This is a genomic window from Nocardia sp. PLKS1-43 (assembly GCF_059510335.1).
On record NZ_JCAJZQ010000004.1, the window covers coordinates 340,367 to 452,456 of the forward strand.

The 112,090-nt window shown below is 68.3% G+C and carries 110 protein-coding genes and 3 pseudogenes (1 of these 113 only partly in view); 54 read left to right on the forward strand and 59 right to left on the reverse strand.

The features are described from left to right. Nucleotides 1-292: the 3' portion of a helix-turn-helix domain-containing protein gene (locus AC5WS7_RS17125; protein ID WP_495955481.1), read on the forward strand. 20 nt of this gene lie to the left of the window's left edge; the window shows 292 of its 312 coding nt (coding positions 21-312); the start codon falls outside the window, past its left edge; its stop codon occupies nt 290-292. A gap of 57 nt (nt 293-349) precedes the next feature. Here AC5WS7_RS17125 and AC5WS7_RS17130 read toward each other — a convergent pair whose 3' ends face one another. Both AC5WS7_RS17130 and AC5WS7_RS17135 read right to left on the reverse strand, forming a co-directional pair. Continuing rightward, nucleotides 350-598, reverse strand: coding sequence for a hypothetical protein (locus AC5WS7_RS17130; protein ID WP_495955482.1), 249 nt, complete (start codon nt 596-598; stop codon nt 350-352). 391 nt (nt 599-989) lie between these two features. After that, nucleotides 990-1,592: pseudogene (locus tag AC5WS7_RS17135) on the reverse strand (SDR family NAD(P)-dependent oxidoreductase); the annotation flags it as partial. 87 nt (nt 1,593-1,679) lie between these two features. On the opposite strand from AC5WS7_RS17135, the gene AC5WS7_RS17140 reads away from it, so the two are divergent. Further along, nucleotides 1,680-2,231 carry a TetR/AcrR family transcriptional regulator gene (locus AC5WS7_RS17140; protein WP_495955483.1) on the forward strand — a complete coding sequence of 184 codons (552 nt, stop codon included), beginning with the start codon at nt 1,680-1,682 and terminating at the stop codon, nt 2,229-2,231. On the opposite strand, the gene AC5WS7_RS17145 is transcribed toward AC5WS7_RS17140, so the two are convergent. Further along, complete coding sequence (locus tag AC5WS7_RS17145) at nt 2,232-2,558, reverse strand: ArsR/SmtB family transcription factor (protein ID WP_495955484.1); 327 nt, start codon at nt 2,556-2,558, stop codon at nt 2,232-2,234. It lies immediately after the preceding gene. An 89-nt stretch (nt 2,559-2,647) separates the two neighbouring features. Here AC5WS7_RS17145 and AC5WS7_RS17150 point away from each other — a divergent pair, with 89 nt between their 5' ends. The 6 genes from AC5WS7_RS17150 to AC5WS7_RS17175 all read left to right on the forward strand — a co-directional run bounded on the left by AC5WS7_RS17150 (nt 2,648) and on the right by AC5WS7_RS17175 (nt 8,763). After that, nucleotides 2,648-3,862 (forward strand): MFS transporter, encoded by a 1,215-nt coding sequence (locus AC5WS7_RS17150; RefSeq protein ID WP_495955485.1) that lies wholly within the window; start codon nt 2,648-2,650, stop codon nt 3,860-3,862. Nucleotides 3,863-3,916: 54 nt separating this feature from the next. Continuing rightward, nucleotides 3,917-5,350 (forward strand): pentapeptide repeat-containing protein, encoded by a 1,434-nt coding sequence (locus AC5WS7_RS17155; RefSeq protein ID WP_495955486.1) that lies wholly within the window; start codon nt 3,917-3,919, stop codon nt 5,348-5,350. Nucleotides 5,351-5,397: 47 nt separating this feature from the next. Beyond that, complete coding sequence (locus AC5WS7_RS17160; RefSeq protein ID WP_495955487.1) at nt 5,398-6,171, forward strand: sulfotransferase family protein; 774 nt, start codon at nt 5,398-5,400, stop codon at nt 6,169-6,171. 62 nt (nt 6,172-6,233) lie between these two features. Continuing rightward, nucleotides 6,234-7,349, forward strand: coding sequence for an alcohol dehydrogenase catalytic domain-containing protein (locus tag AC5WS7_RS17165; RefSeq protein ID WP_495955488.1), 1,116 nt, complete (start codon nt 6,234-6,236; stop codon nt 7,347-7,349). A 91-nt stretch (nt 7,350-7,440) separates the two neighbouring features. After that, a complete protein-coding gene (gene dapB / locus AC5WS7_RS17170; RefSeq protein WP_495955489.1) occupies nt 7,441-8,196 on the forward strand; it encodes a 4-hydroxy-tetrahydrodipicolinate reductase in 756 nt (251 codons plus the stop codon). A 78-nt stretch (nt 8,197-8,274) separates the two neighbouring features. Continuing rightward, complete coding sequence (locus tag AC5WS7_RS17175; protein WP_495955490.1) at nt 8,275-8,763, forward strand: hypothetical protein; 489 nt, start codon at nt 8,275-8,277, stop codon at nt 8,761-8,763. Between the two features lie 60 nt (nt 8,764-8,823). Here the strand turns inward: AC5WS7_RS17175 and AC5WS7_RS17180 are convergent, their stop codons facing one another. After that, nucleotides 8,824-9,300: a MarR family winged helix-turn-helix transcriptional regulator gene (locus tag AC5WS7_RS17180; RefSeq protein WP_495955491.1), complete on the reverse strand. Its 477-nt coding sequence runs from the start codon at nt 9,298-9,300 to the stop codon at nt 8,824-8,826. 139 nt (nt 9,301-9,439) lie between these two features. Here AC5WS7_RS17180 and AC5WS7_RS17185 point away from each other — a divergent pair. Both AC5WS7_RS17185 and AC5WS7_RS17190 read left to right on the forward strand, forming a co-directional pair. Next, nucleotides 9,440-10,843 (forward strand): annotated as a pseudogene (locus AC5WS7_RS17185) (MFS transporter); the annotation flags it as partial. 93 nt (nt 10,844-10,936) lie between these two features. Beyond that, a complete protein-coding gene (locus AC5WS7_RS17190) occupies nt 10,937-11,788 on the forward strand; it encodes an MSCRAMM family protein (RefSeq protein WP_495955936.1) in 852 nt (283 codons plus the stop codon). A gap of 53 nt (nt 11,789-11,841) precedes the next feature. Here AC5WS7_RS17190 and AC5WS7_RS17195 read toward each other — a convergent pair whose 3' ends face one another. Then, nucleotides 11,842-13,473, reverse strand: a complete 1,632-nt coding sequence (locus tag AC5WS7_RS17195; protein ID WP_495955492.1) for an MFS transporter — start codon at nt 13,471-13,473, stop codon at nt 11,842-11,844. Between the two features lie 149 nt (nt 13,474-13,622). After that, nucleotides 13,623-14,453, reverse strand: a complete 831-nt coding sequence (locus AC5WS7_RS17200) for an SDR family oxidoreductase (RefSeq protein WP_495955493.1) — start codon at nt 14,451-14,453, stop codon at nt 13,623-13,625. Between the two features lie 89 nt (nt 14,454-14,542). On the opposite strand from AC5WS7_RS17200, the gene AC5WS7_RS17205 reads away from it, so the two are divergent. The 4 genes from AC5WS7_RS17205 (at nt 14,543) to AC5WS7_RS17220 (ending at nt 18,683) form a co-directional block, all read left to right on the forward strand. Beyond that, nucleotides 14,543-16,120 carry a methylmalonyl-CoA mutase family protein gene (locus AC5WS7_RS17205; RefSeq protein ID WP_495955494.1) on the forward strand — a complete coding sequence of 526 codons (1,578 nt, stop codon included), beginning with the start codon at nt 14,543-14,545 and terminating at the stop codon, nt 16,118-16,120. Further along, a complete protein-coding gene (locus AC5WS7_RS17210) occupies nt 16,120-16,521 on the forward strand; it encodes a cobalamin B12-binding domain-containing protein (protein ID WP_495955495.1) in 402 nt (133 codons plus the stop codon). Before AC5WS7_RS17205 ends, AC5WS7_RS17210 begins: the two co-directional genes overlap by 1 nt. Before the next feature lie 52 nt (nt 16,522-16,573). Further along, on the forward strand, nt 16,574-17,530 hold the full coding sequence (locus AC5WS7_RS17215) for an LLM class F420-dependent oxidoreductase (protein WP_495955496.1): 957 nt from the start codon (nt 16,574-16,576) through the stop codon (nt 17,528-17,530). Between the two features lie 76 nt (nt 17,531-17,606). After that, entirely contained in the window at nt 17,607-18,683 is a 1,077-nt protein-coding gene (locus AC5WS7_RS17220; RefSeq protein ID WP_495955937.1) for a CaiB/BaiF CoA transferase family protein, read from the forward strand. 214 nt (nt 18,684-18,897) lie between these two features. Here AC5WS7_RS17220 and AC5WS7_RS17225 read toward each other — a convergent pair whose 3' ends face one another. Continuing rightward, nucleotides 18,898-19,938, reverse strand: coding sequence for a 2Fe-2S iron-sulfur cluster-binding protein (locus tag AC5WS7_RS17225; protein ID WP_495955497.1), 1,041 nt, complete (start codon nt 19,936-19,938; stop codon nt 18,898-18,900). 104 nt (nt 19,939-20,042) lie between these two features. Between AC5WS7_RS17225 and AC5WS7_RS17230 the strand changes: the two genes are divergently transcribed. The 4 genes from AC5WS7_RS17230 (at nt 20,043) to AC5WS7_RS17245 (ending at nt 24,453) form a co-directional block, all read left to right on the forward strand. Further along, nucleotides 20,043-21,476: a class I adenylate-forming enzyme family protein gene (locus AC5WS7_RS17230; protein WP_495955498.1), complete on the forward strand. Its 1,434-nt coding sequence runs from the start codon at nt 20,043-20,045 to the stop codon at nt 21,474-21,476. Beyond that, entirely contained in the window at nt 21,454-22,356 is a 903-nt protein-coding gene (locus AC5WS7_RS17235; protein WP_495955499.1) for an acyl-CoA dehydrogenase family protein, read from the forward strand. Before AC5WS7_RS17230 ends, AC5WS7_RS17235 begins: the two co-directional genes overlap by 23 nt. Before the next feature lie 239 nt (nt 22,357-22,595). Beyond that, nucleotides 22,596-23,684, forward strand: a complete 1,089-nt coding sequence (locus AC5WS7_RS17240) for an acyl-CoA dehydrogenase family protein (RefSeq protein ID WP_495955500.1) — start codon at nt 22,596-22,598, stop codon at nt 23,682-23,684. Nucleotide 23,685: 1 nt separating this feature from the next. Then, nucleotides 23,686-24,453: an enoyl-CoA hydratase/isomerase family protein gene (locus AC5WS7_RS17245; protein ID WP_495955501.1), complete on the forward strand. Its 768-nt coding sequence runs from the start codon at nt 23,686-23,688 to the stop codon at nt 24,451-24,453. Between the two features lie 72 nt (nt 24,454-24,525). Here the strand turns inward: AC5WS7_RS17245 and AC5WS7_RS17250 are convergent, their stop codons facing one another. Together AC5WS7_RS17250 and AC5WS7_RS17255 are read right to left on the reverse strand one after the other, a co-directional pair. Further along, complete coding sequence (locus AC5WS7_RS17250) at nt 24,526-25,326, reverse strand: siderophore-interacting protein (protein ID WP_495955502.1); 801 nt, start codon at nt 25,324-25,326, stop codon at nt 24,526-24,528. A gap of 28 nt (nt 25,327-25,354) precedes the next feature. After that, nucleotides 25,355-25,930, reverse strand: a complete 576-nt coding sequence (locus AC5WS7_RS17255; RefSeq protein ID WP_495955503.1) for a PadR family transcriptional regulator — start codon at nt 25,928-25,930, stop codon at nt 25,355-25,357. Between the two features lie 159 nt (nt 25,931-26,089). Here AC5WS7_RS17255 and AC5WS7_RS17260 point away from each other — a divergent pair, with 159 nt between their 5' ends. Next, complete coding sequence (locus AC5WS7_RS17260; protein WP_495955504.1) at nt 26,090-26,614, forward strand: SDR family NAD(P)-dependent oxidoreductase; 525 nt, start codon at nt 26,090-26,092, stop codon at nt 26,612-26,614. 183 nt (nt 26,615-26,797) lie between these two features. On the opposite strand, the gene AC5WS7_RS17265 is transcribed toward AC5WS7_RS17260, so the two are convergent. The 3 genes from AC5WS7_RS17265 to AC5WS7_RS17275 form a co-directional block, all read right to left on the reverse strand. Further along, nucleotides 26,798-27,811 carry an NAD(P)H-dependent amine dehydrogenase family protein gene (locus tag AC5WS7_RS17265; RefSeq protein WP_495955505.1) on the reverse strand — a complete coding sequence of 338 codons (1,014 nt, stop codon included), beginning with the start codon at nt 27,809-27,811 and terminating at the stop codon, nt 26,798-26,800. Between the two features lie 69 nt (nt 27,812-27,880). Further along, a complete protein-coding gene (locus AC5WS7_RS17270; RefSeq protein ID WP_495955506.1) occupies nt 27,881-28,714 on the reverse strand; it encodes an acyl-CoA thioesterase in 834 nt (277 codons plus the stop codon). 45 nt (nt 28,715-28,759) lie between these two features. Further along, nucleotides 28,760-29,413, reverse strand: a complete 654-nt coding sequence (locus AC5WS7_RS17275) for a TetR/AcrR family transcriptional regulator (RefSeq protein ID WP_495955507.1) — start codon at nt 29,411-29,413, stop codon at nt 28,760-28,762. Between the two features lie 291 nt (nt 29,414-29,704). On the opposite strand from AC5WS7_RS17275, the gene AC5WS7_RS17280 reads away from it, so the two are divergent. From AC5WS7_RS17280 to AC5WS7_RS17295, 4 genes are all read left to right on the forward strand, one after another. After that, complete coding sequence (locus AC5WS7_RS17280) at nt 29,705-30,703, forward strand: acyl-CoA dehydrogenase family protein (RefSeq protein WP_495955508.1); 999 nt, start codon at nt 29,705-29,707, stop codon at nt 30,701-30,703. Further along, nucleotides 30,687-31,862, forward strand: a complete 1,176-nt coding sequence (locus AC5WS7_RS17285) for an acyl-CoA dehydrogenase family protein (protein WP_495955509.1) — start codon at nt 30,687-30,689, stop codon at nt 31,860-31,862. The genes AC5WS7_RS17280 and AC5WS7_RS17285 overlap by 17 nt, the downstream gene beginning before the upstream one ends. Nucleotides 31,863-31,876: 14 nt before the next feature. After that, nucleotides 31,877-32,659: an enoyl-CoA hydratase gene (locus AC5WS7_RS17290; protein WP_495955510.1), complete on the forward strand. Its 783-nt coding sequence runs from the start codon at nt 31,877-31,879 to the stop codon at nt 32,657-32,659. 179 nt (nt 32,660-32,838) lie between these two features. After that, nucleotides 32,839-33,357: an MTB12 C-terminal domain-containing protein gene (locus tag AC5WS7_RS17295; RefSeq protein ID WP_495955511.1), complete on the forward strand. Its 519-nt coding sequence runs from the start codon at nt 32,839-32,841 to the stop codon at nt 33,355-33,357. Between the two features lie 77 nt (nt 33,358-33,434). Here AC5WS7_RS17295 and AC5WS7_RS17300 read toward each other — a convergent pair whose 3' ends face one another. From AC5WS7_RS17300 to AC5WS7_RS17330, 7 genes are all read right to left on the reverse strand, one after another. Further along, nucleotides 33,435-34,226, reverse strand: coding sequence for an acyl-CoA dehydrogenase family protein (locus tag AC5WS7_RS17300; protein WP_495955512.1), 792 nt, complete (start codon nt 34,224-34,226; stop codon nt 33,435-33,437). 274 nt (nt 34,227-34,500) lie between these two features. Next, a complete protein-coding gene (locus AC5WS7_RS17305) occupies nt 34,501-35,607 on the reverse strand; it encodes an acyl-CoA dehydrogenase family protein (RefSeq protein WP_495955513.1) in 1,107 nt (368 codons plus the stop codon). Nucleotides 35,608-35,776: 169 nt separating this feature from the next. Continuing rightward, entirely contained in the window at nt 35,777-36,208 is a 432-nt protein-coding gene (locus AC5WS7_RS17310) for a nuclear transport factor 2 family protein (RefSeq protein ID WP_495955514.1), read from the reverse strand. After that, a complete protein-coding gene (locus AC5WS7_RS17315) occupies nt 36,195-37,406 on the reverse strand; it encodes a metal-dependent hydrolase family protein (protein WP_495955515.1) in 1,212 nt (403 codons plus the stop codon). The genes AC5WS7_RS17310 and AC5WS7_RS17315 overlap by 14 nt, the downstream gene beginning before the upstream one ends. Nucleotides 37,407-37,409: 3 nt before the next feature. Beyond that, nucleotides 37,410-37,757 carry a hypothetical protein gene (locus tag AC5WS7_RS17320; protein ID WP_495955516.1) on the reverse strand — a complete coding sequence of 116 codons (348 nt, stop codon included), beginning with the start codon at nt 37,755-37,757 and terminating at the stop codon, nt 37,410-37,412. Next, nucleotides 37,738-39,009: an aromatic ring-hydroxylating oxygenase subunit alpha gene (locus AC5WS7_RS17325; protein WP_495955517.1), complete on the reverse strand. Its 1,272-nt coding sequence runs from the start codon at nt 39,007-39,009 to the stop codon at nt 37,738-37,740. Before AC5WS7_RS17325 ends, AC5WS7_RS17320 begins: the two co-directional genes overlap by 20 nt. Nucleotides 39,010-39,014: 5 nt before the next feature. After that, the gene (locus AC5WS7_RS17330) at nt 39,015-39,560 is read right to left on the reverse strand and encodes a carboxymuconolactone decarboxylase family protein (protein WP_495955518.1); all 546 of its coding nucleotides are present in this window, start codon (nt 39,558-39,560) and stop codon (nt 39,015-39,017) included. Nucleotides 39,561-39,852: 292 nt separating this feature from the next. Between AC5WS7_RS17330 and AC5WS7_RS17335 the strand changes: the two genes are divergently transcribed. The 9 genes from AC5WS7_RS17335 (at nt 39,853) to AC5WS7_RS17375 (ending at nt 47,490) form a co-directional block, all read left to right on the forward strand. Beyond that, nucleotides 39,853-41,019: an acyl-CoA dehydrogenase family protein gene (locus AC5WS7_RS17335; protein ID WP_495955938.1), complete on the forward strand. Its 1,167-nt coding sequence runs from the start codon at nt 39,853-39,855 to the stop codon at nt 41,017-41,019. A 137-nt stretch (nt 41,020-41,156) separates the two neighbouring features. Beyond that, on the forward strand, nt 41,157-41,924 hold the full coding sequence (locus AC5WS7_RS17340) for an SDR family NAD(P)-dependent oxidoreductase (RefSeq protein ID WP_495955519.1): 768 nt from the start codon (nt 41,157-41,159) through the stop codon (nt 41,922-41,924). Beyond that, complete coding sequence (locus AC5WS7_RS17345; protein WP_495955520.1) at nt 41,924-43,156, forward strand: CaiB/BaiF CoA transferase family protein; 1,233 nt, start codon at nt 41,924-41,926, stop codon at nt 43,154-43,156. The genes AC5WS7_RS17340 and AC5WS7_RS17345 overlap by 1 nt, the downstream gene beginning before the upstream one ends. A 295-nt stretch (nt 43,157-43,451) precedes the next feature. Further along, nucleotides 43,452-44,291 (forward strand): enoyl-CoA hydratase/isomerase family protein, encoded by an 840-nt coding sequence (locus tag AC5WS7_RS17350; protein ID WP_495955521.1) that lies wholly within the window; start codon nt 43,452-43,454, stop codon nt 44,289-44,291. Continuing rightward, the gene (locus AC5WS7_RS17355) at nt 44,284-45,429 is read left to right on the forward strand and encodes a thiolase family protein (RefSeq protein ID WP_495955522.1); all 1,146 of its coding nucleotides are present in this window, start codon (nt 44,284-44,286) and stop codon (nt 45,427-45,429) included. Before AC5WS7_RS17350 ends, AC5WS7_RS17355 begins: the two co-directional genes overlap by 8 nt. Nucleotides 45,430-45,439: 10 nt before the next feature. Beyond that, nucleotides 45,440-45,562 carry a hypothetical protein gene (locus AC5WS7_RS17360; RefSeq protein ID WP_495955523.1) on the forward strand — a complete coding sequence of 41 codons (123 nt, stop codon included), beginning with the start codon at nt 45,440-45,442 and terminating at the stop codon, nt 45,560-45,562. A 10-nt stretch (nt 45,563-45,572) separates the two neighbouring features. Next, a complete protein-coding gene (locus AC5WS7_RS17365) occupies nt 45,573-46,724 on the forward strand; it encodes an acyl-CoA dehydrogenase family protein (RefSeq protein WP_495955524.1) in 1,152 nt (383 codons plus the stop codon). A gap of 41 nt (nt 46,725-46,765) precedes the next feature. After that, nucleotides 46,766-47,152: a hypothetical protein gene (locus AC5WS7_RS17370; protein WP_495955525.1), complete on the forward strand. Its 387-nt coding sequence runs from the start codon at nt 46,766-46,768 to the stop codon at nt 47,150-47,152. 65 nt (nt 47,153-47,217) lie between these two features. Then, the gene (locus AC5WS7_RS17375) at nt 47,218-47,490 is read left to right on the forward strand and encodes a winged helix-turn-helix transcriptional regulator (RefSeq protein WP_495955526.1); all 273 of its coding nucleotides are present in this window, start codon (nt 47,218-47,220) and stop codon (nt 47,488-47,490) included. 94 nt (nt 47,491-47,584) lie between these two features. Here the strand turns inward: AC5WS7_RS17375 and AC5WS7_RS17380 are convergent, their stop codons facing one another. Further along, on the reverse strand, nt 47,585-48,145 hold the full coding sequence (locus AC5WS7_RS17380) for a TetR/AcrR family transcriptional regulator (protein ID WP_495955527.1): 561 nt from the start codon (nt 48,143-48,145) through the stop codon (nt 47,585-47,587). An 85-nt stretch (nt 48,146-48,230) separates the two neighbouring features. Here AC5WS7_RS17380 and AC5WS7_RS17385 point away from each other — a divergent pair, with 85 nt between their 5' ends. Continuing rightward, nucleotides 48,231-48,641, forward strand: a complete 411-nt coding sequence (locus tag AC5WS7_RS17385) for a nuclear transport factor 2 family protein (RefSeq protein WP_495955528.1) — start codon at nt 48,231-48,233, stop codon at nt 48,639-48,641. Between the two features lie 131 nt (nt 48,642-48,772). After that, nucleotides 48,773-49,834, forward strand: coding sequence for an alpha/beta hydrolase (locus AC5WS7_RS17390; protein WP_495955529.1), 1,062 nt, complete (start codon nt 48,773-48,775; stop codon nt 49,832-49,834). A gap of 177 nt (nt 49,835-50,011) precedes the next feature. Here the strand turns inward: AC5WS7_RS17390 and AC5WS7_RS17395 are convergent, their stop codons facing one another. Beyond that, complete coding sequence (locus AC5WS7_RS17395) at nt 50,012-50,584, reverse strand: hypothetical protein (RefSeq protein WP_495955530.1); 573 nt, start codon at nt 50,582-50,584, stop codon at nt 50,012-50,014. On the opposite strand from AC5WS7_RS17395, the gene AC5WS7_RS17400 reads away from it, so the two are divergent. Together AC5WS7_RS17400 and AC5WS7_RS17405 are read left to right on the forward strand one after the other, a co-directional pair. Further along, a complete protein-coding gene (locus AC5WS7_RS17400; RefSeq protein WP_495955531.1) occupies nt 50,583-51,404 on the forward strand; it encodes a hypothetical protein in 822 nt (273 codons plus the stop codon). The two genes, AC5WS7_RS17395 and AC5WS7_RS17400, sit on opposite strands and share 2 nt — an antisense overlap. Before the next feature lie 345 nt (nt 51,405-51,749). After that, nucleotides 51,750-52,127, forward strand: a complete 378-nt coding sequence (locus AC5WS7_RS17405) for a VOC family protein (RefSeq protein ID WP_495955532.1) — start codon at nt 51,750-51,752, stop codon at nt 52,125-52,127. Nucleotides 52,128-52,154: 27 nt separating this feature from the next. Here AC5WS7_RS17405 and AC5WS7_RS17410 read toward each other — a convergent pair whose 3' ends face one another. From AC5WS7_RS17410 to AC5WS7_RS17430, 5 genes are all read right to left on the reverse strand, one after another. Then, a complete protein-coding gene (locus tag AC5WS7_RS17410) occupies nt 52,155-52,814 on the reverse strand; it encodes a lytic transglycosylase domain-containing protein (protein ID WP_495955533.1) in 660 nt (219 codons plus the stop codon). Between the two features lie 165 nt (nt 52,815-52,979). Then, nucleotides 52,980-53,954 carry an NADPH:quinone oxidoreductase family protein gene (locus AC5WS7_RS17415; RefSeq protein ID WP_495955534.1) on the reverse strand — a complete coding sequence of 325 codons (975 nt, stop codon included), beginning with the start codon at nt 53,952-53,954 and terminating at the stop codon, nt 52,980-52,982. A 1-nt stretch (nt 53,955) separates the two neighbouring features. Then, a complete protein-coding gene (locus AC5WS7_RS17420) occupies nt 53,956-54,741 on the reverse strand; it encodes an enoyl-CoA hydratase-related protein (RefSeq protein ID WP_495955535.1) in 786 nt (261 codons plus the stop codon). Nucleotides 54,742-54,760: 19 nt separating this feature from the next. Further along, nucleotides 54,761-55,789, reverse strand: coding sequence for a phosphotransferase family protein (locus AC5WS7_RS17425; protein ID WP_495955536.1), 1,029 nt, complete (start codon nt 55,787-55,789; stop codon nt 54,761-54,763). 31 nt (nt 55,790-55,820) lie between these two features. Further along, the gene (locus tag AC5WS7_RS17430; protein WP_495955537.1) at nt 55,821-57,122 is read right to left on the reverse strand and encodes an acyl-CoA dehydrogenase family protein; all 1,302 of its coding nucleotides are present in this window, start codon (nt 57,120-57,122) and stop codon (nt 55,821-55,823) included. A gap of 35 nt (nt 57,123-57,157) precedes the next feature. On the opposite strand from AC5WS7_RS17430, the gene AC5WS7_RS17435 reads away from it, so the two are divergent. Both AC5WS7_RS17435 and AC5WS7_RS17440 read left to right on the forward strand, forming a co-directional pair. Beyond that, nucleotides 57,158-57,646: a VOC family protein gene (locus AC5WS7_RS17435; RefSeq protein WP_495955538.1), complete on the forward strand. Its 489-nt coding sequence runs from the start codon at nt 57,158-57,160 to the stop codon at nt 57,644-57,646. Beyond that, nucleotides 57,643-58,485, forward strand: coding sequence for an SDR family oxidoreductase (locus tag AC5WS7_RS17440; RefSeq protein WP_495955539.1), 843 nt, complete (start codon nt 57,643-57,645; stop codon nt 58,483-58,485). The genes AC5WS7_RS17435 and AC5WS7_RS17440 overlap by 4 nt, the downstream gene beginning before the upstream one ends. Before the next feature lie 90 nt (nt 58,486-58,575). Here AC5WS7_RS17440 and AC5WS7_RS17445 read toward each other — a convergent pair whose 3' ends face one another. Together AC5WS7_RS17445 and AC5WS7_RS17450 are read right to left on the reverse strand one after the other, a co-directional pair. Next, entirely contained in the window at nt 58,576-59,751 is a 1,176-nt protein-coding gene (locus tag AC5WS7_RS17445) for an amidohydrolase family protein (protein WP_495955540.1), read from the reverse strand. Between the two features lie 177 nt (nt 59,752-59,928). Next, complete coding sequence (locus tag AC5WS7_RS17450; protein ID WP_495955541.1) at nt 59,929-60,645, reverse strand: 3'(2'),5'-bisphosphate nucleotidase CysQ; 717 nt, start codon at nt 60,643-60,645, stop codon at nt 59,929-59,931. 395 nt (nt 60,646-61,040) lie between these two features. Here AC5WS7_RS17450 and AC5WS7_RS17455 point away from each other — a divergent pair, with 395 nt between their 5' ends. Next, entirely contained in the window at nt 61,041-61,697 is a 657-nt protein-coding gene (locus AC5WS7_RS17455; RefSeq protein WP_495955542.1) for a phosphate signaling complex PhoU family protein, read from the forward strand. A gap of 145 nt (nt 61,698-61,842) precedes the next feature. On the opposite strand, the gene AC5WS7_RS17460 is transcribed toward AC5WS7_RS17455, so the two are convergent. From AC5WS7_RS17460 to AC5WS7_RS17525, 14 genes and pseudogenes are all read right to left on the reverse strand, one after another. Then, nucleotides 61,843-62,754 (reverse strand): acyl-CoA thioesterase, encoded by a 912-nt coding sequence (locus tag AC5WS7_RS17460; RefSeq protein WP_495955543.1) that lies wholly within the window; start codon nt 62,752-62,754, stop codon nt 61,843-61,845. A 62-nt stretch (nt 62,755-62,816) separates the two neighbouring features. Further along, nucleotides 62,817-63,395: a carboxymuconolactone decarboxylase family protein gene (locus AC5WS7_RS17465; RefSeq protein ID WP_495955544.1), complete on the reverse strand. Its 579-nt coding sequence runs from the start codon at nt 63,393-63,395 to the stop codon at nt 62,817-62,819. 29 nt (nt 63,396-63,424) lie between these two features. Next, the gene (locus AC5WS7_RS17470) at nt 63,425-64,180 is read right to left on the reverse strand and encodes an SDR family NAD(P)-dependent oxidoreductase (protein ID WP_495955545.1); all 756 of its coding nucleotides are present in this window, start codon (nt 64,178-64,180) and stop codon (nt 63,425-63,427) included. Continuing rightward, a complete protein-coding gene (locus AC5WS7_RS17475; RefSeq protein ID WP_495955546.1) occupies nt 64,177-65,004 on the reverse strand; it encodes a TauD/TfdA dioxygenase family protein in 828 nt (275 codons plus the stop codon). Before AC5WS7_RS17475 ends, AC5WS7_RS17470 begins: the two co-directional genes overlap by 4 nt. A 34-nt stretch (nt 65,005-65,038) precedes the next feature. Beyond that, nucleotides 65,039-65,374, reverse strand: coding sequence for a nuclear transport factor 2 family protein (locus tag AC5WS7_RS17480; protein ID WP_495955547.1), 336 nt, complete (start codon nt 65,372-65,374; stop codon nt 65,039-65,041). A gap of 142 nt (nt 65,375-65,516) precedes the next feature. Continuing rightward, nucleotides 65,517-65,636 (reverse strand): annotated as a pseudogene (locus tag AC5WS7_RS17485) (SDR family NAD(P)-dependent oxidoreductase); the annotation flags it as partial. Between the two features lie 5 nt (nt 65,637-65,641). Further along, nucleotides 65,642-67,069, reverse strand: a complete 1,428-nt coding sequence (locus AC5WS7_RS17490) for an aldehyde dehydrogenase family protein (protein WP_495955548.1) — start codon at nt 67,067-67,069, stop codon at nt 65,642-65,644. 23 nt (nt 67,070-67,092) lie between these two features. Next, complete coding sequence (locus AC5WS7_RS17495; RefSeq protein WP_495955549.1) at nt 67,093-68,799, reverse strand: thiamine pyrophosphate-binding protein; 1,707 nt, start codon at nt 68,797-68,799, stop codon at nt 67,093-67,095. A gap of 19 nt (nt 68,800-68,818) precedes the next feature. Beyond that, nucleotides 68,819-69,775, reverse strand: a complete 957-nt coding sequence (locus tag AC5WS7_RS17500; RefSeq protein ID WP_495955550.1) for an SDR family NAD(P)-dependent oxidoreductase — start codon at nt 69,773-69,775, stop codon at nt 68,819-68,821. Between the two features lie 4 nt (nt 69,776-69,779). Next, nucleotides 69,780-71,609 (reverse strand): flavin-containing monooxygenase, encoded by a 1,830-nt coding sequence (locus AC5WS7_RS17505; RefSeq protein WP_495955551.1) that lies wholly within the window; start codon nt 71,607-71,609, stop codon nt 69,780-69,782. Nucleotides 71,610-71,626: 17 nt separating this feature from the next. Then, on the reverse strand, nt 71,627-72,979 hold the full coding sequence (locus AC5WS7_RS17510) for an aromatic ring-hydroxylating oxygenase subunit alpha (RefSeq protein ID WP_495955552.1): 1,353 nt from the start codon (nt 72,977-72,979) through the stop codon (nt 71,627-71,629). Next, nucleotides 72,976-73,857: an SDR family NAD(P)-dependent oxidoreductase gene (locus tag AC5WS7_RS17515; RefSeq protein ID WP_495955553.1), complete on the reverse strand. Its 882-nt coding sequence runs from the start codon at nt 73,855-73,857 to the stop codon at nt 72,976-72,978. Before AC5WS7_RS17515 ends, AC5WS7_RS17510 begins: the two co-directional genes overlap by 4 nt. Before the next feature lie 5 nt (nt 73,858-73,862). Continuing rightward, complete coding sequence (locus tag AC5WS7_RS17520) at nt 73,863-75,455, reverse strand: SMP-30/gluconolactonase/LRE family protein (protein WP_495955554.1); 1,593 nt, start codon at nt 75,453-75,455, stop codon at nt 73,863-73,865. A 570-nt stretch (nt 75,456-76,025) separates the two neighbouring features. After that, nucleotides 76,026-76,832 (reverse strand): FadR/GntR family transcriptional regulator, encoded by an 807-nt coding sequence (locus AC5WS7_RS17525; RefSeq protein ID WP_495955555.1) that lies wholly within the window; start codon nt 76,830-76,832, stop codon nt 76,026-76,028. A 135-nt stretch (nt 76,833-76,967) separates the two neighbouring features. On the opposite strand from AC5WS7_RS17525, the gene AC5WS7_RS17530 reads away from it, so the two are divergent. The 6 genes from AC5WS7_RS17530 (at nt 76,968) to AC5WS7_RS17555 (ending at nt 83,535) form a co-directional block, all read left to right on the forward strand. After that, nucleotides 76,968-78,137: an acyl-CoA dehydrogenase family protein gene (locus AC5WS7_RS17530; RefSeq protein WP_495955556.1), complete on the forward strand. Its 1,170-nt coding sequence runs from the start codon at nt 76,968-76,970 to the stop codon at nt 78,135-78,137. A 286-nt stretch (nt 78,138-78,423) separates the two neighbouring features. Then, nucleotides 78,424-79,374 (forward strand): acyl-CoA dehydrogenase family protein, encoded by a 951-nt coding sequence (locus tag AC5WS7_RS17535; protein ID WP_495955557.1) that lies wholly within the window; start codon nt 78,424-78,426, stop codon nt 79,372-79,374. Between the two features lie 30 nt (nt 79,375-79,404). Then, entirely contained in the window at nt 79,405-80,187 is a 783-nt protein-coding gene (locus tag AC5WS7_RS17540; RefSeq protein WP_495955558.1) for an enoyl-CoA hydratase/isomerase family protein, read from the forward strand. Between the two features lie 187 nt (nt 80,188-80,374). Then, on the forward strand, nt 80,375-81,550 hold the full coding sequence (locus AC5WS7_RS17545) for an acyl-CoA dehydrogenase family protein (protein WP_495955559.1): 1,176 nt from the start codon (nt 80,375-80,377) through the stop codon (nt 81,548-81,550). Beyond that, a complete protein-coding gene (locus tag AC5WS7_RS17550) occupies nt 81,547-82,656 on the forward strand; it encodes an acyl-CoA dehydrogenase family protein (RefSeq protein WP_495955560.1) in 1,110 nt (369 codons plus the stop codon). The genes AC5WS7_RS17545 and AC5WS7_RS17550 overlap by 4 nt, the downstream gene beginning before the upstream one ends. Nucleotides 82,657-82,815: 159 nt before the next feature. Next, nucleotides 82,816-83,535, forward strand: a complete 720-nt coding sequence (locus tag AC5WS7_RS17555) for an alpha/beta hydrolase (protein WP_495955561.1) — start codon at nt 82,816-82,818, stop codon at nt 83,533-83,535. A gap of 24 nt (nt 83,536-83,559) precedes the next feature. On the opposite strand, the gene AC5WS7_RS17560 is transcribed toward AC5WS7_RS17555, so the two are convergent. From AC5WS7_RS17560 to AC5WS7_RS17580, 5 genes are all read right to left on the reverse strand, one after another. Then, on the reverse strand, nt 83,560-85,278 hold the full coding sequence (locus tag AC5WS7_RS17560; protein ID WP_495955562.1) for a class I adenylate-forming enzyme family protein: 1,719 nt from the start codon (nt 85,276-85,278) through the stop codon (nt 83,560-83,562). Between the two features lie 19 nt (nt 85,279-85,297). Then, nucleotides 85,298-86,518 (reverse strand): FAS1-like dehydratase domain-containing protein, encoded by a 1,221-nt coding sequence (locus tag AC5WS7_RS17565; protein WP_495955563.1) that lies wholly within the window; start codon nt 86,516-86,518, stop codon nt 85,298-85,300. Between the two features lie 73 nt (nt 86,519-86,591). Continuing rightward, a complete protein-coding gene (gene acuI, locus AC5WS7_RS17570) occupies nt 86,592-87,575 on the reverse strand; it encodes an acrylyl-CoA reductase (NADPH) (protein ID WP_495955564.1) in 984 nt (327 codons plus the stop codon). Nucleotides 87,576-87,605: 30 nt separating this feature from the next. After that, nucleotides 87,606-88,403, reverse strand: a complete 798-nt coding sequence (locus AC5WS7_RS17575) for an SDR family NAD(P)-dependent oxidoreductase (protein WP_495955565.1) — start codon at nt 88,401-88,403, stop codon at nt 87,606-87,608. A gap of 15 nt (nt 88,404-88,418) precedes the next feature. After that, on the reverse strand, nt 88,419-89,954 hold the full coding sequence (locus AC5WS7_RS17580) for a class I adenylate-forming enzyme family protein (RefSeq protein WP_495955566.1): 1,536 nt from the start codon (nt 89,952-89,954) through the stop codon (nt 88,419-88,421). A gap of 200 nt (nt 89,955-90,154) precedes the next feature. Between AC5WS7_RS17580 and AC5WS7_RS17585 the strand changes: the two genes are divergently transcribed. From AC5WS7_RS17585 to AC5WS7_RS17595, 3 genes are all read left to right on the forward strand, one after another. After that, nucleotides 90,155-91,294, forward strand: coding sequence for a CaiB/BaiF CoA transferase family protein (locus AC5WS7_RS17585; RefSeq protein ID WP_495955567.1), 1,140 nt, complete (start codon nt 90,155-90,157; stop codon nt 91,292-91,294). A 216-nt stretch (nt 91,295-91,510) separates the two neighbouring features. After that, nucleotides 91,511-92,851: an acetyl-CoA hydrolase/transferase family protein gene (locus AC5WS7_RS17590; RefSeq protein WP_495955568.1), complete on the forward strand. Its 1,341-nt coding sequence runs from the start codon at nt 91,511-91,513 to the stop codon at nt 92,849-92,851. Next, nucleotides 92,852-93,619, forward strand: coding sequence for an enoyl-CoA hydratase-related protein (locus AC5WS7_RS17595; protein ID WP_495955569.1), 768 nt, complete (start codon nt 92,852-92,854; stop codon nt 93,617-93,619). 568 nt (nt 93,620-94,187) lie between these two features. Here AC5WS7_RS17595 and AC5WS7_RS17600 read toward each other — a convergent pair. Next, complete coding sequence (locus tag AC5WS7_RS17600) at nt 94,188-95,270, reverse strand: CE1 family esterase (RefSeq protein ID WP_495955570.1); 1,083 nt, start codon at nt 95,268-95,270, stop codon at nt 94,188-94,190. 114 nt (nt 95,271-95,384) lie between these two features. On the opposite strand from AC5WS7_RS17600, the gene AC5WS7_RS17605 reads away from it, so the two are divergent. Beyond that, nucleotides 95,385-96,056, forward strand: coding sequence for a TetR/AcrR family transcriptional regulator (locus tag AC5WS7_RS17605; protein WP_495955571.1), 672 nt, complete (start codon nt 95,385-95,387; stop codon nt 96,054-96,056). Nucleotides 96,057-96,084: 28 nt separating this feature from the next. Here AC5WS7_RS17605 and AC5WS7_RS17610 read toward each other — a convergent pair whose 3' ends face one another. From AC5WS7_RS17610 to AC5WS7_RS17625, 4 genes are read right to left on the reverse strand one after another with little or no spacing between them, the layout of a single operon-like run. Continuing rightward, nucleotides 96,085-97,002 (reverse strand): SDR family NAD(P)-dependent oxidoreductase, encoded by a 918-nt coding sequence (locus AC5WS7_RS17610; protein ID WP_495955572.1) that lies wholly within the window; start codon nt 97,000-97,002, stop codon nt 96,085-96,087. Further along, nucleotides 96,999-97,901 carry an LLM class F420-dependent oxidoreductase gene (locus AC5WS7_RS17615; protein ID WP_495955573.1) on the reverse strand — a complete coding sequence of 301 codons (903 nt, stop codon included), beginning with the start codon at nt 97,899-97,901 and terminating at the stop codon, nt 96,999-97,001. The genes AC5WS7_RS17610 and AC5WS7_RS17615 overlap by 4 nt, the downstream gene beginning before the upstream one ends. A gap of 1 nt (nt 97,902) precedes the next feature. Then, nucleotides 97,903-99,144, reverse strand: coding sequence for an acyl-CoA dehydrogenase family protein (locus AC5WS7_RS17620; RefSeq protein ID WP_495955574.1), 1,242 nt, complete (start codon nt 99,142-99,144; stop codon nt 97,903-97,905). Beyond that, nucleotides 99,141-100,271: an acyl-CoA dehydrogenase family protein gene (locus tag AC5WS7_RS17625; RefSeq protein WP_495955575.1), complete on the reverse strand. Its 1,131-nt coding sequence runs from the start codon at nt 100,269-100,271 to the stop codon at nt 99,141-99,143. Before AC5WS7_RS17625 ends, AC5WS7_RS17620 begins: the two co-directional genes overlap by 4 nt. Nucleotides 100,272-100,446: 175 nt before the next feature. Between AC5WS7_RS17625 and AC5WS7_RS17630 the strand changes: the two genes are divergently transcribed. The 4 genes from AC5WS7_RS17630 (at nt 100,447) to AC5WS7_RS17645 (ending at nt 103,910) form a co-directional block, all read left to right on the forward strand. Beyond that, entirely contained in the window at nt 100,447-101,712 is a 1,266-nt protein-coding gene (locus tag AC5WS7_RS17630) for a cytochrome P450 (protein ID WP_495955576.1), read from the forward strand. Beyond that, nucleotides 101,713-101,898, forward strand: coding sequence for a ferredoxin (locus tag AC5WS7_RS17635; protein WP_495955577.1), 186 nt, complete (start codon nt 101,713-101,715; stop codon nt 101,896-101,898). Between the two features lie 27 nt (nt 101,899-101,925). Further along, nucleotides 101,926-103,539, forward strand: coding sequence for an acyl-CoA synthetase (locus AC5WS7_RS17640; protein WP_495955578.1), 1,614 nt, complete (start codon nt 101,926-101,928; stop codon nt 103,537-103,539). A gap of 200 nt (nt 103,540-103,739) precedes the next feature. Continuing rightward, a complete protein-coding gene (locus tag AC5WS7_RS17645; protein ID WP_495955579.1) occupies nt 103,740-103,910 on the forward strand; it encodes a hypothetical protein in 171 nt (56 codons plus the stop codon). A 123-nt stretch (nt 103,911-104,033) separates the two neighbouring features. Here the strand turns inward: AC5WS7_RS17645 and AC5WS7_RS17650 are convergent, their stop codons facing one another. Beyond that, nucleotides 104,034-104,873, reverse strand: coding sequence for an enoyl-CoA hydratase (locus tag AC5WS7_RS17650; protein ID WP_495955580.1), 840 nt, complete (start codon nt 104,871-104,873; stop codon nt 104,034-104,036). A 256-nt stretch (nt 104,874-105,129) separates the two neighbouring features. On the opposite strand from AC5WS7_RS17650, the gene AC5WS7_RS17655 reads away from it, so the two are divergent. Then, a complete protein-coding gene (locus AC5WS7_RS17655; protein WP_495955581.1) occupies nt 105,130-106,176 on the forward strand; it encodes a TIGR03617 family F420-dependent LLM class oxidoreductase in 1,047 nt (348 codons plus the stop codon). A gap of 369 nt (nt 106,177-106,545) precedes the next feature. Here AC5WS7_RS17655 and AC5WS7_RS17660 read toward each other — a convergent pair whose 3' ends face one another. The 6 genes from AC5WS7_RS17660 to AC5WS7_RS17685 are packed head-to-tail and all read right to left on the reverse strand — an operon-like array spanning nt 106,546 to nt 112,027. Next, nucleotides 106,546-107,364 (reverse strand): NAD(P)-dependent oxidoreductase, encoded by an 819-nt coding sequence (locus tag AC5WS7_RS17660; RefSeq protein ID WP_495955939.1) that lies wholly within the window; start codon nt 107,362-107,364, stop codon nt 106,546-106,548. A gap of 18 nt (nt 107,365-107,382) precedes the next feature. Continuing rightward, nucleotides 107,383-108,198, reverse strand: a complete 816-nt coding sequence (locus AC5WS7_RS17665; protein ID WP_495955582.1) for an NAD(P)-dependent oxidoreductase — start codon at nt 108,196-108,198, stop codon at nt 107,383-107,385. A 35-nt stretch (nt 108,199-108,233) separates the two neighbouring features. Continuing rightward, complete coding sequence (locus AC5WS7_RS17670) at nt 108,234-108,749, reverse strand: DoxX family protein (RefSeq protein ID WP_495955583.1); 516 nt, start codon at nt 108,747-108,749, stop codon at nt 108,234-108,236. A 28-nt stretch (nt 108,750-108,777) separates the two neighbouring features. Next, on the reverse strand, nt 108,778-110,439 hold the full coding sequence (locus AC5WS7_RS17675) for a thiolase C-terminal domain-containing protein (RefSeq protein ID WP_495955584.1): 1,662 nt from the start codon (nt 110,437-110,439) through the stop codon (nt 108,778-108,780). A gap of 32 nt (nt 110,440-110,471) precedes the next feature. Beyond that, nucleotides 110,472-111,821, reverse strand: coding sequence for a cytochrome P450 (locus AC5WS7_RS17680; protein WP_495955585.1), 1,350 nt, complete (start codon nt 111,819-111,821; stop codon nt 110,472-110,474). Nucleotides 111,822-111,832: 11 nt separating this feature from the next. Next, nucleotides 111,833-112,027, reverse strand: coding sequence for a ferredoxin (locus tag AC5WS7_RS17685; protein WP_040825581.1), 195 nt, complete (start codon nt 112,025-112,027; stop codon nt 111,833-111,835). Between the last annotated feature and the right edge of the window lie 63 nt (nt 112,028-112,090).

Below are 112,090 nucleotides of genomic sequence, written 5' to 3' on the forward strand. Positions count from 1 at the left end.
GGACGATTTGCGGCGCGAGCGGACCGGCAGGCCCGGTTTCGATCCCGCTGAATACAGTGCGGGTCGCGAGGAGGCGAGGCTCGCCATCGAATTCGCCAACGCGATTCGCGAGCGGCGACTCGAACTCGGACTGACTCAGATACAACTGGCACAGCGTGCCGGGCTTCGTCAACCCGAGGTATCTCGGCTCGAATCGGGTGGCGGGACACCGACGATCGGCATGCTCGAGAGATTGGCGCATGCACTCGAACTGCGATTCGTCGCTCGGTTCGAGAAGCCGGACGCTGCCTGACCTTTCGACTGCGGGCCGGACATCGGGAAGTTGTCCGGCGTCTTCTGGCAGCCTGGTTTATTGCGCGCCTGCTTGGATTCCGGCATTCACCTCGTTGATCGCCTGCTGTACGAGACGTTCGGCGTTGACCCGATGGCCGGCCTTGTCCGGGGCCGCCTGCTGCAACTCGCCCTGGGCGGCCTGCAGGTCGCCGCGCGCGGTGAGCATGTGCGGCTGGAACGCGTAGGCCGCGCCCGCACCGATGCCGGTGAACGCCACCGCTCCGATGACGGCGGCAATTCCCAACCGCAGCTTGGAAATTCGCATCTCGAGTACCTCCTGTGTGTGGGATTCGGACGCTGGCGAGCGTAGTTGGTCGCGCCCGATCCCACAGGTGCGCCGAAACGCCCGAGAAATGCTGTGCTACTTGGGAAAAGGGCCTCGAAGCGGGCCTCATCGGCGTACGGATCTTCAGCCGATCTTCAGTGCCGCCTGGAAGCGCGGGACATACTCCGAAGCGCTCGGAGCTGCTGAAAACCCGGCAATATCGGGCTGATCCGCCGTCGCGCGCCGCTTGTGAGCCCGGGCGGGCCGCGAGCGGAATGTCAGCCCAGAACGTCGAAACCGTTTCGGCGCGGTCCCGTTTCCGGTACATCTCCCAGGCGGTCTCGGCGATTTCCTCAGGGTTGAGCGTATGCCCTTGTGCCGCACCGCAAGCGGCGGGATCGGCGGTGACCGTGGCGTGGATGTCGCCGCGTTCGACCAAGCCGCCGATGGTGAGTGTGCCCGCGTAGACGCCCTGCTCGGCGAGTGCGGCATTGAGGGTGAGTGCGTAATTGCGCAGTGCCGCGACCAGGAGCGCGAGTTGGCCCAGCATCGGCAACGGGCGGACGCTGGACAGCCCGCCCGCGATGATCACCCCGCCCGCGCCGCGTTCCAGCATTCCCGGCAGCACCGCGCCGACCACCTGTATCGCCGGCCAGAGCCAGTCGAACGCCGCCCGCGTGGTCGGCACGTCGATCCGGGCGATCGGCACCGGCAACTGCGCGGGGGCGGGTCCGTAGTAAGCGAATTCGATATCCCCGGCCGCGGCGATCTGCGCCAGGACCGTGGCGAGCCGATCCGAATCGGTGACGTCGGCGGTGTGGGCGGTGGCGTCGATGCCCAGGGCGGCCAGATCGGCCAGATAAGCGCCGTGCCGAGCATCGCTGCGCGAGATCAGGGCGATCCGGTACCCCTCCCTCCCGAATCGGCGCGCCATGGACATGCCGAGGCCTGGGCCGACGCCGATGATCACGGCCGTGCGCGTGGTGTTCGTCATGGTCGGTCTCCTAAATATTGAGGGCCCCCTCAGATTTTGAGGTTAGCACAATCCTGAGGCGGCCCTCGAGTTTTGTATGATGGTCCGGTGCCCCGACCGATGCGCCGCGACGCGGCCCGTAACCGCGACAGGCTGCTGCGCGAGGCCGCGGCGGTGTTCACCGAACAGGGGTTGTCGGGCTCCCTGGAGGAGGTCGCGCGGCGCGCGGGAGTCAGCATCGGCACGCTCTACAACCACTTCCCGAATCGCGACGCGCTCATCGACGCGCTGGTCCCGCAGCGGGTGGCCGAGCTGGACGAATTCGCTGAACAGGCTGCGGCCGAACCGGATTCGTGGATTGCGCTGACCGGATTCGTGGAGGCTCTGCTGAGCCGGTTCACCGCGGACCGGGCGTTGTTCGAGGCGTTCACCGCGGATCATCCGGCCGCGACCCAACTGGTTCAGGCGTGTTCGCGGGGGATGGCGGGATTGTCCGCGGTGCTGGATCGCGCGCGGCGGGACGGGGTGTTGCGCGCCGACGCCGCCGATATCGACGTGGTGAATCTGATCTGGGCGTTATCGCTGCTCGGCGAGAACGTCGGGACACCGGCCTGGCGGCGCTCGCTCACCTTCGTGCTGGACGGGTTGCGCGCCCGGTGATCAGCCGGTGTGCGCGCGGTTCGCGGCGGCGATGATCGAGTCGAGCAGGCCGGGGAGTTCGGCGTCCACCTCGGTGCGGCGCAGGCGCGCGTAGACCTGGCCCTCGTCGACGATGCGTTCGGTGAGGCCCGCCTCGCGCAGCGTCTTCAGGTGGTGGGTCGCGGTGGATTTGTTGATCGTGTCGTAGAGGGCGCCGCATCGCTGTGCGGTCCCGGCGTTCGCCAGGCGGCGCACCATTTCCAGGCGTACCGGGTCCTGGAGGGCGGCCAGGACGTCCTGGACCGAGCCGACCGGAAAGGACTCCACGGTCGCTGTCGTGTTCACCATGGCCCACCTCACTTTGGTTTGATGGGAATCAAACCGCATCGACGGTCGTTGAGTTCGATCAAAATCAAACTTACCTGATGGGGAGCGACATGGTAGCGACTGCGGCGACAGCCCCGGCCCCTGCGAAAGGGCCCGTGCAATCCTGGGCGTACGCGCTGATACTGCTGGCCACCGGAGTGGCGCTCGGGGTGTCCGGCGCGCCCGCGCCGCTGTACGGGCTGTACCAGAAGCAATGGCACTTCTCGGCGTTCACCACCACCATCGTGTTCGCGGTCTACGCGGTCGCGGCCCTGGCGGCGGTGCTGGTGTCCGGACGCATCTCCGATGTGGTGGGGCGAAAACCCGTGCTGCTCGGGGCGATCGGGACGATGATCGTCGGACTCGTGGTGTTCGTCTTCGCGGACAATGTGGCGATGCTGGTGCTGGCGCGGGCATTACACGGTCTCGCGGTGGGATCGATGGTCGTGGCGGGAGCCGCCGCGCTACTGGATTTGAAGCCCGCGCACGGCGCGCGGAGCGGGCAGCTCAGCGGTGTGTCCTTCAATGTCGGTATGGCCGTGGCGATTCTGGGCTCGGCCGCGCTGGCGCAGTACGTCCCGCATCCGCTGCGGACTCCGTATCTGGTGATCACGGTCCTGTGCCTGCTGATCGGGGCGGCGGTACTGGTCATGCGCGAACCGCACACCGCGCGGGCCGCCGGACGCATCCGCATCGCGAAACCCGCCGTGCCGCAGGAAATCCGGGCGGACTTCTGGTTCTCGGCGCTGGGCGTGATGGCGGCGTGGTCGGTGCTGGGCGTGCTGCTCTCGCTGTACCCGTCGCTGGCCTCGGCGAAAACCGGTGTGCACAATCTGGTCTTCGGCGGTGCGGTGGTGGCCTCGACCGCTACGGCCGGTGCGCTCGCGCAGTTGTTCGCCACCGCGATCCCGGCCCGGCGCGCGGCCATCGGCGGCGATCTGGGCATGGCCGTGGCGCTGCTGCTCACCATTCCCGCACTGGCGACACGCAATTGGGTGCTGGTGCTGCTCGCCGGGGTGTTTCTGGGCGCGACCTTCGGACTCGGTTTCGGCGGATCGCTGCGGCATCTGTCCAATGTGGTTCCGCAGCATCGGCGTGGGGAGACCATGTCGGCGTATTACCTGCTCGCGTATACCGCGATGGCGCTGCCGACGGTACTGGCGGGATGGGCCGCGACCCGGTGGGGTATGGACGCGATTTTCCCCTGGTTCGTGATCGTGGTGGCGGCGGCCTGCGTGGGCGCCGCGGTGATCGGCGTGCGCGGTCAGCGGGCCGAGCAGGGTTGACCGCCAGTCGATCTCGCACTGCCGCCGGCGGTGATTTGTGGTTACCATGCCGCTATGCGGTGGAGGGGGAGAACCCGGGAACGTCTCACCGGCAGATTGCAGCGGTACGCGTTGTTGTTGTCGGTGGTGTTCGTGGTGCTGGGCGGGCTGGGAATCGCGGTGCTGGCCTGGTGGGTGTTGTGGATTCTGCTGGGCGCCAAGGCGCAGACGCCCGACCAGGTCGATTTGACCAAGATCGCGCTGTCGGTGGCGGCCGGTGTCGGCGGTGCGGTCGCACTGGTCGTCGCCTATCGAAAACAGCGCGACGGTGAACGCGGGCGATTCGCCGAATTGTTCGGCGCGGCAGCGCGACAACTCGGCGACGCCGATGTGGCGGTGCGCATCGCCGGGGTATACGCCATGGCCGGCGTCGCCGACGAATTCGGCGCGCCGGGCCGGCGACAGCAGTGCGTCGATGTGCTGTGCGGATACCTGCGACTGCCGTACGAGCCCGAGTCGGGGGCCGATCATCTGGCGCAGCGCACCGAGACCATCGAGGAGGCCGGAGTCAAGCGGGAGCTGCGATATCAATTGCGGCAGAACGACCGGGAGGTGCGTCGTGCCGTCGTCGACGTGATCGTCGCGCATGTGCGCGCGTCCGCCGAGGTCTCCTGGTCACGGTGCAATTTCGATTTCTCCGGAGCGGTGCTGGAGGATTCGGACTTCCGGTACGCGGTATTCGCGGGCGAGCGAACCTATTTCGCGCGAGCGGTGTTCATCGGCAAGCGGGCCACCACGTTCGAGCATGCCCGATTCATCGGGCAGTACATCTCCTTTCGCAGCTGTGAGTTTCGCGGTGCCACCACGCTGTTCCGGGACGCGGAGTTCGCCCCGGCCGAGCGGGCCGGGACCGAACTACCCGGGGCCGGCACACGTTTCGAGGGTGCGGTGTTCGAATCGCCGGTCTCCTTCGACCGAACCGTATTCCGCGGGCCCGCGGTGATCTTCGGCGACGTGGCCTTCCGCGGCGAGCGGACGTCTTTCGCCGAGACGGTATTCCGCACGGAGCGGACGGAATTCGGCGGCGCGACCTTCGAGGGCGCCGCGGTGCGTTTCGAGGGCGCCGAATTCGACAGTGCCCGAATATCGTTCACGCGCGCCCACTTCTACGCCGCGCGGGTCGCCCTCGACGGCGCGCGGTTCGGCGTACGCTCACGTTGGCGGCGCAGCCCGACGCTCACCGTCGACTTCTCCGCCGCCGAGTACCACGGCGCGATCTCGTTCGACGACACTGTCTTCGACGGCCGCGACACGAATTTCTCCGAGGGTGACTTCTTCGGCGAGATCACCTTCCGCAGAGCGCGTTTCGAGTCCCAGCGCACCCGGTTCGACACGCCGAGCGCCTGGGTGGGGGTCCGCCTCGACTGGGAGGTCGACCCCGCCCGCAAGCCCGCGCGGATCACTCCCGAGAGCTGGCCACCGGCCCCCTTGCCGCCGACGGTGAGCTGAGCGGCACAGGCACTGCACAGGTTCCATCCGCAAGTTAACATCGCGACGTGTCCTCTCCGCTCGTGATTTTCGGCGCTGGTCAGCGCTGTGGCAGCACGCTGGTGCAGCGGCTGATCTCGTCCCACCCCGACGCGTTCATCTGGGGCGAGCAGCACGGGTGGCTGGCCCGGGTCCTCGATGCGGTCGAGGGTCTGATCGGTCACAGCGTGGTGCACGGCGAGGCGGGGCGTACGGAGTTCGCGGTGTACGGATACCAGGGATTCCTGGCGAATCTCATGCCGGAACCGGACCGGATGCGAGAGGCGTCGACGGAGTTCATCACCCGGCTGTTCCACGCGCCGGATGCCCGGGTGTGGGGCTTCAAGGAAGTCCGGTTCGACCGGGAGTTCGCCGAACGGTTGCAGCGCTACCTGCCGGAGTTGCGGGTGATCTTCATCGTCCGCGATCCTCGCGATGTGCTGTCAAGTCTGGACGAATGGGAAAGCCGCGGCTGGTGGACCCGCGCGGATACCGAGTTGTCGTTCGGGCACTGGAAGCGGATCGCGGCCTCGTTCCTGGAATCCGGCTCGGTTCCGGTGCTGCCGGTGCGGTACGAGGACTTCATCGCCGACCGCGAGGCGGCGGTCCGTGGCGTCGGCGAATTCGCCGGGCTCGATCCCGCGGGCTTCGATATGACGGTCTTCGACCACAAGGTGCACAACCTCGGCCTGCACGGCGAGCGCGAACTGCGTTCCTGGCAGGATATGCCGATCGACCTGCGATATCTGCTGTTCGACGAGGGCCTGCGGACCATCGCCAAGGCGTACGACTACCACCTGTAGGCCGCGCGGGTTGTGCGGCGGATCGCGGCCGGCGCCCGAGGCGGAGCGGTAGCGTTCGAGTCATGAAGATTCGTGGTGCAGTTCTGGAACGAATCGGTGCGCCCGCGCCGTACGCCGAATCGGGCCCGCTCGTGGTCGGCGAGCTGGACCTGGCCGAACCTGGTCCCGGCGAGTTGCTGGTGCGGATCGAGGCGGCCGGGTTGTGCCATTCGGATCTGTCCGTGGTGGACGGGAACCGCGTGCGTCCGGTGCCGATGCTGCTCGGGCACGAGGCGGCCGGGCGGGTCGAGGCGATCGGTCCGGGCGACAGCGATCTGCCGGTGGGGCAGCGCGTGGTGATGACGTTCCTGCCGCGCTGCGGGCAGTGCGAGGGGTGCGCCACCGAAGGCCGCACACCGTGCGTACCCGGCAGCGTCGCGAACAATGCCGGTGAGTTGCTCGGCGGCGGACGGCGACTGCGGCGGGACGGGGAGACGGTCCAGCATCATCTGGGGGTGTCCGGATTCGCCACGCACGCGGTCGTCGACCGCCGTTCGGTGGTGCCCGTGGACGACGACGTACCTCCCGAGGTCGCCGCGGTGCTGGGCTGTGCGGTGCTGACCGGCGGTGGGGCACTGCTCAATTCGGCGAGGCCGGGGCCGGGCGACCGGGTCGTGGTGGTCGGGCTGGGCGGGGTCGGGATGGCGGCGGTGCTGGTGGCGGCCTCGTTGCGCGCGGAGTTGGGCAGCGAGGTGATCGCGGTCGATCCCCTGCCCGAAAAGCTCTCCCTGGCAACGGAACTCGGCGCGGACCAGGTGTACACCCCGGCGCAGCTGGGCGAGCGGGCGATCACCGCCGACGTCGTGGTCGAGGCCGCTGGCAATGTGCGGGCCTTCGAGACCGCGGTCGCCGCGACCGCGCCCGGAGGCACCACGGTGACCGTCGGATTGCCCAATCCCGAAGCGCGGGCGAGTATTTCACCGTTGGGGCTGGTTGCCCAGGGCCGGTCCATCGTCGGCAGCTACCTCGGTTCCGCGGTGCCCGCCCGGGATATCCCGACCTATGTGCGGATGTGGCGCGAGGGCAGGCTGCCGGTCGAGCGGCTGGTTTCCTCCCGGCTCCGGCTCGAGCAGATCAACCACGGGATGGACGAACTCGCCGCCGGACACGGACTGCGGCAGGTCATCGTCTTCGACTGACCGGTCACGCGCGTGCGGGGGCGTCGGGTCGGCGGCGGTCCAGCGCAGTAGGCTCGGCGGAGGTTGTCGACCGGCATGTGAGGAGTCAAGGGTGAGCGCGAACCGGATCCGGGTGGGTGTACTCGGCGCGCGGGGCAAGGTCGGACAGGCGATCTGTGCGGCGGTCGAGGCGGCGCCGGAGCTGGACCTGGTCGCCGGACTCGACAAGGGCGACGCGCTCGACGGATTCACCGCGGCGGGTGCGCAGGTGGTGGTCGATTTCACCCATCCCGACGTGGTGATGCCCAATCTCCGGTGGCTGGTCGAACACGGGATTCACGCGGTCGTGGGCACCACCGGATTCGACGACGCCCGCCTCGGGCAGGTGCGGGCGTGGCTCGCGGACCGGCCGGAGGTCGGGGTGCTCATCGCGCCGAACTTCGCGATCGGGGCGGTGCTGTCGATGCGGTTCGCCGAACAGGCCGCGCGCTGGTTCGATTCGGTGGAGGTCATCGAACTGCACCACCCGAACAAGGCCGACGCGCCCTCGGGCACCGCGTACCGCACGGCGGGCATCATCGCCGCGGCGCGCAAGAGTGCGGGTGTGGGCCCGAGCCCCGACGCGACCACCACCGAACTCGATGGCGCGCGGGGCGCGAGCGTGGACGGGGTGCGGGTGCATTCGGTGCGGCTGGCCGGACTCGTCGCCCATCAGGAGGTGCTGTTCGGCACCCAGGGCGAGACCTTGACCATCCGCCACGACTCCCTCGACCGGACCTCGTTCGCGCCGGGTGTGCTGCTGGGAGTGCGGCAGATCGGGTCGCGGCCCGGCCTGACCGTCGGCCTCGACCCCCTGCTGGACCTGTGAGCATCCGGTGGCCCGGCAGTTCGGTGAACCGGGTGGAAGCCGGACGCGTGGTGCGGCCGAATGCGTTCGGGGCCTGCTGTGAGTGAGACGAACGACAACGGGCGTCTGGTGCGGACGGTCGGGACGATCGTGTTCCTGGTCGTCGCGCTGGTGGTCTACTTCCTGCTGCTGGGCCGGATCGCGGTCGCGCTCATCGCCTCCGGCAAGGCCGCCGGAATCGCCATGGGCGCCGGCGTTTTCATTCTCGGGCTCATCGGCGTCTGGGTCGTGGCCACGAGTATCCGTGCCGCGCTGGCCCATCAGCATCTGGCCCGGCGCATCCACGAGGAGGGTCGGGAGCTGGACGTCTCCGATCTGCCGCGCCGCCCGTCCGGCCGGATCGAGAAGGATGCCGCAGACGCGCTTTTCGAGCAGGTCAAAGCGGAATGGGAAGCCGCGCCGGATGATTGGCGCAACAACTATCGCGCGGCCCGGGCCTACGACTACGCGGGCGACCGCACCCGCGCCCGCGAGGTGATGCGCCGGGCGGTGGCACTCGAGCGCGCCGAGCGCGACCGCGAGAAGTGAATCAACGCAACCGAATTCGCCGACCCGAACGCGAGCCGGTGGCGAAATTCGCCGCTCGGGTCAGGTCGCCGGGGTGGTTTCGCGGGAGTCGGGGCGGGGCCACGGGCGGCCGTCGAGACGTTCGATATCCATGTTGAACCGGCGCAAATAGCCGGCGAAGGCGGCGATGTCCTCGCCGGACCAGTCGGCCATCACCCGGGTCATCCCCTCGACGTTGACCGCGCGGGCGGCGTGCAGGCGGCGCCGGCCCGCCTCGGTGAGCTGGAACTTGCGCGCGATACCGCCCTCGGGATCGGGGATGCGTTCGACGAGCCGGTCCCGCAGCATCGCCCGGGTCTGGCGGTTCAGGGTCGAGGCGTCCAGGCGCAGCGCGTCGCCGAACTGCCGGATGGTTTGCGGCCCCGCTGCCTCGATGCGACTCAGCAGCAGGTAGGCGCTGCGCTCGAGTAGCCCGTTCCCGCTGCGGAAGCGCGGGTCGAGGGTGTACTTCGTCAGGAGCATGCTCTCGAATTCGACCAGGTCCACCGGCCCGCCCATGCTGAACTCCCTTCCGCCGTGCTCGCTGTGACCTGCCGGCGAGACGAACCGCACATCTTTGTGCACTCGACAAATGTTGTGCATCACGCACATAGTATGCATACTACATACTAACGGCGTGACCTATGAGGAGATTGACGTGGCCGAAACGAAAGCCGCCGCCAGATCCGGCGGCATCCTGGCGGTGCTGGCGATCGCCGGCATCGTCGCGTCATTGACGCAGACGTTGGTGATCCCGCTGCTGGGCCAGATGCCGCAGCTGCTGCACACCTCGACGGCGAACGCGACCTGGGTGGTGACCGCGAGCCTGCTCGTCGCGGCTGTTTGCACACCGGTCGCCGGACGCCTCGGTGACATGTACGGAAAGCGCCTGGTGCTACTGGGGTCGACCGTTCCGCTGATCGTGGGTTCGGTGGTGTGCGCGGTGTCCTCCTCGCTGCTGCCGATGATCGTCGGCCGCGGTTTGCAGGGTATGAGCGTCGGCATCATCCCGGTCGGGATCGCCGCGCTGCGCGATCTGCTTCCGCCCGAGCGGCTCGGGTCGGGCATCGCGCTGATCAGCTCATCACTGGGAATCGGTGGCGCACTGGGGCTTCCGTTGTCCGCCGCGGTGGTGCAGTACAGCAGCTGGCGGGTGTTGTTCTGGGGCGTCGCGGCGGCCGGGGTGATCGTCGCGGCGCTGATCTACCTCGCGCTGCCGAAGATCGCACCCGCCGGTTCCGCCGGCCGTTTCGACGTACTCGGCGCGATCGGGCTGGGAGCGGGGCTGGTGTGCCTGCTGCTCGCGGTGTCCAAGGGCGGTTCCTGGGGCTGGGGCAGTGCCAGCATCATCGGGCTGTTCGTCGGTGCGGTCGTGGTGCTGCTGCTGTGGGGCTGGTGGGAATTGCGAACCAGCGCACCGCTTGTCGATCTGCGCACCACCGCGCGCCCGCAGGTGCTGATGACCAACATCGCATCGATCGGGATCGGCGTCGCGATGTACTCACAGTCGCTGATCGTCCCGCAGTTGCTGCAGCTGCCCAAGATCACCGGTTACGGCCTGGGCCAGTCGATGATGGCGATGGGTCTGTTCATGGCGCCGGGCGGTTTGATGATGATGCTGCTCTCGGTGCCCAGTGCCAAACTGTCGGCGGCGCGCGGGCCCAAGGTGACCCTGACCGTCGGCGCCCTGATCATGGCCGTGGGCTACGGCCTGTCGATGGTGCTGATGGGCAACCCCTGGACGCTGATGATCGTCACGATCATCATCAGCTCGGGCACCGGATTCGCCTACGGCGCGATGCCCGCGCTGATCATGGGCGGTGTGCCGGTGGCGGAGTCGGCCGCGGCCAACAGCTTCAACACCCTGATGCGCTCGATCGGCACCTCGGTCTCCTCGGCCGTGATCGGCGTGGTGCTCGCGCAGATGAGCGTCAGCTTCGCCGGGCACAGCATCCCGACCGAGAACGGATTCCGCACCGGCCTGCTGATCGGCTGCGGCGTCTCGATCGTGGCCGCGATCATCGCGATCGTGATTCCGGTGCGCCGCACGGCGGCCGCCGCGGCGGAGGCGGCGGTCGCGCATACGGCGGGCGAGGCCGACCTTGTTGCCGCGGAAGTCGATTCGGTGCCGGTCGCGGGTGTCCTCCCGGCGTCGGTGCAGATCGCCGCGGACCGTTACGCGGGCGAGACGATCCCCGAAACCGTCGCCGGCCCTTCGATTTACGGCCGGGTGCGGGATGCGGGCGGGCCCGTGGTGCCCGGTGCGACGCTGACGCTGATCTCGACCTCGGGCAGTCAGCTGGGTCGTGCGGTCGCGCGCCACGACGGCTACTACGAACTCGCCGTCCCGGCCGCGGGCTCGTACGTGCTGATCGCCTCGGCGGAGGGCCGCCGCCCCGACGCCTCGACGGTCGTGGTGGGCCAGGTCCCGACCGCCTGCGAGGTGACCCTCGCGGGCATGGGCACCCTGGCCGGAACCGTCACTCGCGTCCCCGGCGAGGACCCGGTGCCCGAGGCGCGGGTCGCGGCCCTGGACCCGCGCGGTGAGGTGGTGGCCTCGGCCGAGACCGACATCCTGGGCCGGTTCGGCCTGTCCGACCTGCCCGAGGGGGAATTCATCGTCGCGGTGAGCGCCGACGGCTTCCACCCCACGGCCGTTCCGGTCCTGGTGAGCGGCACCGGGATCACCGAGATCTCGGTGATGCTGCGGCCCGGCGCACGGCTGAGCGGTGTGGTCCGGGTCCGCTCGGACGACCGGCCCCTGCACGACGCGCAGGTGACGTTGATGGATCCGGCCGGGCACGTGGTGGACACCATGACCACCGGTGCGGACGGGAGCTACACCTTCGCCAACCTGTCCGACGGCGACTACACCGTCGTGGTCAGCGGTTATGCGCCGGTCGTCATGCAGGTCAGCGTGCACGGTGACGCCGTGCAGGGCGTGGACGCGCACCTGGGCCACGACAGCCCGGCGACCGCCTCGATGGAGCAGACCTCGGCCCGCTGATCCGCGGCCGCGAAATTCGGTGCCCGAAACATGTTCGGGCACCGAGTTTTTCGTTATGCCTCGGTCGTCACCGCCCCGCCGGTGGCCGGGCTGCGGCCGTGCCGCATCAGCACGGCGACGACCAGCGCGACGATCGTGGTGGCCAGCACTACCCAGAAACTCAGCGTGTACCCGCGGTCGGCGAAGACCTGCGGAATCGTCTGGACGGTGGAATGCCCCATCACGTCTATATGCGCCTTGACCGGGTGGTTGTTCAGCAGTGCGGTGGTGATCGCCATGCAGACGGCCGAACCCATGCTCATGGTGACCCCGAGCATGCCCGCGCTGATGCCCTGCTGCTCCTGCGGCACCGCGTCCATGATGAGGTTGGGCCCCGCGGCGTAGAAGCAGCCGAATCCGATGCCCGCCAACAGATACAGCACCAGGTACGTGATCCAGCTGTAGTGGAACACGACGAATCCGATACCCGAGACCGTGAGAATGCTGAACGCAAGAATCGCCGGGATCCGGGCGCCGAACCGACGGGCCATCGCACCGGCGATCGGTCCGACGACCATGCCCAGCAGGCCGGCCCAGATGCCCACGTGCAGTGCGTATCCGAGCATGCTGAAGCCGTTGCCGTAGCTGTATCCCGGATCGAAGCCCACGTGCACCAGACTCGCCGGCAGCGTCAGCCCGGTCATCTGATGTGCTTGTGCCACAACGCCTTGCACCACGTTCTCGCGCAGACCATCGACGTTCGGGGTCTGGGTCATATAGCCCAGGGTCAGCGGCTGCACCGCGGTGATGCCGACGCCGAACGCGGTCATCAGCAGGGTCAGACTGACTTTCGGGTTGACCAGGAGTTTCATGTCCATGATCGGCCGCGATACCCGGAACTCGACCACGACGAAGAGCACCAGCATGACCAGACCGCCGATGAGCCAGGCCAGCGCCGACGGCCGACCCCAGCCCCAGGTCTGACCGTTGTCCAGGTACAGCAGGGTGAACAGCGCGCCCGCGGACAGCAGGATCGCGCCGAACGGGTCGAAGCGTTCGCGCACCCGCAGTTTCGTCTCCGGCACGATCCAGATCACCAGCGGCGTGAGCACGAAGGTGAACGCGGCCAGGAACCAGAACATCGCCCGCCACTCGAAGTGGTCGACCAGGAAGCCGCCGATCAGTGGCGCGATCGCCCCGGAGAACCCCAGGCCCGCGCCGATCATGCCGACGCCGAGCGGAATGTACTTGCGCGGGATCAGATCTCGGATCAGGCCGTAGGCGACGACCTGGCTGGCGATGGAGAACGCCGCCAGGCCGCGGCCGATCAGGAAGATGGTCCAGTTGCTGGTCAACGCGCAGATGACGCAGCCGACGAAGAAGCAGACCCCGGTGGCCAGGAACAGTTTCTTCTTCCCCCAGGCGTCGCTGGCCTTGCCGATCAGCGGCGTCGCGGCGGCGCCCACCAATCCCAGAATGATGACCGCCCAGTTGATGTTGCCGCCGACCGTGCTGAATGTCTTGGTCATCTTCTGCAGGGCCGCGGAGACCATCGTGTACTGCAGCGGGACGACTTCGGTGTAGAGCACGATGACGATCAGGATGGCGAAGATCCGCAGCCGGGATGCTCCGTCCAAGCGGCCGGTGTCGTTCTCGGCAGGGCTGTCGAGGTGGTCCGGCGGAGGGCTGGTTTCGGTGGTGGACATGGGAAGCTCCTGAAGCAGGGCAATATGAATGCGAGATGTCGAATGTGATCGAGGTCTCGCTAGGGATTCATGGTAAGCGGATTCTCGAATTTCACAAGCATCATTTTCAAATCGTGTTTGTGCCGCTCTCGCCCTGCTCGGCCGCCCGCTCAGTCGAGGAAGAGATCCGGTGTCGGATTCGGCCCCCCGCCGTAGCGGGAGAAGTCGTTGACGCCCGCGTAGTGAGCCAGCGCGTCGGTATCCAGGAAGCAGTTGGCGGTGGTCTTGCGCGCGGGCCGGGACACGATCGCCACCGCGGCGTCGGCCATGATCTCCGGACTGCGCGCGGCGGCGAGTTGCTCGTCGCCGTCCCGCAGGTTCGCCACCGCGGAGGTGGCGATGTACGTCTGCGGCCACAGGCAGTTGAAAGCTATTCCCGCATCGGCGTATTCGGCCGCCCAGCCCTGTGAGAGCAGGGTCATCCCGTACTTGGACAGGGTGTAGGACGGGTGCGCGCCGAGCCAGCGCGGATTCATGTTGATCGGCGGGGCGATGGTCAGCACGTGCGGATTCGCCGACTTGCGCAGATGCGGCAGGCAGGCCCGGGTGAGCAGGAAGGTGCCGGTCAGGTTGATATCGGTCATCAGCGCGAACTTCTTGGCCGCGAGCTGCTCGGTGGGTTCGGTCGCGATGGCGCTGGCGTTGTTCACGCAGATGTCGATGCCGCCGAAGCGTTCCACCGCGGTGTTCACCACGCGCTCGACATCCTCCTCGCGGCGCACGTCGCCGACCACGGCTGCGGCCTTGCCGCCCGCCGCCTCGATCTGCGCGGCGGCGGTGTGCACGGTGCCGGGCAGGCGTGGATGAGGTTCGGCGGTCTTGGCCAGCAGTGCGACATTGGCCCCTTGCCGGGCGGCGGCGATCGCGATCGCCAGGCCGATGCCGCGGCTCGCCCCGGAGATCACCATCGTGCGAGCGGTCAGCGGTAGGTGGTCGGACATCGTGCTCCTCGGTCGCAACAGGTTCGTGATCAGGCATTCACACCTGATGGTATTGGCATTCTCTTTTTTGGCAAGTACCGTATTCACTGATGAACAACGAAGTGCAGACCTCGTCCGGTATCCCGCTCGAAGCGGTGTACGGACCGCAGGATCGGCGAGCCGATCCGCCCGCGCCGGGCGAGTATCCCTTCACGCGCGGGAATTTCGCCTCCGGCTATCGGGGGCGGCTGTGGACCTTCCGGCAGTACTCCGGATTCGGCACCGCCGAGGAGTCCAACCGGCGTTACCGCTATCTGCTCGAACAGGGCGGCACCGGGCTGTCGGTGGCACTGGACCTGCCGACCCAATGTGGTTACGACTCCGACGATCCCGAGGTGAGCGAGGAGGTCGGCCGGGTCGGCGTCGCCGTGGACACCCTCGCCGATGCCGAGATCCTGTTCGACGGAATCCCGTTGGACAAGATCTCCACCAGCTTCACCATCAACGGCACCGCCGCGATCCTGCTGGCGTTCTACGTCGCGGCCGCGGAGAAGAAGGGCGTGCCGCGCGAAAAGCTCACCGGCACGATCCAGAACGACATCCTCAAGGAGTACGCCTCGCGCGGCACCTGGATCTGGCCGCCCGAACCGTCGCTGCGGCTGATCGCGGACACCATCGAGTTCTGTGCCGCGCAGGTGCCGCGGTTCAACGCGATCTCGGTGGCGGGCGCGCACTTTCGCGATGCGGGCGCCACCGCGGTGCAGGAGATGGCGTTCACCCTCGCCGATGGCGTCACCTACTGCGACACCGTCGTCGAACGCGGGCGGATGAGCATCGATCAGTTCGCGCCGCAGGTCTCCTTCTTCTTCTACACGCACGGCGACTTCTTCGAGGAGATCGCGAAATACCGTGCGGGACGGCGACGCTGGGCCACCATCGTGCGCGAGCGGTACGGCGCGACCAAGGACAAGGCCTCGATGTTCCGGTTCGGCTGCGTCTCCGGCGGTGCGTCGCTGTACGCGCCGCAGGCACAGAACAATCTGGTCCGCATCGCCTACGAGGCGCTGGCCTCGGTGCTGGGCGGGGTGCAGTCGATGTTCACCGCGGCCTGGGACGAGCCGTTCGCGCTGCCCAGTGAGGAATCGGCGACCATGGCGCTGCGCACCCAGCAGATCCTGGCCTACGAGACCGGCGTGACCCGGGTCGCGGATCCGCTCGGCGGCTCGTACTTCGTCGAGGCGCTGACCGACGAGACCGAGGCGCGCATCGTCGAGATCATGGCCGATCTGGACCGGCACGGCGGGATGGTGCGCTGCATCGAGGACGGCTATCTGCAGGGGCTGATCGCAGACGAGGCGTACAAGGCGCATCAGCAGATCGAATCGGGCGAACGTCCGGTGGTCGGGGTGAACCGGTTCGTCTCCGACGAGCCCGCACCCGATATCGGCACCTACGAACTCGATGCGCAGGGGCGCGAGGTGCAGTTGCAGCGCCTGGCCAAGGTGAAGGCCGAACGGGATTCCGCCGCAGTGCGTTCCACCCTGACCGCACTGTCGCGCGCCGCGGAGGGAGACGAGAATCTGATGGACCGCCTGATCGACTGCGCCAACGCCTATTGCACGGTCGGGGAGATGACCGCCGCGCTGAAATCGGTGTGGGGCGAATTCCAGCAGCCGGTGGTGTTCTGATGACCGCGCGGGTACTGGTCGCCAAGCCGGGACTGGACGGACACGATCGCGGCGCGAAGATCGTCGCGCGCACGTTGCGCGATGCGGGATTCGAGGTGATCTACACCGGCATTCGCCAGCGCGTGGAGGACATCGTCTCGATCGCGTTGCAGGAGGACGTGGCCGTCGTGGGCCTGAGCATCCTGTCCGGTGCGCATCTGGCGTTGACCAAGCGGGTGGTGGACGCGCTGCGCGCCGCGGACGCCGGGGATATCGCCGTGGTGGTGGGCGGCACGATTCCGCAGGCGGATGTGTCGCGGCTGGCGGAGGCCGGGGCCGCGGCGGTATTCCCGACCGGTACGCCGCTGGAGGTCCTTGTCGCCGAGATCCGCAAACTGACCGGCACACCGGCGCCGTCCTGAACGCGTTGTCGGCGAATCGCGCTGTGAAAGTGCTTGGAACTGGAGGAAAATCGTGCGTATCGGAGTGATGATCGGCCCGGAGAAGGGCGATGCCGCGCGCAAGCTCGATCGGATGCTGGCCGATATCGAATGGGCGGAGTCCGCCGGCCTGGACACCGCGTGGATTCCGCAGATACCCACCGATTTCGACGCCATGATCACCGTCGCGCTGATGGGGCTGAAGACCTCGCGCATCGAATTGGGCACGGCCGTGGTGCCTTTGCAGGCGCAACACCCGATCGCTCTTGCGCGGCAGGCGCTCTCGGCACAGGCCGCGGCGGGCGGGCGGCTCGCACTCGGCGTGGGACCGTCGCATCACTGGATCGTGCGGGACATGCTGGGGCTGCCGTACGACAAGCCGGCCGCCTACACGCGCGACTACCTCGACGTGCTGAATCCCGCACTGGGCGGGCCAGGTTCGGTGGAGGTGGAGAACGAGACGTTCACCGTGCGCAATCCGCTGGATCTGGGGCCGGTGGCCCCGATACCCGTGCTGGTGGCCGCGCTGGGACCGGTGATGTTGCGCATCGCGGGGGAGCGTGCGGACGGCACCGTGCTGTGGATGGCCGACGAGCGCGCGATCGCCGACCACATCGCGCCGAAGATCACCAAGGCCGCCGCCGACGCGGGCCGCCCGGCTCCGCGCATCGTGGCGGGGCTGCCGGTGTGCCTGTGCCGTCCCGGTGAGGTGGATCAGGCCAAGGAACGGGCCAACCGCATCCTCGCCGAAGCGGAGGTCTCGCCGAACTATCAACGGCTGCTGGACCAGGGCGACGCCCGCGACGTCGGCGACATGTGCGTCGCGGGAGACGAGGCGGCGATCGTGGCGGGGCTGCGCCGGTACGCCGAGGCCGGGGCGACGGATGTGTCGGTGCGGCTGCTGCCGATCGGGGACACGCTCGACGAGTTGCGCGCCTCCAAGCGCCGCACCCGCGAGATGATCGCCGAGGTCGCGCGGGAGTTGCGTTAGTCCTTGCCCTGCAAGGGAATTCGGAACGCCGACCGGATCGCGCGTCGGCGGGGTTCGCGGAGAACGGGTGATGCAGATGCGACCGGATGAACGAGTGTCGCCGGAGCCGGACACGGCCGGCGGCGGGCCGCTGGCCGGTCTTCGGATCCTGGAGGTCGGCACCATGCTGGCCGGGCCTTACGCGACCATGATGCTGGCCGATCTCGGTGCGGAGGTGACCAAGCTGGAACCGGCCGCGGGGGAGATCTCCCGGCAGGTCGGCGACACTTATTTCGCCAGTCTCAATCGCGGCAAGCGCAGCCTGTGCATCGATCTGACCTCGCCCGGCGGACAGGAGCGGCTGGGTGAGCTGGCCGCGAAATCGCATGCGCTGCTGGTGAATCTGAAGCCCTCGGCGATCCGGCGGCTCGGGCTGACCTATGCAGCGCTGCGCCGGTGGAACGAGCGGATCGTATGCGTGGCGATCACCGGATTCGGCCTGGAGGGCGGCGACGACCCGGCCTTCGACTACGTCGTGCAGGCGTCGACCGGAATCGCGGCCATGACCGGTGACCCGGACGGCCCGCCCACATTGCCCGGATACTCCTCCGCGGACAATTCCACCGGCCTGACCGCCGCGCTGGGGCTGCTCGCGCAGATCGTCTCGGGCCGCGGCGGGCAGGTCGACGTCTCGCTCTACGACGTGATGCTCTCCCAGCTCAACTACCACGCCGCCGCCTACCTGGGCACCGGCGCCGAACCCCGGCGCCGTCCCTTCGGTGCGCACTCGTATTACGTTCCGGCGCAATTGTTCCCGACCGCCGAGGGGTATCTGGCGCTGTTCATCACGCACGACGGGTTCTGGAAGACCTTCGCCGCCGAGGCCGGAGTCGCCGGTTTCGAGACCATGGCCGAACGCGCCTCCCGTCGGGACGAGGTGCTGACCGCCGTCACCGCCGCTCTGGCCGCCGACACCGCTGCGGGGTGGCAGAACCGGCTGCGCCCCTTGGGAATTCCCGCGGCGGCGGTGCGCACTCTGCCCGAAGCGCTGGCCGCGACCCCGGAGGCGATCGTCACCGCGGGTGAATTCCGGCTGATCCGCAGTCCGATCAAGATCGCCGGATACGAACCCGAGTACGGCCCGCCCCCGGCTCTCGGCGAAGCCGGTCGCTGAAAGCCGGTCCCGTGCAACTGGATTCCGACACCAGCGAGCTGGTCCCGAATTGCCCGGTCCCACGGGTTGATTCGGGAGCGTCGACGCGCCATGGTGCGGAAGATGGAGCAATCCGGCGGCGCGACGGGTGAAACTCCCGGTACGCGCGAGGCCCCGCGGGCGGATCGGCTGGGATCCGCTTCGCGGGGCCGGGGCGGAGGGCGTTCGGCGGGTCTCACTCGTAGTCGACGGTGATGGAATCGGTGTCGGGGACCGCCTGGCAGGTCAGCACGTAGCCCTCTTCGAGTTCGTCGTCGGTGAGCGCGTTGTTCTGACGCAGCGTCGCGTGTCCCTTGGTGACCTTGGCCATGCAGGTGGCACAGTTTCCCGCCTCGCAGGAGAACGGCGGAGTGAGTCCGGCTCGGCGGGCGCTTTCGAGCAGGGTCTCGCCGTCGTTGCGGGGGACGGTCTTCTTCTTGCGGTTCAGGATGATGGTGACCGTGCCCTCGCTCGTGCCGGCGGGTTCGGCGGGTGCCGCCGCCGGGGCGGTCACGGTGTCGGGTGCTTCGTCGCCGGGCAGCACCGGCGCCGGGGCGCCGAACCGCTCACTGAAGATCAGGCCCGGTCCGGGCAGTGCCTTCTCGATCATCTCCATGAACGGTTCGGGTCCGCAGATGTAGCTGTCGGCTTCCCCGTCGGACCCGACGAACTCGGCGATCGCCTCGGGAGTGAGGAATCCGCTGTCGGAGTCCAGGTGCCGGATCACGCTGAGCCGTCCGGGATATCGCGCGGCCAGGTCGGCCAGCGCGGTGTCGAAGATCACCGACGCGCGATCGCGGTCCGCGCACAGCAGTCGCACTCGCCGGTCGGTGGTGGCCAGGGCGCTCTTGGTGAGCGACAGGACCGGGGTGATCCCGCTGCCGCCGGTGAATCCGAGCAGGGGCCAGGACGTCTCGCGCAGACAGAATCGGCCCGCGGCCTGGGACATCTCCAGTTCGTCGCCCTCGACGACGTTGTCGTGCAGCCAGTTCGAGACCGCGCCGCCGGGCACCCGCTTGACGGTGGTCATCAATTCGCCGTCGGTTTCCGGAGCGCTGGACATCGAGTACGAGCGGAACAGGGCCCGGCCGTCCACATTCACCCGGAACGTGCAGAACTGCCCGGCACGGTACGTGATCGGCCCATCGTGCGGGGCCAGCACGAAGGTGCGCGCGTCCGCGCTCTCCTTGCTGATCCTGGTGACGGTCGCGCGCTGGAACATCGGTGGTCTCGCCATGAACTACCCTCCTCTGGTATTAAGATTCTAGTATAGAGAGAATTAGATTCTCATCAATGAGATTGGATGGTCGCGATGGTGTCGTGCACCACTCAGGAGTCGTCGTGAGCCCGCCTGGCGACGCCGCGACGGGCCGCGCCGATCCGGTCGTGCTGGCCTTCGAGGGTCGCGAGTACTCCCGGACGGAGCTGGACCGCCTCGCCGCGGGCCTGGCGGCCGAACTGGCCGATCGCGGCGTGCGGCGGGGCGACCGGGTCGCGCTGATGTCCTCCAATCGACCGGAATTCGTGGTGGCCGTGCTCGGACTGTGGCAGCTCGGCGCGACGGTGGTGCTGATCAGCCCGGCGTGGAAAGGCACCGAGATCGACCATGCCCTGGCACTGACCGAACCCGTTCTCGGCGTGGGCGATTCACCGTTGCTCGGGCAGGCGGTGCCGATGCGGCACCTGGACGAGCCGATCATCCCGCGCCCGTATTCGGCCGCCCGGCCCGACCCGGAGTCCGATGCGGTGCTCGTCTTCAGTTCCGGCACAACGGGTATGCCCAAGGCCGTGCGGCATACGCACGCCTCGATGGCCGCGGCCGTGCGGCACTGGATCGACGTGCTCGAGCTGGATTCCACCGACCGCCTGCAGATCCTCACCCCGCCCTCGCACATCCTGGGCCTGCTGAACATCGTCACGGTGCTGCGGGCCGGGGCCTGGATGCGGCTGCACCGGCGCTTCGACCTCGACCGCATGCTGAGCTGTATCGCCGAGGACCGGATCACCATCGAAATGGCCGTGGCCCCCATCGCTCTGGCGTTGGCCGCCCACCCCGGACTCGAGTCCTACGACCTGTCCTCGCTGCGCTACATCATGTGGGGTGCGACGCCGGTGGCACCCGGTGTCGCCGAAACCGTCACCGCCCGAACGGGTGTGCCCTGGTTGCCCGCTTACGGGGCCAGCGAGTTGCCGGTCATCGCGTGCAGTCCGATCGGCGGGACGCGCCTGGACAGCGTGGGCAAGGCCGCGCCGGGCGTGCGGATGCGGGTGATCTCACTGGAGACCCGAGAACCGCTGGGCCCGGGGGAGATCGGCGAACTACAGGCGCGCGCCCCCTCGCTCATGGCCGGATATCTCCCCGGCGAGGCGACCGCGAGCGCGTTCGACGACGGCTGGTATCGCACCGGCGACGTCGGCAGTATCGACGCCGAGGGCTGGATCCGGCTCACCGACCGGTCCAAGGAGATGATCAAGGTGCGCGGCTTCCAGGTCGCGCCCGCCGAGATCGAGGCCGTCCTGCACGCGCATCCGGCGGTGGCCGACTGCGCGGTGTTCGGGGTGGCCGACCGGGCCGACGGAGAGGCGATCGTCGCGGCCGTCGCCCGCGCCGGCGAGGTCACCGCCGGCGAACTCGCCGCGCTGGTCGCGGACCGCCTCGCCGGGTACAAGCGGCTGCGCCGCGTGGTCTTCGTATCCGAGATCCCCCGGCTGCCGTCGGGCAAGGTGTTGCGCCGAATTCTCAAGGAGCAGTATGGACGTCAGATACACGAGTGAACAGCGGCAACTGCGGGACGCGGCCGCCAAGCTGGCCGATGACCTGGGGCCGGGTTCGGTTCTGGGACTGGATGATTCGGCCCGTGTGCGCAGGCTGGAGGCGACGGTCGCGCAGACCGGCTGGCGTGCGTTGCGCACCGACGGGGCCAGCGGTGTCGAGGTGGCGATCGTCGCCGAGGAGTTCGGGCGCGGCCTGGTCGACGTGCCGTTCCTCGGTCCGATACTGGCCGATGACCTGCTACGATCCGAGGACGCGGCCGTGCGCTGGACCGTGGCCGTCGACGATCGGGCCATCGATGCGCGCGATGCCGGCCGGGTGCTGATCGTGGACGGGTCCCGGCTGCTGGCCGCGGGCGTCGGCGAGGATTCGCCCGGTGCGGACCTGACCCGGCACGACGCGTCGATCAGCGGCGACCCGGAGCCGCTCGGCGAACTCGACGACGACCGGATCGGCCGCTGGCATGCGCTGGCGCTCACCGCGACCAGCGCGGATCTGGTCGGATGTGCGCGCGGCGCCCAGGCTCTCGCGGTCGACTACGCGAAAGTGCGTGAGCAGTACGGCAATACGATCGGCTCCTATCAGGCCGTGGCACATCTGCTCGCGGAGAGCCAGGCGCTGATCGAGGGATCGATCAGCGTGCTGCGACACGCGGCATGGGCGGTGGATGAACTCACCTCCGACGAGGCCGTCCGGGCCGGGCAGATCGCCCAGTTGTACTGCGCACGGGCCGCGCACACGGTGTGCGAGACGGCCATTCAGGTGCACGGCGGTATCGGCAACACCTGGGAATGCCTGGCGCACGTCTATCTGCGGCGCGCGCTGACCTCGGCGGAACTGTTCACCGTGCGGCTGGAGGAGATCGACTGTGGCCTTACCTGATTCCCGCACCAAGCGGCATTGTTCCCGCTGGGCAGGGAAGGGGGCGACCGGGGGCATCGGTGATCGGCCCGACGAGCCGGTGCTGGTCGCCGGATGTCCGCAGGAGGACGGAAGGCGGCCTCGACGATCGCCCTCGCGGCGGGATCGTTCCCGGTCAGCCCGAAGGAGATCGGCGGTGAGCTTCGGACATCGGCCCGATGAGACGGACCTGTTTCCCGTACACGTCAAGGAGATCGACAGTGGACTTTCGTGATTCACCCGAAGAAGCCGAATTCCGCGCGCGCCTGCGCGATTGGCTGGCAGAGACCGCCGGCCGCTTCCCGACCTCGGGCGACGAGTACTGGGCGCGGCAGGGCGAATGGCATCAGGCCCTGTACGCGGCGGGCTTCTTCGGGGTGACCTGGCCGCGAGAATTCGGCGGGCAGGAGTTGCCGCCGGTCTACGACGTGATCCTGGACGAGGAACTGGCGATCGCCGGAGCGCCGCCGCGCCCGAGCCTGGGTTATCTGGTGCAGGGCCTGGGCCGGCACGGCAGCAAGGAATTACAGCAGCGCTTCCTGCCCGGGATGATCAACGGGACCGAACGCTGGTGCCAGGGTTTCAGCGAACCGGGCGCGGGCTCGGATCTGGCCTCGCTGACGACCACCGCCACCCGCGAGGGCGACCACTACGTCATCCACGGGCACAAGATCTGGACCAGCTACTCCGACGTCGCGGACTGGTGTCTGCTGCTGGCCCGCACCGATGCGGATGTGCCTCGGCACAAGGGGATTTCGGGATTCATCATCTCGATGCACCAGCCGGGTGTGGAACAGCGGCCGCTGAAGATGATCAGCGGCGTCACCCGTGAGTTCGGGCAGGTGCGTTTCGACGGCGCGACGGTGCCCGCCGATCAGCTCGTCGGTGAACCGGGTGACGGCTGGAAGCTCGCCATGACGGTGGTCGGGCACGAACGCGAACCCTCCACCCTGGGTTTCGCCGCGCGGTACGGAAAGCTGGTGCGCCAGTTGGCCTCCCGCGTGGACGGCCCGCCACCCGCCGAACTCGCCTGGGCGGCAGTGCAGACCGAGATGCTGCGGCTGCACGTGCGGCGCAGGCTCTCCGAACAACTCGACGGGGTCACCCACGGTCCGGACGGATCGTTGGACAAACTCCTCATGACCTGGGTCGATCAATCCGTCGGGCACGCCGCGCTGCGGGTGGGCGGCAGCCGCGATCCGGAACTGCTCGGCTCGTACCTGTACAGCCGGGCGCAGAGCGTCATGGGCGGGACCTCGCAGATTCAGAAGAACATCATCGCCGCACGCATCCTGGGATTGGGAGTTTGACATGTACGACATGCCCGCCGAAATCGACGTCCGCGCCGAGGGGCCGGTCCGGATCATCACGTTGAACCGCCCCGGTGCGCTCAACGCCGTCAACGATGCGCTGCATTCGGGACTGGCCCGGCTCTGGCCGCAGCTCGGCGCCGATCCCACCGCGCGAGTGGCCGTATTGACCGGCGCCGGCCGCGCATTCTCCGCGGGCGGGGATTTCGCCTATCTCGACGAGTTGAGCAACGACCGTGCGCTGCGCGCGAAATCCATCGCCGACGGCCGCGACATCGTGCTCGGCATGGCGCGCTGCCGGATTCCGGTGATCGCCGCGGTGAACGGGCCGGCCGTCGGATTGGGTTGCAGCCTGGTCGCTTTGAGCGATCTGGTCTACATCGCCGAAACCGCGTACCTGGCCGATCCGCACGTGCAGGTCGGTCTGGTCGCCGCCGACGGCGGCCCACTCACCTGGCCGCTGCACACCAGCATGCTGCTGGCCAAGGAGTACGCCATCACCGGCGCCCGGATTTCCGCCGAGAAGGCGCGTGAGATGGGCCTGGCCAACCACGTCGTCGCCGATCCGGTCGCCGAGGCCCTGGCCTGTGCTCAGCGCATCCTCGAACTGCCGCAGCAGGCGGTGGAGAGCACCAAACGCCTGTTCAACATGCAGCTCGAGCACACGGTGCTGCAAACTCTCGATTTCGCGCTCACCGCGGAGGATCTCACGTTCCAGAGCGAGGATTTCCGGGCCAATATCGCCAGGCTCACCGCTGCCAAGCGCTGAGGTGCGCCGGTCGGTGGCCCGGCGGTTCGCAGTCGCCGAGAGGCAGTGCTGATCGATGTGCGCGGATTCGCGTCAGTCCATGCCGCGCTTGCCGGGTGTCCAGAACGGCTTGGTGACCACCGACCGCCGAGGCCAACGCCGTTCGCGGACAAGGTATCCGGAGATCATCTGGATGGTCCGCGCCTCGCCGGCGAGATAGGCGACGCCCGGTTCGTCCGGCAGGTCGATGGCGCGGACCGCGTCGAGCAGGGTTTGCGACCGGGCGGCCGAGGCGGGGCCGCGCAGCGGGCGGGTCAGGGCCACGGCGCGGTGCAGCGGGAGGCGATCGGCCTCGGTGGCGGTTTCGACCGCACCGTAGACCGGGATGTGGCCGGGGACCGCGCGCAGCATCGGCCCGAAGGCGGCCGAGGCGGTCTCCTCTCCGGCGAACAGGTGATACGGCGCGTCGGGCCGGAGGGTGAAAGTGCCCTCCGGGCCGCGGAAGCGAACGGCGAGACCGGGTGTCGCCTCCCGGCCCCAGGCCGCGCCGGGGCCGTCGCCGTGGTCCAGCACGCAGATGTGTATCTCGGCGGCGTCGGGATCGTAATGCCACACCGAATAGGTGCGCAGATCGCCGATCCGGCCCATGATGCCTTCGGCCTCCGGATCGCCGGTCGCGATCCGGATCTGCTGTCCCGGAGACCAATTCAGGCCGCGCAGGGTCGGTCCGCCGATGCGGATGCGGCGCATGCGCGCGGCGATCTGCTCGGTCTCGAGGACCTGGCCCTCCAGGAAGAAGCGGTCCATCAGGCGGTTCCGCAGGCCGCGGGGCGAGCCGGTCGGCGGATTCGGCTCGGCGATGGTCGTGTGCGCGGGAGTGTCGTTGTGCGCCATGGGAATACCTTCGTATCGGGAGATTCGATCACTCGGTGCGGCGGCCGCGACGCCGCTGCTGATGATGAGCCCGGTGGGCCTGCTTGATGTCGGTCTTCAGCTGCCGGAGCTCGCCGGTGGCCTCGGTCAGGACCGCCCGGACCCGGTCGACGACTTCCGGGTCGCCGTGTGAGTGCACGATCACCGAGACCGCGGTCTTGAACAGACGCAGTGCGGGGCCGACGATCTCGGCGGCGTCGGGATCGCGGAACATGCCCCACTCGCCGCGTTCGGTGGCGCGGTCCCAGATCTGTTCCACGGTCTCGCCGTGTGCGTCCACCTCGGTGCGGCCCGCGGCGGTGATGTGAAAAACCTTTCTGCCGCTGTCGATTTCGAGCGCAGTCAGACCCTCGTCCTCCAACTGCTGGAGGGTGGGGTAGACCGCGCCCGCGCTCGGGCGATACGCGCCGCGACAGCGATCCTCGAGCCGGGACATCAGCTCGTAGCCGTGGCCGGGCTGCTCGGCGATGAGCGCGAGCAGGGCCAGCCGCAGTTCGCCGGGGCCGAAGAAGCGCCCCGGCCCCGGGCCGATGCCGCCTGGAATAGGAGGTCGTCGTGGACTCACGCTCTCAAGCTATATCGTAAGATATAGCGAAAGCAAGACCTTCGATTCGGCGGGCCGCTGTTCACAGGCGCGAGAATGATGTTTACATTTATTGAGAATGTAGTTTCCAAGCGTTCGATCCCGTTGTGTCGCAAAGGGTTCCGATGAGGAGGAGCCGTGATGCAGATACGGTCGGGCCAGGTCGCCGTCATCACCGGCGGCGCCATGCTCGGAGTCATCCACGGCGTCAAGGCTTTCGCGCCGCTGCTGATCGCCCGGGGCGCCGGACACATCCTCAACACCGCCTCTTCCGGCGGCCTGACCCCGCTCCCGGACCGCACCCCCTACACCGGCACGATGCACGCGGTGGTCGGTCTCACCGAAACCCTGGATCTGAAACTGAAACGGGCATCACCCAATCTGGGCGCGACCGTCCTGTGTCCCGGGCTGGTGGACACCCCGCTCGGCCGGAACTCGGCCACCCTCGGCGCGATCACACCCCCACCCGCCGACGCCCCCGCCCCCTCGATGCGCACCCTGGCCGCAGCCCGCGGCGGAATCCTCTCTCCCCGAGAGGTAGCCGAGGCTGCGCTCACAGCAGTGGAACAGGGGCGCGTCCATGCCGCGCCCGGCGCAGGCGTCGCCGGTCGAGCCCAGGCTCGGGTGGACGCGTTGCTCGCAGATCTGGCAGCCGGCAGCCACTAGCTCCGGGGGCATGTCTCGCAAGACCCACTGCGGCCGACGCTTCGACAGTGGCCACGAGCTTGCGACGCCGCGGCGGTCGGGCCGGCGCCGACGCGCACATGGTGCCGATTGCGAATTGACCATGGGCAGTGAGCATTACGGCCGTCCGTAGTGTGGGACGTCGCGCCCCGACCGAATCGGCGCTCAGCTCAGCGTCGTGATGATGTGCGGTAGGTCCAGCGTGGTGCGGATGCCGGGCTCGGCGGCACACACCGCGGGGACGGCGTTCACCGCGCGGTTGGCGGTGTAGGCGGGGGAGATCTCGGCCATGCGCTCGAGCGGCACCGGGAAGTGCAGCGTGACCTCGAGCGGGGCGTCGCCTTCCATCGAGACGTGCCAGCCGGTGTCGTGCAGGTCCCAGGCGGGTTCGATGTCCTTGCCGCAGTACCAGGTGGCGCGGAAGCTCAGCAGCGGTCGGCCGCCGACCATGCCGGTGATCGTGGTGCGTTGTGCCGCAACGGTTCCCTGCTCGATCGTGCCCGCGGCGATGCCGAACGTCTCGCGCGCGGTGGCGACCTCGCCGTGTGCGGTGAGCGAGTCCACCGGCAGGTTCAGCGCGTCGCCGACCAGACGCAGCGACGGGCCGAAGCTCGCGGCGAGGTATTCGGCTCGGGCGGGATCGAATTCGGTCGGCGGGCGGCCGAAGCCCATGATGTCGAACAGCATGGCCGCCGAATCCCGTCGGGACAGATCGGCGTATTCGTCGATCGCCAGGCGGTCCAAGCGGCGTTGTATCGAGGACAGCACGAGCGGTACGGCCTCGCTGATGAATCCGGGACTGCTCCCGGTGCTGTGCACCGAGGACCGGCCCAGTCCGCAGGCGTGTTGAACCTGGTGGCGCAGTGCGGGATCCATACTCGCGGGATGGTGGAAGGCCCCGCAGGTCGTCACCACGTTCGCGCCGGCGGTGAGCAGGCGGACCACGGTGTCACCGTCGAAGACCAGCGGCATGTAGAGCACGCAGTCCGCGTCCAGATCGACGATGCGCTCGATGTCGTCGGTCGCGAGAACGCCGGTCGGCGGCAGACCGCACAATTCACCCGCATCCCGCCCGGCCTTGTCGGGTGAGTGCACCAGCAGGCCGACGAGTTCCAGATCGGGATGCTCGATCACACCGCGCAGTGCGCGGGTGCCGATCGTGCCGGTCGCCCACTGCACCACCCGGTACCGGGGCTTGTTTGCCTCACGATGAGAAGTGTTGCGCGACTGCGTGTTCGGACCCACGATTCACTTCACCGCCGACTCGGTGCCGGATTGCGGAAAGCGCACCATGGCCTCCTGTGCGTAGGAGGCGACCAGTTGTCCGTCCTCGGTGAGCACGTCGCCGCGACCGAAACACCGGCCGCCGGACATGATCGGGCTGTCCTGGCGCAGCAGCAGCCATTCGTCGGTGCGGAACGGCCGGTGGAACCACAGGCTGTGCGAGGTCACCGCCGAACGGAAGGCAGTTCCGTTGCCGCTCTGGCGGATTCCCTCCAGCGGACGCAGCGCGGTGCCGATCAGATTCAGGTCGGTGGCGTAGGCCAGGATCGCCGGGGCAAATTCCGGGGCGACCCGCGGCGTGCGCATCCAGAACTCGAATTCCGGTGGCCCGGAAGCGGAATCGTCCAGATCCGCGGCCGCGCGGGTCTCCCACGGCAGCAGGCCCCACTCCACCTTGTGCTCGTCGCCGAGCACCGCGGTGGCCGGCGGCACGCTCTGCCGCTGCGGCCCGTCCTCGGGCGCGTGCAGCGAGATCGAGGCGGTGGCCGCGACACCGGAGTCCTGTTCGGCGACGATGCTCACCGTGGCGAACGAACGGCCCTCGTGGTGGCGGCGCACCCGGTAGCGGATCGGCTCGTCGGTGCGACCCTCCCGCGCGAACAGCGCGTGCACCGATTTGACCGACTTGTGCGGACAGCTCAGCGCGGCCGCGCGGACGAACTGACCCAGCAACTGCCCGCCGAAGACGCGGTAGTACTCCAGCTGCTGGTTGGCGCCCTCGAAGACGGCCTCGTCGTCCAGGGACGACCGGGTCGACAGTTCGAGGCAGGCGAGAAGATCACTCCACAGGTCGGGCATACACCCGAGTGTAAGTGAAACTCTCGAAGATTGAGAATAAGATTCTCACTTGCGGGCGAAGCCGTGCGCGCAGAAGCTCCATACCTCGGCGGCGCTGATCGGGTGCGTGGTCTCCTCGTCGGTGCCGCCGTTGGACTGCGCGGTGAACATGACCGTCTGCATCACCATGGCCGCTACCCGGCGCGGATTGGCGTCGCCGCGCAGTTGCTTGGCCTCCTGTGCCTGTTCCATCAGCTCGGTGAACAGCGCGAGCACCGGTGCGTGCGCGACCTTGACCTGAGAGGGATGCGAAACCAGCAGCTGCGGCGCGAAATCGGTGAACAGCGGTCGCTGGGCATTCGGATCGGGACGGCACAGCTCGTACAGCAGCTCGACGGTGACCTGCAGCCGCTCCAGCGGTTCGCTCTTGGCATCCGCGGCCGCGCGCAACTGGTCTGCCGTGCGGTTCAGCGCATCCTCGAACAACGCCAGCAGCAGTTCGTGTTTGCCGTCGAACTGCAGATAGAAGCTGCGCAGCGACTGGCGGGAGCGGTCCACGACCTCCTGGACGGTGAAGTCGGTGGTGCCCTTCTCGGTGATGATGGCCTGGGCGGCATCCAGGAACCGCTGCACGCGCTGCTCGGCGCGCAACTTGGCGGTGCGCAGCGAACGCTCGACGGCGCGCTGCTTCCAGGCGGGCTCTTCGCTGGGGCTGCTCACGACTGCACCTCGGCGTGGGATGTCCACGGCTGGGTCGTCGGTGCGCTCGCAGACTGACTCACGGGCTCACTGCTCCTCGGTTATGTGAAGAGAACATGAATGCACTGTACCGGAGAACGTATTTCCATCGGGTTGCTGGGTGGCGTGTTCTTCGACATGGTGGAGACTATTACTTCCACTGAAGGAGAATGTTATTCTCACTCGAGAAGGATGATGGCAACCGTGGCGGCCGGGCGTGGCTCGTGCCGCCGCGCTGCCCGGGAAACTCTGCCGGCAAGGAGGCTGTCCGCGATGCTTTTGGAGTTCGACTCCGACCAGCGGCTGTGGCACGACACGGTGCGCGAGGTGCTGGCCAAACAGTGCCCGCCGGCGCTGATTCGGGAGATCGCCGACAAGGGGGCCGACAGTGATGCGCTGTGGCGCAACTACATCGGCCACGGGTGGACCGAGCTGACCGATCCGGCCGCCGCGGTCGAGCTGGGCATCTTGCTCGAAGAACTGGGATACGCGACGGATCCGACGCCCTATCTGGCCACGCTGACCCACTTCGCGCCGCTGGCACCGGAATTCGCGCGGCCGGAGATCTCCGGAACCGCGATTCACCATGGCGTCAACGCCTTTCGCGACGCCGGGGGCTGGGTGCTCACCGGGACCGCGCGGCATGTGCTGGACGGTGATCGCGCCGAGCAGTTCGCGGTGGTGACCGATGCGGGGGTGTTCGTGGTGCCCGCCGCCGAGGTACAGGCCCGCCGCAGCATGGTGTTCGATCCGGTGCTGCACATCGGTGAGGTGAGTCTGGCCGGTGTGCGGGTGCGGGAGGAGAACTACCTGCGCTCCGACACCGAGCGCGCCCGCCACGTGGCGTTGACCGGGATGGCGCTGACCATGGTCGGCGCCTGCCGCCGGGTCCTTGACCTGGTGCTGGACCATGTGCGCACCCGCGAGCAGTTCGGCGTGCCGATCGGCTCGTTCCAGGCGGTCAAGCACAAGGCCGCCGATATGCACATCGCCATCGAAAGGGCCCGCGCCCTGGCCTATTTCGCGGCGCTGACCATTCGCGAGGACGACCCGCGCCGGCGCATCGCCGCGGCCATGGCCAAGGCGGCCGCGGGGGAGTGCCAGGAGTTGGTGTTCCGCCACGGGATGCAGCTGTTCGGCGCGATGAGTTTCACCTGGGAGAACGACCTGCAGTTCGCGCTCAAACGGGCCAAGTCCGGCGAGCTGCTGCTCGGCGGCGCCGCCGAGCATCGCGCACTGATCGCCGAGGAGTACCGTGCAACTGACTTTTGATCCCGAGGTCGAGGAATTCCGGGCCGAATTCGCCGCCTTCCTCGCCGACAACCTGCCCGGCGAGGCGGTCGCGGCCGCCGATCGGCCGATCTCGAGTGCCGAGGTCCCGCCCTGGGCGCGCGAGTGGCAGCGACTGCTGTTCGACAACGGCTGGCTGCTGCCCGGCAACCCGCCCGAGTTCGGTGGCCGAAATGCCGGAATCCTGCAGCAGTACGTGCATTTGCAGGAGCTCTCGCACCGCCGCATCTACCCGAGCTTCAACCCGCAGGGGCTGGGCATCATCGCCGCCTCGCTGCTGTCCTTCGGCACCGAGGAGCAGAAGATCCGTTGGGCGCGAAGGATTCTGCGCGCGGAGATCACCGCGGCGCTGGGCATGAGCGAACCGGGGGCGGGCTCGGACCTGGCCGGGCTGCGCACCCGCGCGGTGCGTGACGGGGATGATTTCGTGGTCAACGGGCAGAAGGTGTGGACCTCGGGCGCGCACGACGCCGACGTGCTGCTCACCTTCGTCCGCACCGATCCGGAGGCGCCGAAGCACAAGGGAATCAGCGTGCTGCTGATCCCCACCGATTCGCCCGGACTGACCCGGCGGCCGTTCGCCTCCATCTGCGGTCCGCACGATCTGGACTTCAACGAGGTCTTCTTCGAGAACGTCCGGGTGCCCGCGGAGAATCTGGTCGGCCCGCTGAACGGCGGCTGGGGTGTGGCCAACGGTTCGCTCGGGCACGAACGCACCTTGCTGTGGCTCAGTTTCGCCGATCGGCTGCAGGACCTGCTCGAGGACTTCCGGCCAGTAACGGTGCTGGACCGGGACCGGTACGCGACGCTCGCGATGGACAATCAGGCGCTGCGGCTGCTGGGTTCGGCGGCGCTGGCCCGCGAGGCGCGGGGTGAACAGGACGTGGCCTCGCTGTCGGTGCTCAAACTGCTCGGCTCGGAGGCGGTGCAGAGTGCGGCCGATTCGGCCTTGTACGCCAAGGGAATCGACGGACTGGACCATCCGGCGATGACCGCGCCGTTCACTCCGCTCAACAACGACAATATGGTCAGCAGCTGGTTCGAGCGGTATGTGCGCAGTTTCGCCGGAACGATCGCCGGCGGCACCTCGGAAATTCAGCGCAATATTGTGGCCGAGCGCGTACTCGGCCTCCCCCGATAGGTGAGGAGCCCGATTTGTTGATCCGCTACGAGGTCGCCGACAAGGTCGCGACCATAACCCTGAATCGCCCCGAGGTCGCGAATGCGCAGAACCCGGAGCTGCTCGACGAACTCGATCAGGCCTGGACCCGCGCGGCGGCCGATGAGGACGTGACGGTGATCGTATTGCGGGGCGAGGGCAAACATTTCTCCTCCGGGCACGATCTGCGCGGCGGCGGGAAATGGCCGGACAAGATCACGCTCGACATGATCTACACGACCGAGGCGCGCCGCTATCTGGAATATTCGCTGCGCTGGCGCAATGTACCCAAACCGTCGATCGCGGCGGTGCAGGGGCGGTGCATCTCCGGCGGGCTGCTGCTGTGCTGGCCGTGTGATCTGATCGTGGCGTCCGAGGACGCGCTGTTCTCCGACCCGGTGGTGCTGATGGGCATCGGTGGGGTCGAATATCACGGTCACACTTGGGAATTGGGCCCGCGCAAGGCCAAGGAGATCCTGTTCACCGGACGTCCGGTCACCGCGCGGGAGGCCGAGCAGGTGGGCATGGTGAACAAGGTGGTGCCGCGCGAGTCGCTGGACGCCGAGACCACCGAGCTGGCCCGGCACATCGCCACGATGCCGCCGTTCGGGCTGCGCCAGGCCAAGCGCGCGGTGAATCAGACTCTCGACATCCAGGGTTTCTACGCGGCCATTCAAACGGTGTTCGACATCCATCAGACCGGTCACGGCAATGCGCTGAGCCATACCGGTCTGCCGATTCTCGCGCATCTGGCCGAGATGAAGGAGAAGTTGAAATAGCCGGAATTATTTTCGGCGGAATCGGGAGATTCGCACACGCCGGACGGATATCTGGCTAGCATGACTGCTGTCGGTATTCCACTCGAATTCACCGGCAGTGCTCCGCACATTGAATTCCGCCGAAGCACCCGCGGTGGAATATCGCCATCCAGAAATTCCTTCCGGAAAGAAATATACCCATGCGCGATACCCTTTTCCGCCGGACCGCGATCTGTGCCGTCCTGGTGACCGTCGGCGCCTCCGTGCTGGCGGGCTGCGGCTCGTCGAACAGCGATACGAGCAAATCGACCACGGCAGCGGCCGCAACCTCCGCGGCGGCGACCACGTCCAGTGCCGGGGCCAAGGCCGACGCCGCGACCACCCAGGCGATCACCGAGGTCTTCACGAAGTTCTTCGACGCCAAGACCTCCGCCGCGGACAAGGCCAGCCTGGTGGAGAAGGGCGATGCGTTCGCGCCGGTGTTGCAAGCTCAGGCGAGCAACCCGCAGGCGCAGGGCACCTCGGCCTCGGTGCAGGCCGTTGCCCTCGACGACCCCGCCCACGCCACGGTGACGTACACGATCCTCATGGGCGGAAGTCCGGTGTTGCCCAACCAGTCCGGCAAAGCGGTGCAGGACGCCGGCAAGTGGAAGGTCGCCGCGGCCACCTTCTGCCAACTGATGACGTTGCAGGGCGGCAAGTCCGCCGCGTGCGGCTGAGTCGTAGTCCGGCACACGAGCAGTGCGGGCCGGTGCTGATCGCACCGGCCCGCACTGCTGCTGCGACCCGGGTTGCGCTACAGCTGCGCCAATCGGGGCGCGGATCCCTGCGCCCGGATTCGCGCACCGGCCTCGCGGGTCAATTCCCTTGTGCTGCCCAGCAATCCGTCCAGCACCAGGACGCGCCGGATATGCCCCTGCAACTCGTGTTCGGCGGTGAACCCGATTCCGCCGAGCGTCTGCTGACAGTGCTTCGCGGCCAGCAGTGCCGCCCGGCCCGCGGCCGCTTTGGCCAGCAGTGCGCCGAACTCGTCGTCGGCGGTGCTCAGCGTCGCCTCGGCCCCCTCGAGCGCGACGAGCGTTTCGGCCAGCCGGTGCCGGATCGCTTGGAAGGAAGCGACCGGCCGCCCGAACTGCTTGCGGTCCAGGGCATGTCGTCGTGCCAGGGCCAGCATGGTGCGGCCGCTGCCGATCAGCCACCAGGCCAGTGCCCGGCGTCCCGGGCCGAGCGGGATGTCCGCACCCCGTGCCGCCGGGTGCAACGGCAGATCCTCGTCGACCGTGCCGCCGGGCTCGTCCGTGCGCTCCCAGACCACCCACGATCCACCGGCGAACGGCAGCCCCACGGTGCCGCCCAACGGGTTTCCGGAAGCCTGCGCGAGCACGTCGTTGAGCACCGGTGCATGCGCCCCGGTCTCCCCGAGCAGCCGGAACACCAGAGGTATTGCGATATCGGGCATTTCGGCGAGCATCTCCGCCCACCCCAGCTCAGCCAGCGCACGATCGAGTGCGGCTCCCGAGGCGGAGCCCATCGCCTTGCTCAAACTCTCGGCAATCAGCTCGATCTCTGCGGAATCGGTGTCGGTCATCGGGACTTTCCTTCCTCGGCGCGCGAAAACCTGGCCGCCGGTCCGCATATCCGCCACACGCGGGAACTCGCACAGTGAACCGAGGAGTTCCGCGGTGCGGCCCACGAATTTCGGGCTGCTGTCCGAAGCGTGCGCAAGTGCGGCTCTCGTGGTCCGACGTCTGTGAGCAGCACGGCGGATATCGCTGGGTTCTGTTGTGCCACCGGGCCTTTCCGGAGGCGGTCGCCGCAGTGACCGGGGTTCGTGTGCTGTCCGGCCGGTCCAGCGCGCATGCCTATTCCTTCCCCAGATCCAGCAGCCGCCGGGCGACGATATTGCGCTGGATCTCGGCGGTGCCGCCGTAGATGGTGGCGGCGCGGGAATAGAGGAATTCGGTGCGCCACGAGGAGTCATGTAGTTCGACCGCGCCGGGCAGCAGATCGCGGGCGGTGTCGAACAGTTGCTGTTCGGCCGTGGCCAGCAGGATCTTGTCGACGGAGGTCTCGGGGCCGAGCGACGCACCGGATGCCAAGCGCCGCTGGGTATCCCGCGACCGGCAGCGGATGGTGTGCAGCGCCAGATAGGCCGAGCCGAGTTCGGCGTCGTCGGGAATCGCGGTCTGCTCGAGTACCCGGTCCAATCGCGTGAACAGGTGCGCGATCCGATGCCAGAAGCAGGTCGAGCGTTCGTACGGGAGCAGATCCATCGCGACGCGCCAGCCGTCGCCGGGACGTCCCAGCATCCGGTCGGCGGGGATGCGGACGTCGTCGAAGTACACCTCGGCGAACTCGTCCACGCCGTGCATCGTGCGCAGCGGGCGCACGGTGACGCCCGGGGTGTCCATGTCCAGGAAGAAGGCGGTGATCCCGTCATGACCGGGTGCGGTCCGGGTGAGCAGGACGCAGCGCGCCGCGTACTGGGCCAGACTGGTCCACACCTTCTGCCCGTTGACCACCCAATGATCGCCGTCCGGAACGGCTTTCGTGCTCAGCGAGGCCAGATCACTGCCCGAACCCGGTTCGGAGAACCCCTGGCACCACTGCTCGCGGCCCGACAGCAGCCGCGGCACCATCTCCGCGGCCAGTTCGGGGCGGGCGTAGGAGATCATCGTCGGCGCGAGCACCTCGACCATCGAATAGTTCCCCGGTTCGGCCAGGTCGCGCGTGGCGACCTCCTCCCCGAGAATCGCCCGGAGTACGGCGGGCCCGCCGAGCCCCCCGACCTCGGCCGGCCACCCGTACCGCATCCACCCCGCGTCGTACAACGCACGGCGCACCCGGCACAACTGCTCGAGCTCGGCGTCGAGCGAGTGGCCGGGGCCGAGCGTGTGGCCGGGGCCGGGGGTGAGATCGTTCTCGTCGAGCCAGGTGCGCACTCCGGCGCGAAACTCGTTGATATCCATAATGTTCAGACTCTTTCGAGAGCTGCCGGGAGCTGCGATGGCACGGTTGCCCGACCGGCGGACTGCTGCCCGCACGCCTGCGAATGCGTGCGGGCAGCCGGAGCAGGATCGCCGCTGGGGCGCGTCTCGGGCGGCCGGGGCGTCCACGACCCGTCCGCCCTCGCCGGCCTCATTGCCGGGTGCGCTCGAAGGCGTGCGGGATTCCCGAATCGTGATTGCCGTTGCGGCGGATGAACGTCATCCGCCGCGTCCGCAACCGCCAGCCGTCCTCGGTGCGCACGAGCGTGTCGCTGTAGTAACCGATCCGCATGTCGTGCGTGCTGTGATCGATGAAGCACAGTGGCTGGGTGCCGGTGGCGGTATCACCGTCGATGTCGAGAAGCGGTGTGCCCGTGAGGAAAAGGCCCTTGGGCGCGGCGGCCACCAGTTCCGGGAACAGGTCCAGGGTGTAGGTGTCGCCGAAGGCGCTGTAGCTGCCGTCGGGGGTGAACACCGAGACCACGCCGTCGATGTCGCCCTGGGTGATGGTCACCGCGTACCGGGCCAGCAACTGCTGGATGTCGAGGAGATCCTCGTAGCGCGAGGGTTTATCGCTGGACAAAGACCTTGCCGCCTTTCATCACGAACCGCACGTCCTGGGTGACGGTGATGTCCTGGATCGGGTCGCCGGGCACGGCGATGATGTCGGCCAGCATCCCCTCGGCCAGCCGGCCGCGGTCCTCGGCGTCGATGAGGTCCGCGGCGTTCACGGTCGCCGCGCGCACGACGTCCAGCGGATCGAGCCCGCGCGAGACCAGCGCGACGAGTTCGTCGGCGTTCTTGCCGTGCGGAATCGCGGGCGCGTCGGTGCCGACCGCGATCCGCACGCCCGCCTTGTAGGCGGCCAGAACCGAACTGCGCGCCTTCGGAAACATCTCGGCCGCTTTGGCTTTGAGCGCGTCGTCGGCGCGCGAGAGGTCCATCGCGTCGGCCAGGCGGGTGGTGGGCACCAGCCAGGTGTTGTGCTCGACCATCATGTCGATGGTCTCGTCGTCGATGAGGAATCCGTGTTCGATGCAGTCGATTCCGCAGTCGACCGCGTGCCGGACCGCCTCCGCGCCGTGCGTGTGCGCGGCGACCTTGAGCCCGCGCCGATGCGCCTCGTCCACGATGGCGCGCAGTTCCTCATCCGAATAGTGTTGTGCGCCAGGCGCTCCGGTGAGCGACATGACGCCGCCGGAGACGCAGATCTTGATCAGCTGTGCGCCGTACTTGATCTGGTACCGCACCGCCTTGCGCACCTCGTCCACGCCGTTGGCGATGCCCTCCTCGAGGGTCAGCTTCAGCACGTCGGGGGCGAAGGCGGAGAACATGGTCGGGTCCAGATGTCCGCCCAGTGGGGTGATGGCATGTCCGGCCGGCACGATGCGGGGCCCATCGATCCAGCCGCGGTCGATCGCCTTACCCAGTGCGACGTCGAGCAGATAACCGCCGGTCTTGACGAACAGGCCCAGGTTGCGCACGGTGGTGAACCCCGCGCGCAGCGTGCGGCGGGCGTTGCCCACCGCACGCAGCATCCGCAGTGCGGGATCGTCTGTCACACTCGAGGACAGGCCGGTCTCCCCGCGACCGCCCATCAGCAGATTGACCTCCATGTCCATCAGCCCGGGCAGCAGCACGACATCGCCGAGGTCCAGGACCTCGCCACGCGCCGGGCCGCCCAGCCCGACGATGCGATCGCCGTCGACGTGCACGACGCCGGGCCGGATGATCTCGCCGGTGTCGATGTCGAGCAGACCGGCCGCTTGGAGTGTGAGCATGGCCTACACCACCGGCTCGGCGATCACATCGAGATAGGCCGCGCCGGAATCCGGCACGCGAGGCTGCTTCCACACCTCGACCGGGAAGGACACCATCACCAGCGATTGCAGCAGGTGGAACAGGTGACGCTGCTCGTCGGGCAGGTCGTTCCAATCGAATTTCTCGATGTGGTCCAGCGCCTCCTGCAACCGCGGGAAGACCGTCTCGTAGACGTCCTGCATCTCCTCCATGGAGGAGGCCAGGCGTTTGGCGTAGCGCTCGGGCTCGGTCGCCAGAATCCAGTCCGAAAACCGTTGCAGGTCGGCGAATTCGGCGGGCAGGGTCTTGGTCTCAGCTGGCTGCGCGGGCATTGCGGTACTCCTTCACGATGTTCTGGACGGTGATGTGCAGGTGGCGCAGCAGCACCTCCTGGTCGTTCAGCGGGAATTCGGTGATCGCACCGGTTTCGAGCATGGTCTGGGTCGCCTCGAGAGTGTTGGCGTCCTGCAGCGCGTACTCCTTGAAGGTCACCCCGGCCAGTTCCTGACGCAGCCGCTCCCGGGCGTTCTTCGGCGGCACGAAGTACAGGTTCGCCTCGAAGATGTGCTTGTTCACCGCGGTCGGCCAGTAGTGGTAGGTCAGGTACCAGCCCGGCGCCCAGATCAGGATGCCGAAGTTCGGGAAGACCTCGAATTCGTCCACGCCCCAGGCCTTGTGGCCCGCGGGGTTGATACCCGAGGGCAGCGGGTCCAGGCCCTCGATGTCGGGGCGGTCCCACGGTCCGAACAGGCCGCTGCGCAGCTCCCGCTCGATCGGCTTGACCATGTTCGGGTCCTTCGGCGGGGCCATGCCGCCCCACGAGGAGACCATCGAGTGCGGAGTCCAGCATTCGTAGTGCAGCGCCTCGAAGCCGACTTCGAGCAGTTTGTCGGCCTCGTCCTTGACCGCCTGCTTCATGTGCAGCACCGGCGCGTGGTAGAACTCGGCGAACGCGTCGATGAACAGCTTCCAGTTGGCGCCGATCTCCGCGCGGTAGCTGTAGACCTCGGTCATCTCGTGGAAGGGGTAGCCCTCCAGGCCTTTCGCCCACGCGCCGAGGTAGTCCTCGAGCGGCTGGGCGTTGTCGTCGAGGTTGATGAAGATGAACCCTTCCCACACCTCGCAGCGCACCGATTTGAGCCCGAACTTGCTCTTGTCGATGTCGAAGAATTCCTTCTCCTGCTGGACGAAGGTGGCCTCGCCCTCGAGGCTGTACCGCCAGGCGTGGTACTTGCAGGTGAACTGGCGGCAGACGCCGGCGGTCTCCTCGCCCGGGTAGTCCTCCCAGACCAGCTTGTTACCGCGGTGGCGGCAGATGTTGTAGTACGCGCGGATCTGCTTGTCGTGATCCTTGACCACAACGAAAGAGGCGTTCACGCAAGCGAGTTCGCGGGTGAAGTAGCTGCCCACCTTCGGCAGCCGCTCGACCCGGCCGACGTTGAGCCAGCTCTTCTTGAAGATCGCCTCCTGCTCGTCGGCGTAGAAGGCCGGGTCGGTGGAGTCGGTGAAATCGACCACCTCGGTACCCAGTTCGGGGTAATTCTCCGTCCAGCTGCCGGCAGCCGGTTTTGTGAAGTGTGGCAAGGGATTTACCTCTCAGTATCTGGCTGTAGGTGTTCGGGCTGTACGCCGAAGGTGTTGAGCGCCATGGACATCGCGATGTAGCCGCCGATGGTGAAGACCAGGTCCATGCGCTGTTTCTCGTCCAGGCGCTCGGACAGGGCGGCCCAGGTCTGGTCGGACAGTTCGGATTTCGCGTCGAGCTCGTCGACACAAGACAGGATGAGGCGATCGAACTCGTCGGTCCCCTCCCCGCGGGCGACGGCATCGATCTCCGCCGGGGTCAGTCCCGCCTCCTGGGCGAAGGTGATGTGGTGCACCCACTCGTAGTCGCAGCGGCGGTTGTGGGCCACCCGCAGGATCGCCAGTTCCCGCAGCCGGGGCGGCAGGGTGGAGCGGAAGAGCAGATGGACGCTGAAGCCGAGGAACGCCTCGGTCAGGTCCGGATGCCGGGCCAGCGGTGCCATGGCGGGACCCGCGGACTCGGGGTTGCGCATCGCGCGGGGCAGCAGGGCGCGGAACGCGTCGCGGGTGCGGTCGTCCCACTGGTCCGCCGGTAGCGGCGGCAGGCGCATGCCGACCTCCTCTCGTGAGAATATGATTCTCTAAAACTGAAGACTAGATTTCCATGAAGCCGTGCGTTAGTCAACGCCGGGGCGACGGCCTGGGCAAACCGCGGCCGCGGAGAGTGCGGTGCGACCTGGTGTGCGGTCGGCTTCGCCCGGTCTGTCGTGCGATCGGATGGTGATTCTCCAAATAAGAGAATATAGTTTCCCTAGTGTTGCGTGCCCGGCTCGTCGGCGGGCCCGAAGTCGAAGAGTCCGGCCCATGCGGGCGGAAAGGAGTCCCACGATGACGAGCTGCGGCATGAATTTCGAGCTCACCGAGGATCAGCAGCTGATTCGCACGACCGTCGCGGAGCTGTGCCGCAAGTTCGACGACCAGTACTGGATGGCGAAGGATTCCGCGCACGAGTTCCCGACCGAGTTCTACGAGGCGATCGCCAAGGGCGGCTGGCTCGGCATCACGATTCCCGAGGAGTACGGCGGCCACGGCCTCGGCATCACCGAAGCCACCCTGCTGGCCGAGGAGGTATCGCGCTCGGGCGGCGGGATGAACGCCGCCACCTCCATCCACATGTCGATCTTCGGCATGCATCCGGTGGTCGTGCACGGCTCGGACGAACTCAAGCGGCGCACCCTGCCGCGGATCGCGAACGGTGATCTGCACGTTTGTTTCGGCGTCACCGAACCCGGTGCGGGACTGGACACTTCGCGGATCAGCACGTTCGCCAAGCGCGAGGGTGACCACTACGTGGTGAACGGGCGCAAGGTGTGGATCTCCAAGGCGATGGAGTCGGAGAAGATCCTGCTGCTGACCCGTACCCAGCGCTACGACGAGGTCGTCAAGAAGACCGACGGCATGACGCTGTTCCTCACCGACCTGGATCGCGCGCACGTGGACATCCGGCCGATCGCGAAGATGGGCCGCAATGCGGTCACCTCCAACGAACTGTTCATCGACGGGCTCCGGATTCCGGTCGAGGATCGGGTCGGCGAGGAGGGGATGGGCTTCAAGTACCTGCTCGACGGCCTGAATCCCGAACGCATGCTGATCGCCGCCGAGGCGCTGGGGCTCGGGCGCGTCGCGCTGGACCGGGCCGTGCGATACGCCAAGGAGCGCGTGGTGTTCGACCGGCCCATCGGCATGAACCAGGGCCTGCAGTTCCCGCTGGCCGATTCGCTGGCGCGGCTGGATGCCGCGGAACTGGTGTTGCGCAAGGCGACCTGGAGTTACGACCAGGGCAAGCCCTGCGGGCGGGAGGCGAACACCGCCAAATACCTCTGCGCCGACGCGGGATTCACCGCCGCGGACCGGGCGCTGCAGACCCACGGCGGGATGGGATATGCCGAGGAGTACCACGTCGCACGGTATTTCCGGGAGGCGCGGGTGATGCGGATCGCCCCGATCAGCCAGGAGATGATCCTGAACTATCTGGGCTCGCACACGTTGGGACTGCCCCGAAGCTATTGAGCCGCAGCGGTTTCCGAGTCCAGAAGCGGGCTGCCGGAACCGATGGCCGTCGCGAGCGCGCGACAGGAAAGACGCGGAGTGACCCGGGACGCGGCGTCACCCGGTATACGAATCACCGAGACACAGGGAGTCGGCCGATGGCAGGCAACAACGGATTGTTCGATCTCAGCGGGCGCGCGGCGCTGGTCACCGGAGCGGCCGGTGGCATCGGCTCGGCGGTCGCCGAGGCGCTCGCGGCCCAGGGGGCGGCGGTGCTGGTCACCGACGTGAACGGCGAGGCGGCCGCGGCGGTCGCGGAGAAGATCGCCGGAAATGGCGGCACCGCGGCAGGTTTCGCCCTGGACGTGTCCGATCGGGAGGCCGCCGATGCCGCCGCCGCCCGCGCGGCCGAATTGGCCGGTGGCACGCTGCACATCCTGGTGAACAACGCCGGTGTCACCGATCCGCACATGTTCGCCGATATTTCCGCGGACTCGGTGCGGCGGTTGCTGGAGATCCACACCATGGGCACCTTCAACTGCTCGCAGGCGGCGCTGCCCTATCTGCCGACCGACGGCACCGGGCGGATCATCAACGTCACCTCCTCCGCCGGAATCGTCGGCACCCTGGGACAGGTGAACTACTCCGCAGCCAAGGCCGCCATCATCGGCATCACCAAATCCCTCGCCCGCGAACTGGCTCGCAAGAACATCCTGGTGAACGCGCTGGCGCCGCTGGCGGCCACCCCGATGACCGACACCATCCGCACCGACGAGAAGTTCGCCAAGCAGATGTTGAACCGGATTCCGTTGCGGCGCTGGGCCGATCCGCAGGAGGTCGCGGGCGCGTTCGTGTTCCTGGCCACCGACGCCGCCTCCTTCGTCACCGGCCAGGTGCTGCCGGTGGACGGCGGCATGGTGATGTGATGCTGGAGCCCAGCGCCGGCCCGCTGGCCGGAATCACCGTCGTCGCACTGGAACAGGCGGTGTCCGCGCCGATGTGCACGCGCGCCCTGGCCGATTTCGGGGCGCGGGTGATCAAGGTCGAGAATCCGTCGGGCGGTGATTTCGCCCGCTACTACGACGACGTGGTGCACGGGCAGGCCGCCCACTTCGTGTGGTGCAACCGGGGCAAGGAATCGGTCACCCTCGACCTGAAATCCGATGCGGGCGTGGAACTTCTGCACCGGCTGCTGGATCGGGCCGATGTCCTGGTGTCGAATCTCGCGCCCGGGGCGACCGCGCGGCTGGGGTTGGCTCCGCAGGACGTGTCCGCGCGGCATCCCGGTCTGATCGCGGTCGAGATCGACGGATTCGGCGCGGGCGGGCCACTGTCCCACAAGCGTGCCTACGACCTGCTGGTGCAGGCCGAGTCCGGGGTGTGCGCGGTGACCGGAACGGCCGGGCAACCCGCCAAACCCGGCCCCCCGATGGCCGATGTGACCACGGGACTGTATGCGGCACTGTCGATTCTGGCCACCCTGTGCGGCCGGTTGCGCACCGGGCCCGGTCCGGGGACGAATATCGCGGTGAGCCTGTTCGACATGATGGCCGAGATGATGGGCTACCACCTCAACCACGCACGGTACGCCGGGGTAGACCTGGTGCCGCTGGGGATGAGTTCTCCGGCGGTGGCTCCCTACGGCGCGTACCGCACCGCGGACGGACAGACCGTCGTCCTGGGCACCACCAACGACCGCGAATGGCAGCGCCTGTCCCGTGATCTGCTCGGCCGTCCCGACCTGGCCGACGACGCCCGTTTCGCGAGCAACACCGGCCGCTGCGAGCATCGCGCCGAACTGGACGTCGCGATCGGAAGCTGGTGCGCCGCACACGATCTGGCGCACATCCAGAAGGTCGCGGACGCCGCCGGAATAGGCAACTCCCGCTACAACCGGCCGACCGAGGTGATCAACCACCCGCAGCTGGTGGACCGGCATCGTCTGCGCACGGTCGACACCCCGGGCGGCCGGATCGTCGCGGTACTTCCTCCGGCGGTGATCGACGGCTTCGAACCTCCGATGGGACCGGTACCGGGGCTGGGCGAACATACCGATAATCTGCTCGCCGAACTCGGGTGCAGCGCAGCGGAAATCGCCGAGTTTCGGGACAGCGGAGCGGTCGGTGCACGGTACGAACCGCGCGTGGGAACGGCATGACGGCAATCTGTACGCGCCACCGCGAGCGGGGCGAAGACGGTCGGCGAGCTGCGAACCGCGTTGCCGCGCCGGGCGATTCGCGATCACTCTCTCGCGCTCGCCGGTGTGCCGGGCCCGGGTGGGTGAGCTGCGCTGCTAGCGCCACCGCTGATCCGCTCGCGGGCGCGTGTGCGGCGAGCAGGGCCGGAGTTGTGCGCCGGTGTGGCGGGGCGCGTGAATCGCGCAACGTCTTTCGCACGGGTTGCGCGTCGATGCGCGCGAACATCCCGGCGTCGCGACGTGTCGGGGGGTTGTGATGGCCGACCTGCCCGTCCTGCTGATCGACGACGCCGCGGGCGTGCGCACTCTCACCCTGAACCGGCCCCGGCGCAAGAACGCCATCGATCACGAACTGTGGCTGGCGCTGGCGGATGCGTTGCGGCACACCGCGACCGATCGCTCGATACGGGCGGTGGTGATCACCGGCGCGGGCGGGGATTTCTGTTCCGGAGCGGACATCTCCGCGCCCGACAACAGCCATCCGGTGTATCGAATGCGCGAACTCACCGATGTCGCGCTGCTGCTGCACGAGTTGCCCGTGCCGACGGTGGCCGCGGTGCGCGGGGTCGCGGTCGGGGCGGGCTGGAATCTGGCCCTGGGGTGTGATCTGGTCGTCGCGTCGCCGGGAGCGAAGTTCTCGCAGATCTTCGCCCGGCGCGGTCTGTCGCTGGATCTCGGTGGCTCCTGGCTGCTGCCGAAACTCGTCGGCCTACAGCAGGCCAAGCGGCTGGCATTGCTGGCCGAGACCATCGACGCGGCGCAGGCTCGCGAACTGGGCCTGGTCACATGGGTGGTGCCCGAGGACGAGATCGATTCGTACGTAGCGGATCTCGCCGCGCGGCTGGCCTCGGGCCCGCCGATCGCGCTGGCCCAGACGAAGGCGCTGCTCAATGCCGGGGCCGCGCACACCCTGCGCGAGGCGTTGGCCGGTGAGGCCGCCGCGCAGGGACTCAACTTCGCCACCGCGGACGCCCCGGAGGCGTTCGCCGCATTCGCCGAGAAACGCGAAGCACAATTCACCGGTCGCTGGACCGTGCACCGACCCGCGATGCGCGGCCGCGACGATTCCGAGAACTCCAGGGGAGCAGATGCGTGAGGTAGTCATCGCCGGGGCCGTGCGGACCCCGGTCGGCAAACGGAACGGCGGCCTGTCGGGCATGCACGCCGCGGACCTGTCGGCGGTCGTGCTGAACGAATTGGCCCGGCGCACCGATATCGATCCGGTCATCGTGGACGACGTGATCTGGGGTTGCGTCTCCCAGGTGGGTGATCAGTCGAGCAATATCGGCCGCTACGCGGTGCTGGCCGCGGGCTGGCCGGAGACGATTCCGGGCACCACGGTCAACCGAGCCTGCGGATCCAGCCAGCAGGCATTGGATTTCGCGGCCCAGGCGGTCGCCTCCGGGCAGCAGGACGTCGTGGTCGCCGGTGGCGTCGAGGTGATGAGCCGGGTGCCGCTCGGGTCGGCGCGCGCCACCGGCGTGCCGTACGGGCCGAAAGTGCTTGCCCGCTACGACGACTTCTCGTTCAACCAGGGCATCTCGGCCGAATTGATCGCCCAGAAGTGGGGTTTCACGCGTACTCGCCTGGACGAGTACTCGGCGCAATCGCACGAGCGCGCGGCAACCGCGCAGGATCGCGGTGCGTTCGAGGAGCAGATCGTCTCGGTCACAACCGATTCCGGGACGGTCACCGCCGATGAGGGCATCCGCCGCGGCACCTCCGTCGAGAAGCTCGCGGGATTGAAGCCGGCCTTCCAGGACGACGGCGTGATCCACGCGGGCAACTCCTCGCAGATCTCCGACGGCGCCGCGGCGCTGTTGGTCACGACCGCCGACCGGGCCCGCGCACTCGGGCTGACCCCATTGGTGCGATACCGTGCCGGGGCCGTCACCGGCGCGGATCCGGTGCTCATGCTGACCGGCCCCATCCCCGCGACGGCGAAAGTCTTGCGCAAGGCCGGCATCGGTGTCGCGGACGTCGGGGTGTTCGAGGTGAACGAGGCGTTCGCGCCGGTTCCGCTGGCCTGGCTCGCCGAGACCGGCGCGGACCCGGCCGCGATGAATCCGCTCGGCGGCGCCATCGCCCTGGGACATCCGCTGGGCGGTTCGGGCGCCGTGCTGATGACGCGCATGATCCACCACATGCGCGACAACGGAATTCGCTACGGCCTGCAGACCATGTGCGAGGGCGGCGGAACCGCCAACGCCACCATCGTCGAACTAGTTTCCTGAAGGAGCCGTCGTGCGCCGCACTCTTCACCCCGTCGATCACGGTGAATTCCGGAATCCGGCCGGGAAATTCGTTGCTGCCGGCGTTCGCGGGACATTGCCCGCCGACGCCACTGTCGTCGACCTGGCGTTCTGAAGGAGCCGTTGTGCGTCGTACCCTATACACCGCCGATCACGAGGCATTTCGGGACCTGGCAAGGAATTTCATCGATAAGGAGGTCGTCCCGCACTACCCGGAGTGGGAGCGTGCGGGCCGCATGCCGCGCGAAATCTTCGAGCGGATGGGCGAACTCGGGCTGCTGGGCACCGCGATCCCGGAGGAGTACGGGGGCGGGGGAGTGCGGGACTACCGGTTCAACGCGGTCCTGCAGGAGGAGGCGTATCGCGCGATGGTCACACTCAGCACCGTGCGCACCCAGATCGATGTGATCCTGCCGTACTTCCTGGAATACGCGAACGAGGAGCAGCGCCGCCGGTGGTTCCCCGGCCTCGCGAACGGCACCCTGCTCACGGCGGTCGCCATGACCGAACCCGGTACCGGCTCGGATCTGGCGGGCATCCGCACCACCGCGGTGCGCGACGGCGACGACTACGTCATCAACGGCGCGAAGACCTTCATCACCGGCGGTCTGCTGGCCGATCTGGTTATCGTGGTCGCCCGCACCGGTACCGATCCGGACAACCGCCGCGCGGGCCTGAGCCTGATCGTGGTGGAGAGCGGGCGACCCGGATTCACCAAGGGCCGCATCCTGGACAAGCTCGGCTGCAAGGTGCAGGACACCGTGGAGCTATCCTTCGAGAATGTCCGTGTGCCCCAGTCGAATCGGCTCGGCGAGGAGGGCAAGGCATTCGGCTACCTCGGACACAATCTGGCGCAGGAGCGGATCACCGTCGCGGTAGGCTCGGTCGCCCAGGCGCGTTCGGCGATCGCCGCGACGAGCGAATATGTCAAGGAGCGCAAGGCCTTCGGGCAGCCGGTGGCCTCATACCAGAACACCAAGTTCGAACTCGCCGCGATGTCGGCGGAGGTCGAGGCGGCGCAGACGATGATCGATCGAGCCGTGCTGGACCTGGTCGAGGGCGAGTTGTCCGGCGCCGACGCCGCCCGGACCAAACTCTTCTGCACCGAGGTCCAGGCCCGCGTCGTAGACCGCTGCCTGCAACTGTTCGGCGGCTACGGCTACATGCTCGAATACCCGATCGCGCGCCTGTACGCCGACGCCCGCGTGGCGCGAATCTACGCCGGTACCAGCGAGGTCATGAAGACGATCGTCGCGAAGGATCTGGGTTTGCGCTGAATCAGGCTCGCGGCGGCCACGCATGCCTCTATTATAGAGGCATGCGGAGCAGTGCAGTCCTCGATGCCTGGCGATCGGGCGATACGGCGCAACTGGCAGTCGGATTGGCGCGGACCGTGGTGTTCTCCAGCCCGGTCGCCGACTATCGCGGCCGGGCAAACGCGGCGCATGTGCTCGGGCTGATCGCGACAGTCCTCGAGCAGTTCGACGAAACCGCGCGGTGGTGTGCCGAGCGGGACAGCGTCTTCGCCTTCACCGCGCAGGTCGACGGCGGTGCGCTGCAAGGCGTCATCCGCGAGGAATGCGACGCGGGCGGGGCAATCACCTATGTGACCCTGTTCCTGCGGCCATACCGGGTGCTGCGCGGTGCGATGGCGACAATGGCCCAGCGACTGGAGGATTCGCCGCTGCCCGAGTCGGTGAGGTAGCCATGGCCGTCGACGTTCCGAGGCCCGGAGAACAGGTCCGCGGTTCGACGACGGGTCGCCCGATCATGGCATTGTTCGACCTGATCGGACGGCGTTGGGTGCTGCGGCTGTTGTGGGAACTCGACCGATCCGAGAGGCCGCTGACCTTCCGCGAATTGCGTGCGGCATGTGCCGAACTGTCATCGAGCGTATTGACCACGCGCCTGCGCGAACTCACCGTCGCGGGTCTGGTCGAACATGCTGGCGGCTACGTTCTGACGCCGATCGGTGGCCGACTCGTCGAGGCCCTGCAACCGGTCACCGCCTGGGCCGAGTTGTGGAAAGAAGAATTCCCATGAGGCGTACGCCGCGCTCTCCGTTGGTGTCCGGCGCGGGGTGTCTTCGGACGACTCCGAGCACGGCCGGGTCGCACGCGTCGTGGCTCGGTGGTTTTCACTCCTTTGCGCGGCTGACCCCGGTGCGGACGATGGTCAGTAGCCGGTCGATCTGGGCGGTGTCGGCCGCGACACGTCCGATGCCGTTGGCCGCGGCGAGCAGATCGGTCACGTCGAGGTCGGGTTCGATCGCGCCCGCGTGTTGCGCACGGTGCAGCAGGTCGGCCGCCGCGGTGTGCATCGTCTCGTGCCATTCGCGGTAGAGCGCTGATCGACCTCCGGCCTCGTCTTCCGGAATAGCCAGGGGGAGTTCACCTTTCGTGGACACGTGCGCGATGAACGCGCGGAGCCAGGTGAACAGCGCGTCGGCGGGCGAGGGATCGTCGAGCAGGGTGCGGCCCAGCTCGCCCAGTGTGGTGACCTCCTCGGCGTACACGGCGATGACCATGTCCCGGCGGGTGGGGAAGTGCCGGTACATCGTCGCGTTGCCGACCCCGGCGCGCCGGGCGATCTCGTCCAGCGGGGCGTTCACGCCGAGTTCGTCGAAGACCTCGCGCGCGGCCGCCCGCACCAGTTCGTAGTTGCGGCGCGCGTCGGCGCGACGGGGGCGGCCGGCCATATTTCTCCTTGCGAAACGGGGAAGTCCCCGGTTAGTCTAACGAACCATAAACGAGGAACTCCCCACTTACTTGAGAGGCGTTCGAATGTTGGATATCAGCACGGCGGACCGGCTCGCGATTCACGAGACGATCGCGCTGCACGGACACGTGGCCGACGACCGCGACTGGGACCGATGGGGCGAGCTGTACTCCGATGACCTGGTTCTGGACCTGGAGGATTTCGGGCTCGGCACCACCCACGGTGTCGCGGCGCTACGGAAATTGGCCCGCGACAACCAGGACGATCCGGCCCAGCCGCTGGGGCATCACGTCACCAATATCGTGCTGGTCGCACAGGACGGCGATCGGGTGCGGGCGCGTTCCAAAGGCCTCGCAGTCAATGCGGACGGGACCAGCGGGACGGTCGTCTACGAGGACACACTCCGGCGCGAACCGCAGGGCTGGCGCATCTGTCATCGCAAGATCCTCGCGCGCCGCGCGCCGGTTCAGGCGTAGCCGAGAACCGCCCGCAGTCTTCGCGGGACTCGCCGCCCGACGACTCACCACGGGCCGGCATCGGGCCGGCGAGGCCGTAGGATCGGCTCGATAGCGTTCGAAGTGCCACCTTTGCAGAAAGGTTCGGAACTATGCGCTTTTCCCGCTTCGTCCTGGCCGCGGTGATCGCCGTGCTGTCGCTTGCCGTTCCGGCCGTTCCGATGGCCGCCGCGGCGCCCGGCGGGGGGATCGTCGACCGTGCGATCACGTTCTCGGTCCGCAATGTGAACGCCTCCGGAGTGCCGTGCGGAACCGACGGCCGAACCTACTCGGTGCACGGGCATCTCACCGGTCCGGCGGATGCGCTGGCCGGGCGCACCGCGACCAGCGCGGCGCTCTATCTGCACGGTCTCGAGCTGGGGGAATGGTTCTGGCGGTTCGACGCCGTGCCCGGCTACGACCACGTGCGGGAGATGGCCCGGCGCGGGCACGTGTCGGTCACGATCGACCGCCTCGGTTACGGCGCGAGCGGTCAGCCGGCGGGGACGCTCAGTTGTGTGGGCGGCCAGGCGACCGTCGCCCACCAGATCGTGCAGGCTCTGCGATCGGGCAACTATTCGGCGGACGGCGGGGCGGTGGCCTTCCATCACGTTGCGCTGCTGGGGCATTCGCTCGGCGGCGCGGTCGCTCAGATCGAGGCGTACACCTTCGACGACGTGGACGCCCTCGGCGTGCTGTCGTACTCCGACCTCGCCCTGACCCCAGAACAACTGGCCGGCACCCTGTCCTGGGGATCCACCTGCCTCACCGGTGGGCAGAAGTCCTCGGCCGGTGCTCCCGGATACAGCTACCTGACCCCGAATGTCCAAGCCTTCCAACAGGATTTCCTCGCCCAGTCCCCGCCGAACGTACGCGCCGCCGCGACCGGGCTGCGTGCGCTGAACCCGTGCGGTGACATGATCTCACTGACCGAGGCGACCCTGATCGACCCGGCCCGCCTCGGCGCGATCCACGTGCCGGTCCTGACGCTCGCCGGTTCCCAGGACCGGGTGTTCGACGTGAATCGCGCTCGCTTCCAAGGCAAGTTGTTCACCGGCAGCGGGGACGTCACCAGCGACATCATCGACGGCGCCACCCACGGCCTGACCCTGGAACCCACAGCCGCGCAGGTGCGCGACCAGCTGGACTCCTGGTTGCGCGCCCACGGCTTCTGAACGGCCGCGCCATCCGCTGCCGAGGCTCGGCACCGACGTGCGCGGCCCGCGGGGCCGGTGTCCTACTTCGCCGAAAACCCTACTCCCCGAGGGTATTCGACAGCAGTCAGGACTCAGCTGTGCGGCAGTGCGAGTGTATGCGACCATGAGTGAACCGGACCGTGCTCTGCCGATCGTTCACGGACCGGGCCGAACCAGGGAAATGTCGGCCGGGTCGACCAGCGTGCTCGGCCCGGACGCGGCGTTGGCCAGCGCGTCGTGCAGAAGTTTCGCGGTTTTTCCGGCGCGCCTGCCGCGCAGGTTCACCTCGGTGAAGCCGTCGATCAGGGCCGCGGCGGGATCCAGCAGGTCGTAGCTGGTTCTGCGGCTGTTCAGCGAATCGGTGAGTACCGTCTGCCACGCTTGCTGATGGGCTCGGAAGCCGCCGGCGCGGTCGAGGGCGCGGGCGTACTCGCGGACCACGGCCGTGAACACGGCCTGCTCGAATCCGCGTCCGAACCATCGCCGCCGCGCCGCGCCCGGTGACTGCGGCAGAGTGGCTCGGTCGAGGACGATCCACCGGGCCATACCGTGCTGGGGTGCTGGTTCATCCGCAGAGTCGTCCCCCGATTCGCCGATCGCTATGCCGCGCAACGGTATCGGGTACTTCGTGAGCAGACGATCGATGGCGGACGCGATCTCGCGGACCGTGCGCACATCGATGCCGTCACGGTCGAACCCCATAATTTCCAGGTTGTGGCTTGCCGCCATGGTTCGAACGATTTGCAGCGACTCGCCGTCGTCCTCGGTCCGGGCGCGTCCGCCGCCCTCGTCCGCAGGGGGCGAGGGCGGTTTCGCCGTCCTCCGCGGGAGGAGGAAATCGAGGTCGGTCGGAATCGCCGTCACGCTCGGCATCGGCATCGGCATCGGCATCGGCGTGGGTGTCGGTGTCGGCGTGGGTGTCCGTGTTGGCGTGGGCGTGGGTGTCGGTGTCGGCGTGGGCGTGGGTGTCGGCGTGGACGTGGGGATCGGTGTCGGCGTGGCTGTGAGCAGGGGGGTGGGTGTCTGGAGCGCCGTGGGCGTAGGTGTCGGTGTGGGCGTCCGAGTGGGTGTCGGTCTCGGCGTGACAGTCGGTGTCAGCGTGGGTGGGGGTGTTGGGGTTGTCTGGAGGACCGTCGGTGTCGGCGTAGGTGTTGGTGTGGGTGTTGGTGTGAGCGGGAGTGTGGGTGTCTGGACGACCGTGGGCGTGGGAGTAGGTGTGAGCGTGGGTGTCTGCAGGACCGTGGGTGTGGGAGCCGGCGTCGGTGTGGGTGTTGGGGTTGGTGTCGGTCTCGACATGGGTGGTCTCGACGTGGGGTTCGGCGTGGACGTGGGGTTCGGCGTGGACGTGGGCGTCAGCGTGGGTATCTGCGTCGGTGCGGCCATCGGCAGCGGTGGCACGGTGTCGAACTGCGTTCTGATCGGGCTTTGTGCCCGCTGTGCGGGTGTCGCGGCTCGCCTACGGGACCACGGGGTGGGCAGCGGAGCCGAGCCGGCGGCGCGGTGCTCGGGCGTCTCGGGCAGGGGCGTCGGCGTCGCGGTGAACGCCTGAACGGCATCGTCGTTCGTGTGCGTCTCGGCCGATGCGATGGCCGCCTTCAACTCGTCGACGGTTCGGGTCGCTCGGCCGATGAGTTGTTCCAATGTCGCGACCAACGCGCGCAATGCGTCCGTGTCGATCCGCGACGGCTGACTCACCGATCTCTCCTGCTCGTCCCGCCGATCCGCGACCGGTTACCCCCGGCCCTCGCTCGTCGGCGGCAGAACAACCAGTATCCCACGCCGTCCCGCCGACCCTTGCCACCGGCGAGGATGCCCGCGAATAGCGCTGCGGCAAGCGGATCGCGGTTTTCGACGAGTCGGTCCGGTCCGCGGATCCACATGCAAGACTTTCCGGATGACTACGGCTTCTGCTCTGCCGCCGGGGTTTCATTCGGTGACGCCGCGCATGGTGGTCGATGACCAACCGGCCGCGGTCGCGTTCCTACGGACGGTATTCGGGGCGGTCGGCGAGGTCGAGCCGAATCGGCCGACCGAGGTCCGGATCGGCGACTCACTGGTGATGGTGTCCGAATCCGTTGAGCGCGAGGCGTTTCCGGCATTTCTGTACATCTATGTCGATGACGTCGCCGCGACATATCAGCGGGCGGTGACCGCGGGCGCCGTCACCATCGAGCCCGTGCTCGATACACCGTACGGTGACCGCCGGGCGATGGTCCGCGATCCGTTCGGCAACGTTTATCAGATCGCGCGCCGGCTCGGGACCACCGCGTGAGGTCGAATGCGTCCGGACTCGGGCGCGCTACTGGTAACGGTGGGCCCAGCCCATGACCTGCGTGACGTAGGCCATCGAGTGGTTGTAGCGCAGGATCGCGGCCGTGCGCTGTGCCGGGTTCTGCATATTCAGCCCGCCCGAGCAGAGGTAATTTCCGGCGGTGTAGCTCGCGTCGAACAGATTCTGCGGGTTGCCGCCCGGCCGCGAGTACCGTGCCCACGTCGCGGGCATGAACTGCATCGGCCCTTCCGCGCGCATGAATTTACCAGCGCTGTTGCGGATCACCTCGTTGTCGGGCAGCGTGCCGTCCAGAGCCGGGCCGTAGATTTTCTGACGGGCCGTGCCGAACATGTCGACGTTCCCGTTGTTCGCGTGATGCGATTCGACCCGGCCGATACCGGCGAGCAACTGCCACGGCATGTGGCACTGAGGTTGCTCAACGGCGAGTTCGGCGGCGGCGACCTTGTACGCGGTCGCCGCGATCCCGGGAATCTCCGGAGCGCTGGAGCCCCCGGCCGATCCGGAGTCGGCCGAGCCCGTGCCCGCCGATCCGGAGGCTGATCCGGAGGCCGACCCGGTGGGCAGCGCGATCGCTTGGACCGCGGGTGCGACCTCCGCTGCCGATGCCTGGGTGGCAAGGGTGGTGACGGAGACCACCCCCGGGACCAGACCGGACAATGCGATCATCGACTTACGTCGAACCGTTGGTTCCGGCGTCTTCCGGTGACGTCCCACCTCGGCACTACCCTCCATCACGAACATACGAGCGGAGGTCATTGTATCGATGTCGGCCGCCGAGCGCGCGGTAACTGCGAGAATGCTCGAAATATCTTTCCTGGCACCATGTTTCGGTCATCGGGTAGCCGTCATGTCGATCAGGACCTTGCCGATGGCTCGGCCGTCGGCGACCCGGCGCAGGGCGGTGGCCGCCTCGTCGAGCGGATAGGTCGCGCTGATGTGCGGGGTCGCCTGTCCCGTGACGAGCAGTTGGCGTAGTTCTTGCTCGTTGCGGTGGAACTCGTCGGGATCCAGATCCTGGAACTGGAAGCCGAGGAGGTGAATTCCCTTGACCAGCACCAGATTCAGCGGGATCTGCGGTATGACGCCGGAGGCGAAGCCGATGGTGACGAATCGGCCCCCGCGACGCAGTGCGCGCAACGCGGGTTCGGACAAGCGGCCGCCGACCGGGTCCAGTACGGCGTGCGCGCCCTCGGGCAACGCCTCGCGCAGCGCGCCGCGCAGATCCCCGGCGGTGTGGTCGATGAGCCGAGTCGCGCCGTAACTCGCTGCCGCGCTGAGCTTTTCCGGCGAGGATGCCACCGCGGTCACCTCGGCGCCCAGGTGCGCGCCGAGCTGTACCGCGGCGAGGCCGACCCCGCCGCCCGCGCCGAGTACCACCAGCTGGTCCCCGGTGCGGACCCGGGCCACGGACCGCAGACAGTGGTACGCGGTCCGATAGGCGACGCCGAACGCCGCGGCGCGATGGTCGTCCACACCGTCGGCGATGCGCGCGAGCCCGGCGGCGGGTATGGCCACCTCCTCGGCGAACGCCCCGGCGATGCCCGTGCCCGTCACCCGGTCACCCACGGCGAGGTCGGTGACGTCGCTGCCGACTTCCACCACGGCTCCGGCGAATTCGCTGCCCGGCACGAACGGCGGCGGCACCTTGATCTGATATTCCCCCGCGATCACCAGCACATCGGGGAAGTTCACCGCGGCCGCCCCGACCCGCACCCGGACCTGTCCCGGTCCGGGTGCGGGGGCGGGGCGTTCCTCGATGCGGATGATCTCCGGCGGCCCGTAGGCCGGGCAGACCACCGCGCGCATCTCAGTTACCCTGCCACTGCGGGGTGCGCTTCTCGGCGAACGCGCGCGCGCCCTCCTTGGCGTCGGAACTCGTGAAAACCTTTGCCTGCCAGGTCTTCAGACGCGCCTGCGCCGCGTCGGCATCGGTGAGCGCGAGACGCGCCAGCTCCTTGGAGGCGGCCAGGCCCAGCGGTGCGTTGGCGGCGATGCGTTCGGCCAGGGCCACCGCTGTGGACAGCACCTGGTCGGGTTCGGCGATGGCATTGATCAGCCCGACCTCGTACGCCCGTGCGGCACTGACGAAATCGCCGGTCAGCAGCAGTTCCAGCGCGATGGCCAGCGGAATCCGAGTGCCGACCGTGGTGCCGCCGCCTGCGGCGAACAATCCCCGCTTCACCTCGGGGAAGCCGAATTTCGCGGCCGAGGAGGCCACGATGAGATCGCAGCCCAGCAGCAGTTCCAACCCGCCGCCGACCGCGGTGGCATTGGCCGCGCCGATCACCGGCACGCTCACCTGCCCCTTGCTCAGTCGCCCGTACGCCTCGGTGGCGGGATCCGCGCCGAAGGCCTCGCCTTCGGCGAAGGCGCGCAGATCCATGCCCGCGCAGAAGGCGCGGTCACCGGTGCCGATGAGCACGATCGCGCGGATCCCCGGATCGGCCTCGGCATCCAGCACGGCCTGCCCGATGCCGCGAATCAGATTGCCGTTCAACGCGTTACGTGCCTCGGGCCGGTTGAGACGGGCGATCAGCACCGCTCCGGACCGTTCGACGACGAGTTCGCTGTTCGCGTCGGTGTTCTCGGTCATCGAGATTCCTTCCTGGATGTCAACGTGCGTACTGCGTGCTCTCGGCCAGCTCGGCGGCCGAACGCATGGTGTCGACCACGACCGGGCCGAACGATTCCAGCTTCACATCGCCCTTGGCGCGCTGGAATCCGCGCTCGAGCACGATGGCCAGCTTCCATTTGGCCAGGATCAGGTAGTAGTCGATATCGTCGACCTGACGTCCCGAGACCTCGGCGTAGTGCGCCAGAATCTGCTCGCGCGAAGGCATGTACTGCATGTTCGCGTAGCCCTTGTTCGCCACCGCCGGATCGCTGGTGTCCTCGGGCCAGCCCTGCAGCATCCAGCCCAGATCGAGCTTCGGATCGCCGACGGTGCCCATCTCCCAGTCCACGAGCGCGGCCAGCCGGGCCGGACCGCCGTGCTGGAACATCACATTGGCGAACTGGTAGTCACCGTGCATGAGCCCGGGAACGTAGTCCAGCGGCCGATGGGTGCGCAGCCAGTCGGTCGCCACATCCATACCGTCGAGGTTACGTGCGCCGTCGATGTGGTCGTAGAAGCTCAGCCACCGCGCGACCTGACGTTCGTGATAGCCGTCGGGACGGCCCAGATCGTGCAGCCCCTTGGCTTTCCAGTCCACCCGCGAGAGCAGCGCAATCCCTTCGGCGAGTTGATATCCCAGTCCGGCGCGCAGGGTGTGATCGGAGTCGAACGGTTCGGGCCACACGCCGCGGTGATCCATCGGGGACCAGCCGTCCACGAACCCCATCAGATAGAACGTGCGGCCGAGCACGGACGGATCGGTGCAGGCCGCGACCGCCGCGGTGTGCGGGACGTCGGTGCCCTCCAGCGCCTCGATGATCCGCCACTCGCGCAGAATGCCGGCATCCCGCTCGGCGGGCGCCTCGGGCGGCGGAATGCGGATGGCGCACACGTGCTCGCCCCGGGCGATCCGGTAGATCTCGTTCTGCGTTCCGCCGGACAGGAAGCGCGCCTCGAGGGGTTCGCCCTTACCCGGGAGACCCTGCTCGTCCATCCAGGCCGCGAGCCGGGAGATATCGATACTCATCGGGTGTGCTCCTTGGATACTTCTGTTGCGCTCACAGATTTCCGGCTTCGTGCTCGAGGAACTCCGCGAATTTCGCCCGTGCCGCTTGCTGTTTCGCCGGAATCCATTGGGTGGGCCACATGCCATCGGTGGGCTGGTAGTCGCGAAGGACCTGCTTGGCGACCGTGCCCTTGTGCACCTCGGTCGGGCCGTCGGCCAGGCCCATCACGCCCGCGCCGTGGATCATGCGGAAGAACGGCATCTCGTTGGTCGTACCGAGTGCGCCGTGCACTTGCATTGCGCGCCAGGCGATGTCGTGCAGCACCGTCGGCATGATGATCTTCGCGGCGGCGATGTCCTTGCGGACCTTCTTGTAGTCGTTGTACTTGTCGATCTTCCACGCGGTGTGCAGCACGAACAGCCGGAACTGGGCCAGCTGCGCGTACGAGTCGGCGATGTAACCCTGCACGAATTGCTTGTCCGCCAAGCGGCTTCCGGCGGTCTCCCGGCTCAGGGCGCGCTCGCACATCATGTCCAGCGCCTGCTGGGCCAGGCCGATCGTGCGCATGGCGTGGTGGATCCGGCCGCCGCCGAGGCGGGTCTGCGCGATGACGAACGCCTGCCCCTCGCCGCCCAGCAGCGCGTCGGCGGGCACCCGGACGTTGTCGTAGTGGATGAGCGCGTGTGCGCCGCCATCCAGCGGTTCACCGTACAGGCCTACGTTGCGCACGATGTCGATGCCGGGGGTGTCGGTGGGCACCAGGAACATCGACATGCCCTGATACGGGCTGACATCCGGATTCGTCACGGCCATGACGATCAGGAAGGCCGCGGTTTTCGCGTTGGAGGAGAAGAACTTCCAGCCGTTGATGATCCAGTCGTCACCGTCGCGGGTGGCGCGCGTGGTGAAGCGGGTCGGGTCCGCCCCGGCCTGCGGTTCGGTCATCGAATAGCTGGAGAACAGTTCGCCCTCCAGCAGCGGTTGCAGGTAGCGCCGCTTCTGGTCCGGGGTGCCGTAGTGGGCGATGATCTCGGCGTTACCGGTGTCCGGGGCCTGGCAGCCGAAGACGATCGGCGCCCAGGACGAACGCCCGAGAATCTCGTTGAGCAGGGCCAGCTTCAGCTGTCCGTACCCCTGTCCGCCCAGGTCGGGGCCGAGATGTGTGGCCCACAATCCCTGTTCGCGCACCTGCTTCTTGAGCGGTTCGATCGCCGCGCGACGCGGCCCCTCCAGCGGGACGAACTGCTCGTGCTCCCAGACCAGATCGAGCGGCTCGACCTCCTCGCGGACGAACTCGTCGGCCCAGTCGAGCTTGCGCTGGTACTCGGGGTCCGTCTCGAAATCCCATGCCATTGCGCCTCCTATCTCTGGATGAGAATATCCTTCTCGTGATAAAGAATGCAATTCTTGAGCCCGGTGATCAGTTCCACATCGGCATCGTGGCGACCGACTTCGAGGCCACCGTGACCCGGTTGACCGAGGTTTTCGGCTACGAATGGGGTCCGGAGGTCGGCGGGCCGGTGACGGTGGACCTGCCCGGCGGCACGGCCGCGGACCTGGATCTGCGATGCGTGTACTCGATCACGGTGCCGCGCCTGGAAGTCGTGCGCAGTATCGCGGACACGCTGTGGGATCCGGCGGGAAAGGCCGGGGTGCACCACATCGGCTACTGGTCCGACGATGTCGCCGCCGATACCGAGGCATTGACCCGGCACGGCTATCTGGCCGAGGCCACCCGCCCCGGCCCGCAGGGCGGACTGTTCTTCGCATTCCTGCGCAGCGCGGACGGTTTCCGGGTGGAGTTGGTGGATCGCGCCGCCGAATCGGGACTTTCGCGCTGCTGGGCCGTCGTCGAGGCATCGGGCGGTGTCGCATGAGCACCGTGGGAATCGTGACCGGCGCGGGTCGCGGCATGGGGTACGCCTGCGCGCAGCGGGTGGCCGCGATGGTCGACGCGCTGCTGCTCGTCGATCGGGACGCGGCGACGGCGAACGCCGCCCGTGATGTGTTGTCCGCCGAAAATCCCGGTGCCACAGTGGAATCGGTGGAGCTGGACGTCGCCGACGCCGAGGGGCTGGCGGGTCTGGCCGAACGGGCCGGCGAGCTCGGCGAGTTGCGCGCGGTGGCCCACGCCGCCGGAATCTCCCCGACCATGGCCGAATGGCGACGTATCTTCACCGTCGACCTGATCGGAACCGCCATGCTCGTGCAGACGCTGCGTCCGCTGGCCGTATCCGGCACGGCCACAGTCTGTTTCGCCTCGATGGCCCCGCTGTTGGACCCCACGCCCCCGGATCCCGCCGCCCTGGCGATCCTGGACGATCCGCTCGACCCGGGTTTTCTCGACCGGTTGCGCGAGGTACTGGGACCGGCCGTGGAGAATCCGGGCGTCGCCTACGGCTGGGCCAAGCGCGGCGTGCATCGTCTCGTGCAGCGCGAAGCGGCGCTACTGGGTCCGTCCGGGGCGCGCATCTGCTCGGTCTCCCCGGGCATGATCGATACTCCGCAGGGCCGGCAGGAGGCCGCCGAGCACGCGAGCATGGCCGCGCTGGTCGAACGAACCCCGTTGCGCCGCACCGGTATTGCCGACGAGGTTGCCGATGTCGTGGCCTTCGCGCTGTCCGACCGAGCGAGCTTCATGACCGGTACGGATCTGCTGGTCGACGGCGGTGTGGTGGCCGCGATGCGGGTATCAGCGGGCCGGGCCCCGGGCTGAAACAAGCTGCGCAGCTACGGGTTTCGCAATCTCCGCGCCTTCGCCCCCGGCGCATTCCGCGCCGGGGGCGTTGATCGGCGGCCGTGCTCGCTAGACGTTCAGCAGCCGGGCGAGGTTGCCGCCCATGATCTTCGACTGGTCCTCGATCGAGAGGTCCTTGATCTCGTCGACGTAGCGGGCGGGTTCGGCCAGGCCCTCCGGATGCGGGTAGTCCGAGCCGAACAGTACGTGGTCCGCGCCGATGAGGCCGGACAGTTCGATCAGGTCCTCCTCCCAGAACGGGCTCACGTAGATGTTCTTGATCATCTCGACCGGGTCGCTGGGGAAACCCTCGGGGGCCTTCTTGTAGATCGAGGCGAGGTCGTCCAGCAGACCCGGCAGCCACGCGGCGCCGTTCTCGATGACCGCGATCTTCAGCTCCGGGAACCGGTACAGCGCGCCGTGGCACACCCAGGACGCCATCGCGTCGCGGATCGGCTGCCAGGCGTTGACCATCTTGAAGGTGTTGGTGACGAACGGCAGCATCTCCCGTTGCGTGCCATCCCATTCCGAGGCGTAGCGGGCGTAGCCGCTGTCCGAGGAGTGCATGGTGACCAGCACGTCGAGTTCGACCACGCGCTTCCAGAACGGGTCGAACTCCGGGACGGCGAACGAGCGCGGGCCGCGGAAACCGGGCACCGGCGCGGGCCGCACCAGGATCGCCTTCGCGCCGCGCTCGACGACCCATTCCAGTTCGGCGATGGCCTTCTCCACGATCGGCAGGCTGATCACCGGAACGGTGAAGATCCGGTCCTCGTGGTTGAACGACCAGGTCTCGTAGAGCCACTGATTGAGCGAGTGGATGACCGCGTGGATGAGCTCGGGGTCCGACTTCATGCGCTCCTCGACGAGGCTGGCCAGCGTCGGGAACATCAGCGCCCGGTCGATCTGCAATTCGTCCATCACCTTCAGGCGCGCGACCGGATCGCGGAAGGCGTCGGTGGAGCGGATCGGCTTGCCGAAGATCTCCCGCATGCTCTTGCCCTCGGGATTGCCGTTCTTGAAGTAGTCCTCCATGGCCCCGGGCGCGGCGACCACGTCGAAGGTCGGATTGGGGATGTACTCGCTGATCTGGCCGAGAATCGCGATCTTGGTGCGGCCGTCCACCTCCACGTACTTGACCGCGTCCTGGTACTGCTTCGGCAGGAATTTGGTCAGCGCCTCCTTGGTCTCGTAGAGGTGGTTGTCGGCGTCGAACAGGCGATATGGCAGGTCCCGCTTGGGCATGTAAGTCTCCTTCACGTTTTAGGAGAATTCTATTCTCGTGAATGGGAGGCTGCAATGGCTACAAGGATTGCAAGGAAAGCTGCCTCGGCTGGCCGGCAGCGCCCGACGCTTCCTGTCGGCTGTGCGAGCTACCCGGACAAGAGGATTCGACGAAGTGCGCCGGCCGCAACGGGACGGTCAGGATGCCGCGCGCAGCACGTCGAGTGCGGCCGCGGCCAGTTCCGGGCGGCAGATCAGCAGGTCGGGCAGGTAGGGGTCGCGGCGGTTGTAGCGCAGCGGGGAGCCGTCGAGGCGGGAGACGTGCAGGCCCGCGGCGGCTGCCACGGCTACCGGTGCGCAGGAATCCCATTCGTACTGGCCGCCGGAGTGGGCGTAGATATCGGCTTCGCCGCGCACCACGGCCATGGCTTTCGCACCGGCCGAACCCATCGGCAGGGTGGTCGCGTCGAGATGTTTCATCAGGAGGTGGACGCACGCCGGTGGGCGGGTCCGGGAGACCACCAGGCGGATCGGGCCGTCCGTGGCCGGAGGCAGGACCGGGGGTTCCCCGGTGTGCAGGACGAGGCCGGAAGCCGGCAGCGCCACCGCGCCCAGTGCGGCGACGCCGTCGACGGCCAGGGCCACGTGTACGGCCCAGTCCGCGCGCGGCGGCTGGCCGTATTCGCGGGTGCCGTCCAGGGGGTCGATGATCCACACGCGCTCGCGTTCGAGCCGGATCGGGTCGTCCGTGCTCTCCTCGGACAGGACCGCGTCGTCCGGTCGCAACTCGGCCAGCCGCCGCAGCAGCAACTCGTTCGACTTGCGATCCCCGGCCGCGCCGCCCTCGTGCCGGATTTCGAGCAGTAACTCACCGGCCTCGGCCGCCAACTGCGCAGCCACACTGTGATCATCCATGCCGATCATCATTACCTTGGCCGGACCGAGTGCGCCAGGGCCGGGTCGGCCCACCGGGACCCGTGCCGGCGCCCCGGCGGGGGCTGCTCGATCGGGTCGCGGCCGCCGCGCGACGCTCCGGCATCGGGCAGGTGCGACGTCTCCGTCCGGAATCATTGGAAAGTCCTGGCGCCCAGGCACTCCGGGTTGGACGGCCGACGCATCATCGAGCGGTCGATGCCGCGGCACGGCGAATAGCCGCAGCCTGCTGGATATTCCGGAACGGCGGTATGCGTGCCGGTGTCGGCCGGCTACGGGGTGGGAACACCGGGCGCTTATACCGGAAAGCGAACGGACCGAGCGGATGGTTTCCCGGAAGTTGTGCATATGCGAGAGGAAACAGCGAAGATTACGGCGTGCGAACCAAATTCGCCGCAGAACTCGCGGCGCTCAGCGAGGAGCTCGGGAGGCTCGCGGAGTTGGCATCCCTGGCATCCGAACGAGCCGCGGTGGGGTTGGCCCGGGCCGATCTTACCGCCGCGTACGAGGCCCTCGCGGCCGATGAGGAACTTCAGACCGGATATACCGCCTGCGAGAATCGGGCCGTCATTCTGCTCGCACTGGAGGCGCCGGTCGCTCGCGACCTACGTCAGGTGGTCAGCGCCATCCGGATCACCGATGATCTGTCCCGGATCGGCTCGCTGATCAGCGCCATCGCCGAAACGGCAGTGCGCTACTTCCCGGATCCGCTGGCGCCGCCGGAGGTTGCCGAACAGCTCGCGGCGATCGGCGACGCGACCGCCGGCCTGATCGCGGCGACCAATGCCGCCATCGCCGCGTCTCCGGGCAAGGGGGACGTCCTCGTGCCGCCCGATCCGCGCCTGGCCGAACTGCGCGCCGAGGTGCTGGCCCGGGTCTCGGCGCCCGAGTGGCCGCACGGGCACGCCGTGGCGATGGATCTGGCGCTGCTGATCCACCACTACGAGCGCTGCGCCGAGCACTGCGTGCGCATCGGCGGGCTGATCAACTTCTTCCACACCGGCACGCCGCTGTCGCTGGAGGCGGCCGAGTAGCGCGGGCCGAGAGCCCGCACCGTTCCCATTTTCCCGGCCCCGATGACGTTCCGGTCATCGGGGCCGCCGAGTTTCGGGTGCTGTGCGGGTCTCCATGGCCGTGCAACGTGGGCAAGCTTGCCGGGTCGTATTGCGGCACAACGGTTTACAGCAATTCGCTGGCGGAACCGCCGCGTGGTGAGAAGGCGCGCAGCATGGCATGCACGCCGTAGGAGGCGACGATGCGACCGTCCCGGGTGAAGATCTGCCCCTCGCTCTGGGCATGGCCGCGTCCGGCGTAGGTGATGCGGGTGGCGTAGAGGAGCCACTGGGAGACATCGGCCTGGTCGTGAAAGGTGATGGTGGCCATGGTGATTCCGGTGGAGATGCTCCGATGGGCCATGGCCTCGCCGAACCCCGCGTGCGGGCGCAGGGCGGCGGCGACCGTCCAGTGCGTCGTGGACTGGGTCAGCAGCGCGGCGTGCAGATGGTCGTGATCGGGTGCGTCGCGAAAGCGCGTCCACACGAACAACTCCGGCGGGCCGACCCGATCGGGATCCGGATCGTAGGCGTCGTCGACGACGCGGATGTCGCGGCCCGCGACCTCGGTCCCCGGTATGTCCATCGGCCGAAGGCCTTCCGGCGAGTCCACCAGCGGCATCGGCGCGGCCGAGCGCACCAGGTCGGGCGCGGTCGCGTCGAGCAGCACGATGCCCGCGCAGCACAGCGAATCACGTTGGCGGATATGGATCTGCCCGGTGCCGAGCGTGCGGCCGGAACGGAGCATATCGACCTCGACCGCCAGGGGCTCGGTGTGCCGCGCCACCCGGGAGAAGATCATCGAGGCCGAGGTGACCCGTTGTCGCGGAACCTCTTTCGCCGCGGCCACCACCGCGCTGCCGAGCATCTGTCCGGCCTCCACCACGTCGCGGATCGTGGGGCCGTGCGCGGGGGCGAGATATCGTCCCGGGCCTTGCGGTTCGACATCCATCAGGCGCACGAGTTCGGCTTGGGACCACGCCGGCGTGTCGGGAGCGTCGTATCGGGGCGCCGCCGGGGGCTGGGGTTCAGCGGTCATGGCTGCTCGGAACACCTCCTCGTGCGAGAATAACGTTCTCCCGAATGAATACTAGCATTCCGCTATTGTTCGGGCAGGTACGGCCGCAGCGCTTCCTCCGGCTCGATGCCGAACGAGCGCAGCGACATGGCGACCATGGCGTAGGTGCCGACGGTGAAGACCAGATCCATCAGTTCGTTCTCGGCCAGTTCCGCCGACAACGTCGCCCAGGTAGAGTCGGCGATGCTGCCGTCGGTGAGCAGTTCGCCGACGGCAGCGAGCATCGCTCGTTCGAGCGGTTTCCATTCGGCGGCATCGGGTTCGGTGCGGATCCGGGCGATCTCCTCGGCGGTCAGGCCCGCGCGCTCACCCAGGATGACGTGCTGCGCCCACTCGTACCCACAGTGCCGCAGATGTGCCACCCGCAGGATGAGCAGCTCGCGCTGACGTGCGGTGAGCGAGGTGCCCGAGAGCAGATGCCGGTTGAACGTCAGAAACGGTTGTGCCAGTGCGGGATAGCGGGCCAGGGTGCCGAGCAGATTGGCTCCGCTCTGGTTCTCCTCGGACGGCCGGTTGCCGATGACCGAGGTGCGGAAGCCGTCGACGAACGCGGTCATCTCCGGTGACCAATCCGGTCTCGGCAGCGGGGATATGCGAGGCATGGTGTGACTCCTGTTGGGGCGGAAGGGGTTCAGGTGTTGCGGCCGCCGTTGACGCCGATGACCTGTCCGGTGATGTAACCGGCCTGCTCGCTGACCAGGAACGCGCAGGTTGCGGCGATGTCCTCGGGTTGACCGATGCGGCCCACCGGCGTCTTGGCCAGTTGCAGATCCATATCGAATACGCCCTTGCTCAGGGTGTCCCGCATCATGGGCGTCTCGATGAAGCCGGGCGGAATCGTGTTGACGGTGACGCCTTTTCGCCCGAACTCCAGTGCCAGCACCTTGGTCAGCCCGACCACGCCCGCCTTCGATGACACGTACGCGGCCATCCCGGGCACGCCCGAATGCATGCTGGAGGAGGAGATGTTCACGATGCGTCCCCAACCGGCGGCGATCATGTCCGGCAGCACCGCCTGACAGCATTCGAAGGTGCCGGTCAGGTTGACCGCGAGTACCCGGTTCCAGGTCTCGGCGGTGACCTCCAGGGAGGGCCCGGCCACGGTGATACCGGCGCTGTTGACCAGGATCCCGGGTGCGCCCAGCTGCTCGCGCACCTGTGCGGCCCCGGCGTCGATCGCGGCTCGGTCGGTCACGTCGACCTCGATTCCGACTGCTCGATTCCCCTCCTCGGCAATGGCTTTCGCGGCCGCTCGCGCCGCCTCGCCGTCCCGGTCGAAGATCGCGACCAGCGCGCCGTCGGCGGCCAGCCGACGGGCGATGGCCCCGCCGATTCCGGATGCTCCACCGGTGACGATGGCCGTGCGCGGGGATCGGGTGCTGCTCACTGGATCGGCTCCTGTCCGACGAGGGTGGATCGGTGCATGCGCCGCGGCATAGACCGGTCGAATTCACAGGCCCGGTGCACGAGCCCGGTGTTGTCCCAGATGACCATGTCGCCCACCGACCAGGTGTGCGTGTAGACGCGGTCCGGGGTGGTGGCGCGCTCCTGCAACTCCTCCAGCAGTGCACGACCCCGGTCGAACTCCATACCGACCACATGCGAGGCCGATGCGCCGAAAACCAGTGACCTGCGGCCGGATTCGTGTGTCCACACCAGCGGATGCTCCCGATCCGGGAAGCGCGCCCAGTCCGCCTCCTGCTCCCGCGTCGGGTTCGGAAAGGTCCGGCGCTGGATCGTGGCCATGCGGTGGACGACCCGCATCTCGGCGACCTGCTCCCGCTCCCGCTCGGACAACGCCTCGTAGGCGGCGTAGGTGCTGGCGAACGCCGTCTCGCCGCCCTGCTCGGTGATGACGTGCGCGCTCATGATCGAGGCGCGGGCGGGCACCTCGTCCATGGACCCGTCGATATGCCAGTAGTCGTTACTGGGGTAGTACTTCGCATTCGGATTGTCCGGATCGAAACTGATGATCATGACGTGCTCGTTCGGGAAGTTCGGAAAGCTCGCCAGCGGTCCCAGCTTCCGCGAGAACGCCACCTGGGCCTCGTCCCCGGCGTGCAGTTCGGGGAACAGCAGCACGCTGTGCCGTTCCAGGAGTTCGAGACACTGCCCCGGCAGGTCCTCGTCGGCGACCAGCCGTTCGGCGTCCACGCCGAGGATCCTCACCCCGACACTCTCACTCAATTCCTCGGTGGTGAGTGCGGCCATGCTGCGCTCCTTTCTGCACGGTCGTGCGCTGAATTCACCGATCACGAAGGGATGTTCGGTTCCCCCGCAGGTTGACCAGGGGGCGCCGATACGAGGGATCCTCGGCACTGCGCGACGGCTTGCCGTTGCCGTGGATGCCGGCCACGTCGGCGAACGGTATCGGCATCGTGGGAACCATTCCGGGTTCGGCCGGTCCGCCGACGAAATCGCCCGCGGCGATGGTGGCCTCGGGATGGAAGGCGGACGGGAACAGGTCCCGATCGAAGCGGTCCATCCCGCGGCTGAAGGGGGTCTGCGCGTCGAGGATGTCCTGCCGGTCCAGCAGGGCCGCGAGTCCGGCGAGGGCTTTCGCGTCCAGCGATGTGGTCATCGTGTGCTCCGTAATACGTTGTGCGGCAGGGTCACACGGGTGACCAGATCGGTTCGCCGCGAGTCGCGCGCAGCGAGGGGATCACCGAGCCGTCGATATCGGTGATGCCGTATTCACCGGCCGGATCGGTGAGATCCTCCGGCAGCGTGCGGCCGGTGACGTACACCGTGCAACCCTGTTCGGCCAGGGCCAGTGCGATACCTTTCCCGATACCCCGGCTCGCCCCGGTGACCACGGCGACCTTGCCGGACAACGCGCCCATCGGGGCTATGCCTCGGGCTCGTAACCCAGGATGCCCTTGACCTCGAGGTATTCCTCGAATCCGTATGCGCCCCACTCGCGTCCGTTACCGCTGCGGCGGTAGCCGCCGAACGGGGCGCCGAAATCGACGGCGTCGTTGATCGAGACCCAGCCCGAGCGGATCCGGGCCGCGATCGCGCGGGCGGCGTCGAGATCGGCCCCGGCGACATTGCTCGCCAGGCCGTATTCGGTGTCGTTGGCGATGGCCACCGCGTCATCGATATCGGCGTAGCCCAGGATCGACTGCACCGGGCCGAAGATCTCCTCGCGGGCGATGGTCATATCGTTGGTGACGTTCGCGAAAACCGTTGGCTTGACGAAGAATCCGCGCTCTAGACCATCGGGTCGCCCGGTGCCGCCGCTGACCAGCGTGGCCCCCTCGTCGATACCCTTCTGGATCAGTGCCTGGATCTTGTCGAACTGCGCCCGCGACACCACCGGCCCGATCGCCACATCCTGGGCCGGATCGCCGACGGTGACCTGTTCGGCGGCCTTGCGTGCGGCGTCGATCGCCTCGCTCATCCGATGCTTCGGCACCAGCATTCGCGTTGTGGCACTACAGGTCTGGCCGGAGTTCAGCATCATGCCCGTGACGCCCTTGGCGACGTTGGCGGCGAATTCGGCATCGTCGAGAACGAGATTCGGGCCCTTGCCGCCGAGTTCCTGGGTGACCCGCTTGACGGTGGCCGCGGCGTTGCGCGCGATTTCCACACCCGCGCGGGTGGATCCGGTGAAGGAGATCATATCCACGTCCGGATGCACCGACAGCTGCGTGCCGACGCCGGGCCCGTCGCCCTGCACGAGATTGAACACCCCGGCGGGAACGCCTGCCGCGTGCAGGATCTCGGTGAGGATCTGCGCGTTGAACGGCGACTGCTCGGACGGTTTGAGCACCATCGTGCAGCCGGTCGCCAATGCCGGGAACAGCTTCACCGCGATCTGATTCAGCGGCCAGTTCCACGGCGTGATCAGCCCGCAGACCCCGATCGGCTCCTTGATCAGCAGGGTCTGCCCGCGCCGCTCGGAGAACGCGAAGCTCGACAGCACCGAGATCGCCTCGGCCAGATGTCCGGCCGCCAGATCGAGCTGGAAACCGTTGGCCAGCGTGGCCGGCGCGCCCATCTCCTCGGTGAGCGCCGCGCCCAGATCGGCACGGCGCCCGGCGAATTCGCTCTCGATGGCGCGCAGCAGGTCGAGCCGTTCGGACACACTGGTGGCCGACCAGCTGGGAAAGGCCCTGCGGGCGGCCGCGACCGCCCGGTTCACATCGGCCGCCGAGCCCAGCGACACCCGTCCCGCCACCTCTTCGGTGGCGGGATTGATCACCTCGAAGGTCGTCGGTTCGGCGGGGTCGACCCACTTGCCGTCGATATAGAACTTGAAGTACTCACGCATGATTCGTCCGCTCTCATCCCGTCCTACTGCTGTCCCTCGGCGTACCAGGTGCGGAACTCGTCGTAGCTCGGCATCTCCTCGGAATTGGCCTTGGGGTCCACGGCCACGTGGATCACGCCGGGCTTGCCGCTGGCGTAGGCGCGCTTGATCGCCGGGGCGATGTCCTCGTCGCGCTCGACGTATTCGCCGTAGCAGCCGAATCCCTCGGCGACCTTGTCCAGCCGGGTCTCGGTGCTCCAGTGCACGCCGGTCTCGAGCGAGCCCTGTCCGAAGGTGCGCTTGTAGACCCCGACCTCGAGGCCCCAGGCATAGTCGACGCCCACCACGCAGACAAGCGGAAGATTCAGGCGCGCAGCGGTTTCCAGCTCGGCGATCTGGAACTGGAACGATGAATCGCCGGTGATCAGCATGACGGGGCGTTTGCCGCCGTCGGCGACCGAGGCGCCGACCGCGTACGGCAGACCCGTGCCCAGATGGCCGAAGTTCTGATTCCAGATGACGTCGTGCGGTTTGGCCTGCGAATAGGTCCAGCCGAAAATCGTTGTGGCGCCGCCGTCGCGGACCATGATGCCGTCGGGCGGGAAAGCCTTGGTGGCCTCCACGCTCAGACGTGCCGGATGGACCGGCGTCATACCCGAGGGCGCGGATTCGGCCAGTTCGGCCAGTCGGGCGGCATCGCGTTCGATCCACTCCGCCAGTTCCGGAGTCGGGGTGCGGGGGGTGTCGCGCAATGCCTCGACCAGTTGCGGCACGATCGCGCGCAGATCGCCGACCAGCGGCACATCGATCGGCCGGTTGACCCCGATCGAGGACGGATCCTGTTCCACCAGAATCCATTTCCGATTCGCCTCGTTCGCCACCCAGTGGTACCCGCGGCCGAAGTGCACCGGCTCGCCGAGTTCGGTGCCGATAGCGAGGCACAGATCCGACTGCACGACCGCGTCGACAGCCGAGGAGGAGAAGCCGTACGGGAAGGTTCGATCCTCGAGTCCCGCGATGTATGAGGTGCCACCGGAGGTCTGGATGACCGGTGCGGCAACGAGATCCGCGAGTTCCTTGACCTGTGCCCCGGCCCGCGCGGTGTGCACGCCGTGCCCGACCAGCAGTACCGGCTGCTTCGCGGCCCGGATGGCTTCGACCGCCTCGGTGATGCGATCGGCTCCGGCGGTCTGACCGACGAGCCGGTATGCCTTGGGCGGCAACGCCTGCGGCACGTCCAGATCCTCCAGGATCACGTTCGACGGGTATTCGATGTACACCGGACCGGGCGTGCCCGACAGCGCCTTGCGCAGGCCCTCGCGGATGATCTCGTCGGTCTGATCCGCGTATTCGATACTGGCGCTGTACTTCACCGCGTTCTCGACGAGCGGGGACTGCTGCACGAACTGGATGCGCCCGCGGCGAACCCGCTGCTCGGTGATCCGGGCGCGCTGGCCACCCAGGAAGATCACCGGAGAGTTCTCCACCTTGGCGCACATGATCGCGGCGGACAGATTCGCGATACCCGGGCCCAGCGTGCCGATGGCCACCGCGGCCTTACCCGTCATGCGCGAAACCGCCTCGGCCATCAACCCGGCCGATTCCTCGTGATGCGGCGCGACGACCGTCCAGCCGCGCTCCTGCGCACGATGGAACATGTGCACGAAATTCGGATCCGGGATGCCGAAGATGGTGTTGATCCCCTCGGCCTCGAAGAGTTCGAGGATGCGTTCGTAAACCTTCACTGCCATGCTGTGCCTGCTTCCCTGATCAGGTAGTAGGGGAATTGGTTCCGGTCGACGCCGGGCCGATGTCCGGCCGCGATCCGGCGGCCATCGCGAAGCTTCTGCCGATGTGGTCGGCATGCGCCGACAGCGGCGGGAGAATCCAGGAGTCGTGCGGGTCGCGGATCTCGTCGATGCGGTCGGCCACCTCCTCGACGGACCAGGACGGCTGATACACCCCGGGCGTTTCGGCGATGTACGCGCGGGCCACCCGTCCGGCGATCGCGACCAGCAATTCCCCGGTGAGCGAACAGGATTCGTGCGCCAGATAACCCACCGCGGGCGCGACCAACTCCGGGCGCATGTCCGGATAGGCGGAGGTGTCCAGACCGGCGGCCATCCGGGTCAGCGCCGAAGGAACGATGACGTTGCTCGTGATGCCCGCCTCGGCGCCCTCCAGCGCGACGACGTTGGACAGCCCGATCACCCCGGCCTTGGACACCGCGTAGTTGGCGACCGATTTGTTGCCGTAGATGCCACCGATAGAGGAGGTGAGCACCACCCGTCCGTATCCGGCCGCGCGCATCACCGGAAAGGCCGCGCGCACAACGTGGAACGCGCCGCGCAGATGCACGTCCACGACCGCCTCGAAGTCCTCGTAGCTCAGCTCGGTCAGCGATCCGTAACGGACGTTTCCGGCGTTGTGCACGAGGATGTCCAGGCGCCCGAAATGCTCCAGCGCCGAGTCGACGATCGCCCGGCCGCCCTCGGGGGTGGCCACCGATGCGGTGCAGGCGACGGCGTTCCCGCCCGCAGCGGTGATCTCGCGGACCACCTCGGCGGCCACCCCGTCGTCGGGGGAGTCGCCGCGCACACTGGCGCCGGGATCGTTCACCACGACCGACGCGCCCCGCTCGGCGAGCAGCAGTGCGTAGGCGCGGCCGAGACCTCTTCCGGCGCCCGTGATCACGGCGACGCGATCATCGAATCGCAATGCGGACAACGGATCACCCTTCCTTCAGGGACAGGCCCGCCAGATCGCCCGCGTCGCGCCAGGATTGCAGTATTTCCTCGAGCACGTAGAACCCGCCCCAGAACGGATCACCCAGGAACGAACGGCCGTTCGGCTCGCCCTCGCTGTTGTAATAACCCGGTGTGCACTCGGTGACGAAGGTGCTGTTGTCCACGGTATTGGCCCGCACCGTCCGGACCCACTCCTGCTCGGCCGCTTCGGTGGGCTCCACGACCGTGGCTCCGCGCGCGGTCGCCTCGGCGATGATGTAGGCGATGTGGTCGGCCTGCTGCTCGAACATCAGCGTCGTGGCCGCGGTGACCCCGCCCTGGATGAATCCGGTGAAGTAGATGTTCGGGAAGCCGTGCGTGGTCATCCCGTGCAGTGTGCGAAAACCCTTGCCCCAGTGCTCGTACAGCGATCGTCCGTCGCGACCGGTGAACGGTTCGATGTCGTACTGCCGGTCCAGGGAGGTGGTGATCTCGAAGCCGCTGGCCAGGATTATGCAGTCCACCGCGTATTCCTTGCCGTTGGCGACGACGCCCTTCTCGGTGATCCGCTCCACGCCTTTGCTTTCCGATACGTCGACCAGAGTGACGTTGGGGCGGTTGAAGGTCGGCAGATAGTCGTCGTTGAAGACCGGCCGCTTGCACATGTTGCGGTAGTACGGCTTGAGGATCTCCGCGGTCTCGGGATCGTGCACCGTCTCCGCGACCCGTCGGCGCAGCCGCTCCATCGCGCGGTAGTCCTCGATCTCCTTGAGCTCCATGAACCTCGCCGGATCCGCCAGTTCCGCCCAGCGGTTCTCGGCGTTCAGTTTCGCGGCCAGGTTACGGGCGACCTCGGTCCAGCCGTCGCAGATGAGGTCTGGCTCGCCGGGGTTGTAGAAAGCGAAGGCCGCGTTGTGGAAGTTGCGCTGCCGTTCGGCCCGCCAGCCGGGCTCGAGGGATTTCACCCATTCCGGATCGGTCGGGTGGTTGTCGCGCTCGAAAATGTAGGACGGGGTCCGCTGGAAGACGGTCAGATGCTCGGCCGCGCGAGCCACGTGCGGGATCACCTGCACGCCACTGGAACCCGTGCCGATGACCGCGACCCGCTTGTCGCCCAGCTTGTCCAGTCCGCCGTGTAGATCGCCGCCGGTGTACTCGAAATCCCAGCGCGCGGTGTGGAACAGGTGCCCGTCGAAATTCGCGATTCCCGGGATGCCGGGCAGTTTGGGGCGGTTGTACGGGCCCTGGCACATGACCACGAAACGCGCCTTTATCTCGTCGCCGCGATTGGTGCTGATCCGCCAGCGATCGATCTGCGCATCCCACTGCAACGAGCGGATCAGGGTGTGGAACAGGGCGTGCTCGTAGAGGCCGAAATGCCTTCCGATGCGCTGCGCGTGCGCATAGCATTCGTCGCCGTGGGAGAATTTCTCCTTCGGCATGTAACCGGTTTCCTCGAGCAGCGGCAGATAACAGTAGGAATCCGAATCGATCTGAATGCCCGGATAGCGGTTCCAATACCAGACGCCGCCGAAATCGCCGCCGAGTTCGATGATCCGGAAATCGGCGACCCCGGCCTGTCGCAACCGGTGCGCGGTGATCAGGCCGGCGAAACCGCCGCCGAGTACCGCGACCTCGAGCTCACCGGAGATCGGCTCGCGCGCTTGCACTGGCATATGCGGATCGCCCTCGTAGAAATCCGCGAATTCGTTCTCCGCCTCCAGGTATTGCTGCTGCCCCTCCGGGCGCAGCCGCTTGTCCCGTTCGGCCAGGTATTTCAGCCGCAGGGCTTCGCGATCGACGTCGGGAGTCTGCGTGGGTGAGCAGTCGCGCATGTAATTTCCTTCATTACTCAGCTCAGGTCGCGGGGTTCGCCGGTGCCCATGTACGACGCGAGGTTGTGGTGCAGGTTCACGATGGTTCGTTCGCGGTAGGGATTCGGCTTCGGGCCGGAGAATCCGCGGGACTTCATGCCTTGTTGGACCGCGGCCATATTGTCGAAGTCCTGGGGGAGAACCGTGCGCCAGCCCTCGTCACCGACCGGTGTGTAGATCCATTCGGTCTCGGGCTCCTCGCCGGGCGGGAACAGTTCGAACACCGAAGCCTCGAAAATGCATTTGTCCGGGTCGAATCCGTACGGCCGGAATCGGTAGCAGAGCATATTGTTCGGGGCGTGGCCGATCTGGAAATTGGGGAAGATCTGCCAGGAGGTCCCGCTCTTCGCCACGATCTCGGGATCGACGGTCGGCCAGATGACCCCGCGTTCGGCGTCCTCGCGCCGGCAGGTGTCCAGCCAGTACCGCAGCACCTCACCGGGCGGGGTGCCCTCGGGCAGCTCGTCGGCCAGCCGATTGGCCACGGCCACCATTGATTCGGTGGTGTTGGTGTTGGCGTTCTCCCAGGTGAAATTCTGCAGTTGCGCGGTGGACAGGCGGGCGTCCGCGCCGCTGCCGATGCGCAGTTTGCCCTGGTTCTCCTCCATGCCCTTGGGCGCGTCGTAGCCGATATTGCTGTGCTTGCCCTGCGCGCGGCCCCAGCCCAGGAAATCGCCGAAATTCATGAATTCCGGATGGGTGTAGGGCACGTGGTAGGTCTCCATGAACGCCTCGAAGGCGACCTTCCAGTTGCAGTCGAAGGTCAGCCAGCGCCGCCACCGGTACCGCATGTTCTCCAGATGGAACGGATCCAGCAGGGAGGCAGCGGGTTCCAGATATTCGCGCAGCGGTTCCGCTTCGGAGTCCAGGTTGATCCACACCCAGCCGCCCCAGGTGTCCAGGCGGACCTGGTTCAAGCCGTCGTTGCGCTCGGACAGGCCGCACGGCCAGTCCCCGCGTTCGGGCACGAAGGTGTTGTTGCCCTGCAGGTCGTAGCGCCAGCCGTGGAATCCGCAGACGAACTGTTTGCGGCTGCCCCGGGCGTCGTGCGCGCCGGGCGGAGTGTCGACCAATCGGCGGCCGCGGTGCGCGCAGACGTTGTGATACGCGCGAATCGTGTCCTCGGCGGTGCGCACGACGATCACCGAATCGTCGAGGATCTCGTAGGTGAGGAAATCGCCCACCCGGGGCAGCTCCTCCACCCGGCACACCTGCTGCCACACCTTGGCCCACAGCCGATCCCCTTCGGCGCGAGCGTATTCCGGAGAGATGTACGCCTCCACCCCGATCGTCTTCGGGGTGGAGAGGTCGTCGGCTGTCGTCTCGGTCATAGGGTGCTCCTCGTTATGGCCGCGCGGAACGATTCGTCCTTCAGGAACAGGGAAGTGTTGTCGGCGCCCAGATGGGTCCACTTGAGATTCAGGCCACCGTCCACGAGCAGGGTCTGTCCGGTGACGTAGCCGGACAGGGCGGAGAGCAGGAACAGGATCGCGCCCGCCTGCTCCTGCGGGGTGCCGCGCCGGCCCATGGCGATGGCCCTGCGGTCGCGTTCTGGATCGGTGTCGACATAGGTGCCCGAGGCGGGGGTCTCGGTGACGCCCGGCGCGACCGCGTTGACCCGGATGCCGTCCAGCGCGAGCTCGACCGCCAGCGTCCGGGTGGCCGCGACCAGCGCGGCTTTCGCTGTGCCGTAAGCGATGTGGAAGGGCGCGGTGTTCATCCCGCTGATCGAGGAGACCGAGACGATCGAACCGGGCAGGGAGCGCGATTTCAGCTCCGCCGCGACGGCCTGGCTGAAGAAGAACATCGTCTCGAGGTTCTGGGTGAACAGGGCCTGCCAGTCCGCGCGGGTCACCCGGGTCGCGGGCATCCAGGTACCGGGCGCGGCTCCGCCCGCGACGTTGACCAGGCCGTACAGCTGCCCTTCGGTCTCGCCGGCGCGCCGCATGACGGTGGCGATCCCCTCCTCGGTGGCCGCGTCGGCCGCTACCGGAATGACCGAGAGTCCTTCGGCGGCAAGCGGTTCGACGTGTTTCGCGAGGTTCTCCGGGGATCGGCTGACGGCCAGGACGGTTGCTCCGGCGCGGGCGACCGCGCGGGTCACCGCCGTGCCGATACCGCCGCCGCCCGCGCCGGAGACGATGACGATGCGGCCGTCGAGGCCGAAGAACTCGTTGGCGGAGAACGTCTCTCGGGTCGAGTCGGCCATCCTCGTCACTCCGTGTAACGCAGCGCGAGCACGCTGCCCTCGGCGTCTGCGGACAGGTAGACCGTGCCGTCGGGCCCGGCGGCGATACCCGCGAACGGGCCCATCGGGCCGGAGAACGGAGGAGTGCCCAGCAGCGGTTTGGGGACGACTCCGGGCGGTGCGCCCAGCGGCAGGTCGGCGGCGATGGTCTGGCGTTCGCCGGTGCGGAGGTCGACCCCGATCAGTGCGTTGAGCCCGACGTCGACGATCAGTAACCGGTTGCCGCGCACCAGGATTCCCTGCGGGGTGTCCAGGCCGTCCAGCACCGTGTCCACGCGCGGGCCGATCGAGACGATTCGCCCGGCGCCGGATTCGGAAACCAGGGGCGCCCCGTCCGGCCCGAAGGCCACACCCATCGGGGCCCGCAGGCCGGAGGCGAGCACATCGGCGCCGCCTGCCCGGACCGACAGCACCCGGCCGGTGCCGAGTTCCGCGGCGACGATGGCGCGGTCGGGGGTCGCGGCGATGCCGTAGAGTTGATCGAATCCCTCGGCCACCACCTCGGTCTCGGGCTCGGGATGCAGCCGGTAGTAGGCGACCTGCCCGCCGGAGGTGGCGCAGAGGAATTCGCCCGGGCCGACGGCGCTGACGCCACGCACATACCCGGGCGTACCGGCGCTGAAAAGCGATGCAAGCGTGTGCAATTCGCCGCCGCGCAGGACGTAGAAGAAGGTGCCGTCCGCGACGTAGAGGTTGCCCTCGGCATCCACGGTCAGATCCAGCGGCCACATCAGGCCGCCGTCGAGCACCGTCTTCGTCGCACCGCCGGACAGGATTTCGGTGATCTCGCCGGAGAAGTTCGAGACGAACAGACGGTCGCCGACGAATGTGCAGTTGTCCAGGCCGGGCGCGAGCTGGGCAAGGACCTGGCGCTCGCCCGTGCGCGGATCGATGCGCAACACCTCGCCGGTCTGCACCTGTGTGGAGACGATGCGTCCCGCGGGATCGAACTTGACCGAGTCGGGTGTGCCGAGATCGCCTGCGACACGCTCGGGTTCGCCGCCATCCGGATCGATGCGCCAGATGTCGTTGGAGCCCATGACCGGGTAGTAGAGCAGGCCGTCGGGGCCGACCTCCATGGCGTTGGGCATCACCAGGTTGTCCTGCAGAACGCGCGGTGCGCTGCCGTCCAGCGGCAGCTCCATCAGGCGTCCGCCGATCCGGCATTCGTTGACGAACAGGCGGCCGTTGTGCACCGTGATCCCGTTGGCGCCGGGCAGATCCGCGCGGATCACCCGGGTGCTGCCATCGGTATTGCGCACGCTGACCCGCGCGTCCATGTACTCGGTGGCGATGAGATTGCCACCGGGATCGAATGCGAGATCGTCCGGTGCGACGATGTCGCCGCCCTTGGCGCTGACGGTTTCCAGATCGCCGGTGGTCACGTCGAGGGCGCTGATCTGGCTGCCCGCCACCTGGGCGACGTAGACGCGCCCGTCGGGACCGGTGCGTAACCCGTTGGCGCCGAACAGTCGGCTCGGCGGGGTGAGTCGTCGCAGGCTCCAACCCTCGGCGAGGGTGACCGGAGTTGTGCTGCTGTAGCGCGCCCCCTGGCTCACGGCGGGGCCTCCCATGCTGAAGAGAACGTCGGTGTTTGTCCGAAGGTGGCGGCCGACCCGGCCGAATCGGCGGTCGTGACGCACGCCACTTTGCGTGGGGCTACGCTACTTCAATCCTCATAAGGATAGCAATACTTGAAGCACTGATTTTGCGGGGCTACACTGCCGGTCGCTACGCGGTCGTGCGTGGCCGGAGATCTGTTGGACGCAGCGATGAGGAAGCGAGAGTGATTCGGCCCTTCGACCGTTTACCCGGAGAAGGCCCCCGGCGGTGCTGCTGTGGCCCGGCCGTCGGTCCCGGGCTGCACGTCGTGTTGGTGCGCGTGGACAGGGTTCGGGTGCGCATGCCGCGGCGTGAACGCGCGCACGCCGCGCCGGGTACCGGCTGAATTCGCTTGTCCTGGGCCGAGCCGGAGGCCTGCCTGAATCAGCGTGTGCGGAACTTCCTGTCGCACAGCGTGATTGCGAGCAACATCGATCCCCGGCCGGGCGTCGGCCGCCTGGTCCGAAACCGTCGGGCGTTCGGCGCTGAAAACCCCTGCTGGGCAGCGGGTTGGCCGGCGTCGTGATTCAGACCCGCGGGCCGCGGCTCGACTGGATGGCCTGGCGGGCCAGATCCGAGGTGGCGTTGACGATGCCGTTGTCGAAACGCTCCAGTACCAGGGCCTGGGTGGCGGTGAGGTGGGCGCGGTAGAGCCGTTCGGCGGCCTCGGCGCGGCCTGCGGCGATCTCCTCCAGCAGGCGGCGGTGGGTGCGGACCGACTCCTTGGATTCGGTCTCGGAGGGGTATTCGCCGCGTTTGGTGAGCACCTCGGCCCAGGCCTCCTCCTGTGAGGACCACAGTGCTACCAGGCTGCTGACCACGTAGCGAATCGTCGCGTTCGGTGTGAACGAGACGATGAGATCGTGGAAGTCGCGGGCGGTGTGGGTGAAGGGCAGGCCCTCGCCGATCAGTTCCGCGGACGCTTCGATATTGGCCTCGAGTGCGGGAACGATCGCCTCGGCGCGATCCTCGCGGCGGGCGCATTCGGCCGCGCACATCGGTTCCAGCGTGCGCAGTCCGGCGGCCAGATCGCCGAGGGTGACCCGGGCGCCCTGCAGGGCCAGGCCCAGGTGGTACGCGGCGGAGGACTGGTCGGGGCGGTGCACCTCCGCGCCGCCGACATTGCCGCGCCGGACCGTGACCAGGCCCTCGGTCTCGAGGATGCGCAGCGCCTCGCGGATCGAGGGGTAGCTCACGCCGAAATCCTGCACGAGCTGGTCCTGGGTGGGGAGGCGATAATCGTCGTCGCCGGACAGGATGCGGTTGCGCAATTCGGCGGCAACGGTCTCCGCGATGCGGCGCTGCGGGATCCGGCCGCGCCGGGCGTTGGTCACCCCTCGCCTCCGGTCGTACGCCGGCCGCGCATCTGACCTGCCCGTATCGGTGATATCACGCGTGCGAGTCTACCCAGGGCCCGGTGACCATTCAAATATTGCTATCCTTATGAGGATTGAAGTACTGTCCGATTCATGGACTTCACGATGGGTGAGGCCGCCTCCGAACTCCGCGGCGAACTGCGTCGGCTGATCGCAGCGGAGGTTCCCCCGGACTTTCTCGGCGCGTTCACCGACGATCCGGCGGATCTCGCAGTCGCCCAGCGCTTTTCCCGGCTGCTCGCCGAACACGGGCTGCTGTGCGCCGCATGGCCGGTGGAGTTCGGCGGGCGTGGCGCCTCGATCTGGGAACAGACCGTCGTGCGCGAGGAGATGTGGGCCCATCACGAGCCCCGGGGCGCGCAGTACATGGGCGTGAACTGGGTCGGCCCGACGATCATGCGGCACGGCACGCCCGAGCAGCAGCGCAAACACCTGCCGCCGATCGCGCGCGGCGAGGTCATCTGGTGTCAGGGGTTCAGCGAACCCGAGTCCGGTTCGGACCTGGCTTCCCTGCGGACCACCGCGCGCCGGGACGGTGACGGGTGGCGCATCTCCGGGCAGAAGATCTGGACCTCCTACGCCGGTATGGCGCAGTGGTGCTTCCTGCTCGCTCGCACCGCCAAGGAGGAACGAAAACAGCAGGGGCTCACGGTATTTCTGCTGCCGATGACCGATCCGGGCATCGAGGTCCGGCCGATCCGCTCGATGCTGGGACCGCATCATCTCAACGAGGTCTTCTTCGACGGCGTGCGCGCCACCGAGGCCGATGTGCTCGGCGCCGTGGGCGGCGGGTGGCCGGTGGTGCAGGAGGTGCTGTCCTTCGAACGGGTCGGGATCGCCCGCTACGCCCGCTGCGAGCGGTTGCTCCAGGTCGCGCCCGAGGTGCTGGGCGAGGATTGGGACGCGCTGCCCGGCGCGCTGCGTGGCCGATGGGCGCGCATGCTGACGCACTGCCGGCGGGCCCGCCTGCTGGCGTACCAGGTTGTGTCCCTGCAGGATTCCGGGCGGATCACCCCGGCCGACGCGGCCGCCTACCGGATCGCGGTCACCCGCCTGGACCAGGACAGCGGCGCGGTCCTGACCGAGATCGCCGACTTCGCCACCGGCGATTCCGAAGCGCTGCAACGCTTCCGCCGAGCCGTGGCCGATCACGCCCGGTACGCCCATGCCGCCACCGTGGCCTCGGGCAGCATCGAGATCCAGCGAATTCTGCTCGCGCGAGCGCTGTTGGGTGCCGGCCGCAAGAAACGGAACGCGGCATGAGCGCCGGGGCACGCGGCGGCGATTTCCTCGGGTCGTGCTCGCCGCGACGGTCGCCCGGGGCAGCATCGAGGCGCAGCCGATACCGCTGGACGGTCGAAGCCGGGGGCGGTGCAGACGAGCACGAACGCGGCAGGGCAGCGAAATATTCTGTGGGGGATGTTCGTCGCGTCGCGACTTCGCTTTCGGTCGAGGCGGATGTGACGCGGCCGAACGGGTTGGGGGCAGGCGTGACCGAGGATGACGCGGTGCGGTGGCTGGTCGGCCCGGACGTGCTGGAGTGTGCCGTATGAATATCGAGTTATGCTCCGAGGCAGCGGAATTCGGCGTACAAGCGGGTCGGGCGCTGGCCGCTGCCGGAGGCGACGAGCTGGTTCAGCGGGCCGAGCGGGAGCCCGAGGTGCGGCGGGCGGTCGTGGCCGAGGTGCTCGCGGGTCTCGGGGCGTGGGATCTCGCGCCCCGGCGCGAGGTCGTCGAGCTGGAGGCCGCCGCGGCGCTGTGTCGCAGCGCCGGATATCTGGCTGTTCCGTATCCGGTGGCCGAGCGGTTGGCGCGGCCCGAAATCCCGGGCGTCGACGGGCTGGTGGTGGTCTCCGAGGTGGGGCCGGCCGCGCCCGTGGCGGATCTGGCGTTGCGATGGGCGGCGGTGACTGTCGACGGCGTGCGGCGCAATGCCGCTGTGCGGCCGAATGATTCGTCCTCCCGCACGTCCATGTTCGTGGCCGGGTTGGACCTCGGCGCACCCGTCGAGGGCAGCGGTGACCCGGTCGATGTGGCACTGGGGCTGGTGCTGCCGTGCTGGACGCTGCTGGGCATGCTGGATCGGGCCGTGGATCTGGCGCGGACGCATGTGCTGGTCCGGGAGCAATTCGGGGAGCCACTAGCGCAATTCCAGGCGGTGCAGTTCCAGCTGACCGATGCCGAGGTGGAGCGGCGTGGCGTGGAGATGCTCGCTCGGTACGCGTTGTGGAGCATAGGATCCGGCGACGCCGCGGCGGTTCACGACGCGCTGGCTCTGCGCCTGGCCGCGGTCGAGGCGGCCGATACCGTCTTCCGGGTCGCGCACCAGCTGCACGGGGCCGTGGGATTCTGCGATGAATCGACGCTCTCCTGGATCTCGCGGTACAGCCAGCCGATCCGGCGGCTGCCGTTCGGGCGGTCGGCCACCGAGGAACTGCTCGGCAGCGGTCTCGCACGACGCGGACTGCGCGGGTTGTTCTCCGACCCGGCAGCGGTGTGAACGGCCGAAACTCCCAGGGAGGCTGAGGAATTGCGTTACGACCTACCCGGCGAACTGGAGGTCCGGTGCGACGGGCCGGTGCGCACGGTGGTACTGAACCGGCCCGAGGACTTCAATGCCGTCGATGCGCACCTGCACCGCGGACTCGCCACCGTCTGGCGGCAGCTGGCGGCCGACACCGCGGCGCGGGTGGTGATCCTGACCGGTGCGGGCCGGGCGTTCAGCGCCGGTGGTGATCTGGACTGGATCACCTCGTTCCTGCGCGATCCGGTCGCGCGGGACGAGAGCATTCGCGAGGGTGCGCAGATCATCGAGGAGATGCTGCGGTTTCCGCTCCCGGTGATCGCCGCGGTCAACGGCCCGGCCGTGGGTCTGGGCGCGAGTATCGCCGTACTGTGCGATGTGGTGCTGATCTCCGAACGGGGTCACCTGGCCGATCCGCACGTTGCGGTCGGGCTGGTCGCGGGCGACGGCGGTGCGGCGTTCTGGCCGCTGCTGACTCCCATTCTGCGTTCGCGCGAATACCTGTACACCGGCGATCGGATCGATGCCGATACCGCGGTGCGACTCGGCCTGGCCAGCCGCGTGGTCCCGCCGGACGACCTGCTCGGCGAGGCCCGCCGCCTCGCCGAGCGCCTGGCCGCCCAACCGGCCGACGCTCTGCGCGGCACCAAACGTGTTGTGAACATGTATCTTTCGCAGGCGGTCGCCGGCCCGATGCAGGCGGGTTTCGCCGCCGAGGTGGTCACCATGCAATCTCCGGAGCACCGGGAACGTCTGGAAGCGTTGCGGCACAGGACGAGAGGCCGATGAGGTCGCGGTCGCCACGCACGGCCGGCGCCGATGACGCGGGGGCGTGTTGCTGGCCGCGGACCCGACGGGGGCGGCTGTCGGGCGCGGTGGCCGCGAACTCGGCCGACCGGCGCGATCGGCGGCGGGATCCGGGTGTGCCGAGCAAAAGCGCTGTGACATCTGATGATTCGAACCGAGGGGGTGCTCGATGACCGCGCCGCAGCAGCTGGGCGAGTTTCGTGCCGAGGTCCGGCGCTGGTGCCGGGCCGAGATTCCGGCGGACTGGCGGGCCGCGCAGACCGGCGCCTCGGACGCGGAATTCGTCTCGTTCCAGCAGGAATGGTTTCAGCGGTTGCGGGAGGCGGGATTCGCGGTGCCGCACTGGCCCGCGCAGTGGGGCGGGGGGATGCCGGTGACCGAGCAGATCGTGCTCTACCAGGAATTGGCGGCCCACGATGCGCCGCGGCTGGTGCTGGCGTTCGTCGCGATTCACCACGCTGCCGCGACGCTGCTGGCAGCCGGGACACCCGAGCAGCGGGGGCGGCATCTGCCCGCCATTCTGGACGGTGAGATCTGGGTGCAGGGGTTCTCCGAACCCGCGGCGGGATCGGATCTGGCCGCTTTGGCGACCACGGCTCGGCGCGACGGCGAGGACTATGTCGTGACGGGCCAGAAGGTGTGGGCCAGCGGCGCGCAGTTCGCGGATTGGTGTCTGCTGCTCGCGCGCACCGACCCGAATGCGCCGAAGCGACAAGGTATTTCGTACTTCCTGCTGGACATGCGGACGCCCGGGATCGAGGTGCGGCCGATCCGCCAGGCCACCGGCGAATCGCATTTCTGCGAGATCTTCCTCGACCGGGTGCGTATTCCGGCCGGCGGCATGATCGGCGCGGAGAACACCGGATGGCGGGTGGCGCAGCGGACCCTGGGGGCCGAGCGCGGACTGACCATGCTGGAATTGGCCGAGCGACTGGGCAATGCCGGATTCCGGTGGTTGGTGCGGGCATGCCCGGCCGGGGATCCGGTTCTGCTCGACCGGCTCGCCGGATTCGAGACCGAGATCGCCGGACTGCGGCTGCTGTGCCGAGACCTGGTGGAACGACACGAATCCGGGACCGCGGGACCGGCGGATGCGTCCATCGTCAAGCTGTACTACAGCGAACTGTTGCAGCGAATGACCGATTTCGGCACCGAACTCGGGGGAGTCGCCGCCCATACCGTCCTGCACAAGCCGCGATCGGGCGGCTGGGAGTCCGGCGCGTGGGCGCTGGATTTCCTCGGTTCCTGGGAATGGACGATTCCCGGCGGTACCAGCGAGATCCAGCGCACCATCATCGGCGAACGCGGCCTCGGACTGCCCCGGGAACCGAGCGGGGCACGATGACCGGGGCGGTCGGGGACGCGATGGAATTCGCCGAGCTGCACGATGAATTGCGTTCGGTGGCACGGGATGTGCTCGCCGAGCGGGATGCCGCTCGCCTCGCCCCCGCCGGACTCGCGGGTCTGGGGTGGCTCGGTATGGAGATACCGGATGAATCGGGCGGCGCCGGAGCGAGTTTCGCCGAGACCGCGATCGTGCTCGAGGAATTCGGGCGTGCGGCGGCCGGAGGGTACTTCGGGGCGGCGCTCGGAGCCGGGACCTGTGGTCTGCTCGCCGGGACGGCCGAGCGGGACGAGCTGCTGCGCGCGCTGGCCGCGGGCGAGGCGATGACGGCGGTGGCATCGGCCGCCGCGCCCGGCGATTGTGCCGGCGCCGCGCCGTTTCGCCTGCATACCGGCTCCGGCGGGCTGTTGCTCAGCGGCCACGCGGAATTCGTGCTCGACGTGATGTCCGCGGATCGGCTGCTGCTGTTGGCCGACGACCCCGACGACGTACCGGTCATCGTCGCGGCCGAGGCGTCCGGGCTCGCGCGCGCCGCCCAGCCCGTGCTCGACGAGACCAGGACATTCGGCCGCGTCGTCGCGAAAAATGTTGCGGTGCAGCCGGAGTCGGTGTGGCGATTCGCCGGGGATCCGGAGGCGGCGGTGCGGCGCCTGCACGATCGCGCCGCACTCTCGATCGCCTGCGACAGCCTCGGCCTCTGCGCCGCGATGCTGGAGGCCACGACCGCCTATGTGGGCGTTCGTGAGCAGTTCGGCCGTCCGGTCGGGTCCTTCCAGGCGGTCAAACACGCCTGCGCGGATATGCTCGTGCGCAGCACCATCGCCCGGCATCTGGTCGCGGACGCGGTGCGGCAGGCGGTAGCCGGGGATGCCGACGCCTGGGTGGCCGTTTCCATGGCGAAATCCCACAGCTGTGCCGCAGCGGTCGAAATCGCCGGTAAGGCAATGCAATTGCACGGCGGCATCGGCTACACCTGGGAGAGCGGCATCCACCGTTATCACAAGCGCGCCATGCTGAACCGCGCCCTGTTCGGCTCTTCCGCGGCTCACCGGCGCAGGCTGGCGCGGCGGTACCGCGACGTGGGCGCGGGCGCGCAGGAACCATGAGATCGGACCATGACGGCCGGGTCCGCGCCGGGCGCGGATGCCCGGTGCGACAACCGGCCCGGTAGCGCGGTGAGCGCGGCGGAGTGCCCGGTTCCCCGGAAACCCAGCGTGTAGATAACTAAACTCTCCTGCAATGAGAATCTGATTTTCGGGAGTGAGATGGCTACATTTGTCCTGGTGCACGGCGGTGGACACGGTGGCTGGTGCTACCGGTACGTGCGGGAATTACTACAGCGGGACGGTCATCAGGTGTTCGCGCCGACGTTGTCCGGGCTGGCCGAACGTGCCCATCTGCGCACGGCGGGAATAGGTCTGGAGACCCACATCCAGGACGTGGCCGCGCTGCTGCACTACGAGGATCTGCGTGAGGTGATCCTGGTGGGGCACAGCTACGGCGGCATGGTGATCACCGGTGCGGCCGACCGTGCCGTCGACCGCATCGGCCGGATCGTCTATCTGGACGCGGCCAATCCGGTGAACGGCCAATCGCTGGTCGACGTCGCCGGGCAGATCATCGAATCCACGCGGCCCATGGGCGAGACCGTCGACGGTGTGGAACTGGTCCTGCTACCGGCGCCGGAAGCCCCGCTGTTCTACGGGGTCACCGATCCGCGGGATTCGGACTGGATGCGCGAGCGGCTGACCGCGCACCCGTGGAAGTGTTTCGAGGACCGGCTCGACCTGCGCAATGAGGATGCGCTGTGGGCGCTGCCGCAGTATCACATCGTGTGCACCTCGACCCTGGCCACCCGCGATCCGGAATTGGTCGCCAAGGCCCGGGCGCAGGGGCGGCTGTGGGATATCGATACCGGCCACGATCTGATGATCACCGAACCGCGGGCCGTCGCCGACGCGCTGCTGGAGATCGCCGCCTACTGAGCGGCGATCTCTGCAGCGTCGGAATCATTGTCCGGCAGGGGAATTCACGTCCTGTTCGAGTCGCCGGGCCGCCAGTGCGCGCAGATCGCTGGATTTGATCTTGGCGCTGCCGGTCAGCGCGATATCGGACTCGTCGAAGAACAGGACGTGGCGCGGGACCTTGTAGCTGGCCAGGCGTTCGCGCAGATGGGCGCGGATGGCTTGGGCATCCGGTGTCGCGCCCTGGTGCGGGACCACGCAGGCCACCACCACCTCGCCCAGCGTGTCGTGCGGAACGCCCACCGTGCGAGCCACTTTCACGCCCGGATAGCCGATCAGCGCCTCGTCCACCTCGAGCGGCGAGACGTTCGCGCCGCCGGTCTTGATGATATCGGTCAGGCGGCCCTCCCAGAACAACCTGCCGACCGGGTCGAGATGGCCGCCGTCGCCGGTGTGGAAATAGCCGTCGGCGTCCAGGGTTTCCGACAGCGGTGTGCCGAGGTAACCGAGCATGAGAGTCGGTCCCTTGACGCAGATTTCGCCGGATTCGCCGCGCGCGGTGACCGCGCCGGTGATCGGGTCGACGATCTTCACCGTCACCCCCGGCAGTGCCACACCGCTGCTGCCCGCATGCACCTCGTCGGGGGTGTCGGCCGGGAAACAGGTTGTGATGGTGAAGGTTTCGGTATTGCCGTAGGCCCGGCCCGGCTCGTACCAGATCGTGGACACGGTCGGGTGGTGCGCGATCGGGGTGTGGTAGTCGACGAACCGCATGGCGCTCAGGTCCACGGTGTCCCAGTTGGGCGCGGCCTCGAGCTGGGCCCACTGATGCGGCCACGCACCCGGGAAGTTCACTCGCTCGGCCTGCATCAGCTCGAGGGCCGCGGGCGGGTCGAAGACCGGTTGCAGCACAAGGCATCCCCCCGCGGCCAGCGTCGAGCCGAGCGCCTGCGCGAAGTTCCCGGACCAGAAGAATCCGTTGGCCACCCAGGCGCGGACGTTGTCTTGCGGACCGAATCCGAACAGCCGCCGGAATCGCCACATCTGGATGGTCACGCCGCGATGTGCGCTGAGCACGCCCTTGGGAGCGCTGGTCGATCCGGAGGAGAAGAACAGCACGCCGGTGTCGCTGGGCCGGGTCGAGGCGGCGGTGGCCTCGACCAGCTCGCGAGGTTCGCCGCGTCCCCGCGCCAGGAAGGTGTCCCAGGTGTCGATCGCGGCGGTGGGCAGCGCCGGGCCGAGCATGGCCAGGCGGCGCAGGAACGGGTAGCGCGCCGAGCGCAGCGGGCCGAGCCCGGCCTCGCCGAGCGCGGGTTCGAGACCGGCCAGGATCTCCGCGAAATCCTTGCTGAGCACGCGTCTTTCGAACAGCAGCACCGCTACGCCGGACAGCCGCAGCAGCTGGTCCAGTTCCGCGGCGGTGGAGAAGGTGCTCAGCGGCACCGCCACACCACCGGCCAGGCTCGCGCCGAAGACCGCCGCGAGCCATTCGGGACGGTTCGTCATCAACACCCCGACCCGGCCGTCGCGGCCGATCCCGCACGCCCGCAGCGCGCGGGCCACCGCCATCGCGCGTTCCCGCAGTTCGGTGTAGGTCCAGCGCACGACGCCGTCGCCGCCGGGTGCGGCCACGGCCTCGCGGTCGCCGTACAGCTCGGTGACCTCGCGCAGAAACCCGGGCAGGGTCAGCGCGCCGAGCCCGGGCTCACTGTCCAGCGGAGGTCCCGATACGATCGAGATGCCCTGTGCGGCAGTGGTATCCACCGCTGACCCCTTCCCGCCGCTACAGCGGCAGTTCGACCTCGGCGGTGCTCTTGACCAGCACGCCGCCATCCTGATTGGTCAGTTGCAGCTTCACTTGCACCAGCGGCACACCCCAGGCCGACTGCGGTTCCTTGCCGACGACCTCGGCGTCGAAATAGGTGACATCGCCCTCGAAGGCGGGCAGCCGGAAATCGGATTTGATGTGCCGCACCAGGCCGTCGTTACCCGCCCAGTAGGCCAGGTAGTCGGTGCACCAGCCGCCCATGGTCGCGCCGTAGCCGTACGCGCGGGCCATGCCGACCTTACCGGCCTTGTCCTGGTCGATATGTCCGCGCGAGGGCCCGACGTACAGCCCGTCCCGCAGCCGCGGATCGATCCGTGCGCCCTCCTCGTCGAAGGCGAAACCCTCGGTCCAGCCGGGGTCCTGGTACACCCACGGATCGTCGACCCCCTCGGGCGTGACCCAGTGGAACGTGCCCCAGATGTTGAACAGGAAGGCGCGGTACTCGGTGGTGAAACTGGCGATGCTGTGCGGGCCGATCACCCGGCGCGGCAGCGTGTCCCCGACCTTCACCTCGTCGAAATGCGGTGAGACACCGAGTCGATTGGACATCAGCCACTCGGTGCGCAGCCGGCCGATCTCGTCGAGTTCGGCCTCGCTCCAGCGTTTGATCTCGCCGAGCTGGTTCTCGTACATGCCGCGTTTGGTCGCCTCGGCCGCGAGATAGCGGATGGAGGTGGACCGTTCGAGGGCGACCAGCGCGCCGTGCTGATTGCGATGGGTGGTGTCGCCGCGCTGGAACAGCGTGGGCCCGGCGAAATTCGTCGGCGCCACCTTGTAGTCGTGGAATCGGCGCTCCTGGAACAGCTTGTCGCCCGGCCGCACCGGGCAGCCGTAGAACCACCACTCCTCGCCGCCGAAGATCAGGTGGCTGCCGGGAATCCGCCCCACGCACGCCGGGGCCGCGCCGTGGCCGTAATCCAATGCGACAGCGATGGATTGGGGCGCGACGATGCCGCCGTAGCGGGATTCGCGGGCGAACTCCTGGTCCCAGTGCAGCGGATTGGGGTAGTCCATCGCCATCACCCAGCGGCGAATGTCCGAGGCGCTGCACGGTTCCCAGAGCTGCCCGCCGCCGACGGGTTGTCCCACCCGGGGTTCCACATCGGACAGGTCCAGCTCCACGGCGTCGGGTTCGGCGGCCTTGTTCCTATCGGCCTTGCTCGATGAAGTACTCACTGCTGCACTACCTTTCTTCCCGGTTCTCCCGGGCCGGTTGATCCGTGCGGCCCTGCGGATCCGGATATCGCTGTCACCGGTTGACGTCCACGACGATGCGCCCGCGCACCGTGCCGTCGATGAATTCGCTCGCCGCGTCGATGGCCTCGGCCAGGGCGACCTCCCGGGTCAGGGATTCCAGCGCGGCGGTGTCCAGGTCGCGGGACAGCCGCTCCCAGGCGGTGATTCGCCGCTCGCGCGGCGCCATCACACTGTCGATGCCCAGCAGGCTCACCCCGCGCAGGATGTGCGGTGCGACCGTCGCGGGGAAGTCCATGCCCTGAGCCAGGCCGCAGGCGGCGACCGCGCCCCCGTAGCGGGTCTGCGCGCAGGCATTGGCGAGGATGTGGCTGCCCGCGGTGTCGACCACGCCTGCCCAGCGTTCCTTCTGCAGCGGTTTGCCGCGTTCGGCGAGTTCGGCGCGGTCCACCACGGTGGTGGCGCCGAGGCCACGCAGATAGTCCGCTTCGGCGGTCTTGCCGGTCGCCGCGGCCACGGTGAAACCCGCCGCGGTGAGCAGAGCGATGGCGATACTGCCGACGCCGCCGGTCGCGCCGGTGACCAGCACCTCGCCCTGATCCGGCCGAATACCGAAGCGGTGCAACGCCTCCACGCACAGGCTCGCGGTATATCCCGCGGTGCCGATCGCCATCGCCTGCCGGCTGCTGAACGCCGCGGGCAGCGGCACCAGCCAGTCGCCGTTGAGGCGAGCGCGCTGCGCCAGCCCGCCCCAATGCTTCTCGCCCACACCCCAGCCGTTGAGTACCACCCGGTCACCGGCGGTGAATCCGGCGTGGGTGCTCTCGGTCACCACACCGGCCAGGTCGATGCCGGGCACGAGCGGGAAGGTGCGCGCGATCGGCGAGGATCCGGTGATCGCCAGGGCGTCCTTGTAATTCAGCGTCGAGTACTCCACATCGACGGTGACGTCGCCGTCCGGTAACCGGTCCTCGTCCAGGCTGGTCGCGGAAACCGTCTGCCCGGCATCGGATTTGTCGATCACGAGTGCGGAAAACATAGCGGGGGAGGTCCTTTCTGATTGCATGTCTCAGCGTGCGGTCCAGCCGCCGTCCACGACGATCGTCTGGCCGGTGACATAGGCCGCCGCGTCACCGGCCAGCCAGACGATGGCCCCGGTGATATCGCTTGCGACCGCCTGCCGGGGCAGGGGAGTGTTGCGGCGCAGATATTCCGCACCGCGTTCGCTGTCGTACAGGGAATCGGTGATCTCACTGCGGAAGAAGCCCGGTGCCACGGTGTTGACCCGGATCGAGTGCCGCGCCCACTGCACCGCGAGTTCCGCGGTGAGCCCGGACAGGCCCGCCTTGCTGGCCGCGTAGGAGGCCTGCGGAATGCCCGGCACCCCGACGCGTCCGCTGATCGAGGACACGTTGACGATCGAGCCGCGCCCGGCCTCGCGCATATGCGGAAATACCTGCTGCGCCAACAACAATGGCGCGATCAGATTGAGATCCATGGTGCGGCGCACGTCGGCGAGCGATTCGGATTCGGCGCGTTCTTCGCCGAATCTGTTGCCCGCGGCGTTGATCAGGATTTCCGGCGGGCCGAGCGCGTCGACCACGGCGGGTACGAGCCGCCCGGCCCCTTCCGGGTCGGACAGATCGCAGGGAACCGCCGCGCCGTCGATATCCTCGGCCAGTCGCACCAGCCGGTCGCGGCGCCGGGCCACCACCGCGACTCGCGCGCCGAGTCCGGCCAGGGCGCGGGCGACGGCCGCGCCCAGTCCCGAGGACGCGCCCGTCACGATCGCCACCCGCTCGTGCAGGTCGAACATGCGGGCGGCGGTGTCACCGGGAGATTCCGGTCCGGCGGCGTTGTCGGCCACGTACTCAGCCAATCGTCAGTAGGTGCGGGGGTGCGGCGACCGGTGGCGGTCGAGCAGTTCGGGCAGCCGGGTGCGCTCGACCTTGCCCATGGCGTTGCGCGGCAGTTCCGGTACCGCGCACCAGATTTCGGGGACCTTGTAGCGGGCCAGCTCGCGGCGGCAGCGCGCGTCGAGGGCATCGAAATCGACTGTGCCGTCGACACTCTGGACCAGGGCCGCGACGCGCTGGCCGAGGCGTTCGTCCGGCACCGGGCACAGGGCCACGGCGGCGACGGCGGGATCCGCGGCGATGACGCGCTCCACCTCGAGCGGGTAGATATTGGCCCCGCCGCGGATGATGACCAGCTTCTTGCGGTCCAGCACCGTCAGCCAGCCGTCGGCGTCGACGGTGCCGATATCGCCGGTCGCGAACGGGCCGGGTTCCGGCGGCCGGATGCCGCCGTTGTCCCAGTGTCCCAGGAGCGCTCGCCACTGTCCGGCGTACGGTCCCGTTCCGGCCGCGGTCAGACACAGCTCGCCGAGTTCCCCCGCCGGAAGTCGTTGGCCCGCATCGTCGTACGCCGCGACGTCGAACTGCGGCAGCAACCGCCCGCTCGCGCGCGGACGTCGCTCACGGCCGACAGGGTCGATCGAGACGACCGACGGCGCCTCGGTGAGTCCGTATGTGGCCCTGGGGGTCAGGCCGTGCGCGGCGGCGAAATCTGCGAACAGGTTCTCCCCGGCGTCACCGCCGCCGCTCCAGACCTCTTGCAGGGAACCGAGATTCAGCTGAGGTCGTCGCGCCAGGTCGAACACCTGCGCGGGTGCGCCGTTCCAGCACGTCACCCGGCGGGTGGTGATCCACTCCGCGACGCCGTCCACATCGCGCCGGTCCATGATGACCGCGCAGCCGCCCGCCTGCGCGGTGAGCAGGGTGGACAGCACCATCAGGTTCAGGATCGTCAGCGGGAAGCTGTCGCCCTTGCGCAGGTCCGGGCCCCAGCCGCGGGTCCGCACCAGGGTCGCGCCGGGCAGTAGGAGGTTGTGGTGGCTGTGCACCACGGCTTTCGGACGCCCGGAGGTGCCGCTGGTGAAGGCGATGGCCGCGGGGTCGTGGGGGCCGGGGGAAACAGCCGGGGCCGGGTCGGTGCGGGCCAGCAGATCTGCCCAGCGGGGGGCGTCGATGCGGCCGGGAACGTCTATGCCGCAGCGTTCTCCGGCCAGCAGGACCGCGGGCGCGCAGGTCTCGTGCAGGCCCGCCTGCTCGCTCGCGGACAGCGCCTCGCCGATGCCCGCCCAGATCGCGCCGATGCGCGCGACACCGTGGAAGGCGGCCACGATGTCCAGGTCATTGGGCAGGCAGGCCGCGACGCGGTCGCCCGGACGCACGCCGAGCGACCACAGTGCACCGGCGGCGCGATCGGCCTGCTCGTCCAGTTCGGCGTACGACCAGACGCCCGAGACCGCCTCGATCGCCGGGGAGTCCGGGCGGGTTCGCAGGGCGGTGTCCAGCACCCGCGCGATCGTGCCCGGACTCTCGCGCTGGGACGTCGCGCCGGTGCTACTTTCCACGCTCCCTTTGATATCAGTATCTTTACTATCCTTGCAAGGATTAATCCGATACTCTGGCAGACGCGCCGCCGTGGCCCGGTCGTCCCGGCATGCTGCGCACCGAATCACGCCCCGGCCACCTCCGTCATCCTGCGCTCGCGACACCTCCGCTCCGGCGTTTCCTGGCGGTAGCGGCGGCAATCCGAACGTGGAGGACGCTCATGACACACACCGGTCCGCTGTCGGGAGTACGGGTCATCGATCTGACGGCGATGGTCATGGGGCCGTACTGCACGCAGATCATGGCGGATATGGGCGCCGATGTGATCAAGATCGAACCGCCCGCCGGGGACAACACCCGCTACATCTCCGCCGGACCCGAGCCAGGAATGGGCGGGGTGTTCGTGAACGTCAACCGCGGAAAACGCAGTGTGGTACTGGATCTGCGGTCCGGCGATGGCAAACACGCACTGCGGGAGCTGATCCGCGACGGTGACGTGTTCATCCATTCCATGCGCGGCAAGGCGATCGCCCGACTCGGCTTCGACTACGACGCCGTCGCGGCGATCAATCCCGCCATCGTCTACACCAACTGTTACGGATACGGCCGGCGCGGCGCCGATGCGGATCTGACCGCCTACGACGACACCATCCAGGCCGAGTGCGGACTGCCCTCGGTGCAGGAACAGCTCACCGGCACAGCGGGTTACGTCGCCACCATCATGGCCGACAAGGTCGCCGGGCTGACCGCGCTGTACGCGACCACGATGGCGCTGTTCCATCGCGAGCGCACCGGCGAGGGCCAGGAGGTCGAGGTCGCGATGTTCGAGACCATGGCGGCCTTCCTGCTCGTCGAACATGCCAACGGCGCGATGTTCTCCCCGCCGCTGGGGCCCGCGGTGTATCACCGTGCGGTGGACCGCAATCGGCGGCCGTATCGCACCAAGGACGGGTACATCTCCGCGCTGGTCTACAACGACAAACAGTGGGCCGCGTTCGTGGAGGCGGTGCAACCTGCGTGGGCCGGACCGGAATTCGCCACGCTCGCCCAGCGCGCGAAACGCATCGATACCGTGTACGCGCTGCTGGGGGAGACCTTCGCCGAGCGAACCACACACGAGTGGCTCGAACTGCTGCGCCTCCGCGACATTCCGTGCGCGCCGGTGCGCACCCTGGACGACCTCTTCGACAATCCGCACCTGACCTCGGCGGACTTCTTCGAGACCGTCGATGCCCCATACGGCCCGGTGCGTTACCCCGGCGTGCCGACCTGGTTCTCGCGCACACCCGGCCGGGTGGCGGGACCGGCTCCGCGTCTGGGTGAGCACACTGCCGAGATCGTGGACGGGGAGCGCGCATGAGAGTGGTCGGTACTGCTGGGTCGGTGTGGCGTTACGCCGTTGTGCTGAGCTGGTTCTCGCGCACGCCCGGCCGGGTGGCGGGGCCGGCTGCGTGTCTGGGTGAGCACACTGCCGAGATCATTGACGGGGAATCCGCATGAAAGTGGTTACAACTGGGGGGACGGCGTACGGGCCGGTGCGGTGGCATCGGGTTGTGTCGATGGGGTTTTCGCGTCCGTGGGTAACGCTGATGGGTTCGGCGTCCCGGCCCGGCGAGCACAGTGGCCGAGTCCTAGGCGGGGAGCGCGGATGAAGGCGATCGGTGCCGATGAGCTGGATGTCGCGGAATTCCTGCGGGCCGGTGACCGCATCGTCATCGGGCAAGCGTGTGGCGAGCCCACTACCCTGATCGAGGGGCTGATCGCGGGGGCGGGGGCGGTCGGGGATTTGTCGGCGTTCATCGCGACGAGTTTTTCCGGGCTGCTGACTCCCGAAGCGACACAGGCATTTTCGCTGTCGAGTATGGGAGCCATCGGCGCGTTGCGGTCGCTCACCGCCGCGGGGCGGCTCGCGGTGATTCCTTGCCATGTCGGCCGGGTGGGGCCGCTCATCGAGGCCGGGATCATCGGGTGTGATGTGGCGTTCGTGCAGGTTTCGCCGCCGGATGCGCAGGGGAACCACAGTTTCGGGTTGATCAGCGACTACGTTCGGGCCGCGGTCGAGCGGGCGCGGGTGGTCGTCGCGGAGGTCAACGACCGGGTGCCCTGGACGTACGGCGCGACCCTGCACACGAGTGAGATCGACTACGCCGTAACGGTTTCTCGCGATCCGGTGCGGGTACCGCCCGGCCGCATTACCGAAACCGATTCCGCCATAGCGAAATACGCCGCCGCCTACATCGAGGACGGTTCGGTTTTGCAAACCGGCGTGGGGGCGGTGCCCGATGCGATCCTGCGGCTGCTGCACGACCGCCGCGACCTGGGCGTGCATTCGGGCATGATCGGCGACGGCCTGGTCGATCTGGCCGAGGCCGGAGTGCTCACCAATGCGCGTAAGCGGATCGACCCGGGTGTCTCGATCACCGGCGCGCTGATCGGCACCGAGCGGCTCTACGAATTCGCGCATCGCAACAACTCAATTCGGATGTGTCCGACGTCGTACACGCACGACGCGTCCGTGCTGGCGCGACTGGACCGCTTGGTGACGATCAACTCGGCGCTCGAGGTGGATCTCACCGGCCAGGTCAACGCCGAGCAGACCGGATCGGCCTATCTGGGCGGGACCGGCGGGCAGGTGGATTTCGTTCGGGCCGGGGCGAATTCGCCGGGCGGTCACGCGGTGATCGTACTGCCGTCGACCGCGAAGAAGGGCACGGTCAGCCGGATCACCGCGGCGCTGTCGGGGCCGGTGACCACCGCACGCAGCGATGTGGACGTCATCGTCACCGAATTCGGCGCGGCCGAGTTGCGTGGGCGGACACTGGCCGAGCGCAGCCGCCGTCTGGCCGCCATCGCGCACCCGGACTTCCGGGAGGACCTGGAGCGGGCCGCGCACACCATCCAGCAGAGAGGTTTCTGAGTGAACGACGCTGTCCGGTTCGACGCCCGGGAGGACGGTATCGCCGTCATCACCCTGAATCGCCCCGAGATCCGCAACTGCCTGACCGCGGAGGTCCGCGCGGGCCTGGCCGCCGCATGGGACCGGTTCGAACGAGATCCCCTGCTGCGCATCGCCATCCTGACCGGCGCGGGGGAGCGGGCATTCTGCGCGGGCGGTGATCTGAAGGAGATGGTGGCGACCGGCATGCGGGTGCCGCCGCGGGAGATGTTCGCGCTCCCCTACGACACCGTCGAGTTGTCCAAACCCACCATCGCGGCGGTCAACGGCGTGGCCTACGCGGGCGGCTGGATGATCGCGCAGGCCTGCGACCTGTGCGTCGCATCCACCACCGCCCGGTTCGCGATCACCGAGGTCAAGGTCGGCCGCAGCGCACCCTGGGCCGCGCCCCTGATTCACATGATCCCGCAGCGCGTCATGATGGAGATCATGCTGACCGGCAGGCCGATCACCGCCCGCCGGGCGTACGAGATCGGCCTGGTCAACCGCATCGCCGAACCGGACGAACTACTCTCCGCCGCACTGGCATTGGCTGCCGAAGTGCTCGCCGGCGCGCCGCTGTCGGTCCGTGCGGCCCGCGAAACCGTCATGCTGGCAACGGAAATGGGGCGGTCGGCGGCCCTGCAAGCCGCACGCAGCGCCTCGGAGCTGTGCTACAACAGCGACGACGCCCAAGAGGGGCCGCGCGCCTTCGCCGAAAAGCGCTCGCCGCGTTGGCGGGGACGGTGATTCGCACGACCACGCCCGTGGCCCGGCCAGTTGTGCGGCCCGGCGGCCCTGACCGAGTCGCCCGTCCGGCTGCAACGAGCTGTGTCGCGACCGCCGGCCGCTCATTGATCCGGCAGGACCACACGTAATCGGAACATGTTGTCCTGCAGAATTGTTCGGCCGAAAGCTGCGTCGAGTGCGCCGAGCCGCTGCCGACTCGGCGCCGTTCGGTGCTGTACGGCAGGCGCACCGATGTCGACGGCAGGTTGATCGATCGGGCCCGCCGGGTGAGTCCGTGAAGGCCGCGGCACGACTGATGTTTTCCAGGGCAACTATGCCTTCCACCTCCCGACTTCGGCGGTGACCACCGCCCGCTGCGCGATTCAGGGGCCGGCGACCGCGCGGGACAGCGTCCGCCCGAGATCGCCGATGCTGTCTTCGAACAGGCGCTGGACGATCGCCTCGGTGCCCCGCGCTCGGCCGCAGCGCTCGCGGACCTGGGCGCGCGCGCCAGCCGGGCGGTGGTCGATGCCCCTGGTCTGCGACGGCGTGCGCACGTGGTGTCGAGTCCACGCGGCGGGCGCGCCGCTCAGCCGTGTACCACGCCGCTGAGCGGGTGCGCCTGGAAGAACTCCCACATGGCCGCGGTGGCGTCGATGGATGTGGTGGTCGATCCGACCAGCGGGGTCGGGGAGACGATCGACGCGTGGCCCGGCCAGGTGTGGCCGCCGCCGAGCACCGTGTACAGCTCGACGGTGGCGTTCGCCGGGCACTGGTAGGTGGTGAGGGTGACATCGGCGGCGACGTCGCGCCGGCGGGGTTGCCTGGTGCAGCCGTTGCGGTGGGCCCAGGCCGCGGCGTTGCCGGGAATGTCGGTGGGGCCGGGACCGTTCCGCGGCCCGCTGGACGAGCCGCCGTCCGGTGCGGGAAGGTAGCGCGCGTTGGCGCCCTGGCCGCCGGCGTACGCGACGAGCGGGTCGGCCGTGCCGTGGAACGCGACGACCGGAACCGGGCGCACGGTGCGGCACCAGGTGAAATCCTGCAGTCCGGCGACCGGGCCGATCGCCGCGATCCGGTCGGAGAGTTGGCAGGCCAGCGAGGACGCGGTGAACGCGCCCATCGACAGTCCGGCCACGTACACCCGGCGAAGGTCGATACAGGATGTCGCCTCCACATGCGACATCAGCTCGGACAGATAGGACACATCGGCACTGTTCGGGCTGAAATCCCAACGGGGCCAGCCCGGTTCGTCGATCTCCGGGGTGATCGTCGTGAAGCCGTGGCTGTCGCCGTACGGGCCCAGGCCGCTGCCCTCGTGTTGCAGGACGGCCAGTTCCAGGTATCCGTGCAGGTCGAACACCAGGGGCAGCGGGCGATCCGCGGCCGAGGGAATGTCTTGGATGTAGGTTCCCGAGCGCCCGGCCGCGGTGAACTGCCGGGTGGACTGCCCGGAGGGCAATGCGGGGGCGTGACAACCTGATGATGCAACGGGGGCAACCGAATTCGCGGGCGCGGCCGCGGCGGTCTGGGTAACGGCGCTGAGGGCGGTGGCCGCGAGCGCGGCGGTGGCGAGTATCGCGCGAGCCGCGCGGCCCAGTCGGTGCGCGGTGCGGTGTCCACGGGCAGCGGGATTCCGCCGCGGCGACCGCGATGCGGCAGCATTCTCGATCATGAGAGGCATATTCGCATGCTTTTGGGTGCTCGGGTGGACGTTCGATGCCAGTTCCGCCCCGGAAATCGGGGCCGGAAGTTTGCGGGATTGCACGCTGGAAAGAATAATATTCTTGTGAATGAGAATAGTGCTGCGCGCCCCGCGGGTGATATCGCGAGCCGGATCGCGGCACGCACACTGGCCGATCGGGAGGCGGCCTATGCGGGTGAGGTGCGGCGGCTGCTGGACGCCGCGCTCGAACTGATCCGTGCCGCCGGCACCGGTGCGCGGCCCCGGGTCGCCGATATCGTCGCGGCCGCGGGTTTGTCGAATGACGCGTTCTACCGGCACTTTCCGTCGAAAGACGCACTCATCACCGTGCTCATCGAGGACGGCGCGGATCGTCTGGTCAGCTATGTCGCCCATCGGATGGACAAGCAGGGTTCGCCACGAGAGGCGGTGCGGGCCTGGGTGGAGGGCATCTTGTCCCAGGCCGCCGACGACACCGCCACGACCACCCGCGCGGTGCTGTGGAACGCGGGCGCGCTGACCCCGGCCATCGACTCGGGCTCACCCCTGCCCAGTGGGCGACTGGCCGTGTTGCTGCACCGGCCGTTCGCCGAATTGGGCAGTGCCGATCCGGAATTCGATGCGAGCCTGGTCGCGCACGCGACCGTCGGACGGCTCTCGGACCATCTGTGGCGACGCGCGGAACCCACCGCCGCCGACGTGGATCGGGTGACCGCGTTCTGCCTGCGGGCGCTCACGATCGGCCCGGCCGTCGGACAGCGCTCGACCGGCCGCTGAGTGCGGTCCGGGCCGATTTCCACACCGGCTAGGACCGGTCCGGCGGTTCGCCCGTGTTTCGCAGGTAACCGAGCGGGGCGTAGTTCGCCCAGCCCTGCTCGGGCCAGTTGAACCAGCCCGCCGAGGCCGAGGTGCCCCCGTCCGGGTGCAGGGTCGTGCCGGTCAGATAGGCCGCGAGATCCGAGGCCAGGAACACCACGCAGCCGGAGATGTCGGTGACCTCCCCGGAACGGCCCAGCGGTATCGCCACCCGCACGCCGACCGGATCGTCCATCGCGTTGTCCCCCTGTCCGTGCCCGATGCGAGCCAGGTTGGGAGTCGGGACGTAGTCCGGCGCAACGCAATTGACCGTGATCCGGTCCGGTGCGAGTTCGATCGCCAGGGTCCGGGAGAACTGCTCCACCGCGGCCTTGGCGGCGGAGTAGACCGCGAAACCCGGTGCGGCGCGGTGCGCTTCGATAGTGGTGATGGTGATGATGCTGCCGCCCTGCCCGCCCGCGCGCATCCGCGGTGCGGCCAGCGAGCACGCGTGCATGACGTGCAGCAGATTCGCGCGCAGCAGCGCGTCCCAGCCCTTCGGCCGGGTTTCGGTGAACGGCGCCCGGAAGGTGCCGCCGACCACGTTGACCAGCGTGTCCAGCCGTCCCCAGCGCTGGTCTACCTCGTCGAACAGGGCGGCGAGCACCTCGGGATCGCGGGCGTCCCCGACTCGCACGATCGCATCGTGACCGCCGTCGGCGAGTGCGGTGCGCAGATTGGCCGCGGCCTCGGCATCCAGGTCCACGATCGCCGCGCGTACGCCGTTGGCGGCCAGATCGGTCACGATCGCCCGGCCGAGACCGCCCGCGCCGCCGGTGATCACGGCGACCCGATCGGCCAGACCGCTGCGCCGCTCGAACCAGCCCGGACCGGATGCGCCTGCGCCGTTTCGTATCTCGCTCGTCATCGCAGATACGTCGCGCCGAAGGATTCGATGAAATCCAGTGTGGCCGTGCGCTCCCGGGTGCGCGCGGATACCACGATCCAGGTGATCCCGGCCTTGTCCAGCTCGGCGAACGCCGCTCGATTCCGGTCGGGTTCGTCGGTGGGCCTCGCGAGGCTCTCGTCGTGGTAGGAGTACACCACGTCGATCGGGTCGGTGCGCCCGGATCGCTCTGCGGACGCCCGCAATTCGGCGATGTCACCGGCGAGCTGCCCGATCGGCCCGAGTTCGGGAGTCCTTGCGGTGGAACTCAATTGCGGACCGCCGGACATCGGCATCCAGCCCTGTGCGCGAGTGGCGACCCGGCGCCGGGTGAGTGCGGAATTGCCGCCGATCCAGATCGGAATCGGATTCTGCACCGGCCGCGGCCGGGCGATCACGTCGCGGGCGTTGAAATGCCGGCCGGCATAGCTGAACGGCTCGCCGCTCCAGTGCAGCGGCAGGGTTTCCAGCGCCTCGTCGAACAGTGCGTTGCGCTCCTCGAAATCGATTCCCAGAGCGTGGAATTCGCTCTTCTGATAGCCGGTGCCCAGGCCCAGGATGGCGCGCCCGCCGGAGAGTTTGTCCAGTGTGGCCGCGGCCTTGGCCAGCAGGAACGGATTGCGGTACGGCGCGACGGCCAGATACGTCAGCAGCCGCAGCCGCTCGGTCGCCCCCGCGACATAACCCAGCGCCACCAGCGGATCGAGGGTCTGGTGCCCGCCCGAGGCCAGCCAGCGCGCACCGGGGATCGGATGTTCGCTCAGTGACAGCGCGTCGAAGCCCGCGCGCTCGACCGCGATCGCGACCTCGCGCAGCGGGCCGGCGTCCAGAACATCGCCGTCGTACCCCGTGGTTTCCGGGTAGTGGAAGATGAATCTCATCTCAACGTCCTCGTTTGACCTGGTTGAACGGCACGCCGCGGTCCGCGGCGTATTCGCGGGGCATGCCCAGCACCCGTTCGCTGATGATGTTGCGCGCCATCTCGGTGCTGCCACCGGCCAGACTCCAGGCGTTGCGGAACAGATAGTCCAGGCCGATCCGCGCGATTCCGGGCCCGTCCGCATCCCCGGTCACCGCGGCCGAACCCGCGATCGTCATCGCGGAATCGGTTTGCTGCCAAGTTGTTTCGGCACCGAACAACCGGACGACGGATCCGGCGGCCGGTGGCATCGCACCGCTGGAGATGGCCTGGGTGACATGGTCGATCAGCTGATTGCGAACCACGTTCATCATCCGCGCCGCGCCGATGTCCTCGCGTACCTTGGGATCGTCCAGGCGGCCGGTGTCGCGGGCGAGATCGACCAGTATGTTCGCATCGCCGCCGAGGTGGGGGCGGCGGCCGCTGGTGTACGGCGAGGTGCCGCCCATCGCCGCGCGCTCGTGCACCAGCAGGCGCGAGGTCGCCGCCCAGCCCCCGCCCACCTCGCCGACCACGGCGTCGGCGGGCAGCCGCACATCGTCGAAGAATTCCTGGCAGAACTCGGTCGACCCGGTGACCTGCTTGATCCGCTGGATGGTCACCCCGGGCGCGTCGACCGGGACCAGAAACATGGTCAGGCCGTTGTGTTTGGGCACGTCCCAGTCGGTGCGGGCCAGGCACAGCCCGTAGTCCGCGCCGTACGCGCCCGAACTCCAGATCTTGGACCCGTTGAGCACCCATTCGTCCCCGTCGCGGTCCGCGCGGGTGGTCAGACCGGCCAGATCGGACCCACCCTTGGGTTCGGACAGGAACTGCGCCAGAATCTCCTCGCCCCGCAGCACAGCGGTCAGGTGTGTGCGTTTCTGCTCCTCGGTGCCGAGTTCGGCGAGGGTGGCGGCGCAGATGGCCAGGGTGGGCACGTTCAGCTCGAGCGGCATCTCGTAGCCGAGTGATTCCTCGGTGAACGCACGCTGGTGCGCGGGCGTGAGTCCTTGTCCGCCATAGGCTTTCGGGAAGCAGATACCGGCGAAGCCGCCTTCGGACAGGATGCGCTGCAATCGGCGGGCCCGGCCCCAGGCCTCGTCGTCGGGGACGCCGAGGCGGGACTGCGAGGCGGGTGGGAGGTTCTCCTTCAACCAGCGCCGGGCCCGGTCGCGGAAGACGTCGACCGGTTCGAGTTCGGTGGATTCGGTTGCGGTGGTCATGCGGCGCTCCGGACGAGTAGGTCGGTGATGCGGCGATGGTGTTCCTCGGGGGTGCCGTACAGGGCGCGGCCGAGGGTGACGCGCCGCAGGAACAGGTGCAGATCGTGTTCCCAGGTGACGCCGATGCCGCCGTGGATCTGCACGCAGTCCTGCACGATGACCGGCGCCTTCTCGCCCACGTACGCCTTCGCGACGCTGACGAGTTCCGCCGCGGTGGACGGGCTGTCGTCGATGCCCGCGGCGGCGGCCCGCGAGGTTGCCTCGCAGGCCTCCAGCCAGGTCTTGTTGTCGGCCATGCGGTGTTTGAGCGCCTGGTAGGAGGCCAGCGGGCGGCCGAAGGTGTAGCGGTCGAACATCCACTCCACGGTCGCGTCGAAGGCGCGGCGGGTGGCCGCGGTCGATTCCGCGGCGGTCAGCACGGCGGCGACGTGCAGCTGGGATCGCACTGCGGCCGAGGCGTTTTCACCGCTCTGCACGACCGCGTCCGGGCCGAGGGCGACGTTGTCGAACTCCACCCGGGCGGTGCGCCGGACCAGGTCCAGCGTCCACGTCGGGGTGACGGTGACGCCGGGACTGCCGGTGCGTACGAGCAGCTGGATCGGCCCGTCCGGGCCGTGCGCGGTGACCAGCAGAACGTCGGCGACATCCCCGGCTTCGACGCGATCCTTGCAGCCGGTGAGGCGGTAACCGTCGCCGTCGGGTTCGGCGCGGGTCTGCTCCGGGGCCAGTTCGAGGCCGTGGCGCGGTTCGTACAGCGCCCACGCGGCGATCAGATCACCGGCGAGGATTTCCCCGATGACCTCGCCGAAACGGTCGCCCGCGGCCACCAGTCCGGACAGGACCGCGCTGGTGGGAATCAGCGGTCCCGGCGCGCAGGTGTGGCCGAATTCCGCGGCCACCAGGGCCAGCTCGGTGACCGGCCGCCCGGAGACCGAGCCGCCGCCCAGACTCTCCGGGACCAGCATGGCGGTCCAGCCCAGCTCCGCGCCCCGCCGCCACCAGTCGCGGTCGAAACCCGTTGCGGTGTCGGCGAGTTCGCGTACCACCGGGATCGGTACGGTGCGGTCGAGGAACTCGCGGGTGGTGGTCTGGAACAGCACTTGATCGCTGGTCGGTTCCGCAGTCATGGTCTACCGTCCTCCACTTCGTAGCGATCCTCATTTGACGGTGTCGCAAACCGATGTGAGAATCAGATCATCAGTTAATGAGAGTATCATTCTCATGAGTCGGATGGACGGTGCACTCGCGGCCGGCCGAAGGGAGTCAGCAGTGGTGAACGACGTCACGTCGACGGACTTTTTCATGGGGCGCGAGCTCCTCGAGAACCCGTATCCATACTTCGACGCCCTGCGGGCCCAGTGCCCCGTCACCAAGGAGAACCACCACGGCGTCTACATGGTGACCGGCTACGACGAAGCGCTCGAGGTGCTCAACGATCCGGAGAAGTTCTCCTCGTGCACCTCGGTGACCGGGCCGTTCCCGGGCCTGCCGGTTCCGCTCGAGGGCGAGGACATCAGCGAGCTGATCGAGCAGCACCGCGACGCGCTGCCGTTCAGCGATCAGCTGCCGACCCTGGACCCGCCGGTGCACACCCAGCATCGCGGCCTGCTGATGCGGCTGATCACGCCCAAGCGGCTCAAGGAGAACGAGCAGGCGATGTGGGCGATCGCCGACCGGATCCTGGACGAATATCTGGTCGCCGACTCGGCCTGCTTCATTCGCGATTTCGCCGGGCCGTTCACCCTGTACACGATCGCCGATCTGCTGGGCGTCCCGCCGGACGATCAGGAGGAGTTCCTCTACACATTGCAGCGCGATCCGCATCGCAAGGCGGGCAGCGCGATCGGCAGCACCAAGGGTGATGCCATGCAGGACAACCCGATCGAATTCCTCTACGAGAAGTTCTCCGCGTACATCGAGGACCGGCGCCGCGAACCGCGCGGAGATGTGTTGTCCAGCATGGCCGCCGCGCCGTTCGCCGACGGCACCGAGCCGCCGGTGCGGGACGTGGTCGCGGTCGCGGCGAACCTGTTCTCGGCGGGACAGGAGACCACGGTCCGGCTGCTCAGCTCGGCGCTGAAGCTGATCGCCGAACAGCCCGAGGTGCAGCGGTGGTTACGCGAGGACCGTTCGCGGATCGGCAATTTCATCGAGGAGGTGCTGCGCACCGAGAGCCCGGTGAAGGGCGATTTCCGGCTCTCGAAGGTGCCGGTGACCGTGGGCGGGGTCGATCTGCCCGCCGGGACCACCCTGATGATCGTCAACGGCGGCGCCAACCGGGACCCGCGCAAGTTCGCCGATCCGTCGACCTTCGATCCGCAGCGTTCGAATGCGCGCCAGCACATTTCGTTCGGCCGCGGCATCCACACCTGCCCGGGCGCGCCGCTGGCGCGCGCGGAATCGCGGGTGGCCATCGAGCGACTGCTGGACCGCACCACCGACATTCGGATCGATGAGCGGTACCACGGGCCCGCCGATGCCCGCAGCTACAGCTATGTGCCGACGTTCGTGCTGCGCGGCCTGACCGAACTGCACCTGGAATTCGACATCGCCGAAAGCGAGGCATAGATGAAGGTCTCCATCGATGCGGACCGTTGCCGCGGCCACGGTATCTGCCTGGGTATCTGCCCGGAGGTATTCGAGCTCAGCGACGACGGGTACGCCGAGGCGGGCCCGGATGTGGCTCCGGAGTTCGAGGACGCGGTGCGGGAGGCCGCCCAGGCGTGTCCGGAACAGGCCATCGTCGTGAACTGAGCTGATCGCGATCGAAGGGAGCGTGCGATGAGCGAGACCGGTCCGTCGTCCGATTCCGCTGCGGGCGAGCGGGTTCGGCCGCTTGGTGCGGCGCAGTTGACGCCGGGGTGGCATGCCGGGCGGACGCCGGACCGGCCCGCGATCGTGCTGGCCGCCAGCGGCGAGGTGGTGACCTACGCGCAACTCGAGGACCGCTCGATCCGGTTCGCCCGGGCGCTGCGCGCGCGTGGGCCGAAGGTCGGCGACCATATCGCGATCCTGCTGGAGAACAACCGGCAGTTTCTGGAGATCGCCTGGGCGGCACAGCGTTCGGGGCTGTACTACACCGCGGTCAACCGGCATCTGACCGCCGGGGAGGTGCAGTACATCCTGGACGACTGCGGCGCCACCGCGCTGATCACGAGTGAGTCGCTCGCCGAGGTGGTCTCGGGCCTGGATCTGTCCCGGGTGCCGATCCGGATCTGCGCGGCCGGGCGGATCGATGGTTTCGAGGACTACTCGCAGGTGCTGGCCGGGACCTCCGGTGAACCGCTGGGACCCGAGGAGTGCGAGGGCCGGGAGATGCTCTACTCCTCGGGAACGACGGGGCGGCCCAAGGGGATTCGCAAACCGCTTCCGGCCACGCCGCTGGGCGATCCCGACGCCCCGCCGGTGCAGATCGCCCGTGGCCTGCTGGTCAGCGGCGCCCGCGAGGACGCGGTCTACCTCTCACCCGCTCCGCTGTATCATGGTGCGCCGCTGGTCTTCTCGATGTCCTGGCAGCGCATGGGCGCGACGGTGATCGTGATGGAACGGTTCGAGCCGCGGCTGTATCTCGAACTGGTTCAGCGCTACCGGGTGACGCATACCCAGCTGGTGCCGACGATGTTCGTGCGCATGTTGCGGCTGCCGCGTGCGGAGCGGGAGAGCTACGACGTTTCCAGTCTGGTGGACGCGGTGCATTCGGCCGCGCCCTGCCCGGTGCCGGTCAAGCGGCAGATGCTGGATTGGTGGGGGCCGATCATCAGCGAATATTACTCGGGCACAGAGGATGTGGGTAACACCTACATCTCGGCGCCGGAGTGGCTGGCGCACCCCGGTTCGGTTGGCAGGCCCGCGCAGGAATGTCACATTGTCGGCGAGGACGGCGCCGACCTGCCCACCGGGCAGGTCGGGGTGGTCTACTTCGCCGGTGGCCGCCGGTTCGAATACCACCACGACGAAGCCAAGACGGCGTCGGTCACGCACGAGAAGGGCTGGCGCACTCTCGGGGACATGGGCTACCTCGACGAGGACGGCTACCTGTACCTGACCGACCGGCAGGCGCACATGATCATCTCCGGCGGGGTGAACATCTATCCGCAGGAGGCGGAGAACATCCTGGCCTCGCATCCCGCCATCGCCGATGTCGCGGTGATCGGCGTTCCCGATGAGGAGATGGGGGAGTCGGTGAAAGCGGTTGTGCAGCTGGTGGACCCGACCGCCGGCGGTCCTGCCCTGGCCGATGAGCTGATCGCCCACTGCCGCTCGGAACTGGCCGCTTACAAATGCCCGCGCACGGTCGATTTCGTCACCGAACTGCCTCGCGACCCCAGCGGGAAACTGTACAAACGTCAACTGCGCCAGAGGTATTGGGAAGGTCACGACAGCCTGGTGCGCTGACACCATGCCGCTGGGATGATCGGCCGCCGGTAGCCGTGCGGTGAGCGCGTCCCGCGGACGGATTGTGTGGGGCTTCTTGTGACCCGACACCGTAGCGTTCTCGCCGACCGCCCCAGGCATCGGCGGCCCAGCGTCGCATGAGCTGACGGGCGCGGACTGTCAGCAGCTCTGCACACAATGCTTGCGGCACAGTCGGTTCGATGCTTTCATCCGTGCTGCCGCTGCCGCTGCCGCTGCCGCTGCCGCTGCCGCTGCCGCTGCCGCTGCCGCTGCCGCTGCCGCTGCCGCTGCCGCTGCCGCTGCCGCTGCCGCTGCCGCTGCCGCTGCCGCTGCCGCTGCCGCGCGTCAGCGTTGTCGGGACGTGTGCGTAGTCTCGGAGTCGCGCGGGTCCGGTGGTGGACCGGCGCCGACTGTCGGCGCCTCTGCTCACAGTGTCTGTGGCACAGGTGGTTCGGCGTTTTCATCCGTGCTGCCGCTGCGGCGAGTCAGCGTTGTCAGGACATGTGCGTAGCCTCGGAGTCGCCCGGGGCCGGGGTAGCGTGGATCTGGCTGCGGCCACGGGCGACGACCGCCGCTCTCCGGGCGGCGATACCGGTCGTGCCCGGCCGCCAGGTCTCGGCGAGGATGCCCTCGAGTAGATGTGCCTCGGTGAGGGTGCCGGTGTCGGCGACGCGGTGGTAGTGGGCCAGCAGCTGCCGGACCGCGCGGGAGTCGTTGCCCGCGATGTCGGCGGCCAGGCGCCGCGCGAAGGGGAGCAGTTCCCGATGTGGCACAACGTGGTTCACCAGTCCCAGGCCCAGGGCGTCCGCGGCGGTGAGGAAGTTCCCGGTGAGGGACAGTTCGATGGCCTTGCGCGTGCCGACCGTCGCGGCGAGCAGGACCGTGGCACCGCCGCCGGGCATGACGCCCAGGCGGGCGTGGGTGTCGGCGAAACGGGCGCGTTCGGAGGCGACCAGGAAGGTGCACTGCAGGGCCACCTCGAGGCCGCCGGTGACGGCCGCGCCGTTGATCGCGCCGATGACGGGCTTGGCGATCGGCGGCAGGAACCGGAACAGGCCGTTGGCATCTCGTCCGGGCCCCTCGCCGGGCGGGCGCAGCGGCGGCGCGCTCGCGCTCGCGGCCTCGGTGAGATCCACCCCGGCGCAGAAGACGGGATCCGCGCCGGTCAGCACGACGACGTCGATGCCGGGATCGGCCCCGGCCGCCGCGACCGCGTCCCACAGCGCGTCCATCAGCGCACGGCTCAGGGCGTTGCGGGCGGCGGGGCGGTTCAGCGTGAGCGTCGCGACACGGTCTTCGGTCTCGACGCGGACCAGGGGCTCGGCGTCGGTCATGGGCATCTCCGAATCGTGTGGGCTGCCGCACCTGCTCAGTCGTTCGCGGTGCCATAGCGAATATGACATCCTTATAATAGGAGAATAAAGTTTGCAAAGGTGGTGGCACGGCCATCGGGCCCGCTGTGCTCGCGGCCTTCGGAGGTGAGACTGTGATCGGTAGCCCATCGCGAGCCGGGTGCGCCCCACTCGCGCGAATGATCCCGCAGGATGGGCTCGGGACCGCCGGGGCCTCTGGGCGACAAGGTGTTTCGCGATGAAGGTCGACGCCACCATCGCGGGCCTTGGCACCGCATTCGCCCGTGCGCGCGAACTCGAGGCCGACGAGTTCGACGGCCTCTGGGCCGGGGAGATGAACCAGGATCCCTTCCTGGCGCTCGCCGTAGCCGCCGAGGCCACCGAACGGATCGGCCTGGGTACCTCGATCGCGGTGGCCTTCGCCCGCTCGCCCATGACGCTGGCCTACACGGCCGACGATCTGCAGCGGCATTCGCGCGGCCGGCTCGTCCTCGGACTCGGTTCGCAGGTGCGGGCGCATGTCGTGCGCCGGTTCGCGATGCCGTGGGGACGGCCCGCCGCGCAGTTGCGCGAATACGTGCTGGCGCTGCGCGCGATCTGGTCCTGCTGGCACGAGGGCACGCCGCTGGCCTTCGACGGCGAGTTCTACCGCCACACCCTCATGCCGCCGGATTTCGTTCCGCCGCAGCATGATTTCGGGCCGCCGCGGGTCCTGCTGGCCGGGGTGGGCGAGGCGATGACCCGGGTCGCCGGTGAGGTCGCCGACGGCTTCCTGTGCCACGGTTTCACCACCGCACGCTGGCTGCGCGAACGCACCGTCCCCGCGCTGCGCGATGGCCGGGCGCGCGCCGCGGCGACCATGGACGGATTCGACATGGTCGCAACGCCTTTCGTCATCACCGGCACCGCGGCGCAGATCGCCGCCGCGATACCCACGGTCCGCCAACGCATCGCGTTCTACGCCTCGACGCCCGCCTACCGCGGCATCTTCGAACTGCACGACTGGGCGCAAACGCGCGAGCGCCTGACCGCACTGTCCAAGGCTGGCCGCTGGGCTGAGATGTCTCCCTTGATCACCGACGAGATGCTCGACGCCTTCGCGATCATCGCCCCACCGGACGAGCTGCCGTCCCGCATCGCCGACCGCTTCGCGGGCCTGCTCACCCGCCTGTCGCTCACCCTCCCGCCGACCCTGGACCGAACCGAGGCCGCCGACCTGGCTCGCCGCATCCGCGAGGAATGCACGTCGCGGGAGCGGAGTCACAGGGGTTCGCTTCGGCCGTGATCCGTTGTCGGACAGGCGGTTCTGTGCTCGCCTCGAACCCTCTGGACAGCAACGAAACCCGAGTCCTTCGGTGGTGGTTCCTACGGCACTGGCCGCTTGGCCGGCGTCCGCCCGCATCGCCGCGCGCGGGCATCCGATGCCCGGATCCCGCCCAGGCGAGCAGTCTCGGCGTGGTTCGCCGTCAACTCGGCAGCGGGGCGGCACCGCCCGCGAGTACGCCGCGACACCGGCCGTTCGGCAGGACTGCGCGATATCGGCGTACCCTCGGCGGCGGTGCTCGCGCGCCCGGACTCGGTGAACCGTGCCTACGGGTTGAGCCTGCCCAGGACGTTCGCCCGGACGGGGCGCAGCCTTGCGCGAGCGGCGCGGCTAATCGCCGGGATTCCGGTAGTCGGCGGCGTCGATGGCCGTTGCCAGCGGTCCGAGGTCCGCGTTCAGCTCGGCGGCCAGGTCGCGGGCCACCGACACGTCCTTGCGCAGGAATTCGCCGACCGATTCGGCGAACGCCGCCACCGATCCCTTGCCCGCGACGCTGTTCAACGCGCGCCCGGCGCTGCTGGCGTGCGGCAACGCCGACAGCAGCGCGGATTCCTCGACGCCGAGTTGCGTTGCCAGCCGGACCGATTCGGCCACCAGGCCGATCTGCGCGGCGAACAGCACATTGTTGATCAGCTTGACCCGCTGGCCCGAACCCAGCGGGCCCAGGTGCAGGATCGGATCCCCGTAGGCCGCCAGCGCGGGCCGGACCCGCTCCAGCGCCGCGGCGTCCCCGCCGCCGAACAGTGTGAGCTGTCCGGCGGCGATATCGTGCGGGCCGCCGCTGACCGGCACGTCGAGCACCTCGATATCGTGCGAACGCGCCACCGCGGCAATGTCTTCCACGGTGCGCGGGCTGCCCGTGGTGTGCACGACCAGGACCGAACCGGGCGGCATGGTCTCGAGCAGCGGCGTGTCCAGGCAGACCGCCCGCACTTGCTCATCGGTGAACACGCAGACGATCACCGCGTCCGCGCGGGTCCCGGTGGCCGCGGCGAAGGGCGCCGGGTGCGCGCCCAGTTCGGCCAGGGCCCGGCGGGTTTCGGGGCCGCGGCCCAGCGCGTGCACCTCGTGCCCGGCCGCCACCAACCGCCGGACCATCGGCTGTCCCATCCGGCCCGCCCCGACGAATCCGATCCGCATCGCGTATATCCTTGTCCGGCAGTCGAATCAGCGCGGGTTCTGCATCATCGCGAGGGTCGCGTCGGCCGCGGTGAGGACGATCCCGGGCTCGGTGCGCGCATCCGAGGCCAGATCCGCGATGAGTCCCACATCCTTGCGCAACAGACCCGCCGCGTGCGCGGCCAATCGCTCGAGCGTCCCGCCGCCGGTGATCCGGCCCAGCGCGAAGCTGTTCGCGGTGCCGTGCGTGATCACCTCGCCCAGGCGTTCCGGGTCGACCCCGAGCGCGTGACCGAGGTCCAGGGTGCTCTTGGCGGTGGCCAGATTCGCGGTGAACAGCAGGTTGTTCAGCAGTTTGGTGGTCTGTCCCGACCCGACGCCGCCCAGGTGCACGATCGGATCGGCGTAGGTCGCGAAAACCGGGCGGGCCCGCTCGACCGCAGCCTCGTCGCCGCCGACCATCACCAGCAGCCGTCGCGCCTCCGCGGCCATACCGCCGCCGCTGACGGGTGCGTCGATCAGTGAGATACCCTGGGCGGCGGCTTTTTCGGCGAGTTCGCGGCAGGTGTCGGGATGGACGGTGCTGTGGATGGCGACGACGCCGCCGGACCGCATTCCGGCCAGCACGCCCTGCTCACCCTCGAGCACCTGGCGCACGTCGTCGTCGCCGACCACGCACAGGCACACCAGATCGCTGGCCGCGCCCAGCTCCGCCGGGGTGGCAGCGGATTTCGCTGCGGTGTCGGCGTACGGTTCCAGCGATGCGGGCCGGCGCGCCCAGAGCGTCGTCTCGTACCCCTCCTCGACGATCCGGCGGGCCATCGGGCCGCCCTGACTGCCCAATCCGATGAATCCGACCCGCATCCGCTGTCCTCCATGTCGAAAAGTGTTGCCGAAAACTAGTTTTGCGTCGCGGCCTCGGCCGCGGGCTGAGGCCGGTAGAACGTGGCCAGCAGCCCGCCCGTCGCGACCACCCCGAGAATCAGGGCGATACCACCGCCGGCCCAGCCGGTGATCTCGATTCCGGCCGCGTGATCGACCGACAGCCAACCGGGTCCGAGGATGCCCAGTGCGAGCGCGACCACGCCCAGCACCAGTACGTACTCGTAACCCTCCTTGAAGACGAAGAATCCGTTGGTGCGGTGCGCGAGCAGTCCGGCGACCAGCATCACCGAGATCACCGCCGCGGCCGCGAACGAGGTGAGCAGACCGAACACCAGCAGCACCCCGGCCGCGGTCTCGGTGAGCACGCTCAGCCAGGCCTGCAACACCGGCTGCCGCAGCCCGAGGCCGCCGAACCATCCGGCGGTCCCGGCGATCTTGCCGCCGCCGATCCAGTGGTTGACCCCGTGCGCGATCATGGTGCCGCCCAACACGACTCGCACCAGCAATAACGCGACATCGGTCACGTGCATGAGAACTCCTCAGTCTGATTCCGGTCGTTCAGGTGTCGCTGCGCAGCAGCAGCGCCCCGCCCGGGGTCAGGCCGCCGCTGGAGACGACCGCGACGTGGGCGTCGGTGACCTGCCGGGCACCGCCCTCGTCGCGCAACTGCACGATAGCCTCGTGCAACAGGCCCATACCGTGCGTTCGGCCGTGCGAGAGCTGGCCGCCGTGCGTATTCAGCGGCAGCAGCCCGTCGCGTGCGATGTTCTTGCCGCCGTCCAGGAAATCCTTGGCCTCGCCGATACCGCAGAAGCCGAGCGCCTCGATCCAGGACAGGCAGTTGAAGCTGAACCCGTCGTACAGTTCGGCCACGTCGACGTCGCTGGGACGCAACGAGGTTCGGCTCCACAGATGTGCCGCGGGACCGAGCGACTGCGGTTCGTGCGTGAGCGTGCTCTGATCCCAGTCGATGCGCTCGATGATCTGGGTGCCGACGGCCTCGACGAATACCGGTGCGACGGCCAGATCGCGCGCGGCGTCGACCGCGGAGACGATGACCGCGACCGCGCCGTCGCACGGCACATCGCAGTCGTACAGGCCGAACGGGGTGGTGATGGTCCGCGCGCCGAGATAATCCTGCATCGTCAACGGATCCCGGTACACCGCACTGGGATTCAGCTCCGCGTTGGCCCGCTGATTCAGCGCGATCCAGCCGAGCGTCTCGCGCGTGGTCCCGTAGCGGTGGAAGTGCCGCTGCGCGTTCTGCGCGAGGGTGTGCGCCGCCGAGGACGCGCCGAAGGGCATCAGCCAGCTCGTCGTGCGCCCGCCGCCGGACGCGGGCACCTTGCCCGCGCGCATACGTTCGTTGAACGTCGCCTCCCACACTGTGCGGAAGCACAGCACGTGCCGGGCCAGGCCACCGGCGACCGCGAGCATCGCCGCGATCACCGAACCGCCGGGCCCGAACGTCTCGATTCCGCCGTTGTGCCAGGTGGGCCGCAGGCCCAGGGCCGCTTCGAGCGCGGTGACCCCGCCCTCGGCGAAACCGCCCAGATTGCCGCCGCCGGGGTAGGTCGACAGGCCGTCGATATCGGCCATGGTCAGTCCCGCGTCGGCGACCGCCTGCTCACAGGCGTCGATGGTCAGCTCCAGCGGCGGGCGCATCAGCCGCCGCCCGATCCGCGACATCCCGATTCCGGTGAGCGCGACGCGATCCTCGAACTTCTCGGTGCGGATCATCGGCCGCACGTATTCGCCGAATCGCGCCGGATCGATCTCGTCCGGCGGCAGCGGCGCGGGCTCGGGCCGGGGCTCGACCGGCCGGAACACCGGCAGCCACACATCACCGTCGGCGCGGAAGGTGACCCGCACCCGCATGCCGAGCACCAGCGACTCCGGATCGGCGTCGATGATGTTGGTGGTCAAGCGAACTCGCGGATCATCCTCGAGCGCGACCTGCGCGATGACGTACGGCGCCGGCATCCCCGGCAGGCTGAACCGCTCGTTGACGGTGAAGCTCGCGAGCGTGCCGAATCCCGACACCACGCGCACGCCAAGTTCTCGGCCGCGGCAGTACCGGCAGACCGGCTGCGGCGGATGAATCAGTGCCGCACAGGATTCGCACTCCTGTATCCGCAGATTGCCGTCTTCCCCGGAGGTCCAGAAGAACTCGTTCTCCAGGGTGAGCAACGGTAGCGGTCGTCCCGATTCCTCGGCCATGTCGTCTCCTGTCTTCGCCGTGCCGCGCCGGATCAGCTGTCCTTGCGCGCGGTGACCGGTTCGGCCAGGCGCTGCTCGTCGCAGATGCGCTGCAGCGCGACCAAGGTCTCGTCGAGTCCCGCGCCCAGGCGCTGTCCCGGGGTGAACGTCGCCGGCAGATGCCGCATGCCCTGGATGACGCCGATGGTGTCGTAGTGCACCGTGCCCTCGGGATCGCACCGGAAGTCCGGCATCCGGTCCAGGACGGCCAGCAGCATCCGCTTGAACACCATGCGCGCCATATTCGATCCGATGCAGCGGTGCACGCCGAGGCCGAAGCTGTAGTGCCGGTTGCCCCGGCGCTCGAGATCGATCTCGTTCGGGTTGTCGAACACCCGCGGATCGCGGTTGGCCATCGCCCAGGACAGCCACAGTCGTTCGCCCTCGGCGAAGCGCTTACCGGCGACCTCGCAGTCCTGCGCGATGGTGCGGCCGTCGCCGGGTGCCGGGGTGAAGTAGCGAAGGAATTCCTCGGTCGCCGAGTCGAGCATGAGATCGCGTTCGCGGCTGAGCAATTCGCGTTGCTCGGGATGTTCGGACAGCCATTCCAGCGCGTGCGCGGTGAGCGCGGTGGTGGTGTCGAAACCGCCGCCGATGATCAGCGCGAGCATGCCGATGGCGTCCATATCGGAGATCGGCTCGCCGGACAGCGTGGACCGGGCCACCGCGTCGATCAGGCCGGGGCGCGGATTGCGTTTGATCTCCAGGTAATTGGTGAGCAGATCCATGCCCATGGCCTGGTTCATCTCGCCGACCCGCGCGTTGTCCGGGGAATCGGGCGGGGTGTAGACCGAGGCGTGCGCCGGTTCGTTGTAGATGGTCCAGTTGTCCAGCGGGATGCCCATCATCGCCAGGGTGAGCACCGCGGGAACGATATTGGCCAGCTCGTCGACGAAGTCGATCCGTCCCGATTCGATCCTCTCGTCGATGCTGGCGCGAATCACCTCGTCCGCCAACGGAATCCAGCGTTGCACCGCCGCGGGAGACAGGTAGGGGTTGAGCGCGGCGCGCAGTTCCTTCTGCTCGGGCGGATCCATCTCCAGGATTCCGGACCGCCGCGCCGCCCCGCGATCGGGCGTGGGGATGGTGATTCCCTTGTAGCCCCGGCGTTTTCCCTCCGGGTCGTGATCGTTGGAGGTGTACGGGCAGCGGGCCAGTTCGAAGACCTCCCGGTTACCCGCGGCGACCCAGTGCCCGCCGTAGGTCTCGGTCCAGGCGATCGGGCAGCTGTCCTGCATCTGCTCGGTGATCGCGGTGAACTGCTCGCGGTACCGCGGGGTGTGCCGGTCGAAATGGAAGACCGGCCGTCTGCGCTCGGCGTCGGTGATGTTCTCCACGCTCATGACGCGGTTCCCTACTCGGTGATCGCGATCGCGCGTTCGGGGCACGAGCGCACTGCCTCGCGCACGTTCTCCTCCTGATCGGTGGGCACGTCCTCGCTGACGGGCGAGGAGTGACCGTCGATCTCACTGAGTTCGAACATCTTCGGGGCGATCATCGAGCAGAGGGTGTGGCCCTGGCAGCGATCGGCGTCGACATGAACCTTCACGATATTTCTTCCCTTCGAACGTGGTAGTCGTACCACTCGAGACGGCCACCGGCGGCGCGCGCG

What these genes read in the sequence shown, in the direction of transcription:
- AC5WS7_RS17130 (WP_495955482.1), bottom strand. Translation starts at nt 598, where the DNA reads ATGCGAATTTCCAAGCTGCGGTTGGGAATTGCCGCCGTCATCGGAGCG.
- AC5WS7_RS17145 (WP_495955484.1), bottom strand. Translation starts at nt 2,558, where the DNA reads ATGGTGAACACGACAGCGACCGTGGAGTCCTTTCCGGTCGGCTCGGTC.
- AC5WS7_RS17150 (WP_495955485.1), top strand. Translation starts at nt 2,648, where the DNA reads ATGGTAGCGACTGCGGCGACAGCCCCGGCCCCTGCGAAAGGGCCCGTG.
- AC5WS7_RS17155 (WP_495955486.1), top strand. Translation starts at nt 3,917, where the DNA reads ATGCGGTGGAGGGGGAGAACCCGGGAACGTCTCACCGGCAGATTGCAG.
- AC5WS7_RS17165 (WP_495955488.1), top strand. Translation starts at nt 6,234, where the DNA reads ATGAAGATTCGTGGTGCAGTTCTGGAACGAATCGGTGCGCCCGCGCCG.
- AC5WS7_RS17180 (WP_495955491.1), bottom strand. Translation starts at nt 9,300, where the DNA reads ATGGGCGGGCCGGTGGACCTGGTCGAATTCGAGAGCATGCTCCTGACG.
- AC5WS7_RS17195 (WP_495955492.1), bottom strand. Translation starts at nt 13,473, where the DNA reads ATGTCCACCACCGAAACCAGCCCTCCGCCGGACCACCTCGACAGCCCT.
- AC5WS7_RS17200 (WP_495955493.1), bottom strand. Translation starts at nt 14,453, where the DNA reads ATGTCCGACCACCTACCGCTGACCGCTCGCACGATGGTGATCTCCGGG.
- AC5WS7_RS17205 (WP_495955494.1), top strand. Translation starts at nt 14,543, where the DNA reads ATGAACAACGAAGTGCAGACCTCGTCCGGTATCCCGCTCGAAGCGGTG.
- AC5WS7_RS17210 (WP_495955495.1), top strand. Translation starts at nt 16,120, where the DNA reads ATGACCGCGCGGGTACTGGTCGCCAAGCCGGGACTGGACGGACACGAT.
- AC5WS7_RS17220 (WP_495955937.1), top strand. Translation starts at nt 17,607, where the DNA reads ATGCGACCGGATGAACGAGTGTCGCCGGAGCCGGACACGGCCGGCGGC.
- AC5WS7_RS17225 (WP_495955497.1), bottom strand. Translation starts at nt 19,938, where the DNA reads ATGGCGAGACCACCGATGTTCCAGCGCGCGACCGTCACCAGGATCAGC.
- AC5WS7_RS17235 (WP_495955499.1), top strand. Translation starts at nt 21,454, where the DNA reads ATGGACGTCAGATACACGAGTGAACAGCGGCAACTGCGGGACGCGGCC.
- AC5WS7_RS17245 (WP_495955501.1), top strand. Translation starts at nt 23,686, where the DNA reads ATGTACGACATGCCCGCCGAAATCGACGTCCGCGCCGAGGGGCCGGTC.
- AC5WS7_RS17250 (WP_495955502.1), bottom strand. Translation starts at nt 25,326, where the DNA reads ATGGCGCACAACGACACTCCCGCGCACACGACCATCGCCGAGCCGAAT.
- AC5WS7_RS17260 (WP_495955504.1), top strand. Translation starts at nt 26,090, where the DNA reads ATGCAGATACGGTCGGGCCAGGTCGCCGTCATCACCGGCGGCGCCATG.
- AC5WS7_RS17270 (WP_495955506.1), bottom strand. Translation starts at nt 28,714, where the DNA reads ATGCCCGACCTGTGGAGTGATCTTCTCGCCTGCCTCGAACTGTCGACC.
- AC5WS7_RS17280 (WP_495955508.1), top strand. Translation starts at nt 29,705, where the DNA reads ATGCTTTTGGAGTTCGACTCCGACCAGCGGCTGTGGCACGACACGGTG.
- AC5WS7_RS17295 (WP_495955511.1), top strand. Translation starts at nt 32,839, where the DNA reads ATGCGCGATACCCTTTTCCGCCGGACCGCGATCTGTGCCGTCCTGGTG.
- AC5WS7_RS17300 (WP_495955512.1), bottom strand. Translation starts at nt 34,226, where the DNA reads ATGACCGACACCGATTCCGCAGAGATCGAGCTGATTGCCGAGAGTTTG.
- AC5WS7_RS17305 (WP_495955513.1), bottom strand. Translation starts at nt 35,607, where the DNA reads ATGGATATCAACGAGTTTCGCGCCGGAGTGCGCACCTGGCTCGACGAG.
- AC5WS7_RS17315 (WP_495955515.1), bottom strand. Translation starts at nt 37,406, where the DNA reads ATGCTCACACTCCAAGCGGCCGGTCTGCTCGACATCGACACCGGCGAG.
- AC5WS7_RS17320 (WP_495955516.1), bottom strand. Translation starts at nt 37,757, where the DNA reads ATGCCCGCGCAGCCAGCTGAGACCAAGACCCTGCCCGCCGAATTCGCC.
- AC5WS7_RS17330 (WP_495955518.1), bottom strand. Translation starts at nt 39,560, where the DNA reads ATGCGCCTGCCGCCGCTACCGGCGGACCAGTGGGACGACCGCACCCGC.
- AC5WS7_RS17335 (WP_495955938.1), top strand. Translation starts at nt 39,853, where the DNA reads ATGAATTTCGAGCTCACCGAGGATCAGCAGCTGATTCGCACGACCGTC.
- AC5WS7_RS17340 (WP_495955519.1), top strand. Translation starts at nt 41,157, where the DNA reads ATGGCAGGCAACAACGGATTGTTCGATCTCAGCGGGCGCGCGGCGCTG.
- AC5WS7_RS17345 (WP_495955520.1), top strand. Translation starts at nt 41,924, where the DNA reads ATGCTGGAGCCCAGCGCCGGCCCGCTGGCCGGAATCACCGTCGTCGCA.
- AC5WS7_RS17350 (WP_495955521.1), top strand. Translation starts at nt 43,452, where the DNA reads ATGGCCGACCTGCCCGTCCTGCTGATCGACGACGCCGCGGGCGTGCGC.
- AC5WS7_RS17355 (WP_495955522.1), top strand. Translation starts at nt 44,284, where the DNA reads ATGCGTGAGGTAGTCATCGCCGGGGCCGTGCGGACCCCGGTCGGCAAA.
- AC5WS7_RS17370 (WP_495955525.1), top strand. Translation starts at nt 46,766, where the DNA reads ATGCGGAGCAGTGCAGTCCTCGATGCCTGGCGATCGGGCGATACGGCG.
- AC5WS7_RS17375 (WP_495955526.1), top strand. Translation starts at nt 47,218, where the DNA reads ATGGCATTGTTCGACCTGATCGGACGGCGTTGGGTGCTGCGGCTGTTG.
- AC5WS7_RS17380 (WP_495955527.1), bottom strand. Translation starts at nt 48,145, where the DNA reads ATGGCCGGCCGCCCCCGTCGCGCCGACGCGCGCCGCAACTACGAACTG.
- AC5WS7_RS17385 (WP_495955528.1), top strand. Translation starts at nt 48,231, where the DNA reads ATGTTGGATATCAGCACGGCGGACCGGCTCGCGATTCACGAGACGATC.
- AC5WS7_RS17390 (WP_495955529.1), top strand. Translation starts at nt 48,773, where the DNA reads ATGCGCTTTTCCCGCTTCGTCCTGGCCGCGGTGATCGCCGTGCTGTCG.
- AC5WS7_RS17400 (WP_495955531.1), top strand. Translation starts at nt 50,583, where the DNA reads ATGGTTCGAACGATTTGCAGCGACTCGCCGTCGTCCTCGGTCCGGGCG.
- AC5WS7_RS17395 (WP_495955530.1), bottom strand. Translation starts at nt 50,584, where the DNA reads ATGGCGGCAAGCCACAACCTGGAAATTATGGGGTTCGACCGTGACGGC.
- AC5WS7_RS17405 (WP_495955532.1), top strand. Translation starts at nt 51,750, where the DNA reads ATGACTACGGCTTCTGCTCTGCCGCCGGGGTTTCATTCGGTGACGCCG.
- AC5WS7_RS17410 (WP_495955533.1), bottom strand. Translation starts at nt 52,814, where the DNA reads ATGATCGCATTGTCCGGTCTGGTCCCGGGGGTGGTCTCCGTCACCACC.
- AC5WS7_RS17415 (WP_495955534.1), bottom strand. Translation starts at nt 53,954, where the DNA reads ATGCGCGCGGTGGTCTGCCCGGCCTACGGGCCGCCGGAGATCATCCGC.
- AC5WS7_RS17420 (WP_495955535.1), bottom strand. Translation starts at nt 54,741, where the DNA reads ATGACCGAGAACACCGACGCGAACAGCGAACTCGTCGTCGAACGGTCC.
- AC5WS7_RS17425 (WP_495955536.1), bottom strand. Translation starts at nt 55,789, where the DNA reads ATGAGTATCGATATCTCCCGGCTCGCGGCCTGGATGGACGAGCAGGGT.
- AC5WS7_RS17430 (WP_495955537.1), bottom strand. Translation starts at nt 57,122, where the DNA reads ATGGCATGGGATTTCGAGACGGACCCCGAGTACCAGCGCAAGCTCGAC.
- AC5WS7_RS17440 (WP_495955539.1), top strand. Translation starts at nt 57,643, where the DNA reads ATGAGCACCGTGGGAATCGTGACCGGCGCGGGTCGCGGCATGGGGTAC.
- AC5WS7_RS17445 (WP_495955540.1), bottom strand. Translation starts at nt 59,751, where the DNA reads ATGCCCAAGCGGGACCTGCCATATCGCCTGTTCGACGCCGACAACCAC.
- AC5WS7_RS17450 (WP_495955541.1), bottom strand. Translation starts at nt 60,645, where the DNA reads ATGGATGATCACAGTGTGGCTGCGCAGTTGGCGGCCGAGGCCGGTGAG.
- AC5WS7_RS17460 (WP_495955543.1), bottom strand. Translation starts at nt 62,754, where the DNA reads ATGACCGCTGAACCCCAGCCCCCGGCGGCGCCCCGATACGACGCTCCC.
- AC5WS7_RS17465 (WP_495955544.1), bottom strand. Translation starts at nt 63,395, where the DNA reads ATGCCTCGCATATCCCCGCTGCCGAGACCGGATTGGTCACCGGAGATG.
- AC5WS7_RS17475 (WP_495955546.1), bottom strand. Translation starts at nt 65,004, where the DNA reads ATGGCCGCACTCACCACCGAGGAATTGAGTGAGAGTGTCGGGGTGAGG.
- AC5WS7_RS17480 (WP_495955547.1), bottom strand. Translation starts at nt 65,374, where the DNA reads ATGACCACATCGCTGGACGCGAAAGCCCTCGCCGGACTCGCGGCCCTG.
- AC5WS7_RS17490 (WP_495955548.1), bottom strand. Translation starts at nt 67,069, where the DNA reads ATGCGTGAGTACTTCAAGTTCTATATCGACGGCAAGTGGGTCGACCCC.
- AC5WS7_RS17495 (WP_495955549.1), bottom strand. Translation starts at nt 68,799, where the DNA reads ATGGCAGTGAAGGTTTACGAACGCATCCTCGAACTCTTCGAGGCCGAG.
- AC5WS7_RS17505 (WP_495955551.1), bottom strand. Translation starts at nt 71,609, where the DNA reads ATGCGCGACTGCTCACCCACGCAGACTCCCGACGTCGATCGCGAAGCC.
- AC5WS7_RS17510 (WP_495955552.1), bottom strand. Translation starts at nt 72,979, where the DNA reads ATGACCGAGACGACAGCCGACGACCTCTCCACCCCGAAGACGATCGGG.
- AC5WS7_RS17515 (WP_495955553.1), bottom strand. Translation starts at nt 73,857, where the DNA reads ATGGCCGACTCGACCCGAGAGACGTTCTCCGCCAACGAGTTCTTCGGC.
- AC5WS7_RS17530 (WP_495955556.1), top strand. Translation starts at nt 76,968, where the DNA reads ATGGACTTCACGATGGGTGAGGCCGCCTCCGAACTCCGCGGCGAACTG.
- AC5WS7_RS17535 (WP_495955557.1), top strand. Translation starts at nt 78,424, where the DNA reads ATGAATATCGAGTTATGCTCCGAGGCAGCGGAATTCGGCGTACAAGCG.
- AC5WS7_RS17545 (WP_495955559.1), top strand. Translation starts at nt 80,375, where the DNA reads ATGACCGCGCCGCAGCAGCTGGGCGAGTTTCGTGCCGAGGTCCGGCGC.
- AC5WS7_RS17550 (WP_495955560.1), top strand. Translation starts at nt 81,547, where the DNA reads ATGACCGGGGCGGTCGGGGACGCGATGGAATTCGCCGAGCTGCACGAT.
- AC5WS7_RS17555 (WP_495955561.1), top strand. Translation starts at nt 82,816, where the DNA reads ATGGCTACATTTGTCCTGGTGCACGGCGGTGGACACGGTGGCTGGTGC.
- acuI (WP_495955564.1), bottom strand. Translation starts at nt 87,575, where the DNA reads ATGTTTTCCGCACTCGTGATCGACAAATCCGATGCCGGGCAGACGGTT.
- AC5WS7_RS17585 (WP_495955567.1), top strand. Translation starts at nt 90,155, where the DNA reads ATGACACACACCGGTCCGCTGTCGGGAGTACGGGTCATCGATCTGACG.
- AC5WS7_RS17600 (WP_495955570.1), bottom strand. Translation starts at nt 95,270, where the DNA reads ATGATCGAGAATGCTGCCGCATCGCGGTCGCCGCGGCGGAATCCCGCT.
- AC5WS7_RS17610 (WP_495955572.1), bottom strand. Translation starts at nt 97,002, where the DNA reads ATGACGAGCGAGATACGAAACGGCGCAGGCGCATCCGGTCCGGGCTGG.
- AC5WS7_RS17615 (WP_495955573.1), bottom strand. Translation starts at nt 97,901, where the DNA reads ATGAGATTCATCTTCCACTACCCGGAAACCACGGGGTACGACGGCGAT.
- AC5WS7_RS17620 (WP_495955574.1), bottom strand. Translation starts at nt 99,144, where the DNA reads ATGACCACCGCAACCGAATCCACCGAACTCGAACCGGTCGACGTCTTC.
- AC5WS7_RS17625 (WP_495955575.1), bottom strand. Translation starts at nt 100,271, where the DNA reads ATGACTGCGGAACCGACCAGCGATCAAGTGCTGTTCCAGACCACCACC.
- AC5WS7_RS17630 (WP_495955576.1), top strand. Translation starts at nt 100,447, where the DNA reads ATGGGGCGCGAGCTCCTCGAGAACCCGTATCCATACTTCGACGCCCTG.
- AC5WS7_RS17635 (WP_495955577.1), top strand. Translation starts at nt 101,713, where the DNA reads ATGAAGGTCTCCATCGATGCGGACCGTTGCCGCGGCCACGGTATCTGC.
- AC5WS7_RS17640 (WP_495955578.1), top strand. Translation starts at nt 101,926, where the DNA reads ATGAGCGAGACCGGTCCGTCGTCCGATTCCGCTGCGGGCGAGCGGGTT.
- AC5WS7_RS17645 (WP_495955579.1), top strand. Translation starts at nt 103,740, where the DNA reads ATGCTTTCATCCGTGCTGCCGCTGCCGCTGCCGCTGCCGCTGCCGCTG.
- AC5WS7_RS17650 (WP_495955580.1), bottom strand. Translation starts at nt 104,873, where the DNA reads ATGACCGACGCCGAGCCCCTGGTCCGCGTCGAGACCGAAGACCGTGTC.
- AC5WS7_RS17655 (WP_495955581.1), top strand. Translation starts at nt 105,130, where the DNA reads ATGAAGGTCGACGCCACCATCGCGGGCCTTGGCACCGCATTCGCCCGT.
- AC5WS7_RS17665 (WP_495955582.1), bottom strand. Translation starts at nt 108,198, where the DNA reads ATGCGGGTCGGATTCATCGGATTGGGCAGTCAGGGCGGCCCGATGGCC.
- AC5WS7_RS17670 (WP_495955583.1), bottom strand. Translation starts at nt 108,749, where the DNA reads ATGCACGTGACCGATGTCGCGTTATTGCTGGTGCGAGTCGTGTTGGGC.
- AC5WS7_RS17675 (WP_495955584.1), bottom strand. Translation starts at nt 110,439, where the DNA reads ATGGCCGAGGAATCGGGACGACCGCTACCGTTGCTCACCCTGGAGAAC.
- AC5WS7_RS17680 (WP_495955585.1), bottom strand. Translation starts at nt 111,821, where the DNA reads ATGAGCGTGGAGAACATCACCGACGCCGAGCGCAGACGGCCGGTCTTC.